Origin of the sequence: Streptomyces sp. NPDC093984 (assembly GCF_044764595.1) — a bacterium.
Taxonomy (GTDB): domain Bacteria; phylum Actinomycetota; class Actinomycetes; order Streptomycetales; family Streptomycetaceae; genus Streptomyces; species Streptomyces cynarae.
Genome location: NZ_JBIWIM010000001.1, coordinates 905,147 through 1,020,489 on the forward strand (window position 1 = coordinate 905,147; position 115,343 = coordinate 1,020,489).

Annotated in this window: 88 protein-coding genes, 1 tRNA gene and 2 pseudogenes (2 of these 91 running past the window's edge); 35 read left to right on the top strand and 56 right to left on the bottom strand. The window is 70.7% G+C overall.

Annotation, left to right across the window (positions count from 1 at the left end; translation table 11 throughout):
- A protein-coding gene (locus tag ACIRC0_RS04125; protein WP_403610926.1) for a class I SAM-dependent DNA methyltransferase crosses the window boundary here: on the top strand, positions 1-3,633 show its 3' portion. 1,458 nt of this gene lie to the left of the window's left edge; 3,633 of the gene's 5,091 nt are visible here — the last part of the coding sequence; the start codon falls outside the window, past its left edge; the stop codon is at positions 3,631-3,633.
- Positions 3,634-3,706: 73 nt separating this feature from the next.
- Here the strand turns inward: ACIRC0_RS04125 and ACIRC0_RS04130 are convergent, their stop codons facing one another.
- Both ACIRC0_RS04130 and ACIRC0_RS04135 read right to left on the bottom strand, forming a co-directional pair.
- Entirely contained in the window at positions 3,707-3,910 is a 204-nt protein-coding gene (locus ACIRC0_RS04130; protein ID WP_403610929.1) for a DUF397 domain-containing protein, read from the bottom strand.
- Positions 3,907-4,722 carry a Scr1 family TA system antitoxin-like transcriptional regulator gene (locus ACIRC0_RS04135; RefSeq protein WP_403610932.1) on the bottom strand — a complete coding sequence of 272 codons (816 nt, stop codon included), beginning with the start codon at positions 4,720-4,722 and terminating at the stop codon, positions 3,907-3,909. The genes ACIRC0_RS04130 and ACIRC0_RS04135 overlap by 4 nt, the downstream gene beginning before the upstream one ends.
- 366 nt (positions 4,723-5,088) lie before the next feature.
- Between ACIRC0_RS04135 and ACIRC0_RS04140 the strand changes: the two genes are divergently transcribed.
- Positions 5,089-6,225 carry a hypothetical protein gene (locus ACIRC0_RS04140; protein WP_403610934.1) on the top strand — a complete coding sequence of 379 codons (1,137 nt, stop codon included), beginning with the start codon at positions 5,089-5,091 and terminating at the stop codon, positions 6,223-6,225.
- Positions 6,226-6,477: 252 nt separating this feature from the next.
- Here ACIRC0_RS04140 and ACIRC0_RS04145 read toward each other — a convergent pair whose 3' ends face one another.
- Positions 6,478-7,707: a hypothetical protein gene (locus tag ACIRC0_RS04145; RefSeq protein ID WP_403610936.1), complete on the bottom strand. Its 1,230-nt coding sequence runs from the start codon at positions 7,705-7,707 to the stop codon at positions 6,478-6,480.
- Entirely contained in the window at positions 7,692-8,813 is a 1,122-nt protein-coding gene (locus ACIRC0_RS04150; RefSeq protein ID WP_403610938.1) for a hypothetical protein, read from the bottom strand. Before ACIRC0_RS04150 ends, ACIRC0_RS04145 begins: the two co-directional genes overlap by 16 nt.
- Before the next feature lie 248 nt (positions 8,814-9,061).
- On the opposite strand from ACIRC0_RS04150, the gene ACIRC0_RS04155 reads away from it, so the two are divergent.
- The 3 genes from ACIRC0_RS04155 (at position 9,062) to ACIRC0_RS04165 (ending at position 11,557) form a co-directional block, all read left to right on the top strand.
- On the top strand, positions 9,062-9,529 hold the full coding sequence (locus tag ACIRC0_RS04155; RefSeq protein WP_403610941.1) for an ATP-binding protein: 468 nt from the start codon (positions 9,062-9,064) through the stop codon (positions 9,527-9,529).
- Positions 9,530-9,653: 124 nt separating this feature from the next.
- A complete protein-coding gene (locus tag ACIRC0_RS04160; protein ID WP_403610945.1) occupies positions 9,654-10,889 on the top strand; it encodes an AAA family ATPase in 1,236 nt (411 codons plus the stop codon).
- Positions 10,886-11,557: a hypothetical protein gene (locus ACIRC0_RS04165; protein WP_403610947.1), complete on the top strand. Its 672-nt coding sequence runs from the start codon at positions 10,886-10,888 to the stop codon at positions 11,555-11,557. Before ACIRC0_RS04160 ends, ACIRC0_RS04165 begins: the two co-directional genes overlap by 4 nt.
- 17 nt (positions 11,558-11,574) lie before the next feature.
- On the opposite strand, the gene ACIRC0_RS04170 is transcribed toward ACIRC0_RS04165, so the two are convergent.
- Entirely contained in the window at positions 11,575-12,012 is a 438-nt protein-coding gene (locus tag ACIRC0_RS04170) for a hypothetical protein (protein ID WP_403610950.1), read from the bottom strand.
- Positions 12,009-13,703, bottom strand: a complete 1,695-nt coding sequence (locus ACIRC0_RS04175) for a hypothetical protein (RefSeq protein WP_403610953.1) — start codon at positions 13,701-13,703, stop codon at positions 12,009-12,011. Before ACIRC0_RS04175 ends, ACIRC0_RS04170 begins: the two co-directional genes overlap by 4 nt.
- A gap of 405 nt (positions 13,704-14,108) precedes the next feature.
- On the opposite strand from ACIRC0_RS04175, the gene ACIRC0_RS04180 reads away from it, so the two are divergent.
- Together ACIRC0_RS04180 and ACIRC0_RS04185 are read left to right on the top strand one after the other, a co-directional pair.
- Entirely contained in the window at positions 14,109-21,044 is a 6,936-nt protein-coding gene (locus ACIRC0_RS04180) for a DEAD/DEAH box helicase (protein ID WP_403610955.1), read from the top strand.
- Positions 21,041-23,308, top strand: a complete 2,268-nt coding sequence (locus tag ACIRC0_RS04185) for a UvrD-helicase domain-containing protein (protein WP_403610958.1) — start codon at positions 21,041-21,043, stop codon at positions 23,306-23,308. The genes ACIRC0_RS04180 and ACIRC0_RS04185 overlap by 4 nt, the downstream gene beginning before the upstream one ends.
- Before the next feature lie 34 nt (positions 23,309-23,342).
- Here ACIRC0_RS04185 and ACIRC0_RS04190 read toward each other — a convergent pair whose 3' ends face one another.
- The 5 genes from ACIRC0_RS04190 to sucC all read right to left on the bottom strand — a co-directional run bounded on the left by ACIRC0_RS04190 (position 23,343) and on the right by sucC (position 29,595).
- Positions 23,343-24,287, bottom strand: a complete 945-nt coding sequence (locus ACIRC0_RS04190) for a serine/threonine-protein kinase (protein WP_403610961.1) — start codon at positions 24,285-24,287, stop codon at positions 23,343-23,345.
- A 1,011-nt stretch (positions 24,288-25,298) separates the two neighbouring features.
- Positions 25,299-25,383: transfer RNA gene (locus ACIRC0_RS04195), tRNA-Leu, on the bottom strand.
- A 477-nt stretch (positions 25,384-25,860) separates the two neighbouring features.
- Positions 25,861-27,402 (bottom strand): aldehyde dehydrogenase family protein, encoded by a 1,542-nt coding sequence (locus ACIRC0_RS04200; protein ID WP_403610964.1) that lies wholly within the window; start codon positions 27,400-27,402, stop codon positions 25,861-25,863.
- 166 nt (positions 27,403-27,568) lie between these two features.
- Positions 27,569-28,453, bottom strand: coding sequence for a succinate--CoA ligase subunit alpha (gene sucD, locus ACIRC0_RS04205; RefSeq protein ID WP_403610966.1), 885 nt, complete (start codon positions 28,451-28,453; stop codon positions 27,569-27,571).
- Between the two features lie 11 nt (positions 28,454-28,464).
- Positions 28,465-29,595 carry an ADP-forming succinate--CoA ligase subunit beta gene (gene sucC / locus ACIRC0_RS04210; protein WP_403610969.1) on the bottom strand — a complete coding sequence of 377 codons (1,131 nt, stop codon included), beginning with the start codon at positions 29,593-29,595 and terminating at the stop codon, positions 28,465-28,467.
- Between the two features lie 177 nt (positions 29,596-29,772).
- On the opposite strand from sucC, the gene ACIRC0_RS04215 reads away from it, so the two are divergent.
- The 5 genes from ACIRC0_RS04215 (at position 29,773) to ACIRC0_RS04235 (ending at position 36,681) form a co-directional block, all read left to right on the top strand.
- Positions 29,773-31,455 carry a thiamine pyrophosphate-binding protein gene (locus ACIRC0_RS04215; RefSeq protein WP_403610972.1) on the top strand — a complete coding sequence of 561 codons (1,683 nt, stop codon included), beginning with the start codon at positions 29,773-29,775 and terminating at the stop codon, positions 31,453-31,455.
- Between the two features lie 12 nt (positions 31,456-31,467).
- Positions 31,468-32,709: a formyl-CoA transferase gene (gene frc / locus ACIRC0_RS04220; protein WP_403610974.1), complete on the top strand. Its 1,242-nt coding sequence runs from the start codon at positions 31,468-31,470 to the stop codon at positions 32,707-32,709.
- 4 nt (positions 32,710-32,713) lie between these two features.
- Complete coding sequence (locus ACIRC0_RS04225) at positions 32,714-34,858, top strand: acetate--CoA ligase family protein (RefSeq protein WP_403612693.1); 2,145 nt, start codon at positions 32,714-32,716, stop codon at positions 34,856-34,858.
- Between the two features lie 118 nt (positions 34,859-34,976).
- Positions 34,977-35,273, top strand: coding sequence for a hypothetical protein (locus tag ACIRC0_RS04230; protein WP_403610977.1), 297 nt, complete (start codon positions 34,977-34,979; stop codon positions 35,271-35,273).
- A gap of 1 nt (position 35,274) precedes the next feature.
- Positions 35,275-36,681, top strand: coding sequence for an OFA family MFS transporter (locus tag ACIRC0_RS04235; protein WP_403610980.1), 1,407 nt, complete (start codon positions 35,275-35,277; stop codon positions 36,679-36,681).
- Between the two features lie 86 nt (positions 36,682-36,767).
- On the opposite strand, the gene ACIRC0_RS04240 is transcribed toward ACIRC0_RS04235, so the two are convergent.
- The 20 genes from ACIRC0_RS04240 to ACIRC0_RS04335 all read right to left on the bottom strand — a co-directional run bounded on the left by ACIRC0_RS04240 (position 36,768) and on the right by ACIRC0_RS04335 (position 60,066).
- A complete protein-coding gene (locus tag ACIRC0_RS04240) occupies positions 36,768-37,820 on the bottom strand; it encodes a sugar phosphate isomerase/epimerase family protein (RefSeq protein ID WP_403610983.1) in 1,053 nt (350 codons plus the stop codon).
- Between the two features lie 92 nt (positions 37,821-37,912).
- Positions 37,913-39,307 carry a nucleotide pyrophosphatase/phosphodiesterase family protein gene (locus ACIRC0_RS04245; RefSeq protein ID WP_403610985.1) on the bottom strand — a complete coding sequence of 465 codons (1,395 nt, stop codon included), beginning with the start codon at positions 39,305-39,307 and terminating at the stop codon, positions 37,913-37,915.
- Positions 39,304-40,473 carry a metabolite traffic protein EboE gene (eboE, locus tag ACIRC0_RS04250; RefSeq protein ID WP_403610987.1) on the bottom strand — a complete coding sequence of 390 codons (1,170 nt, stop codon included), beginning with the start codon at positions 40,471-40,473 and terminating at the stop codon, positions 39,304-39,306. The genes ACIRC0_RS04245 and eboE overlap by 4 nt, the downstream gene beginning before the upstream one ends.
- Before the next feature lie 3 nt (positions 40,474-40,476).
- Entirely contained in the window at positions 40,477-41,325 is an 849-nt protein-coding gene (locus tag ACIRC0_RS04255; protein WP_403610991.1) for a TatD family hydrolase, read from the bottom strand.
- A complete protein-coding gene (locus tag ACIRC0_RS04260; protein WP_403610994.1) occupies positions 41,325-42,023 on the bottom strand; it encodes an EboA domain-containing protein in 699 nt (232 codons plus the stop codon). Before ACIRC0_RS04260 ends, ACIRC0_RS04255 begins: the two co-directional genes overlap by 1 nt.
- Positions 42,020-43,006, bottom strand: coding sequence for a sugar phosphate isomerase/epimerase family protein (locus ACIRC0_RS04265; protein WP_403610996.1), 987 nt, complete (start codon positions 43,004-43,006; stop codon positions 42,020-42,022). Before ACIRC0_RS04265 ends, ACIRC0_RS04260 begins: the two co-directional genes overlap by 4 nt.
- The gene (locus ACIRC0_RS04270; RefSeq protein ID WP_403610999.1) at positions 43,003-43,920 is read right to left on the bottom strand and encodes an SCO3242 family prenyltransferase; all 918 of its coding nucleotides are present in this window, start codon (positions 43,918-43,920) and stop codon (positions 43,003-43,005) included. Before ACIRC0_RS04270 ends, ACIRC0_RS04265 begins: the two co-directional genes overlap by 4 nt.
- A complete protein-coding gene (locus tag ACIRC0_RS04275) occupies positions 43,917-45,065 on the bottom strand; it encodes an inositol-3-phosphate synthase (RefSeq protein ID WP_403611001.1) in 1,149 nt (382 codons plus the stop codon). Before ACIRC0_RS04275 ends, ACIRC0_RS04270 begins: the two co-directional genes overlap by 4 nt.
- A gap of 91 nt (positions 45,066-45,156) precedes the next feature.
- Positions 45,157-46,485 (bottom strand): ThuA domain-containing protein, encoded by a 1,329-nt coding sequence (locus ACIRC0_RS04280; RefSeq protein ID WP_403611003.1) that lies wholly within the window; start codon positions 46,483-46,485, stop codon positions 45,157-45,159.
- A 12-nt stretch (positions 46,486-46,497) separates the two neighbouring features.
- On the bottom strand, positions 46,498-49,002 hold the full coding sequence (locus ACIRC0_RS04285; protein WP_403611006.1) for a PQQ-dependent sugar dehydrogenase: 2,505 nt from the start codon (positions 49,000-49,002) through the stop codon (positions 46,498-46,500).
- A gap of 85 nt (positions 49,003-49,087) precedes the next feature.
- Complete coding sequence (locus ACIRC0_RS04290; protein WP_403611009.1) at positions 49,088-50,086, bottom strand: sugar phosphate isomerase/epimerase family protein; 999 nt, start codon at positions 50,084-50,086, stop codon at positions 49,088-49,090.
- A gap of 13 nt (positions 50,087-50,099) precedes the next feature.
- Positions 50,100-51,338: a Gfo/Idh/MocA family protein gene (locus ACIRC0_RS04295; protein ID WP_403611011.1), complete on the bottom strand. Its 1,239-nt coding sequence runs from the start codon at positions 51,336-51,338 to the stop codon at positions 50,100-50,102.
- Positions 51,339-51,394: 56 nt separating this feature from the next.
- The gene (locus ACIRC0_RS04300) at positions 51,395-52,435 is read right to left on the bottom strand and encodes a substrate-binding domain-containing protein (protein ID WP_403611014.1); all 1,041 of its coding nucleotides are present in this window, start codon (positions 52,433-52,435) and stop codon (positions 51,395-51,397) included.
- Between the two features lie 17 nt (positions 52,436-52,452).
- On the bottom strand, positions 52,453-53,472 hold the full coding sequence (locus ACIRC0_RS04305) for an ABC transporter permease (RefSeq protein ID WP_403611016.1): 1,020 nt from the start codon (positions 53,470-53,472) through the stop codon (positions 52,453-52,455).
- The gene (locus ACIRC0_RS04310; protein ID WP_403611018.1) at positions 53,469-54,986 is read right to left on the bottom strand and encodes a sugar ABC transporter ATP-binding protein; all 1,518 of its coding nucleotides are present in this window, start codon (positions 54,984-54,986) and stop codon (positions 53,469-53,471) included. Before ACIRC0_RS04310 ends, ACIRC0_RS04305 begins: the two co-directional genes overlap by 4 nt.
- A gap of 121 nt (positions 54,987-55,107) precedes the next feature.
- The gene (locus ACIRC0_RS04315; RefSeq protein ID WP_403612695.1) at positions 55,108-56,289 is read right to left on the bottom strand and encodes an ROK family protein; all 1,182 of its coding nucleotides are present in this window, start codon (positions 56,287-56,289) and stop codon (positions 55,108-55,110) included.
- 158 nt (positions 56,290-56,447) lie between these two features.
- A complete protein-coding gene (locus tag ACIRC0_RS04320) occupies positions 56,448-57,125 on the bottom strand; it encodes a GntR family transcriptional regulator (RefSeq protein WP_403611021.1) in 678 nt (225 codons plus the stop codon).
- 409 nt (positions 57,126-57,534) lie between these two features.
- Positions 57,535-58,482, bottom strand: a complete 948-nt coding sequence (locus ACIRC0_RS04325) for a beta-ketoacyl-ACP synthase III (protein WP_403611023.1) — start codon at positions 58,480-58,482, stop codon at positions 57,535-57,537.
- Between the two features lie 149 nt (positions 58,483-58,631).
- A complete protein-coding gene (locus ACIRC0_RS04330; protein ID WP_403611026.1) occupies positions 58,632-58,760 on the bottom strand; it encodes a hypothetical protein in 129 nt (42 codons plus the stop codon).
- Positions 58,735-60,066: an OFA family MFS transporter gene (locus tag ACIRC0_RS04335; protein ID WP_403611028.1), complete on the bottom strand. Its 1,332-nt coding sequence runs from the start codon at positions 60,064-60,066 to the stop codon at positions 58,735-58,737. Before ACIRC0_RS04335 ends, ACIRC0_RS04330 begins: the two co-directional genes overlap by 26 nt.
- A 236-nt stretch (positions 60,067-60,302) precedes the next feature.
- On the opposite strand from ACIRC0_RS04335, the gene ACIRC0_RS04340 reads away from it, so the two are divergent.
- The 6 genes from ACIRC0_RS04340 to ACIRC0_RS04365 all read left to right on the top strand — a co-directional run bounded on the left by ACIRC0_RS04340 (position 60,303) and on the right by ACIRC0_RS04365 (position 67,300).
- Positions 60,303-61,274 (top strand): 2-dehydropantoate 2-reductase, encoded by a 972-nt coding sequence (locus ACIRC0_RS04340; protein WP_403611031.1) that lies wholly within the window; start codon positions 60,303-60,305, stop codon positions 61,272-61,274.
- On the top strand, positions 61,271-63,190 hold the full coding sequence (locus tag ACIRC0_RS04345) for a molybdopterin oxidoreductase family protein (RefSeq protein WP_403611033.1): 1,920 nt from the start codon (positions 61,271-61,273) through the stop codon (positions 63,188-63,190). Before ACIRC0_RS04340 ends, ACIRC0_RS04345 begins: the two co-directional genes overlap by 4 nt.
- Positions 63,191-63,195: 5 nt before the next feature.
- Positions 63,196-65,019 (top strand): NADH-ubiquinone oxidoreductase-F iron-sulfur binding region domain-containing protein, encoded by a 1,824-nt coding sequence (locus ACIRC0_RS04350; RefSeq protein WP_403612697.1) that lies wholly within the window; start codon positions 63,196-63,198, stop codon positions 65,017-65,019.
- Positions 65,016-65,876, top strand: coding sequence for a 2Fe-2S iron-sulfur cluster-binding protein (locus tag ACIRC0_RS04355; protein WP_403611035.1), 861 nt, complete (start codon positions 65,016-65,018; stop codon positions 65,874-65,876). The genes ACIRC0_RS04350 and ACIRC0_RS04355 overlap by 4 nt, the downstream gene beginning before the upstream one ends.
- Positions 65,877-65,883: 7 nt before the next feature.
- Positions 65,884-66,732, top strand: a complete 849-nt coding sequence (gene fdhD, locus ACIRC0_RS04360; protein ID WP_403611038.1) for a formate dehydrogenase accessory sulfurtransferase FdhD — start codon at positions 65,884-65,886, stop codon at positions 66,730-66,732.
- Between the two features lie 112 nt (positions 66,733-66,844).
- Positions 66,845-67,300, top strand: coding sequence for an SDR family oxidoreductase (locus ACIRC0_RS04365; protein ID WP_403612700.1), 456 nt, complete (start codon positions 66,845-66,847; stop codon positions 67,298-67,300).
- Positions 67,301-67,323: 23 nt separating this feature from the next.
- Here ACIRC0_RS04365 and ACIRC0_RS04370 read toward each other — a convergent pair whose 3' ends face one another.
- The gene (locus ACIRC0_RS04370) at positions 67,324-67,851 is read right to left on the bottom strand and encodes an isochorismatase family protein (protein WP_403611040.1); all 528 of its coding nucleotides are present in this window, start codon (positions 67,849-67,851) and stop codon (positions 67,324-67,326) included.
- 19 nt (positions 67,852-67,870) lie between these two features.
- A complete protein-coding gene (locus ACIRC0_RS04375) occupies positions 67,871-68,308 on the bottom strand; it encodes a MarR family winged helix-turn-helix transcriptional regulator (protein ID WP_403611043.1) in 438 nt (145 codons plus the stop codon).
- 84 nt (positions 68,309-68,392) lie between these two features.
- On the opposite strand from ACIRC0_RS04375, the gene ACIRC0_RS04380 reads away from it, so the two are divergent.
- The gene (locus ACIRC0_RS04380; protein WP_403611046.1) at positions 68,393-69,310 is read left to right on the top strand and encodes a zinc-binding alcohol dehydrogenase family protein; all 918 of its coding nucleotides are present in this window, start codon (positions 68,393-68,395) and stop codon (positions 69,308-69,310) included.
- 103 nt (positions 69,311-69,413) lie between these two features.
- Here ACIRC0_RS04380 and ACIRC0_RS04385 read toward each other — a convergent pair whose 3' ends face one another.
- Entirely contained in the window at positions 69,414-70,427 is a 1,014-nt protein-coding gene (locus tag ACIRC0_RS04385; protein ID WP_403611049.1) for a bile acid:sodium symporter family protein, read from the bottom strand.
- A 182-nt stretch (positions 70,428-70,609) separates the two neighbouring features.
- On the opposite strand from ACIRC0_RS04385, the gene ACIRC0_RS04390 reads away from it, so the two are divergent.
- Positions 70,610-71,473 (top strand): LysR substrate-binding domain-containing protein, encoded by an 864-nt coding sequence (locus ACIRC0_RS04390; RefSeq protein ID WP_403611052.1) that lies wholly within the window; start codon positions 70,610-70,612, stop codon positions 71,471-71,473.
- 573 nt (positions 71,474-72,046) lie between these two features.
- Complete coding sequence (locus tag ACIRC0_RS04395) at positions 72,047-73,873, top strand: AMP-dependent synthetase/ligase (RefSeq protein WP_403611055.1); 1,827 nt, start codon at positions 72,047-72,049, stop codon at positions 73,871-73,873.
- A 113-nt stretch (positions 73,874-73,986) separates the two neighbouring features.
- On the opposite strand, the gene ACIRC0_RS04400 is transcribed toward ACIRC0_RS04395, so the two are convergent.
- Positions 73,987-74,772, bottom strand: coding sequence for a heparin lyase I family protein (locus tag ACIRC0_RS04400; RefSeq protein ID WP_403611058.1), 786 nt, complete (start codon positions 74,770-74,772; stop codon positions 73,987-73,989).
- Between the two features lie 39 nt (positions 74,773-74,811).
- Positions 74,812-74,952, bottom strand: coding sequence for a hypothetical protein (locus tag ACIRC0_RS04405; RefSeq protein WP_403611060.1), 141 nt, complete (start codon positions 74,950-74,952; stop codon positions 74,812-74,814).
- Between the two features lie 671 nt (positions 74,953-75,623).
- Between ACIRC0_RS04405 and ACIRC0_RS04410 the strand changes: the two genes are divergently transcribed.
- Together ACIRC0_RS04410 and ACIRC0_RS04415 are read left to right on the top strand one after the other, a co-directional pair.
- Entirely contained in the window at positions 75,624-76,460 is an 837-nt protein-coding gene (locus tag ACIRC0_RS04410) for an aldo/keto reductase (RefSeq protein ID WP_403611063.1), read from the top strand.
- Between the two features lie 171 nt (positions 76,461-76,631).
- A complete protein-coding gene (locus ACIRC0_RS04415) occupies positions 76,632-77,324 on the top strand; it encodes a glycoside hydrolase family 75 protein (protein ID WP_403611066.1) in 693 nt (230 codons plus the stop codon).
- An 82-nt stretch (positions 77,325-77,406) separates the two neighbouring features.
- On the opposite strand, the gene ACIRC0_RS04420 is transcribed toward ACIRC0_RS04415, so the two are convergent.
- The 3 genes from ACIRC0_RS04420 to ACIRC0_RS04430 all read right to left on the bottom strand — a co-directional run bounded on the left by ACIRC0_RS04420 (position 77,407) and on the right by ACIRC0_RS04430 (position 81,758).
- On the bottom strand, positions 77,407-78,279 hold the full coding sequence (locus tag ACIRC0_RS04420; RefSeq protein ID WP_403611069.1) for a class I SAM-dependent methyltransferase: 873 nt from the start codon (positions 78,277-78,279) through the stop codon (positions 77,407-77,409).
- A 251-nt stretch (positions 78,280-78,530) separates the two neighbouring features.
- The gene (locus tag ACIRC0_RS04425; RefSeq protein ID WP_403611072.1) at positions 78,531-80,246 is read right to left on the bottom strand and encodes a glycoside hydrolase family 6 protein; all 1,716 of its coding nucleotides are present in this window, start codon (positions 80,244-80,246) and stop codon (positions 78,531-78,533) included.
- 36 nt (positions 80,247-80,282) lie between these two features.
- The gene (locus ACIRC0_RS04430) at positions 80,283-81,758 is read right to left on the bottom strand and encodes a cellulose binding domain-containing protein (protein ID WP_403611074.1); all 1,476 of its coding nucleotides are present in this window, start codon (positions 81,756-81,758) and stop codon (positions 80,283-80,285) included.
- Between the two features lie 266 nt (positions 81,759-82,024).
- Here ACIRC0_RS04430 and ACIRC0_RS04435 point away from each other — a divergent pair, with 266 nt between their 5' ends.
- The 4 genes and pseudogenes from ACIRC0_RS04435 (at position 82,025) to ACIRC0_RS04450 (ending at position 86,761) form a co-directional block, all read left to right on the top strand.
- Complete coding sequence (locus tag ACIRC0_RS04435; protein ID WP_403611077.1) at positions 82,025-84,940, top strand: glycoside hydrolase family 48 protein; 2,916 nt, start codon at positions 82,025-82,027, stop codon at positions 84,938-84,940.
- Between the two features lie 100 nt (positions 84,941-85,040).
- Positions 85,041-85,220, top strand: a pseudogene (locus tag ACIRC0_RS04440) (hypothetical protein); the annotation flags it as partial.
- A 43-nt stretch (positions 85,221-85,263) separates the two neighbouring features.
- Positions 85,264-85,371: a cellulose binding domain-containing protein gene (locus ACIRC0_RS04445; RefSeq protein ID WP_403612702.1), complete on the top strand. Its 108-nt coding sequence runs from the start codon at positions 85,264-85,266 to the stop codon at positions 85,369-85,371.
- Between the two features lie 82 nt (positions 85,372-85,453).
- Entirely contained in the window at positions 85,454-86,761 is a 1,308-nt protein-coding gene (locus ACIRC0_RS04450) for a vanadium-dependent haloperoxidase (RefSeq protein ID WP_403611080.1), read from the top strand.
- Between the two features lie 289 nt (positions 86,762-87,050).
- Here ACIRC0_RS04450 and ACIRC0_RS04455 read toward each other — a convergent pair whose 3' ends face one another.
- The 8 genes from ACIRC0_RS04455 to ACIRC0_RS04490 form a co-directional block, all read right to left on the bottom strand.
- Complete coding sequence (locus tag ACIRC0_RS04455; RefSeq protein WP_403611083.1) at positions 87,051-87,758, bottom strand: gamma-glutamyl-gamma-aminobutyrate hydrolase family protein; 708 nt, start codon at positions 87,756-87,758, stop codon at positions 87,051-87,053.
- Positions 87,755-89,245: an aldehyde dehydrogenase gene (locus ACIRC0_RS04460; RefSeq protein WP_403611085.1), complete on the bottom strand. Its 1,491-nt coding sequence runs from the start codon at positions 89,243-89,245 to the stop codon at positions 87,755-87,757. Before ACIRC0_RS04460 ends, ACIRC0_RS04455 begins: the two co-directional genes overlap by 4 nt.
- 29 nt (positions 89,246-89,274) lie before the next feature.
- The gene (locus ACIRC0_RS04465; protein ID WP_403611087.1) at positions 89,275-90,081 is read right to left on the bottom strand and encodes an acetoacetate decarboxylase family protein; all 807 of its coding nucleotides are present in this window, start codon (positions 90,079-90,081) and stop codon (positions 89,275-89,277) included.
- A 161-nt stretch (positions 90,082-90,242) separates the two neighbouring features.
- Complete coding sequence (locus ACIRC0_RS04470) at positions 90,243-91,607, bottom strand: pyridoxal phosphate-dependent decarboxylase family protein (protein WP_403611090.1); 1,365 nt, start codon at positions 91,605-91,607, stop codon at positions 90,243-90,245.
- 42 nt (positions 91,608-91,649) lie between these two features.
- A complete protein-coding gene (locus tag ACIRC0_RS04475) occupies positions 91,650-92,495 on the bottom strand; it encodes a fumarylacetoacetate hydrolase family protein (RefSeq protein WP_403611093.1) in 846 nt (281 codons plus the stop codon).
- Positions 92,496-92,505: 10 nt separating this feature from the next.
- Positions 92,506-93,441, bottom strand: coding sequence for a 3,4-dihydroxyphenylacetate 2,3-dioxygenase (locus tag ACIRC0_RS04480; protein WP_403611096.1), 936 nt, complete (start codon positions 93,439-93,441; stop codon positions 92,506-92,508).
- Positions 93,434-94,903, bottom strand: coding sequence for an aldehyde dehydrogenase (locus ACIRC0_RS04485; RefSeq protein WP_403611098.1), 1,470 nt, complete (start codon positions 94,901-94,903; stop codon positions 93,434-93,436). The genes ACIRC0_RS04480 and ACIRC0_RS04485 overlap by 8 nt, the downstream gene beginning before the upstream one ends.
- A 359-nt stretch (positions 94,904-95,262) precedes the next feature.
- Entirely contained in the window at positions 95,263-95,838 is a 576-nt protein-coding gene (locus ACIRC0_RS04490; RefSeq protein WP_403611100.1) for a MarR family winged helix-turn-helix transcriptional regulator, read from the bottom strand.
- Between the two features lie 277 nt (positions 95,839-96,115).
- Here ACIRC0_RS04490 and ACIRC0_RS04495 point away from each other — a divergent pair, with 277 nt between their 5' ends.
- The 3 genes from ACIRC0_RS04495 to ACIRC0_RS04505 all read left to right on the top strand — a co-directional run bounded on the left by ACIRC0_RS04495 (position 96,116) and on the right by ACIRC0_RS04505 (position 100,082).
- Positions 96,116-97,471 (top strand): glutamine synthetase family protein, encoded by a 1,356-nt coding sequence (locus ACIRC0_RS04495; RefSeq protein ID WP_403611103.1) that lies wholly within the window; start codon positions 96,116-96,118, stop codon positions 97,469-97,471.
- Between the two features lie 221 nt (positions 97,472-97,692).
- Positions 97,693-99,129 (top strand): amino acid permease, encoded by a 1,437-nt coding sequence (locus tag ACIRC0_RS04500; protein WP_403611106.1) that lies wholly within the window; start codon positions 97,693-97,695, stop codon positions 99,127-99,129.
- Positions 99,130-99,329: 200 nt separating this feature from the next.
- Positions 99,330-100,082, top strand: coding sequence for a type 1 glutamine amidotransferase (locus ACIRC0_RS04505; RefSeq protein WP_403611108.1), 753 nt, complete (start codon positions 99,330-99,332; stop codon positions 100,080-100,082).
- A gap of 189 nt (positions 100,083-100,271) precedes the next feature.
- Here the strand turns inward: ACIRC0_RS04505 and ACIRC0_RS04510 are convergent, their stop codons facing one another.
- Together ACIRC0_RS04510 and ACIRC0_RS04515 are read right to left on the bottom strand one after the other, a co-directional pair.
- Positions 100,272-100,394: a hypothetical protein gene (locus ACIRC0_RS04510; RefSeq protein ID WP_403611111.1), complete on the bottom strand. Its 123-nt coding sequence runs from the start codon at positions 100,392-100,394 to the stop codon at positions 100,272-100,274.
- Between the two features lie 44 nt (positions 100,395-100,438).
- A complete protein-coding gene (locus tag ACIRC0_RS04515; protein ID WP_403611113.1) occupies positions 100,439-101,404 on the bottom strand; it encodes a helix-turn-helix transcriptional regulator in 966 nt (321 codons plus the stop codon).
- 293 nt (positions 101,405-101,697) lie between these two features.
- Between ACIRC0_RS04515 and ACIRC0_RS04520 the strand changes: the two genes are divergently transcribed.
- From ACIRC0_RS04520 to ACIRC0_RS04530, 3 genes and pseudogenes are all read left to right on the top strand, one after another.
- Positions 101,698-103,884: a hypothetical protein gene (locus tag ACIRC0_RS04520; protein ID WP_403611116.1), complete on the top strand. Its 2,187-nt coding sequence runs from the start codon at positions 101,698-101,700 to the stop codon at positions 103,882-103,884.
- Between the two features lie 90 nt (positions 103,885-103,974).
- Complete coding sequence (locus ACIRC0_RS04525; RefSeq protein ID WP_403611118.1) at positions 103,975-104,451, top strand: hypothetical protein; 477 nt, start codon at positions 103,975-103,977, stop codon at positions 104,449-104,451.
- Positions 104,451-104,950: pseudogene (locus ACIRC0_RS04530) on the top strand (hypothetical protein). The gene ACIRC0_RS04525 and the pseudogene ACIRC0_RS04530 overlap by 1 nt, the downstream one beginning before the upstream one ends.
- Before the next feature lie 18 nt (positions 104,951-104,968).
- Here the strand turns inward: ACIRC0_RS04530 and ACIRC0_RS04535 are convergent.
- The 3 genes from ACIRC0_RS04535 to ACIRC0_RS04545 all read right to left on the bottom strand — a co-directional run bounded on the left by ACIRC0_RS04535 (position 104,969) and on the right by ACIRC0_RS04545 (position 107,211).
- Positions 104,969-105,715: a class I SAM-dependent methyltransferase gene (locus tag ACIRC0_RS04535; protein WP_403611121.1), complete on the bottom strand. Its 747-nt coding sequence runs from the start codon at positions 105,713-105,715 to the stop codon at positions 104,969-104,971.
- A 13-nt stretch (positions 105,716-105,728) separates the two neighbouring features.
- Entirely contained in the window at positions 105,729-106,034 is a 306-nt protein-coding gene (locus ACIRC0_RS04540; RefSeq protein WP_403611123.1) for a 4a-hydroxytetrahydrobiopterin dehydratase, read from the bottom strand.
- 112 nt (positions 106,035-106,146) lie between these two features.
- Complete coding sequence (locus ACIRC0_RS04545) at positions 106,147-107,211, bottom strand: ADP-ribosylglycohydrolase family protein (RefSeq protein WP_403611126.1); 1,065 nt, start codon at positions 107,209-107,211, stop codon at positions 106,147-106,149.
- A 28-nt stretch (positions 107,212-107,239) separates the two neighbouring features.
- Here ACIRC0_RS04545 and ACIRC0_RS04550 point away from each other — a divergent pair, with 28 nt between their 5' ends.
- Both ACIRC0_RS04550 and ACIRC0_RS04555 read left to right on the top strand, forming a co-directional pair.
- Positions 107,240-108,082 carry a helix-turn-helix domain-containing protein gene (locus ACIRC0_RS04550; protein WP_403611128.1) on the top strand — a complete coding sequence of 281 codons (843 nt, stop codon included), beginning with the start codon at positions 107,240-107,242 and terminating at the stop codon, positions 108,080-108,082.
- A gap of 121 nt (positions 108,083-108,203) precedes the next feature.
- Complete coding sequence (locus ACIRC0_RS04555) at positions 108,204-109,082, top strand: helix-turn-helix domain-containing protein (protein WP_403611131.1); 879 nt, start codon at positions 108,204-108,206, stop codon at positions 109,080-109,082.
- 193 nt (positions 109,083-109,275) lie between these two features.
- On the opposite strand, the gene ACIRC0_RS04560 is transcribed toward ACIRC0_RS04555, so the two are convergent.
- The 4 genes from ACIRC0_RS04560 to ACIRC0_RS04575 all read right to left on the bottom strand — a co-directional run.
- Entirely contained in the window at positions 109,276-111,993 is a 2,718-nt protein-coding gene (locus tag ACIRC0_RS04560; protein WP_403612705.1) for a SpoIIE family protein phosphatase, read from the bottom strand.
- 340 nt (positions 111,994-112,333) lie between these two features.
- The gene (dnaK, locus tag ACIRC0_RS04565; protein WP_403611133.1) at positions 112,334-114,196 is read right to left on the bottom strand and encodes a molecular chaperone DnaK; all 1,863 of its coding nucleotides are present in this window, start codon (positions 114,194-114,196) and stop codon (positions 112,334-112,336) included.
- 164 nt (positions 114,197-114,360) lie between these two features.
- Positions 114,361-114,786, bottom strand: a complete 426-nt coding sequence (locus ACIRC0_RS04570; RefSeq protein WP_200417962.1) for an OsmC family protein — start codon at positions 114,784-114,786, stop codon at positions 114,361-114,363.
- A gap of 107 nt (positions 114,787-114,893) precedes the next feature.
- Positions 114,894-115,343, bottom strand: the final stretch of a protein-coding gene (locus ACIRC0_RS04575) for an alkaline phosphatase family protein (protein WP_403611137.1). 1,635 nt of this gene lie beyond the right edge of the window; only the last 450 of its 2,085 coding nucleotides appear in the window; its start codon lies off the right edge, out of view; the stop codon is at positions 114,894-114,896.

Sequence of the window (115,343 nt, forward strand, 5' to 3'; positions counted from 1 at the left end):
GAGCGCGGCGGCTTCATCTCCTACGCCCAGCTCGGCATCAACCAGCTCGGCGCCGTGTACGAGGGCCTGATGTCCTACTCGGGCTTCGTCGCGGGCGAGGAGCTGTACGAGGTCGCGAAGAACGGCGACCCGAAGGACGGTTCCTGGCTGGTCCCGGCGACGAAGGCCGACGAGTACCCCGACGAGGTGTTCGTCCGGCACAAGGACGAGGACACGGGCGTGGAGGAGCGCGTACGGTACGCGCCGGGGGCGTTCGTGTACCGCCTGTCGGGCCGCGACCGTCAGACCTCGGCCTCCTACTACACGCCGGAGTCGCTGACCCGCGTGACGGTCCAGCTCGCGTTGCAGCATCGCCTGGACCAGGACGACACGGTCACCGAGGCGCGCGAACTCCTGGACTGGAAGATCTGCGAGCCGGCGCTCGGCTCGGGTGCGTTCCTCAACGAGGCGATCAACCAGGTCGCGGCGGAGTACCTGCGGCGCCGCCAGGACGAGCTGGGCGTCGCCATCGACACGGAGAAGTACGCAGTCGAGTTGCAGAAGGCCAAGGCGTACATCGCCCTGCACAACTCCTACGGCGTGGACCTCAACAACACGGCGGTCGAGCTGGCGGAGGTGTCGCTGTGGCTAAACACCATGCACCCCGGCATGGAGGCCCCCTGGTTCGGCCTGCACCTGCGGCGCGGCAACTCGCTGATCGGCGGACGCAGGGAGGTGTACTCCGCCGAGCGGCTGAAGAAGGGCGGCTGGCTGGGCACGACGCCGGAGCGCTTCCCGCTGTCGGAGGCGTTGGCGGGGGCTCCGCTGCCCGAGGGGGCGGTGCACCACTTCCTCCTCCCGGCGAAGGAGTGGGGCGCGGTGGCGGCCGAGAAGGAGGCCAAGACGCTGGCCCCGGAGGAGTCGAAGGCGCTCGCGGCCTGGCGCAAGGCGATCACCAAGTCCCCCAGCCCCGCGCAGACCAAGCGGTTGCAGGGCCTGGCGCGGCGGGCGGAGTACCTGTGGGGGCTGGTCGTCCGCCGGCTGGAGATCTCCGAGCGGGAGATCTCACGGCGGATCGACGTCTGGGGCGCGGAGGACGGCTGGCTGCGCTCGCCCGAGGTCGCGGTTCACAGGGAGAAGGTCAAGGACGACCTGGAGGCGGTCGACACCCCGTACTGGCGCCTGAAGACGCTGATGGACGCGTGGTGCGCACTGTGGTTCTGGCCTGTGCAGGAGGCTGCGCTGCTGGAAGGCTCCCATGAGTCGTACGCGCGGGCGGCGGAGGTTGCTTCGCAGTCGGGCGAGTGGGTTGTGCCGTCGGCCCCGGCTCCGGTTCCGGCTCAGTGGGGCGCGCCTGCGCGGGAGACGTATGAGAAGGAGGACCTGTTCGGCGGGGTTGAGGTCGTCGAGGTCAAGTCGAAGAGCGCGCGGGGCGGCAGCCGTAAGGAACAGATCCGGGGTGAGCGACGCTCGGTGATCCCGCTGGCTTCACTGGACGACTGGCTGGACTTCACCGAGTCGCTGTTGGGTACGCAGGATGTGCCTGAGGACTCGCTGGTGGCCCAATTCGACACGCTGGACGAACTGGAGCGGTACGAAGACGAGTTGCCCGAGTGGATGGGCATGGAACGGTTCTACTCGCTGGAATCGCGGTATCCGTGGGCAGCGGTCGCGAGGGATGTGGCGGAGCGGCAGGGATTCTTTCACTGGGAGTTGGAGTTCGGGCAGGTCTTTGGCGCGCGGGGTGGGTTTGATCTGCAGGTAGGGAATCCGCCTTGGGTGCGGCCGGACTGGCAGGAAGATGCGGTTCTGGCGGAGCTAGAGCCCTGGTTCAAGCTGAGCCAGAAGCCGAGCGTGGCAGAGTGGCAACTGCGAAGGCATGAGATCCTCCGTGCCCGCCGCAGTTCCGGTTTTTACCTGGGTGAACTTGCCGGTATCACGGGTATGGCTACCCTGCTGGGTTCACTGGAAATGTATCCGCTACTCAACAAAACACGACCCGACCTTTATCGAGCGTTCATGTGCTTGACGTGGAAGCACATGAACGCACTAGGTATGGCCGCCCTCATCCACCTGGACACACACATGGACGGAGTAAAGGACGGGAAGCTACGCGAGACCGCGTATAGACATCTGCGCGTGCACGGGCACTTCTCGAACAAGCGCAAGCTTTTTGAGGATGTTAAGGATGAAAAGTTCTTCAGCATCAACATCTACGGCCCAACCCGTCAGCCGTCCTTCATTCATGCCTCCTGGCTCTACACCCCGCAGACCCTCCACGATTCCCTCACCCACAATGGTTGCGGCCCTCTCCCGAATCTCAAGCATGAGGGCACCTGGGACATCCGCCCTCATCGGGAACGACTCGTACATGTAGATACGGCACTACTCGCATCCTGGAACCGTCTAGCAGGAAATCACGTTCCCGACACTCAGGCTCCACTGCTCTACCCAGTGACGACAGACGAACAGGCCGCAATCGCCAAACTGGCAGAGTGGCCGGACCGACTGGGGTCTCATGAGGCGAGACACAGCACAGGCTACAATGAAACAAACGCTAAAAGGGATCGGGTCATCCGTTGGGACACCAGAGATATCGACTCCCTAGATGACTTGATCCTCCAAGGCTCACACTTCCATCTCGCTAACCCACTCGCCAAACAGCCAAACAACCCCTGCCGCAACAAGGACGACTTCGCCTCCTACGAACTGACGACACTTCCACCTAACACAATCCAACGCACCAATTACATCCGTGCCACTTCAGAGTCGGAATACCTAGCAGCGCAGGACGCATGGGGAGACAAGCGCTACACAGCATATTTTCGACTGGCATGGCGCATGATGACACCATTGACTAGCGAACGGTCCCTAATCCCAGTCATCATCGCTCCGGGACCAGCTCACGTGGATGCAGTGAACACCATGTTCATCACTGATTCACGAGTGACAGCCCTCCAGGCCGGTTTTTGGTCCTCGCTGCCACTGGATTATCTGTTGCGCGTCACAGGTCGTGAGCGAGTACGCAGAAACGAAGCCCACCGTATGCCCTTCGCTGACCCTCGCCACCCTTTGGCCTCTGCCCTCCTTCTGCGCACTCTACGCCTCAATTGCCTTACTGCTGCTTACGCCCCTCTTTGGGCTGCGTTGTATTCCCCTCAGTGGCCTGGTTACGAGCACTGGGCTGTCCCGGCATGGCCGAATGTTGCGCCGCTAGCTGCCCAACTGACATCCACTTGGCAGTACAACACTCCCCTGCGTACCGAGCACGAGCGGCGGGCCGCGCTCGTCGAACTGGACGCTCTCACAGCCGTCTGGTTGGGGATTACCGCCGACCAGCTAGTCACCCTCTATCTCTCCAGATTCCCCAAGGTGGTCGAACGCGAAGCAGAGATGTACTTCGATGCAGCAGGCCGCCGCCTCGCAGCCGACAGCTTCGCCTTCGGCTACGGCCAGACCAAGCAGGACTACATCGATCTCATGGCCCACCTAGAGAACCCGGAGACCAGCCCGCCGCCGGTCGGCTACACCGCCCCCTTCTACAAGGCTGACCGCGAGGCCGAGATGCGGGCCGCGCACGAGCACTTCCAAGCTCGCTTGGACGAGGAGATCGCCGCTGGCCGCTGGACTCCTCCTGCAAAGCGTGAGGCCTGAGTACCGTTCCTCATGTCGGGCGGTCGGCGCTTCCCTGAGAGAAGCGCCGACCGTCGCGGGCAGCCGTACAACCTCACATTGTCTCAAGCAACGCCGCCCACGCCGCCGAACTGACCCTCAGAACGGGCCCACCCTGCCCCGACTGCTTCGAGTCCCGCACGTGAACGGCACCACCGGCGACGGCAACCTGCACGCACTCGCCACCCTCGCCACTGCTGTAGGTGCTCTTGCGCCAAACCAATTCACCGTTCGCCTTCGCTTCATCCACGGCGTTCACCGCTCTCCCAGTAGCTTCTCGACCAACTGCAACGACTCACGCGGGGTCAGCGCCTGCGCTCGCAGGATGCCGTACTGCTCCTCATGCTCACGCACCGCACGCCGCTCGTGGAGGAGACGGCTTTCCTTCTGCACCTCCACATAGGCGATCCTCTGGCCTTGGACCGTCTCGATCAAGGTGAACGGCCCGGCCAATGCAGCATGTTCGCTGACCTCCGTCGGCATGATCTGCATCTCGACGTTGCGGCTCTGGCCCCGGAGGCAGATCTGCTCCAACTGCCCGCGCCAGACACCCCACCCACCGATCGGCCGCCGCAGCACCGACTCCTCGATCACAAAGCTGATCGTCGGCGGGGGCTTCCGAGCAAAGATCTCCTGCCGTGCAAGGCGGGCCGCCACCCGCTCGGAGATGACCGTCTCATCCAAGAGGGGGCGCCGGGCGTCGAACACCGCCCGCGCATACTCCTCCGTCTGCAACAACCCCGGCACAGCCTGGTTTGCATAAACATGCAGCTCAACCGCCTCAGCCTCAAGCTTCGCCGCATCCCGGAAGAACGCCGGATACCGCGCCCTCGCCACCTCCTCCTTCATCACCACCAGCAGCCCGCCGGCCTCCAGCACCGCATCCGCCCGGTCAATGAACTCCGGCCTGGGGATCCGCCGCCCGAGCTCCACCGAGGTGACCATGTCCTCGCCGTACCCGAGCTTCGCACCCAACTCCGCCCGCGTCAGCCCCTGACTCGTCCTCAGCAACCGCAACTGCTGCCCGAAGCACCGGAGGATGCCCGCCTCGCTCTCACCGTATGCCGCCATGGCGACCTCACCTCACCCACCCGCAGGGAGGCACCCGCCCGCGCCTCATCCCGCCGCAGGCGCCACACCGGTCCGTTACTCACAGCACATTTTATGGACACGCAGCGTCGCCGTGGCCCCAGTTCGCCCGGTTCCCCCGTAACGCCTACGAGCGTCCGCCCTCCCCTGTACAGCCCCGGGCTGTACACCCCCACCCACGTGTCCCGCCACGGTACCGGTCGCCTGAGCACCCGCTAAGGTGGCGCCTCAAGGGGAGGACAGAGCGGCCGTTGTACCGCTCGCCGATTCATCGCGCGGAGACGGCAGCAGCGGTGCCCGCACGCCCGCAGCTCAGCCGACCGCGGAACAGCCAGGGGGGAACGCGCCATGACAGACGCGCCGACGCACGCTGCCGACACCGACACGGACGGAGCCAACGACGCTGCCGACCGGAAGGTCGTCGAGCAGGAGCAGGCCGAGATCAAGGACTTCGTCAAGGGCCTGAGCGCGGACGACATCAAGTCGGGCAACTGGTTCACCAAGCTCGCCGCTCATGCCATGAACTCGTACACCGAGAAGGTGGACTGGCAGTACTTCCAGGACCGGTACGCGGGGGTGCCCGCGGACGCCATCGTGGATCAGCGAATCAAGATGGCGTCCCGGTACGCCGCGCTCGAAGGCGGGCTCTCGGCCGGGGCCTACACGGCGACCGTCGCCGCCACCATCGGGAGCCTCGGGGGCGCCTCACCGGCGACCGTCCCCGCGGCCGTGGCGACCATGATGGTCGACGTCGCGTTCACCACCCAGCTCCAACTCCGCCTGGCCTACGACATCTCGGTCCTCTACCGGGTCCCGCTCGACGTGCACGACCCCGAGGACCTGTGGAAGCTCATCCGCGTGGCCTTCACGATCAAGAGCGGGGAAGCTGCCCGCGAAGGTGTCGCCAAGGCGGTCCCGGCCCTGGTGCGACCGTTGGTCAAGCGCTTCTACTCCGGATCGGCACTCACCGCAGGAAGGGCGCTCCCGGTCGTCGGGAAGCACCTCCTCCAGCGCAACGTCATCAAGATCGGCATCCCCCTGGTCGGCGTCCCCCTCGCCGTCCTGCTGAACCGCTACACCACGCTCCTCGCCGGCCGGCACGCACGCGCCGTCTTCCGGAACGAGGCGCGGCTGATCGAACTCGCCGAGGGAATGAGCGAGCGCAGTCGGCACCCGCAGTTGATGCTGTGGGTCGCATGGCTCGTCATCAGGGCGAACGCGAACGCCAAAATCGCCGACGACGAGGCGCTGCTGATGCGGCATCTGGTGAGGCTGGTCCGGGAGCGGCACGAGGTGGTCGACGAGCAGCTCGCGCACGTCGTCGACCTCGACCCCGCCGAGGTGTGGAAGCGCGTGGACGCCGAGCCGGGCGACCTCAGCGATGTCCTCGACGCGGCGGAGCGCGTGGCCACCGTGGACGGTGACGTCACCTCCCGCGAGAAGGCGGTCCTCAAGGAGCTTCGGGAGCGGTGCCGCCGGGGCTGACGCCGTCGTACGGTACCGCTCGCACGCCGCTCCCCCGCCGTAGCCGTACGGCCGTGTACAGCGCGCGGCCGTACCAGGCGTCGCTCCTGGTGGCACGCCCGACGCGGCCGCAACGCTGGCCCCCTGCACAGGACGCTCTTCCCTCCCCCCGGCCCCACGGGGACGAACGAGTTCGCGATGTCGTTCACGTCGACCCCGCGGGGGCGCCCGCCTGGCGCGGCTACGGCGCTGGTGCCGAAGCCGCACCCACCCCTACGACCAGCTCACGAAAACCGTGCGCCGGTCGAGGAAGGGGTTGGAGATGGGGGTCGGCGATCCTCCCGGAGTGATCGGCACCGCCCTGAAGCCGGGGTCCTCGTATGCGTAGTCGTCGTCGTTCTGCTGGGCGTTGGGCGGGTGGACGGAGACGATGAACCTCTTCCCGTCCGGCGACACCAGCATCCCCTCCGCGACCATCCCGTCCTGCGGCCCGACCACGTTGACAGGGGCGCCCACGGCGCGGCCGGTGCGGGCGTCCATGGTTCGGAAAGCGCCGGAAGACGTGCGGCACAGCACCCGGTCGTCACCAAGCCAGCCGACAAGGCCGACACATCCGCTGAGCAGCGCCGCCCCGCGCGCCGACGTCCTGGTGAGCGGCCCCGAAGAGTTCCAGGTGTCGAAGACGGTTCCGAAGACCTTGGGTGCGGTGGCCGTGAGCCGGCGGCCGTTCGGCGCGAGGTGAACCATGTTCGCCTGGACGGCGCGCGCCGGCTTGCCCGTGACGGTCAGGGGCAGGCCGTGTCCGGCGGCCGGGCCCTCGTCCGTCAGGTGGTGGTCGCCGTCAGCCGACCGGGAACCGATCCTCTGCTTGCCGTCGGGGGCGGTGTACGTGAACCACACGCTGCGCCCGTCCGGCGCCATCACCGCGTTCTGCTCGTCGTCGCCTGCGGCGCCTCCCAGGCGCACGACCTCCTCCAGGTTCGCGCCGCTGACCACATAACCGACGTGGGAGACCTTCTTGTTGTGGGGGTCCCGGAGGACCACCGCCATGCGCGTGAACGCGAGATCGAAGAGGGCACGGACCCGGGGAGCCATGTACTCCGAGGTGGCCACGCCGTAGGGGGAGGGGTTGTACGGGCCCACTCCGCAGAATTCCACGAGGGGGCTGCTGACCGCCTTCACGCCCGAGTAGTTGACGAACGCGGCGTCGCTCGGGATGGGGAACTCCCGCTCCGCGCGCTGCTGCCACGTCTCGGGATCCCATGCCCGGACCGAGACACTGCCCCAGCGTGAGCCCATGCTGCACGTGGCGGTGACGACCGTGTCCTTCCGGGTGAACGGGCTGTCCGGGACCGCGTAGGCGCGGTTGCCCAGGTAGGGCGCCGACGGGATGGAAGGCCGGGAGTCGGGCCTGTCCTTGGCCGGTTGCGCGCTGCACGCCTGGACGCACAGGAGTGCCAGGACGACGAGGGCCACGGCCTTGCCGACTACAGCAGGTCGCATGCCGGCTCCTTCGGCTTCAGGTGACACGGCGTCCAGGGGATGGATCCGAAGAACCACTCCTGCCGTGCGTGCAGGGGAGCGGACTCCGTGCGGAGGCGCAGCGGCTGCCCGTTTCGGTCCTTCAGCTGGAGCCACTGCGCCTTCTGGTAGGCGTCGACGTAGTGGACCTTGACGCCCCACTCGCACGACTGCCCCCGCGGCGCGATCGCCTCCACCCTGAGACCGCCCGAGGGCTGGCCGCCTCCGACCTCGATGTAGTGGGTGTCGAAGTAGGGCTCGCCTTGTCCCTCGGTGTCGTCGGTGAGCACCGGCTCATCGGCCTGAGGAGGAACGTGGAGTTGGATCCCCTGGTAGACGGCTCCGCCCTGCGGTGGATAGGCGACGACCGTCTTGACGGTGCTGTTGCGGCACACGACGTCGGTGACCTTCCAGTTGTCGATGACCACCGCGGCGGCCCGGGTACTCAGCACGGTCATCTTGACCGTGTCGGAGAGTTCCGTGCGGCCAGTCGACATGTGCTGTGTGTACTGCTTCGGGGCGTGTTCCAGCACGGACGGGTACTCGAGCAGATGGCCGCCCAGGGACTTCAAGTACGAAAAGGTGACGGAGCTGTCATGGCTGGACGTCAGTTTCCGTGTCTCGGCCGCGGTCAGCTCCCGGTCGAGAACCATCACCCATTGTTGACGGGGGTCGCCCTTCTCGGGCTGGACGGACACCGTGAACGGAAGCTTGGAGGCGTCGTACTCCGTGTTGGCGTCGTTCTCTCTGGTCACGTTCGGCTTGGTCATGAAGTAGTCGATCAGTGCGTCCCGGAAGGCAGCCACGAGCGAGATCGACGCCACCGCCAGCAACACCACCGCCCTCCTGCGCCAGGAACCGCCTGAGGCCAGGCCGAGCGCCTCGGCGATCGCCGCCCAGGCTCTCGCCCAGAAGCCCTCACGGCGTGCGCTCCCCGGGTCGGCATCGCCCTGCTGAGATGAGTCCGCGGTGGCGGACGTCTGATTGCCGCCCGAGTTCCCGCCCTGGCCGGCCGGCTCCCCTAAGGTGCCGCCATCACCGTCCGGCTGCGGCTCCGGTGCCCCGTCCGATGACGTGGTGGTCGTCATGCTCGTCCCCCTACAACGTGGTACATCCTGTCTCCGTTCGGGACCTGGCACCTGGTCCCAGGGCGCTCGTACAGAATCCGGCCGTACAAAGGCCGACCGCTCACAATAGGGACACCGGCCGTGCCTGTCCCGCCACTTGAGGCCCCCCTTCCCCGGACCGTGTACGGGCGCTCCCCGTCGCGTACAGCGGCCCGCCGTACGGACGTCACCTCTGGTGACACACCGATCACAGTCGGGACGCTGACGGCATGAGCTCTTCCTCATCCCGGTACTACCCGCCCGCCGCACCCGCGACCACAACGGAATTCGCCATGGCCTTCACCTCCACCCCGCGGGGCGCCCGCCTGGCGCGGCTGTTCGTCGCGCACTGCCTGGACGCCTGGGGCCACCCCTACGACAGCGAGGTCAACGAGACGCTGACGCTGATCACCGCCGAGCTGAGCGCGAACGCCGTACGGCACGGCCGGGTACCGGGGCGGGACTTCCACGTGCGGCTGACCGGTGCGGCAGACGGCGAACTCCGCCTGGAGGTCTCGGACACCCGCGGCGAGCGCCGGCCCACCGTCGTCCCTCCCCCGGACCCGGAGGCCGAATCGGGCCGCGGGCTGGTCCTCGTCGCCGCCCTGGCCGACGACTGGGGCGTCACCGACCGCCGCTGCGGACCTGGCAAGACCGTGTGGGCAACCCTGTGCACGTGCCGGCTCTCGGCGGAATGACCACGCCGAATACGCGAACTGATGTCAGCCCGCCCGGCTACGCTGAGCCACGAAATTCCGCTCGCGATCGGATACGCACCGATCACGAGCGGAACGCCCACCGCACCCACGCGATAGGTTCCCCATGCCCGGCCGCCTCCTCGAACTGCACGTCGAGAACTTCCGCAGCCTGCGCGACGTGACCGTGCCGCTCGGTCCCCTCACCGTGCTGGTGGGTCCGAACGGCGCGGGCAAGTCCAACGTGCTGAAGGTCTTCGACTTCCTCGCCGACATCATCCGCACCGACCTCCAGCCAGCGCTGGACTCGCGCCGCGGGTTCGACGAGGTGGCCTTCTGGGGCGGGAGCCGTCCGCCGACCTCTATGCGTATCCAGCTGAAGGCGACCTGGACCAGCAACGCGTCGCTCAACGCACCGGACGAGTACAACCTCGTCATCCGGCGCCGCTCCCTGCCGTCGAACCGGGACGGCAAAGGCACGCGATACACCCTGTCGCGTGAGGAGAGCTTCGCGTTCAAACGCAAGCAGGGACGCGGTCGGCGCATCACCATCTCCGGCGAAGAAGCTCGCGTCGTCGACGAACGGGCTGGACAGACGAAGGACAGCGGCAGCTTCGGTATCCGCAGGCTAAGCAGCGGTCTGTCCACGCTGCCCCGGCTCGGTCCCGCCGACGGCGGCGACGAAGTGACACGGGTCGCGGACCGGCTGTCGTCCTTCCGGGTCTTCGACGTCGACGTGGCGGCGGCCCGTCAGCCGACACAGCTGCGCGGTGCGGACTTCGGCACGCTCTCACCGCATGCCGAGAACCTGGCCGGGTTCCTGATCCACCTGAGCGGCCGCGAAGAAGTCTGGGACGATTTAGTGGCCGACGCCCGGACCGTCCTGCCGCAGTTGGAGAACATCGAGTTCGAGGAGGTCGGCGGCTCCACGGATCAGCTGACCGTCGTCCTGCGTGAACGCGGCCTGCGCCGGCTGACCCCGCTCGCCGACGCGTCGTACGGCACGGTACGACTGCTGGGACTGCTCGCACTGCTCTACGACCCGAACCCGCCGGCGTTCACCTGTATCGAGGAGATCGACCACGGGCTGCACCCGCAGGCGCTCGAACTCGTCGTGCAGCGGCTGCGCGAGGCCGCCGAGCGGACGCAGTTCATCGTGGCCACCCACTCCCCCGCGCTGGTCAACCGGCTGCGGCCGGAGGAGTTCGTGGTGTGCGACCGCGACGACGACGGTGCGTCGATCATCCCCGCGCTGACCGTGGACGAAGTGAGGGCCATCGTCGAGGAGTCCGGCGAACAGCCGCTCGGGGAGCTGTGGTTCGCAGGTGTCCTGGGCGGCGACCTCACCGGAGGCGAGCTGTGACCCCGGGTGGGCGACAGGCCGGCGGACGGACGTCCAAGGGCCAGGCACGGGGCATCATCGTGCTGGCCGGTGAGGACCAGAACGACTGCCAGATCCTCGCCGAGCTGATACGGGCTCACCGGCCCGATCTGAGCGAGACCGCCAAGCTGGTCCGCATCAACGACCCGGTGCGGCTGCGCAGGAAGTCCGGCGCGGAGTTGGCCGCCGCCGTGAAGACCCTGGCCGGGAAGGCCCGTGCGAAGGCCCTCCGGGAGCGCGCCGACCTGGTCGGCTTCGTCGTCCACGAGGACCTGGACGGGTACGCGGATGCCGGCTACGACCGGATCCGCAAGGCGCTCGCCGACGAACTGGCCCGCCAGTGCCCGGGGTTCCGCACGGCTCTCGCGCTCGCCGCCTGGGAGAGCGAGAGCTGGCTGCTGCTGTTCCCTGACGCCTTCCCGCATGTGCGTCCGCGGTGGAAGGTGCCCGCGAAGCTCCTGGAGAAAGACACCGGGCGTATCCGGGACGCCAAGGAGGAACTCAAGCGTGGGCTCGGCCTGCCGGTGTTCCGGGAGAGCGACGGCCCCGCGGTCGCGCGCAAGGCGCTGGAACACCGGCTGATCCCGTCCCCGCGCGGCAGTAACCGCTCGTACGCGGACTTCGTCGGGGACCTGTCGCGCTGGTCCTGACCCCGTGCCAGGTGCACTCAGCCCGTTGCGAGTCCCAACAGCCCCAACGCCGTACTGATCACGGTCAGAGCGTTGTTCGCGTCCCCGCAGAAGGTCCTCAGCTTGGTGAGCATCGCCCCCGCGGCGCTGCGGTCGGGTTCCTGGGTGACCTGCTGGTCGCGGAGCACACCGACCAGCGCCTCGCACGTCACGGGGTCGGTGACCTTGTCCCGCTCCGTCGCGAGGGCCTCTGCGAGCTTGTCCATCGTCCGTGCCCAGTTGTCGGCGGCATCGAGGCCCGAGACCGTCACCATGTTGTGGTGGGAGTTCCTGGCGTACGGCTGGTTCTGGATGTTGCCCGCGACTCCGCGGTTGATGACACCCGAGTTGTAGTTGCGTGCGGGTGGCTCGGCGTTCTCGGGCTCGTCCTCGAATACGTCGTCGGGCTCGTCGTCGCGGTGGCGGAACACGGTCACGGTGCGTCTCCTTGGGCCGGCGGAGTCCGGGTCATGGTGGTGTTGGAGTTACGGGCACCGGGCTGGTTCTGCACATCGCCCATGACACCCGAGTTGATGACGCCGTTGTTCTGCAGGATGTATGTGGCTTGCTGCACGAAGGCGCTGATGTCGACGTTGTGGTTCTTGAGGAAGCTGAGGACCGCACGGAAGACGCAGCGCTGCATCCAGTCCACGTATCTGCGGGCGTCGTCGTACTGGAGCATGTCGTCCATGAAGTGCGAGGAGTAGACCTCGCGCAGGCTCACCGGCCCTTGCCCGGGGTCCATCGGCGGACGACTGGACTGCAGCGGCGCGCGCAGGCGGTTGAGGAGCGTGAAGACATCCAGCAGCGCGTTGAACGCCGTGCGGACGTGCCACGTGCCCCCTCCGCGCCGGGCGGCCCTTATGCCGCTGCGGAGCGTGGGGTGGACCGGGTTCATGACCTGTGAGCGCAGGGTGATGCGCAGGAAATGGTGCTCGTAGGCGAAGCTCACGTACAGCGCTGCGACGAGTTCGCCGTCCCAGGACACGATGCGGGTGCACAGCATCCGGCGGGCCTCTTTCGGGGCCGCGCTGGCACCGTCCGCGCCGGTGCCCTGCCGGGCGAGGGCGAGTAGGGAATCCCATTCGGCGTCGGTGATGTCCGCCCAGCGTTCGGCTGAAACGGCGGCCACGTCGAAGACGTCGAGTCTGTTGTCCGGATGGTAGGCGGGGCGTTTGTCGAGCAGCTGCATCATTTCGCGGGCGACGTGGTGATGGAGTTCGTCGGGGGTGAAGTCGGTGACGGCGCGGCCCGCCCTGCCGTGCACGATCTCCTCGACGCTGCGGAAGGTACGGCGCACGATCTTCTCCTCCTCCGACTCCTCGCGCGGGGCGTTCTGGTCGTCCGCCGCCATGACGTCGATGCCGATGGCGTCATCGGACCACAGGGTGCCGGCGCCGACGAGGTGGTGCAGGGGCTCAGTGCCGCCACGCAGGCGCAGCGCGTACGGCACCACGAGGCCGTCGCGCTCGGGCGGTTCCCGGCGCAGCATGCGTCGGCGTCGGGGTCTTACCCACCAACGCAGGTCGTGGGCCGGGCGCCGGTCGGTCCAGCGGGCCCGGCGGAATCGCGCGTAGGCGTAGAGACGGTCGGCGTAGCAGGCGGCCCACGCACCGCCCACCAGGACGGGCACGACCAGGGTGAAGCCCGTGGTCCAGCCGGTGACGACCGCGCCGACCAGGACCATTACGAGCAACGCCCTTCTGAGGAGGGTGAGGCTCTCCGCGCTGGCCGCGCTCTGCAGGACCGGGGTGAGGTGGAAGCCGTGCGGCGGAACGGGATGGCCCCGGGCGACACGGCGGCGCACCCACCGGACGTAGTCGTGGCCGAGGAACACCGGCCACTGGGTGTCCACCGGGCGCAGATCCTCGACGACGGCCCGCAGTGCGCGTTCTCGCTTCTTCCGGTCGCGTCGGGTGAGGAAGATCCATGCCATGCGCGGCGCGGCGGTCGCGTACCGCGAGACCCAGCGTGCCAGCCTCTCGGCGTGGTCGTCACGGAGGTACGGGGCGGCACAGAACCAGTCGGTGACATCCGAGGTGTCCGGTCGGCGCGACTCGCTCTCCCCGGGAGGTGTGCCCTCCTCCACAGGCCGGTGCGGTACCGGCGCGCCGCTGGGCAGTGGCATGACCGGTTCCTTGCGCAACGTGGTCCATCGCCGCTTCGGCGGTGAAGGTGGGGTGTTCGGCTTCCTGACCGGTTCTCCGGTGTTCTCCTCCACACGCTCGAAATCGGTGCCCAGTCCCAACGCGCACGCCCCCCTCGGCTCCCGCACGGTGGAGACAGGGTGGTGGCTGAGGGGCCGTCGGAGAAGGGGGCATGCGACCCAGCGGTACATTTCAAGCCATCGAAATCGCCGAACTTGCGCCCGATCCGCGCCCGTGATCCGCGGCCGAAGTCCCGGATTCGACCAGGTGGGTGTCGTTGTCCGAGGTGGACGCTATTTTGATACTGATCGTCACGGTGCTGGCGCCGGGCTGTCGCGGTGACGCGTACCGACGGTCTCGGTACCCGACTTGCCCGAAAGGTCCTCGTGAAGCCCACTTTGGCCGCCGCCCAGCTCCGCGGCAGTCTGACGCAGTACCTCACGACGACGTACGCGCTGGCCGACGAGGACACGCGGCTCGCGCTGGAGCGGTTCCTCGGGGATCCGGAGACAGGGATCTTCCGGGGTCCGTACCTGCGGATCAGGACGCCGTTCCATCCCGCCGACGACGGGTGGCAGTCGGCGCTGGAGTGGCAGCCGTCGTTCACGCCGTGGCGGCACCAGGCGAAGGCGTGGGAGCGGCTGAGCACCTACAGGGGCGCGGCCGAGCCGACGCTCGTGACGACCGGCACCGGGTCCGGCAAGACCGAGTCGTTCCTGATTCCCGTGCTCGACCACTGCCGCAGGCAGAAGGCGCTGGGCCGGCACGGGGTGAAGGCCGTGCTGCTGTACCCGATGAACGCGCTCGCCACCGACCAGGCCGGGCGAATCGGCGACTACCTGGCGCAGCCTGAACTGGCGCAGGTGACGGCCGGTCTCTACATCGGGGACAAGCCGGACACGGACTTCCGGCGGGTGATGACACGGCGCGAGGAGATGCGCCAGTCGCCGCCGGACGTGCTGATCACCAACTACAAGATGCTGGACCTGCTGCTGCAGCGGGCCGAGGACCGGCCGCTGTGGGAGGGCGCGGACCCGGCGTACGTGGTGCTGGACGAGTTCCACACCTACGACGGCGCGCAGGGCACGGACGTCGCGATGCTGCTGCGGCGGCTGGCGGCGGCCGTGGGCGCCTCGAAGCCGGAGCGGCCGCTCGGTTCGATCTGCCCGGTGGCGACCTCGGCGACCCTCGGTGAGGGCGGGGGCGACTCCGGCGGCATCCTCGCCGTCGCCGAGCAGGTGTTCGGCGTGCCGTTCGGTCCTGATGCGGTGATCGGTGAGGAGCGGCTGAGCGCCGACGAATTCGTCGGCGACATCGACTACGAGCTGCCCGAGCCTCCCGGCCCCAAGGAGGTCATCGAGGTCTCGGGCGGGCCGGGCGTGGAGTCCGACCCGGACCGCCTCGACCTGGACGGGCTCGCGGAGCGGCTGCTGGGACGGCGCGGCCTGGACGCCTTCCAGATCGGACGGCTGCTGAAGAAGCACGACTTCACCCACGGTGTGCTCGCGCTGCTGAACGGCGAGCCGCTCGACGAGTGGGGGCTGCGGGACCGTATGGCCCGCTTCGGGTACGCGTGGGCGCGCACCGCGCGGGAGAATCCGCGGCTCGCGCTGGAGGCGCTGTCGCGGTTCGTGGCGCTGCTGTCGTCCGCGCGGGATCCGCAGTCCGACGAGCGCCGGCCGCGTCCGCTGCTGCACATCGAGGCGCACCTGTGGGTGAGGCCGGTGGGACGGGTGCTCAGCGGGGTGAGCGGCCGTCCGGAGTTCCGCTGGTACGAGGACGAGCGCGCCGTCGCGCGGCGTTCGGCGCTCACCGCGGCGTCGGCGTCCGAGGAGCTGTCCGACAGCGACGAGTGGCCGACGGCGGACTCGCGGCGGCCGGAGGCACTGCCCGGTTCGGACACCGTGCAGCGCCCGGCCCAGGCCCATCTGCCCGCCGTCTACTGCCGTGTCTGCGGCCGGTCGGGCTGGGCGGCGCTGTCCCCGGAGGCCGATCCGCAGAAACTGGAGACCAGCCCGACGAAGATCTGGTCGGCATCCGTCGGACGGGACAAGCGGCGGCTGCGGTACTTCATCTCGGCGACGCCGGCCGAGGCGCGGGACGCTCTGGCGGCGCTGACCGGCACCGGGCCGAAGCAGGCGGGCGGCGTCGATCCGCAGACCGTGGTGGTGCTGGACGGGGCGCAGAGCACGTACCGCATGCCCGTCGCGGAGGACGCGGAGGGGCTTCAGGACGCCTGGTTCGCGCGGGCCATTCTCGACAAGAAGACCGCCGACCAGGCCGCCAAGGACGACGCCTGCCCGGCGTGCAACACCGACAACGGCATCAGGTTCCTCGGCACGGCGCTCGCCGCGCTGGCCTCCGCCACGGTCACCCAGCTGTTCACCGGTGGCCACGAGATCGCGCTGGCGCCGGAAGAGCGCAAGACGCTGCTGTTCAACGACTCCACGCAGGACGCGGCGCACCGGGCCGGGTACGTCGCCAACGCCTCGTACAAGTTCTCGCTGCGCTCGCTGCTGGCGCACCAGCTGGACGAGGCCGGCGCTCCGCTCCCGCTCAACGACCTCATCGGCGACGTCCTGGACTCGGTGGACGACCCGCAGACGCTGGCCGCGGTCGTCCCGCCGGACCTGCACGACGAACCGGGCGTGGACCGGCTCCTGTCGGGGCGCGGCACCGGGGACGCGCGGACCTGGAAGCTCATCGGGGAACGGCTCGCGTTCGCGACCGTCATGGAGTTCGGGCTGCGCTCCCGGCTCGGGCGCACCCTGGAGCTGACCCGGACCACGGCCGCCGAGGTCGTGGTCGCCGACCCGGACCGGATCGTCGCGCTCGCCCGCGACCTCCACCTCACCCTGCCGGGGCAGCTGGGATTGGATGGCGGTCTGCCCACGCCCGAGCGGTACATGGCGTTCGTGCGGGGGCTGCTGGAGCGGCTGCGGCTGCGCGGCGGCGTGCGGCACCGGTGGCTGGACACGTGGATCAGGGAAGCGGGCGTCAACCAGTACCTGATCTCCGGCCGGCGGCCGGAAGGCATGCCCGCCTTCCCCGAGGGGCGCGTGGCGCCGCCGAGGTTCCTGCTCGACGGGCCCAAGGAGAAGACGAAGTTCGACACGATCACCGGTAAGAACAACTGGTACCAGGACTGGACGCGGCGGTGCCTCGGCCTGGACGCGGCGCAGACGACCGAGTACCTGCGCAGGCTGCTGCCGGTCCTGGCGGACGAGGGCGTGCTGTCGGTGCGCACCGCCAAGGACCGCACGACCCGCGTCTACGGGCTGCAGCCGGGCCACATCCACGTCAGGCTGCTGGCGGACGACCTGGTCAACAAGGCGTTCGTGTCCTGTGAGGAGTGCGGTTGGCAGCAGGTGGTGCCGCCCGAGCGGCGCACCCGATGGTACGGGCACCCCTGCCCGCGCTGGCGCTGCGCCGGCATCCTCACCCCGCCGCAGTACGGCATGTCGTCGACCGGAGCGGGCAGCGGTGCCTTCGGCGGGAAGCTGGAGCGCGACTACCGGGCCGACTACTACCGCCGTCTGTACCTGACGGGCGGCACCTACCGAGTCGTCACGGCCGAGCACACCGGTATGCTGACCCGGCCCGAACGGGAGCACGTGGAGCGGACGTTCCGGCAGGGCACCCACTACACCGACCCCAACGTGCTCTCCTGCACGCCCACCCTGGAACTGGGCATCGACATCGGAGACCTTTCGGCGGTGCTGCTCGGCTCGCTGCCGGGCGGACCGGCGAACTACGTGCAGCGTGCCGGGCGGGCCGGACGCCGGACCGGCAACGCCCTGGTGGTGGCCTTCGGCGGGCGCCGGGCCCGCGACCGGTACTACCTGGACGACCCGACCGAGATGATCGCCGGTGACATCGTGCCGCCCGGCTGCTACCTGTCGGCCGTCGAGATCCTGCGCCGCCAGTACACGGCGCACCTGCTGGACCGGGCGGCGCGCGGTGAACTGACCACCGCGGACGGCGAGCCGCTCATGCCGGTGCCGCGCCTGTCGTCGGCCCTGTTCGGCACGACCGGCTGGTGCCAGGACCTCTCGGACGCGGCGCTCACCCACGGGGCCCGGCTGGTGGAGGAGTTCCTGGCACTGTTCCCCCAGACACCGGGCGGGGCGGACGACGACCGGGGGGTGTCCCGGCACGCCGCGGACGAGCTGCGCGCGTACGCCACCGGCGGGATCGCGCGCGCCCTGCAGGAGGCCGAGGAGGAGTGGACCGCGCGCCGAGAGGAGTTGCGCCGCCGTATCGCCGCCATCGACACCGCGGTGGACGGCCTGCTCGCCGAGGACCGCGAACAGGGCGCCGAGCGGCGTGAACTGCTCGCGGAACGTCGCGCCACCGGCGAGCTGCTGCGCGAGCTGGGCCAGGCCAGTGCGCACGGCGCCCTCGTCGAACTCGGTCTGCTGCCCAACTACAGCCTCACCGACACGACCACTTCGCTGGAGGCCACGCTCTACTGGAAGGAAGTCACCGGTGACGACGAGGGCGCGGAGGCTCCGGAAGGCGACGAGGAGCGTCGGGACTGGGTGTACCGCAGCGAGGTCCGGGACTATGAGCGGTCCCGCAAACTGGCCCTGACCGAACTCGCGCCCGGCAACAGCTTCTACGTCAACGGTTACCGACACGTCGTGCGCGCCCTCGACATCGGCAGCCCGGAGCGGCGTGCCTGGGCGGTGTGGCGTATGTGCCCCGCCTGCGGTTACGCGCGCACGCACGGCGACCCGAAGAGCGACACCTCGCCGTGCCCGCGGTGCGGGTCACGAGAGATCGCCGACGCGGGCTGCGTGCACCACGTGCTCGAGCCCCGGCGTGTGATGGCGCGGGACAAGCGGGACGACGCGCGGGTGCGGGACGACCGCGACGAGCGGGACCAGAAGCGGTACGCGGTCCTCACCACCGTCGACATCGACCCGGCGCACCTGGCGGCCGGCTCCTGGCGGCACGACACCGCGGTCTTCGGCGCGGACTTCACGCGCAAGGCCGTCATCCGGACCCTGAACCTGGGGGTCGACCGGCAGGACGGCAGCAGCACGGTCCCGCTCGCCGGGGACGACGTGCGCCTGAACCCCTTCTATGTCTGCACGAGTTGCGGCGGGGCGACGGCCGACGGGCGGCCGGTCGTCGACCAGTCGCAGCACGCGCTCACTGCGTCCCTGGCCCGTTCCACGCGTGCGAGCGCCCACCACCAGCTGTGGTGCCCGCGCCGCCGGCTGCACGGCAGTGGGGAGGAGCAGGGCGCCGGACTGGACGTACCGCTGCTGCTGGCGCACGAGCTGACGACGGAGGCCGTCCGCATCCTGCTGCCGGCGTCCGTGGCGCGGGCCAAGGAGCGGCTCGCCTCCTTCACCGCCGCGCTGTTCGCGGGCATAGCCGCCCGCTACGGCGGCGACCCCGACCATATCGACATCACCGCCGCCTCCATGCCGGACGGCGAGGACCGCGACTGGCCGCGCCGGTTCCTGGTGGTGTACGACCGGCTGCCCGGCGGCACCGGCTACCTGCACCGTCTGGCGACCTCCGACGGCTTCCGCGAGGTCCTGCTGAAGGCCCGGGAGGTGATCGAGGGCTGCGACTGCCTGAGGAACGGGCTCGACGGCTGTCACCGCTGCCTGCTGCGCCGCGTGCCGCCAGCCGACTACGACAAGGTCAGCCGCAACGAGGTCCGGCAGATGCTGGACGAGCTGCTCGGTGCGGACGGCGAGCGCTGGCGCACCTCGCCCGTCGCCACCACCCAGCACATCCCGATGCACAAGCAGGCCGAAAGCGATCTCGAAGTACTGTTCATCGACACCCTCCGTGAGTGGGCCGGGCTGCCCGAGAGCCGTGCCAGCGGCGACGCCTACATAACGCCGGCCGGCACCCACGCGCTGGATCTGCGGCTGACCGCTGCCGACGGCACCACGCTGAGCTGGCGGGTGTCGCAGCAGCGCGTCCTCGACGGCACCCGCCCCGACGTCCTCTTCGAACGGGTCGACGCACCCGGCCCCCGCGTGGCCGTCTACCTGGACGGTTACGAGTTCCACGCCGGCCGGGAGCACAACCGGGTCGGCGACGATGCCGACAAGCGCACGCGGCTGCGCGCGGAAGGGCTCCGGGTCTTCCAGCTCACCTACGGCGACGTGGCGGAGTGGCAGCGCCGCGTCCGGGACACCGGACACGCGGGCGCCGGGCCTGCCGACCCGGTGTGGGAGCCGTACGGCGACCAGGCGCGCGCCAAGGCCCGCGACTACTACGCCAGGGTGTGGCGCGCCCTGCCGGGTGAACTCGCGGAGACGGTGTGGGTCAATCCAGCCGTGCAGCTCGTGGAGTACCTGCGCCGGCCGGACGCGAAGCGCTGGCAGGGGCGGGCGGAGGCGGCCCTCGCGGGCTTCATGGGAGCCGGGGCCCGCCCCGTCCCGCTGCCGCATGACGTGCTCGGCGAGCAGATCACGGCGGCGCTGCGCGGCGGAACACCCGCAGGGCCCCGTGGCCCCGTGCAGCTGTTCACGGTCACCGACCGCTCGGGGCTGCCGTTGGTGTTCGCGGCGGACGGGCGGGCGACGCCGCCCGCTTGGACCAGCATCGTCCTTCTCGACGACGCGCCGGGCGTCCACGCCCAGGAGGAGGCGCACAAGCGCCGCTGGCGGGCCTGGCTGTACTGGTCGAACGTGCTCCAGTTCCTGGACGCGGGCGGCGGCGACGCCGTCCAGCTCACGACCGGCCGTCTCGACGGGTTCCCCGTCGAGACGCTGGCGGTCACCGGCGGCCGCGGGGTCCTGGCGAGCGTCCGCACCGCGCTCGGCTCCACCGGCCCTGACACCGCGGCCGCCACCTCCGCGACCGCCGGTCGCACGCCCGCCCAGGCCGGCCCAACCGCACCTTCGCTGTCGGCCGCCGCCGAAGCGTCCGCGGCGGGGCACGCCCCGTCCGCGCGTGACGCCGCATGGGACCGGGTCGTCGAATACCTCGACCCGGACGAGCCCGGCCTGCTCGCGCTCGCCGAGGCCCTCGCCGCACGCGGCCTTCCGGTCCCCGAGGACGGCTACGAACTCGACGAGAACGGCTGGCTGGCCGAGCTGGCGTGGCCCGGCGCAAGGATCGGCGTCGTCCTCGCCCCGCGCCCGCCCGAGGGCCAGGAGGAGGACCCGGAGGCCGCCGACCGCGACCGAGCGTTCGCCGCGGCGGGCTGGGAGGTGCGTCCCGCAGCCGACTGGACCGCGGACGACATCGCGGACCGGCTCGACGGCGCACAACCATCCGACGAGCGGGACGGTCGTAACCAGCCAGACGGCACCACCACGGACACCGGGGAGAACGAACAGCCGTGACCGGCAAGAACGTGACGCTGCGCCTGCTCGACAAGGCGGACCGGGAGATCCTCAAGCTCCCCCGCCCGGTCAAGGGCGCGATCTACGACTTCCAGCACAAGTTCAAGACCAACCCCGATTCCGCGGGACTGCGTCTCAAGCAGCTGCAGGGGCACGACAAGCTGTACTCGGCGCGCATCAACGACGAGTACCGTGCGCTGCTGCTGCGGCTGGCCGACGACGACTGGCTGATCGTCTCGGTCAAGCACCGCAAGGACGTGTACGCGCATCTCGACCGGCTCACGTACTCGGTCAACCGCGTCACCGGCGGCATCGAGTACGTGGACCTGCAGGTCGTGCAGGAGGAAGTGCTCAGTCCTCCGGCCCCGCAGACGGCCACGCCCTCCTTGCCCGCCGAGCCGCTTCACCCCGCCGAGCCCGCCGTTGCGCAGCCGCTGTTCGACAAGTGGTCGGAACAGCAGCTCACCGACCTGGGTGTGGCACCCTCCCTGATCCCTGTCGTCGCCGCGCTGACCACCGAGGACCAGCTCCTCGGCCTCGTCGAGTACGCACCGCAGCTCACCGGCGAGGTGCTGCTGGCGCTGTACGACGGCAAGGCGTACGAGGACGTCCTCGAGCAGGTCACGGCCCCCGTCGCGGCACCGGAACCCGTGGACACCGAGGACTTCCGGGCTGCCGTCGCACGTCCCGCCACCATCGTCACCACGACCGACGACGCGCTGCGCGAGGCGCTGGAGGGCGAAGACTTCGGACGCTGGAAGGTGTTCCTGCACCCCACGCAGGCCAAGCTCGTCACGCGGGACTACAGCGGTCCGGCGCGCGTGGGCGGCGGGCCCGGCACCGGCAAGACGATCGTGGCACTGCACCGGGTCAAGCACCTGGTCGAGCAGCTCCCGGCCGGCCGGACCAAGCCGGTCCTGCTGACCACGTACAACAAGAACCTCGCGGCGGATCTGCGTTCACGGCTTCTGGCCCTGGGCGGCGAGCCGTTGCTGTCGCGCGTCGAGATCAGCCACGTCGACCAGCTCGCGCTGCGGACCGTCCGGGAGGCCGAGCCCGGCAACCGCAAGCGGATCATCGACGAGGCGCAGGCAGTCCGCGAATGGCGCTCGCTCCTCGACGAACTCGGCGAAGACGGCTGGGACGCGGAGTTCCTGAACGACGAATGGACGCAAGTCATCCTCGGCCAGGCCGTCACCTCCCGCACGGACTACTTCCGGGCCCGCCGCGCCGGACGCGGACGCACGGTCAGCCGGTCCGAACGCGCTGAGATCTGGCAGCTCGCCGAGCGGTTCACGCAGCGCCTGGACCGGCTCGAGGTCCAGACCTGGGATCAGATCGCGGAGCGGGCGGCTCAACTGGAAACGGAACGGGCACGGCGCATCCAGGCCATCGACCGTCAGCGAGAGGAAGCGGGCGGCCTCGACAACATCCACATGGCCGACGGTTCGGGCGGCTGGCTGCGCTACCGGTACCGGCACATCGTGGTGGACGAGGCTCAGGACCTGCGGCCCGCGCACTGGAAGATGCTCCGTGCGATGACCGCTCCCGACCGAAACGACCTCTTCCTGGTCGGCGACACCCACCAGCGCATCTACAAGAACCAGGTAACCCTGGGCAGCCTCGGCATCAACATCCGCGGCCGGTCCTCGAAGCTGTCGCTGAGCTACCGCACCACCCGGCAGATCCTGCGCTCCGCGCTGAACGTGCTCGGCCAGGAGACCTATGACGACCTCGACGGCAGCACGGAGACGCTGGCCGGTTACCGGTCCGTGCTCAGTGGCGCCGTCCCGGACCTGCACAGGCTCAACGACTGGGAGGACGAGCGAGAGGCGATCGCGGCTCTGATCGAGTCCTGGGGCCACGTGCCGCACGAGCAGATCGCGATCGCCGTGCCGACCAATCAGATGGCGAGCGAAGCCGCGAACACGCTGGCTCGGCACGGCATCCGGGCCCTGGAGATCGGGCCGGACGGACCCCGCGGAGACAGCGGCGTCCATATCGGCACGATGTTCCGGTTCAAAGGTCTCGAATACCAGCGCATGATCATCGCCGGTTTGACCGACGGACTGGTGCCGCGTGCGAGCGTCCAGCAACGACGGACCACAGACCCCGCGCGCTACCGGACGGAGATGCAGCGAGCCCGGTCTCTGCTCTTCGTGGCAGCTACGCGTGCCCGGGACAGCCTGGACGTCTTCTGGCACGGGGAGCCGAGCCCGTTCCTCAAGGAACTGATCAAGGTTCGGCCGCCCGTCGCGGCATGACCGACTTCTGGGATCGTGCCGCGGTTCGCCCTGGCTAACGCGGCACGACCGGTCCATGGGGTACGAGGAACGGCCGCCGGGGATCCTCCGGCGGCATCCTGCGGATCCCGAGTGCCGGATCAGGAACCGGCAGATACGGGGCAAGAGCCGCGTACACTTCCGCCGCACCGCCGGGACGATCCTCTGGATGCTTGGCGAGCAGTGCTTGCAGCAGGTCCTGAAGCCCGGCCGGCGCCTCGGCACCGCAGTCGGCCAGCCGGGGCGGGGACGCGGTGAGGTGCTGGGTCACCAACTCGGCGGGGCCCTTGCCTTGGAAGGGAGGTTGGCCGGTGAGCATGCGGTGCAGCAGGCACCCCACCGCGTACAAGTCGCTGCGACCGTCCAATGGTTTCTCACCAGCCAGGAGTTCGGGCGACGCGTAGGTCACGTTGCCGAGCGTTTCACCCGTCATGGTGAGCCGCGGGTCGGTGTCCGAGAGGACCTTGACAAGACCGAAGTCGAGAATCTTCACCAGACCGCTGGAGCTGACCATCACGTTCTGGGGCTTGAGATCCCGGTGCACCAGGCCGGCCGCATGCGCGGCGGACAGCCCCGAGCACGTCTGCGCGGCCACCGAGACGGCCGCGGGCACGGACAGGCGCCCACCGTCGGCGCCGTCGATGACGTTGTCGAGGGTCGTCCCGTCGACGAGCTGCATCACCAGGCAGCAGACATCCTCGGTGACGGCGGCGTCGTACACGGTGGTGACGTTGGCATGGTCCAGACGAGCGGCAGCCTTGGCCTCCCTCTCGAAGCGTGCCAGCGCGGTGGGACGCCAGTCCGGCAGGGCCAGAAGATCCGCGGCAACGGTCTTGACCGCCACCGGCCGCTCCAGATAGACGTCCGTCCCCTGCCAGACGTGACCCATCGCGCCTCTGCCCAGAATCCGGTCCAGCCGGTACCTGCTCCGCAGAACCTTGCCCGCGGCAAACTGCTCCACGTTCACTTCCCTCGGTGAGCTCTAGCGGCACGTCGATGCGCGACTGCCTGGCAGAGGCCGCCGTCGACAGCCCGCACGGAGGAACGCGACCAGTCTCGCGCGCACCAGGACGATTCTCCTGGACAGCGGAGACCAGCTCTCACGGGGGGATGTCTGATAACCCGAGTCATGAAACGGCAGGCGGCCCGGCAAGACCGTCTGGGCAGAGTGCGCCGTCCCTCTCGTGACCTGAGCACGTAGGTCGCCCGCGAGCCGACGAGGTGACGCGGGTCGTCGAGATCCGGGACGCGGCGACCCTGGACGAGATCACGTCGGCCTGCGCGCGGGTGGTCGTCGTAGCGGCGGCTGTGCGCGAAGTTTCCTGCTGAACCTGCCCGCCCTGGCGTTGCCCATCCAGGCCGTGATCAAATTCCGGCCCAGCATCCACAACCGAGAACAGGTCCTGAAGGTCCACTCGAGATCCACTCGGGTCCCTGGGGTGCTCACCATCTTCCACGTCACCGGCGAGGACGGCCATCTGCCCCATGTCGCCGTCGACACTCCGGAAGCGCGGTGCGACCCCGTCCTCAAGCGCATCAACGTCCACCCTAGGTGGGTTCCAGCACACCGAAAGGCAGCTCGTCTTCGAGGTCGTCCCAGGAGGTAGGGATACTCCCCACCCGCGCACAGTGGGAGCGCCGCCGCTGACCGCTACGGCCGTCCGCCCGGCACTTCTGCATCCATCCAAGCGCAGATCGGGGCGGTGTTCGGAACGGGGCGTCGACTGGGCCACCTTCCCGCGGTCTCCTTTGGGCCGACGCCGTACGTCCCGCGGATCAACCAGACCCGGGCGCTCCGGCCCTCGAATCCGCCGCTGGAACCGGGCGGGCCGGTCTGGCCAGCGATTTCGCCGCCACTACGACGGTGTCTTGTGTCGGTGGACCAGCTCCCGGGGCGCACCAGCTCCCCGGCGACACAACGAGGACCACGACCATTAGGTCGAGGCCCTCGCTTGCGTATCGTTATAGCGAGTGTCCGAGGGGGGACTTGAACCCCCACGCCCGATAAAGGGCACTAGCACCTCAAGCTAGCGCGTCTGCCATTCCGCCACCCGGACGAGGTGTCCGCCGCCTTACCGGGGCTGTTCCCCGTGGCGACAGGGACAACAATACCAAGGTTTCGGAGTGCCCTTCACCTGCGTTTCCCCGCGGCAGCCGTCGCCTCCGCCAGGTTCTTCCCCCGCCACGAGGCGTCGCAGCGCCCCGTGCGAGCCCGGTCGCTCCTGCGGGCTGCGCCTCCGCGCAGCGTGTCCCCCAGCCGGTACGGGCAGCCTGCGCGGACCTCCGGCGCGATCCGCGGGAGATCACACGCTCGGTCCAGCTCCTGGCGTCGTACGACGCCCCGGCGGCGACGGATGCCGCGGTGGGGGGCTCGTCGCCGCCGGGATCAACCCACATGGGGCTCAATCTGCCGTTGCCCCGCCCGCAGGGTGTCGCCCGTCGGCCGACGAGGTCATCGTCGGCCGACGAGGTCATCGCCGGGTGGCGCCCGTCGGGTGCGGACGCCACGGGTGCGGACGCCACCCGGGCGTCCGTCACGGCATGAGTTGGTACTCGGGGAAGTTGCCCGGCAGCCGCTCCCCCGCCGCACCCTGGGTCACCGCGCGGACCAGGAGGTCGCCGCCCACGAACGCGCCGCGCCAGGACGCGCCGAAGCCGCCGAACAGCTCGTCGCGGTCGCCGCGGGAGCGGGGCTTTCCGTGGCCGGTCTTGAAGGCGCGGATCTGCGGGGCCAGCCGGTCGAAGGTCGCCCGGTCGTCGGTGGAGAGCGTGGCGACCAGGGCGCCGTTGGACGCGTTCATCGCGGCCAGCAGCTCCGCCTCCGTGTCGACCAGGACGATCGTGTCGACCGGGCCGAACGGCTCCGCGTGGTGAAGCGGTGAGGAACGGGGCGGGTTGAGCAGTGTCACCGGCTGGACGTAGGCCGAGGTGTCCTGGCCGGGCAGGAAGCGCGCGTCGGCCGCCTTGCCGCGGTGCAGCGGGATCGCCCCGCGGTCGATCGCCTCGGCGACCTGGTCGGTCAACTCCTTGGCCTTGGCGGCGTTGATCAACGGGCCGAAGTCCAGTTCGGGGTGGGGGTCGCCGGGGTGCTCGACCGCGAGCGGGTGGCCGACCCGGAGTGTGCGGACGGCCGGCAGGTAGGCCGCGAGGAAGGAGTCGAACAGGTCACGCTGGACGACGAAGCGCGGATACGCGGTGCAGCGCTGCTTGCCGTAGTCGAAGAGCTTGGGGATGACGGCCGTGAGCGCGTCCCAGTCCGAGTAGTTCCAGATGCCCCAGGTGTTGAGTCCCTCCTGTTCCAGGATGTGCCGCTTGCCGAGGTCGGCGACGGCCGTGGCCACCGCGGCGCCCGTGTCGCGGCCACCGACGAAGGAGACGCAGCCGATCTCGGGCGCCCGCACCAGCGCCTCGGACAGCTCGCCCCCGCTGCCGCTGACGAGGGTGACGGGGACTCCCTCGCGTGCGGCGAGCGCGCACGCCAGGGTGAGGCAGGCGACACCGCCGTCGGTCGGGGTCTTGGCGATCACCGCGTTGCCCGCCAGGGCCTGTACCAGCATCGCGTGGACGAGCACGCTCATCGGATAGTTCCAGCTCGCGATGTTCGAGACCGGGCCGTCCAGCGGAGCCCGGTCGTCGATCATTCCTTCGATTCCGTCGACGTACCAGCGCACGCCGTCGATCGCCCGGTCCACATCGGCCTGCGCGAGCCGCCACGGTTTGCCGATCTCCCAGACGAGGAGGAGGGCGAGCAGTTCCCGGTGTTCGGTCAGGGCGTCGAGGGTGGCGGCGATCCGGGCCCGGCGTTCGGGCAGGGGCGTGTGCCGCCAGGCGCGGTGCTGGTCCAGCGCCGCGCGCACGGCGCGCCGGGCGGTGTCCCGGCCGACGCGTGGCGGGCCCGCGATGGGACTGCCGTCGACGGGGCTGGTGGCGGGCAGGGCCCGGCCGTCCGGCTGCCAGGTGGAGTTCCAGAGGTTGAGGACACGGTCGTCCCGGAACGCCTCGGGGGCGACGGCGAGAGCGCGCCGCCAGGCGTCGGACCAGGTCGTGCCGGATTTGAGGGTGAGGGTGGGTGCCATGAATGAGCTCCGCTCTCGGTGCACGGGCGAGAGGAACGGGACAGGTCCCGCGCACGGCTCGCACTGCCGTGCGGGGACGTCGTACGTCGTGCGTCCTGCGTCGTTCGGGGGAGCCGGTGACGCCGCGTGTCGTGCGACGGTCACCTTCCGTCCACTATGGGTGACATCACGCCTGGTCTGCCAGTGCGCGGAGTGCCAGTCGTGCCGTTTCGGCCGGTGTGCCGCCCACTTTCACGCCGACCGCCTCCAGCGCCTCCTGCTTCGCGCGCGCGGTGCCGGACGAGCCGGAGACGATGGCGCCGGCGTGTCCCATGGTCCTGCCCTCGGGCGCGGTGAAGCCGGCGATGTAGCCGACCACGGGCTTGGTGACGTGGTCGCGGATGTAGGCGGCGGCCCGCTCCTCCGCGTCGCCGCCGATCTCACCGATCATGACGATCAGCTCGGTGTCCGGGTCCGCCTCGAAGGCGGCCAGGCAGTCGATGTGGCTCGTGCCGACGACCGGGTCGCCGCCGATGCCGACGCATGTGGAGAAGCCGATGTCCCGCAGCTCGTACATGAGCTGGTAGGTGAGCGTGCCGGACTTGGAGACCAGGCCGATCCGGCCGGGCTTGGTGATGTCGGCGGGGATGATGCCCGCGTTGGACTGTCCGGGGGTGATCAGGCCGGGGCAGTTGGGGCCGATGATCCGGGTGCCCCTGGACTTCGCGTACGAGGTGGAGGCGACGGAGTCGTGGACCGGGATGCCCTCGGTGATGACCACCGCGAGGCCGATGCCGGCGTCTGTGGCCTCCAGGACGGCCGCCTTGGCGAACGCGGGCGGGACGAAGACGACGGTGACGTCGGCCCCGGTCGCGTCCATGCCCTCGTGGACGGAACCGAAGACGGGGACGGCACGGTTGTCGAAGTCGACGCTGTGGCCCGCCTTGCGCGGGTTGACGCCGCCGACGACGTTCGTGCCGGCCGCGAGCATGCGGCGGGTGTGCTTCATGCCCTCACCGCCGGTCATGCCCTGGACGAGGACCTTGCTGTCCTTGGTCAGGAAGATCGCCATGTCCGGTCTCCTCAGGCTGTCCGGGCGAGTTGGGCGGCACGGCGGGCGGCGCCGTCCATGGTGGTGGCCTGCTGCACGAGGGGATGCGCGCGCTCGTCGAGGATCGCGCGGCCCCGAGCCGCGTTGTTGCCGTCGAGGCGCACGACCAGCGGCCTGGTCAGCTTCACGGTGTCCAGGGCCCGCACGATGCCTTCCGCGACCGTGTCGCATGCGGTGATCCCGCCGAAGACGTTGACGAGGACCGATTTGACGGCCGGGTCGGACAGGATGACGGACAGTCCGTCGGCCATGATCCGGGCGGAGGCTCCGCCGCCGATGTCGAGGAAGTTTGCGGGGCGCGCGCCGCAGCCGGCGACCACGTCGAGCGTCGACATGACGAGGCCCGCGCCGTTGCCGATGACGCCGACCTCGCCGTCCAGCTTGACGTAGTTCAGGCCCCGCGCCGCGGCGGCCGCCTCCAGGGGGTCGTGGTGCTCGGCCTCGTCGGAGCCCCAACGCTCCTGGCGGAAGCGGGCGTTGTCATCGAGGGTGACCTTGCCGTCGAGGGCGACGATCCGGCCCTGCCGGGTGCGCACGAGGGGGTTGACCTCGACGAGGAGGGCGTCCTCACGGACGAGCACCTGCCAGAGCCGTACGAGGACGTCGACGCTCTGCTGCGGCAGCCCGGCCGCACGGGCGATCTCGGCCGCCTTCGCGGAGGTGACACCCTCGGCCGGGTCGACGGGCACGCGCGCCACCGCCTCGGGCCTGGTCGCGGCGACCTCCTCGATCTCCATGCCGCCTTCCGCGGAGGCGATGGCGAGGAATCGGCCGGCCGCGCGGTCGAGGACGTAGGAGACGTAGAACTCCGCTTCGACGTCCACGGGTTCGGCCAGCATCACGGTGCCCACCGTGTGTCCCTTGATGTCCATGCCGAGGATCCGGCGTGCCGTCAGTTCCGCCTCTGCGGGATCCGCAGCGAGCCTCACCCCGCCCGCCTTTCCCCGCCCGCCCGTCTTCACCTGCGCCTTGACCACGGCCCGTCCGCCCAGCCTGCGGGCGATCTCGCGCGCCTCCTTGGGCGAGTCCGTGACCTCGGCCCTCGGCACCACGATGCCGTGATCCTCGAAGAGTTGCCTTGCCTGGTGTTCGTACAGGTCCATCCCGGCTCCTGTCTGCTGAGTCGTCTGGAGGCGTCCCCCAGACCCCCGAAAAGTGCCGCACGCCCCCTGGACACCACCCACCGGATGCGGGATAACAAGCTTCATACAGTATTCGTCGACTGTATGCAATGTACCGCGTGAGCCGTTCAACCCCCTACGAAGGGACAGGACTTCGCCATGCCCGACGACACCCAGGACGTCATCTCCGGTGGTCATCTCGTAGCCAAGGCACTGAAGGCCGAGGGCGTCGACCGCATCTACACCCTGTGCGGCGGCCACATCATCGACATCTACGACGGCTGCGTCGACGAGGGCATAGAAGTCGTCGACGTACGCCACGAGCAGGTCGCCGCCCACGCGGCCGACGGCTACGCACGCATCACCGGAAAGCCGGGCTGCGCGGTCGTCACGGCGGGTCCCGGTACGACCGACGCCGTCACCGGTGTCGCCAACGCCTTCCGCGCGGAGTCACCGATGCTGCTGATCGGCGGTCAGGGAGCGCTGACCCAGCACAAGATGGGGTCCCTGCAGGACCTGCCGCACGTCGACATGATGGCGCCCATCACCAAGTTCTCGGCGACCGTCCCGGACACGGCCCGCGCCGCGGACATGGTGTCGATGGCGTTCCGCGAGTGCTACCACGGTGCGCCCGGCCCCTCCTTCCTGGAGATCCCTCGGGACGTCCTCGACGCCAAGGTCCCGCTCGACAAGGCCCGCGTCCCGAAGGCCGGCCGCTACCGCGCCTCGACCCGCTCGGCCGGCGATCCGGAGGCGATCGAGAAACTCGCCGACCTGCTCGTGCACGCCGAGAAGCCGGCGATCCTGCTGGGCAGCCAGGTGTGGACGACCCGCGGCACCGAGGCGGCCGTCGAGCTGGTGCGCACCCTGAACATCCCCGCGTACATGAACGGCGCCGGCCGCGGCACCCTGCCGCCCGGCGACCCGCACCACTTCCAGCTCTCCCGCCGTTACGCCTTCTCCAATGCCGACCTCATCGTGATCGTGGGCACCCCCTTCGACTTCCGCATGGGCTACGGCAAGCGGCTCTCCCCCGACGCGACCGTCGTCCAGATCGACCTCGACTACCGGACCGTCGGCAAGAACCGCGACATCGACCTCGGCATCGTCGGCGACGCGGGACTGGTCCTGAAGTCGGTCACCGAGGCCGCGTCGGGACGCGTCAACGGCGGCGCCGCCCAGCGCAAGGCGTGGCTCGACGAGCTGCGTACCGCCGAGCAGACCGCGATCGAGAAGCGGCTGCCGCACCTGAAGTCGGACGCCTCGCCGATCCATCCGTACCGTCTGGTCAGCGAGATCAACGACTTCCTCACCGAGGAGTCCATCTACATAGGGGACGGCGGCGACATCGTCACCTTCTCCGGTCAGGTCGTCCAGCCCAAGTCGCCCGGGCACTGGATGGACCCGGGCCCGCTCGGCACGCTCGGCGTCGGCATCCCCTTCGTGCTCGCGGCCAAGCAGGCGCGGCCCGACAAGGAGGTCGTCGCCCTCTTCGGCGACGGCGCCTTCTCGCTGACCGGCTGGGACTTCGAGACCCTCGTCCGCTACGACCTCCCCTTCGTCGGCATCGTCGGCAACAACTCCTCGATGAACCAGATCCGTTACGGCCAGGCCGCCAAGTACGGCAAGGACCGCGAGCGGGTCGGCAACACCCTCGGCGACGTGCACTACGACAAGTTCGCCCAGATGCTGGGCGGTTACGGCGAGGAGGTCCGCGACCCCGCCGACATCGGCCCCGCGCTGCGGCGCGCCCGCGAGTCCGGGAAGCCGTCGCTGATCAACGTCTGGGTCGACCCGGACGCGTACGCCCCCGGAACCATGAACCAGACCATGTACAAGTGAGGAGCGCTTGGCATGACACACAGCCCGACCAAGGCTCTCGACGGCATCCGCGTCCTCGACATGACGCACGTCCAGTCCGGGCCCTCCGCGACCCAGTTGCTCGCCTGGCTGGGAGCCGACGTCATCAAGCTGGAGGCGCCGACCGGTGACATCACGCGGGGGCAGCTGCGCGACATCCCGGACGTCGACTCCCTCTACTTCACGATGCTCAACTGCAACAAGCGGAGCATCACCCTCAACACCAAGACCGAACGCGGCAAGGAGATCCTCACCGAGCTGATCCGGCGCTCGGACGTCATGGTCGAGAACTTCGGACCGGGCGCGGTCGACCGGATGGGCTTCACCTGGGACCGCATCCAGGAGATCAATCCGCGGATCGTCTATGCCTCCATCAAGGGGTTCGGCGACGGCCCGTACACCAACTTCAAGGCGTACGAGGTCGTCGCGCAGGCCATGGGCGGGTCGATGTCGACCACGGGATTCGAGGACGGGCCGCCGCTCGCGACGGGGGCCCAGATCGGGGACTCGGGGACGGGTGTGCACGCCGTGGCGGGGATTCTCGCGGCGCTGTTCCAGCGGGAGAAGACCGGGCGTGGGCAGCGGGTCAACGTGGCCATGCAGCACGCTGTACTCAACCTGTGCCGGGTGAAGCTGCGCGATCAGCAACGCCTGGCACACGGGCCGCTCGCTGAATATCCCAACGAGGACTTCGGCACGGAAGTTCCCCGCTCGGGAAACGCGTCCGGCGGCGGCCAGCCCGGCTGGGCGGTCAAGTGCGCGCCGGGCGGCCCGAACGACTACGTGTACGTCATCGTGCAGCCGGTCGGCTGGAAGCCGATCAGCGAACTGATCGGCCGGCCGGAACTCGCGGACGACCCCGAGTGGGCGACGCCTGAGGCCCGGCTGCCGAAGCTGAACAAGATGTTCCAACTGATCGAGGAGTGGTCCTCGACGCTGCCCAAGTGGGAGGTCCTGGAGCGGCTGAACGCCCACAACATCCCGTGCGGGCCCATCCTGTCGACCAAGGAGATCATCGAGGACGAGTCGCTGGCCGCCAACGAGATGGTGGTGCGCGTCCCGCACCCGCAGCGCGGTGAGTTCGTGACCGTGGGCAGTCCGCTGAAGCTGTCCGACTCCCCGGTCGAGGTGAGCAGTTCACCGCTGCTCGGCGAGCACAACGAAGAGGTCTACATCGGCGAGCTGGGCCTCGGGGACGAGGAACTGCGCCTGCTCAAGTCGAACGGAGTGATCTGACGTGATGGCCGAAGACCGGGCACTGAGGGTGCGGTCGCTCCTGGACTCCGTGCGGGCGGAAGGGCGGACCGCGCTCACCGCACCCGAGGGCAAGGTGATCGCCGACGCCTACGGGATCGCCGTACCGGGTGAGGAACTGGCGAGGGACGTCGACGAGGCGGTGGCGTACGCGGCGCGCTTCGGCGGGCCCGTCGTGATGAAGATCGTCTCGCCGGACATCCTGCACAAGACCGACGCCGGCGGTGTGGTCGTCGGCGTGGAGGGCGCGGCGGACGTACGCGCCGCGTTCCACCGGATCGTCGAGAACGCCCGTGCGTACGCCCCGGACGCCCGCATCGAGGGCGTGCAGGTGCAGGAACTGCTCCCCGAGGGGCAGGAGGTGATCGTCGGGGCGGTCACCGATCCGACGTTCGGGAAGGTCGTGGCCTTCGGGCTCGGCGGGGTGCTCGTCGAGGTCCTCAAGGACGTCACGTTCCGGCTGGCGCCCGTGGACGCCGACGAGGCGCTGTCCATGCTGGACTCGATCCGCTCGGCGGAGATCCTGCGCGGGGTGCGCGGCCGGGCGGGCGTGGACCGGTGGGCGATCGCCGAGCAGATCCGCAGGGTCTCCCGGCTCGTCGCGGACTTCCCGGAGATCGCCGAGGTGGACCTCAACCCGGTGATCGCCACTCCGGACGGCGCGGTCGCCGCGGACATCCGCGTGATCCTGTCCGACGCGCCGGTGAGGGAGCGCAGGCGTTACACCCGCGAGGAGATCCTCACCTCCATGCGCCGGTTGATGCAGCCGTCCTCCGTCGCGGTGATCGGCGCCTCGAACGAGCAGGGCAAGATCGGCAACTCGGTGATGCGCAACCTCATCGACGGCGGCTTCTCCGGAGAGATCCACCCGGTGAACCCCAAGGCCGATGACATCTTGGGCCGCAAGGCGTACAAGAGTGTCACCGACGTTCCCGGTGAGGTGGATGTGGCGGTCTTCGCGATCCCCGCCAAGTTCGTGGCCTCGGCCCTGGAGGAGGTGGGACGCAAGAGGATCCCCAACGCCGTGCTGATCCCCTCCGGGTTCGCGGAGACCGGTGAGCACGCGCTCCAGGAGGAGATCGTGGCGATCGCCGAGCGGTACGGCATCCGGCTGCTCGGACCGAACATCTACGGCTACTACTCGACGTGGCAGGACCTGTGCGCCACGTTCTGCACGCCGTACGACGTCAAGGGCGGCGTAGCGCTGACCTCGCAGTCCGGTGGCATCGGGATGGCCATCCTGGGCTTCGCCCGCACCACCAAGACAGGGGTGTCCGCGATCGTGGGCCTCGGCAACAAGTCGGACCTCGACGAGGACGACCTGCTGACCTGGTTCGGTGAGGACCCGCACACCGAGTGCATCGCGATGCACCTGGAGGACCTCAAGGACGGGCGCGCCTTCGTGGAGGCGGCGCGGGCGACCGTCCCGAAGAAGCCGGTCGTGGTCCTGAAGGCGGGGCGCACGGCGGCGGGCGCCAGGGCCGCCGGCTCGCACACCGGGGCGCTGGCGGGCGACGACGCCGTGTACGACGACATCCTGCGGCAGGCCGGTGTCATCCGGGCGCCCGGGCTGAACGACATGCTGGAGTACGCGCGCGCGTTGCCGGTGCTGCCCACCCCCAAGGGCGACAACGTCGTGATCATCACGGGCGCCGGCGGCAGCGGCGTCCTGCTGTCCGACGCGGTCACTGAGAACGGTCTGTCCCTGATGGAGATCCCGCCGGACCTGGACGCGGCCTTCAGGAAGTTCATCCCGCCCTTCGGTGCGGCGGGCAACCCGGTGGACATCACCGGCGGTGAGCCGCCGTCGACGTACGAGGCGACGATCCGGCTGGGGCTCGAGGACCCGCGGATCCACGCGCTCGTGCTGGGCTACTGGCACACCATCGTGACCCCTCCGATGGTGTTCGCCGAGCTCACCGCGCGCGTGGTGGCCGAATTCAGGGAGCGCGGCATCGAGAAGCCGGTGGTGGCGTCGCTCGCCGGTGACGTCGAGGTCGAGGAGGCCTGCCAGTACCTGTTCGAGCGCGGGGTCGTGGCGTACCCGTACACGACCGAGAAGCCGGTGGCCGTGCTCGGCGCGAAGTACCGGTGGGCGCGGGCGGCCGGGATGTTGGGGGGCGGTTCATGAGGTGAGTGAACGGCGGGGCGGCCGACGGTGCGCGTCGGCCGCTCCGGGACCCGTGCGCGCACGAAAGGCATTGGACAGGGGGCGCTGGCCAGAACTTTCGACGCAAGGGGTGCACCGAATGACATCCACCCAACACCCGACGTCCGTCGCCTGCAGGGAGGCGACGGACACCAACGGCCGCGTGGACCGGATCGGCGTGTCGGACGCCGACCTTCCGGAGCGGCAGGACTCTCCGGCGACCCGGCGATTCTTCGGAATCGCCCTCAAGGCGCTGTTCCGCACACACCGCTGCGGGCGCCGCGAAGGGCGGGGCACCGCCACCGCGGTACCGGCCCGCTTCCTGAAGACACCGGGCAGGCCCAGCGTCCGGCGCATCGTCCCCAACCCGCACCCGCTCGGCGAGGAGATGGCGTGACATGACGGCAGACCCCATGGCAACGAACAGTTCGTCGGCCGGATCCGGCGCCGCGCACCACCCCTTCCGGGAGGTGACCGATGCGCATGGCCGGGTCTACCGTGTCGGCGAGACGGACCGAGACATACTCGGTCATTCGCGCAAGCTCATGGTGTACCTCCCGTGGATCTCCATGATGGCCATCAGCGTCTCCGAGTACGCGTACGGCTCCGCGGAGGACACCCTTTCCACAGCCCACGGCTGGACGCAGAGCAACACTTTCTGGATCCTCAGCATCTGGGTCTTCTTCCAGGCGGGCATCGCCTTTCCGGCCGGCTGGTTGCGCGAACGGGGCATCCTCACCGCCCGCAGGGCCATGTACATCGGCGCAGCGATGTGCCTCCTCGGCTTCCTGGCACTGTCGCACCTGCACAACGTGCTGCTGGCCATCCTCGGCTTCGGCGTCGTCGGCGGCATCGGCTCCGGGCTGATCTACGCCACCTGCATCAACATGGTCGGCAAGTGGTTCCCTGAGCGGCGTGGCGCGAAGACGGGCTTCGTCAACGGAGGCTTCGCCTACGGCTCGCTGCCGTTCATCTTCATCTTCAACTACGCCTTCGACACCGGCAACTACAACGAGGTGCTCGACCTCATCGGCGTCTACGTGCTGATCGTGGTCGCCTGCTGTGCCTGGTTCTTCCAGGACCCGCCGAAGAACTGGTGGCCGGCCGACATCGACCCGCTGTCGCACTCCGGGAACACCAGGAGCGCCACGAGCCTCGCCAAGAACCCTCCGGCAGTGCGCCAGTACACGCCCAAGGAGGCCATCAGGACCGGGATGCTGCCGCTGATGTGGCTGACCGTCGTGATGACCGCCGGAGTCTCGATCTTCGGGATCTCCTTCCAGGTCGACTTCGCCAAGGAGATCGGCTTCGGGCCGCTGGTCGCGGCGTCGTCGATGGGCGTCATGGCCGTCATCAACGGCGTCGGCCGCGCGGTGGTGGGCTGGCTGTCCGACGTGTGGGGCCGCAAGACGTCTTTGGTGTTCGTCATCGTGGTGCTCGGTCTCGCCCAGTTCGGGGTCATCTGGGCCGGTGACATGAAGAACGAGTGGCTGTTCCTGTTCTTCGCCTTCCTCTCCGGCTTCGGCGGCGGCGCGTTCTACCCCATGTTCGCCGCCCTGACGCCGGACTACTTCGGCGAGAACTACAACGCCACCAACTACGGGCTCGTCTACAGCGGCAAGTTGGTCAGCGGCCTGTTCGGCGGCGGTCTCGGTTCCATGGTGGTGGGTGCCTGGGGCTACAACGGCGCCTACGCGCTGGCCGGTGGCGTCTCCATGGTCGCGGCGGCACTGGCGTTGTTGCTGCGGCAGCCCGGGCGCGGCAACAGGGGTGCGCCGGAGTCGACTGCGCAGACGGCGGGCTGACGGCACCGCTCGCGTGAGGAGGCCCTCCCCGGCTCGGCGGGGAGGGCCTCCTCACGTGTGGAGCGGCCGGCCGTCGTACGGGGCTGTCAGCACCTCTCCTTCAGGGAGTGCAGGTACGCGCTGGAGCGGCGGGCGAAGGTGAAGGACTCGGTCGGGTTGTCGTGCTCGGTCTGCCAGTGGTGCGCGAGGCGCTCGCCGCGCAGCCGGGTCACCGCCGAGATGAACCGCTGGTAGTCGATGTCGCCGTCACCGACGTCGACCATGCGGTAGCCGAACTGGTTCGACGGGTCGCTCACGCCGTCCTTGACGTGGAAGAGCGGATAGCGGTGGGGCTGCTTCAGTACGTAGTCCAGCGGCTCGAAGGGGGCGGGAGTGCCGTCGGGGCGCTTCGAGAAGCGGAACTGGCCCGCGTACGCCCAGAAGATGTCCATCTCCAGGTGGACGAGATCGGGGTCGGTCTCGGCGAGCAGGACGTCGTAGAGCCGGACCTTGGGGTTGTCGCTCGCGAAGCCGAACTCGTCCGAGTGGTTGTGCTGGTAGAACTTCATACCGCGCGCCCTGGCCGCCGCGCCGTAGGTGTTGAACTCCTCGGCGGCGCGCTTCCAGGCGTCGACGGTCGAGCCGTAGCGGAACGGGCCCGAGGCGGTACCGATGTGCTTGAGCCCCAGGGCCTCGGCGTCGTCGAGGACCTTGGTGAGGTTCTGCGCGAAGGTGTACGCGTTCGGGTCGCTGGAGTAGTAGCCGACGTGGCTGCCGATCGGGGTCAGCCCGTGGTCCTTCGCCAGCCGCTTCAGCTGGGCGAGGGTGATCGGGCCCGCCGAGCCCTGGGTGTAGCCGGCGAACTCGACCTCGTCGTAGCCGTACCTCTCCAGTTCGGCGAAGACGGGCGCGAAGCCGAGCGTGGCGACCTTGTCGCGCAGGCTGTAGAGCTGGATGCCGAGCCGGCCGGGCGGCAGGACGGGGCGGCCCCGGCCCGCGTCACCGGTCGCCGTGTCGGTCGCGGTCCCGGTGGCCGCGGTGGCGGGGGACGAGACGGCGCCCAGCAGCGCGGCGGCGGTGGCGCCGGCGGCCACGCCGAGCATGCCTCGTCTGGTGAGGCGGTGGGTGAGTTCGGGGTCGGTCTGCGGGATGCGGCTCATGCCTGGAACTCCTCGGTGTCTTGGGGCGTTGTCAGTGGTGAGTGCTTCACTTGTGACCAGTCGGAATCCGACGGGCCGGTGGGACCGGTACGTCAGGCGAGATGGGCGAGTTGGAGCAGGAGTGACTTCACATCGGTGGCCGCGACGCGGTCACCGACGGCACGGGGGGTGGAGCAGATGAGGAGCGGACCGTCGTCGTCGCTCGCGGGAAGGCGGCCGTGGCTGCCGCGAATAGGTGACGGGTCGAGGGGCACGACCGCCATGCGGTAGCGCATGCCGAGTTTCTTGCGCGCCAGGGCCGTGGCCGCTCTGACCTTGACGTAGGGGTCGAGGGGGTCCATGAAGAGTTCGGCCGGGTCGTAGCCGGGTTTGCGGTGGATGTCGACGAGCCGCGCGAAGTCGGGCGCGCGGGCGTCGTCGAGCCAGTAGTAGTACGTGAACCAGGCGTCCGGCTCCGCGACGGCGACGAGTTCGCCGGAGCGTGGGTGGTCGAGGTGATGGGTCTTCTTGCCCTCGTCGTCCAGGAGTTGCTCGATGCCGGGCAGGCCGGTGAGGGCGGCCCGGGTGGCGTCGAGGTCCTCGGGGCGGCGCACGTAGACGTGGGCGATCTGGTGGTCGGCGACCGCGAAGGCTCGTGAGGCCGTCGGGTCGAGGTACTCCATGCCGTCCTGCGTGTGCACCTCCAGCAGTCCGGCATGGCGCAGGGCGCGGTTGATGTCGACGGGGCGGTTCACGCGGGTGATGCCGTACTCGGACAGCGCCACGACGGTACGGCCCTCGGCGCGGGCGTCGTCCAACAGGGGTGCCAGCGCGGCGTCCAGGTCGGCGGCTGCCTTCGCCGAGCGCGGGTCGTCGGGGCCGAAGCGCTGCAGGTCGTAGTCGAGGTGCGGGAGGTAGCAGAGCGTCAGGTCGGGGTGCCGGGTGCGCAGGATGTGGCGGGTCGCGTCGATGATCCACTGGCTGGACACCAGGTCGGCGCCCGGTCCCCAGAAGTGGAAGAGGGGGAACGTGCCGAGTTTCGCGGTGAGTTCGTCGTGCAGGGCCGGGGGCCTGGTGTAGCAGTCGGGTTCCTTGCGGCCGTCGGCATAGTAGACGGGACGAGGGGTGATGGTGATGTCGGTGTCGGCGCCCATGGCGTACCACCAGCAGATATTGGCGACCGTGTAGCCGGGGTGGGCGCGGCGGGCGGCGTCCCACAGCTTGTCGCCGGAGACGAGGCCGTTGTGCTGTCGCCACAGCAGGACGTCGCCGAGTTCGCGGAAGTACCAGCCGTTGCCGACGATGCCGTGCTCGGACGGCAGGGTGCCGGTCAGGAAGGTGGACTGGGCGGCGCAGGTGACGGCGGGCAGGACGGTGCCGAGCGGTGCGCGGGAGCCGGACCGGGCGAGCGCCTGGAGGCGGGGCATGTGGTCGAGGAGACGGGGGGTGAGGCCGACGACGTCCAGGACGAGGAGTGGGGTGGGGCCGTTGCCGGTCGGGGTGCTCATGGCAGCTCCTTCAGGCCGAGGTCCGTCAACAGGCCGCGGGCCAGGGCGAGTTCGGCGGCGATGCCGTCGGCGAGCTGGGCGCGGGCGCGGGGCCGCAGCTCGGGCGGGAGGGCCTGCCAGGTGTAGGTCTCGACCTCGAGGTGGCGGGTGAGCGGGTGCGGGCCGCCGACGAGCCGGGCCAGGGCGGCACGGAGGACGGGGAGTGTGGAGGTGAGGGGCGCGGCGGGGGTCGCGTGCAGCGGGACGTGGAAGTGGGCGCGCCAGGGCGCGGCGTCGGGAAGGGTGTCGCCTTTCAGCGCCTGCGGGAGGTCGTCGGTGCCGCGCAGGCCGGCGGCGGTGAGGGTGCGGGTCTGGTGCAGGAAGCGGGGTTCGGCGAAGGCGGCGAGCGCCTCGCGGACCTCCGGCAGATGGGGGTGTTCGGCGTGCAGTGCGGATGAGAGCTGCGATTTGACGACGGGGACGCGGGCTCGGGTGAGCGCGTCCAGAGCGGTGTGCGGGTCTTCGAAGGAGGTGGCGAGGTGGCAGGTGTCGACGCAGATGCCGATGCGGTCGTGGGCGATCGCGGTCAGGGGGGCGATGGCGTCGCGTGTGGTCTCGACGGTGCAGCCGGGTTCCGGCTCCAGGCCGACGCGGATGGAGCGGCCGGTCAGCTCCGCGAGGGCGTCGAGGCGTGCGGCGAGGGTGCGAAGGGCGGTGCGGGCCCTCTCGGCGCGCTCGGCGTCATGGGCGGTGCGCCAGGCGAGGGGCAGGGTGGAGATGCTGCCCTCGGTGACGTCGTCGGGGAGCAGGACGGCGAGGACGCGGGCCAGGGCGGTGGTGTGGTCGAGGCGTTCCGGGTCGGCCCAGTCCGGCTTGTAGACGCGGTGCTTGACCTCCTCGGCGCCGAAGCCTTCATACGGGAAGCCGTTGAGGGTGACGACCTCGAGGCCACGGCGGTCGAGTTCGGTGCGCAGGCCGCGCAGCGCGGACGGGTCGGTGACGAGGGTGCTGGCGGCGTCCCCCGCGAGCCACAGGCCGATGCCGAGGCGGTCACGGCCGAGGCGGCGGCGCACGGGCTCGCAGTGATCGCGGAGCTGGGCGAGGACGCCGTCGAGGGTTTCGGCCGGGTGGACGTTGGTGCAGTAGGCGAGGTGGACGGTGGAGCCGTCGGGGTGCCGGAAACGCATCGCTCACTCCCCGCCGCGCAGCACGGAGTTGCCCTCGTGGGTGGGCGCGGTGGCGGCCACGTCGAGGGTGAGGCGGCCGCTGAGCCCGTAGAAGGCGACGGGGTTGCGCCACAGCACCAGGTCCACGTCGTCCTCGGTGAACCCCTCGGCGAGCATCGCGTGGGCGACCTTGCGGGTCTTCAGGGGGTCGCTTCTGCCCCAGTCGGCTGCGGAGTTCACCAGGACCCGCTCGGGCCCGTACGCGCGCAGGATCGCGACCATCCGCAGCTCGTCCATCTTGGTGTCGGGATAGACGGAGAACCCCAGCCAGCAGCCTCCGGCCTTGGCCTCCTTGACGGTCGTCTCGTTGAGGTGGTCGACCAGGACCCGGTCCGGGGGGAGTGCGGACTCCCGGACCACGTCGAGGGTGCGGCGCAGACCGGCGAGCTTGTCACGGTGCGGGGTGTGCACCAGCGCCGGCAGTTCGTGGTCGGCGGCGAGCTGGAGCTGGGCGGCGAGCGCGGTGTCCTCGGCGGGGGTCATGGAGTCGTAGCCGATCTCCCCGACGGCGACGACCTGGTCCTTGACGAGATACCGGGGCAGTTCGTCGAGGACGGGGAGGCAGCGGGGGGCGTTCGCCTCCTTGGGGTTGAGGGCGAGGGTGCAGTGGTGGGCGATGCCGTACTGGGCGGCGCGGAAGGGCTCCCAGCCGAGGAGGGAGTCGAAGTAGTCCAGGAAGGAGGCGGGAGAGGTGCGGGGCTGGCCGAGCCAGAAGGAGGGTTCGACGACGGCGCGGACGCCCGCGGCATACATAGCCTCGTAGTCGTCGGTGGTCCTGGACGTCATGTGGATGTGGGGGTCGAAGATGCGCATCAGGACTCCTTGCCGTGGGGGGCGTTCGTGGAGTGAGGCGCGGGCGCCGGTTCGGTGAGGGCCAGCACCCGGTACAGGTCGTCCGGTACGGGACGGCCCGCGGCGGTGCGTTCCGCGGCGTAGTCGCCGAGCATGCGGGCCAGTTCCGTGTCGCCGCGGGCGCGCCCGGGCAGGTCGGCCACGCTGTCCACGCCGACCCCGGTGAACAGGCACTTCAGGACCGCCTGCCGCCACAGGTGGGGGCTGAGGTGCCGGGCGGCGTAGGGGCCGACGGCGGCGGCGAGGAGCCGGGTGTCGTTGGTGCGCAGCGCGTCCTCGACGAGCGGCAGTCCTTCCGGGCCCGGCAGGAGGTGGGGCAGGGCGTGGAGGACGGCGCGGCGCTCGTCGGCGGTGCCCTGGTGGTAGACGCGGGTGAGCCCGTCCGCGTCGGGGCGCGCCGCGTCCAGGATGAGGACGCGGGCGGCGTCGGCGTGGGCGGTGCCGCACCGGCGGCCGGCCTCGGCGAGGCGCAACTCCCACACGGAGATGGGCCCGTGGCTGCCGGGCTGGGCGGCTGCCTCCCCCAGGGCCTGGTCGAGCCAGGCGCGGGCGGCCGCGGGGAGGTGGGCGTCGAGGCGGGCGCGCAGCTCGGCCGGTGGGGTGAGGGCGAGGCCGGTGGCGATGGTGGGGGTGGGCTGCGTGGCGTGCGGGTGGCTCATGCGGTGCTCCCTTCGGGGATGGCGGAGGGCTCGCCGGCAGGTGGTGCGGGGGGTGGCGGGGCGTCCGGTGGGAGCCGCCGCCCGGTGGAGGCGGCCGCCGCGGTGCGGAGGAAAGGGAGGGAGACTGCGGCGAAGTGGGGTCCTGCGTGGGAATGACGGGGCAGTTCGACGACGGTCAGCCCCTGATAGGCGGTGGCGGACAGGGCACCCAGGACGGCCGGGACGTCCAGGTCGCCCTCTCCGAAGGGCAGGTGTTCGTGGACGCCGCGGCGCATGTCCTCGATCTGGACGTGGCGCAGCCAGGGCGCGGCGGCGCGTACGCAGTCGGCGGCAGAGAGGGGTTCGAGGCACAGGCAGTGGCCGAGGTCGAGGGTCAGGCCGAGGTGTTCGGGGTCGCCGAGCGTGTGGCGCAGGCGGTGGAAGTCGGCGAGGGTGGCGAGGAGGTGTCCGGGTTCTGGTTCGACGGCGAGAGGGACATCGGCGGCGGTGGCGGCCTCCAGGACGGGGGTGAGGGCGGTGGCCAGCCGTGTCCACGCCGTGTCGTCGTCGGTTCCGGCGGGGGTGACGCCGCTGAAGCAGTGCACGGCGTGCGCGCCGAGGTCGGCCGCGACGCCGACGGCCCGGGTCAGCAGGTCGATGCGGCGGGCGCGGTCGTCCGGGTCCTGGTCCAGGAGGGAGGGGCCGTGTTTGCGGCGCGGGTCGAGCACATAGCGGGCGCCCGTCTCGACGGTGACCTCCAGGCCGAGCGCGTCCAGCCGGTGGGCGACCCGGCGGGTGCGGGCGGCGAGGTCGGGGGCGAGCGGGTCGAGGTGCATGTGGTCGAGGGTCAGTCCGACACCGTCGTAGCCGAGGTCGGCGAGCAGGGCGAGGGCGTCGTCGAGGCGGAGGTCGGCGAGGCCGTTGGTGCCGTAGCCGAAGCGGAGCGGCGTGCCGCCGGGGGCCGGGGCGGACGCCGGGGTGCTCTCGGAGGGCGGCGCGCTCATGTGACGCTCACCTTCCTCGCGAACCTGGCCGCCGACGGGGCCAGGGCCGCGGTCAGCAGCGCCGTGACCGGGGCGCCGGAGCGGGCGGACAGCGCGGCCTGGAGTGGGATCGTGGCGCGGATGCCACCGCCGACGGCGCGTTGGGTGAGCGGCGGTGACGGGTTGAGGGCGGCGTGGAGGTAGGGGCGGGCGGCGGTCGCCGCGTAGACGGCCGCGAGGGCGCCGCGCAGGGTGTCGGCTGCGGTGCGGGAGTGGGCCGGGCGCGCGGCGGTGGCCGGCCGGGCGCGCCTTCGGGTCAGCGTTCGGGCCAGCACCCCGGTCGTGCCCAGCGCGGCCAGAGCGGGCACGGGCGAGCCGCCGCGGGTTTCGTGGCGGGACACGGTGGTGAGTGCCAGGGTGTGGCCGGCGAGGAGGGCGGCCGGGCGCAGGGCCGGGCGGATGCCGCCCGTGGCGGCCGCGGCGCCCAGGAGCAGGTCCAGGCCGCGGGCCGCCGCCATCGCGGCCGGGCCCGCCGGGGTGCGTTTCAGGGCCAGGTCGTACGCCCAGACGGTCGCCGCCAAGGGGGCCGCCACGGTGAGTGCGGGGCGGCCGGAGCGGGCGGCGAGGGCGAGGCCGGCCGTCGTGAGGGCGCAGGCCGCCGTGAGAGCCGCGGTGGGCCGGATACGGCCGGAGGGCAGGGGGCGGTGCGGGCGTTCCAGGGCGTCCTCTGCGCGGTCGGCCCAGTCGTTGAGGGCCATGCCCGCCTCGTAGAGGCACAGGGAGGAGCCGACGGCCAGCAGTGTGCGGCGGCCGGGGCGGGCCCCGACGGCGGCCGCGCCGGCCAGCGCGTCGCCGGGGACGGTGAACAGCGCGGGCAGGCGCAGCAGTTCGGCCCAGGCACGAGGGCCTCCGCGGTCCCCGGCGCTCCCGCTCATCGGGCCTCCCCCGCCCGCTGCCCGGCCGGCGCCCGCCGCAGTAGCCGCGCGAAGCCCGTCAGTGCCGCGTACTGCTCCCCCAGCGCCGACGGTCCGTCCCCGACCGGGTCCTTGAAGTAGAAGCCCAGGTCGGTGAGCGGACCGGAGAGGCCGCTTTCGTGGGCGCGCAGTGTCAGCCGGGCCAGGTCCAGGACCAGCGGGGCGGCCAGTGCGGAGTCGCAGCCTTGCCAGATGGTCTGCAGCACCATGCGTGCGCCGAGGAAGCCGTCGAAGGCGACGTGGTCCCAGGCGGTCTTCCAGTCGCCGAGGGCGGGCACGTCGTCGATGTGGACCTCACCCTCGACCCCCGCGCCGAGGGTGTCGGCGAGGACCCGCTCCTTGCCGGCGTTCTTCGCGGCTGCCGCGGCCGGGTCGGCCAGGGACGCGCCGTCGCCGCCTCCGAGCAGGTTGGTCCCGGACCAGGCCCGCACCGTCAGGGCACGCTGCGCGAACATCGGGCCCAGCACCGACCGCAGCAGCGTCTGTCCCGTCTTGCCGTCCCGGCCCGCGTAGGGCAGACCGCTCGCCGCGGCCGTCGGCGCCAGCGCCGGGTGGTGCAGGCCCGTGGACGGGGTGAAGTTCACGTACGGGCAGCCCGCGCGCAGGGCAGCCGCCGCGTACAGCGAGCTGGGCGGCAGACGGTCGCCGGTGGCCGCAGGCTCGGTGGACGCCACGTTCACCACCACCGCCCGTGCGAGCCCCCGGCGTCGTACGAAGTCCTGTATGTCGGCGGCGAAGGCGCCGATCAGCTGTTCCTCGTCCCGGGTGTCCCCGGGCAGGGGGCCGCCCGGCCTGATCTCCCGGTCGGCGGCGGCGAGTTCGGCCGCGACGGCGGAGGGCAGACCGGGTGGCAGTACGCCGCCCGCGGCGAGGGCCTCCGCGCGTTTGGGCAGGGGGCAGTCCACCGTGTCGTGGCCGCCGAAGACGAGGGACGACAGGGCCGGAAGGCCGCTGTCCGCGAAGACGGGGGTCTCGGTGACCATGCCCGTGGGCGAGTGCAGGCCCGCGGTCACGGCGGCGCAGCCCGCGACGACGGTGGTGGCGACGGAACCGCGGGCGCCGATCAGCCACACCCCGAGACGGGCTCGGGCAGGGGATGCGGACATGGGCAGGCAGCCTCCTTGTCGTGCGGGAACCTCAACGGGGACGGGAGGGAAAGCGGCGGGCGGGAGTCCGGCGTCCCCCGCCCGCCGCCGCTCACTTGCCCTTGGCGGGCAGTTCCTTGATCCGGATGTCGCGGAAGGACACCTGGTCATCGGCGCCGTGGTTCTGGATGCCGATGTGTCCGTCGGTGAGACTCCGGGCCGGATCGGTGTTGGTGAAATCGTTGATCTTCACGCCGTTGAGCCAGACGCGCAGGCGTTCGCCCTCCACGCGGATCTCGTACGTGTTCCACTCCCCCGGCGGGTTCAGCGCGCGGTCGCGCTTCTTCAGGTCGGCGGACTGGAAGCCGTAGACGGACCCGGTGGTCTTCTCGGGCACGTCCGTGGCGTCGATCTGGATCTCGTAGCCGTTGTTCACGGCCGACCACGGGTCGTCCGAGGGCGGGAAGCCCACGAACACACCGGAGTTGTCGTCGCCGGCCGTCTTCCAGTCGAGCTTCAGCGAGTACGAGGAGAAGCCCGACGCGGCGTACCAGAGCAGGCCCATGCCGCCCTGCGACGTCAGGGTGCCTTCGGCGTCCAGGGTGAAGGAGCCCGGGCCCGCCTGTCTCCAGCCCTCCAGCGAGGTGCCGTCGAAGAGCGGACGGTAGCCGTTCTCCGGGCGGCAGTCCGCCTGGGCGTCGCCGACGGCCCACCGGATGCCGCCCAGCAGGTGCCGGCGGAAGGCGGGGTCGACGTAGGACTCCCTGGTGTGGCCGCCACCGGTGTAGAAGGCGCGGCCGCCCTGGTAGTTCTGGCACCAGGCGATCGGGTGGTCGCCGTTCATGGTGCCGCCGGTGTACGAGGACTCGTCGAGCGAGGCGAGGACGTGGGCCCTGTCCCTGGGGTTGGAGCGGTAGTTGTACCACTCGTCGGTGCGTTGCCAGGTCCGGCCGAGCTCCGAGGTGGCCGGGTGGGCGCGGTCCTCGACGTTCACCGTGGCCGGCTGGATCGCCGGGTGCGACTGGAAGTAGGCGCCGGCGAGGCCGCCGTAGAACGCCCAGTCGTACTCGGTGTCGGCGGCCGCGTGGATGCCCACATAGCCGCCGCCGCGCCGGATGTAGTCCTCGAAGGCGCTCTGCTGCGCCGAGTCGAGCACGTCCCCCGTCGTGGACAGGAACACGACGGCGTCGTACCGCCGCAGGTTCGACGGGGTGAAGGCGCCCGCGTCCTCCGTCGCGTCGACCGTGAAGCCGCCCGTCTCGCCGAGCTGCCTCACCGCCGCGATGCCGTCCGGGATCGAGTCGTGCCGGAAGCCGGCCGTCTTGGAGAAGACCAGCACCCGTGTGCCGTCCGCGGAGTGCGGGGCCGCGGGCTGGGTGAGACCGCCGAGGAGCAGGGCGGCGCCCACCGCGGCCGTCGTCAGTCGTCCGGTCGTGTGCATGCCGTCCTCCTCTCAGCCGGTCGTGAAGGTGAAGTCGTCCACGTCGAACAGGGCTCCGGAACCGGTGCTCCCCTTGAAGACCAGGTAGAGCGTGGTGGTGCCCCTCGGTGCGCGGGACAGGTCGGCGCTGACGTCCTGGAAGTTCTCCCAGCCGCCCGTGACCGGCACGGTCGCCTGGCCGAGCAGGGTGCCCGTCGCCGAGCCCGCGCGGACCTCGAGGGTGCCGCCCGCGCCGCCGGAGGCGATGCGCGCCGTGATCTTCTTGGCGTCGCTCAGCACGTACGGCGTGAAGGAGATCCAGTCGCCGTTGTCGACGTCGCCGACCGTCTTGCCGCCGTGCGCGGTGTCCTTGGCGATCACCGAGACACCGGAGGAGGTGCTGAAGTGCTCGGCCTGACGGTGCCGGGGCTGGGCGACGCTCCGGTCGTGCGAGGTGAGCGGGGCCTGGCCGCCGCCTCCGCCGTCGGTGTACTCGGCGTCGAAGACGCCGAAGATGTTGGCGTCGTCGTCATGGCCGCCGTCCGCGCTGGTCTGGATGGTGCCGGAGCAGCCGTTCGCCGAGGTGAGCGGGTGGCCGTGGGAGTCGTGGCCGAGGACGAAGGTGACCTTGACCTTCGAGCAGTCGACGTTCGCGCCGTCCTCCGGGTCGGTGACCTTCACCTTGAACGGGATGGCGTCCCCGAAGCTGAACAACTGGCCGTCGTGGGGGAGTTCGAGCACGACCTTGGGCGCGGTGTTGCCGACGACGATCTGCACGCTCGCGCTGCCGGTGCGCCCGGAGGGGTCCTTGGCGGTCAGCGTCGCCGTGTAGGTGCCGTTCTTCCTGTACTTGTGCGTCGGGTCGGACGCTGTCGAGGTCGTCCCGTCTCCGAAGTCCCAGCTGTAGGTGAGCGCGTCGCCGTCCTGGTCGCTGGTGCCCGCGGAGGAGAACGTCACCTTCAGCGGCGCCTGCCCGGAGGTGCGGTTCGCGGCGGCCTGCGCGACCGGCGAGTGGCCGTCGGTGGCGTTCTCGATGCGGTACAGGGCCGAGTGCTCGTCGCCGCCGAACCAGGCGGTGCCGTAGTCGAGGACGTACAGGGCGCCGTCGGGCCCGAACGCCATGTCCATGATCTGGGTACCGGACCAGGGGAAGGGGTTGATGGACTGCACGGTGCCGCCGGCGTCGGTCACGATCCGCTTGATCCAGCGGCGGCCGAACTCTCCCGCGAAGAAGTTGCCGTCGTACGCCTGCGGGAACTTCACCGGTGAGTCGAGCGCCGGGTCGTAGTGGTAGACCGGGCCGCCCATCGGGGACTCGGAGCCGTCGCCGAACTCGGGCACGGACGGGCCGTTGTAGGGGATCCAGGCGGGCTGGGCCGGAGGCAGGTCGGTCAGGCCGGTGTTGTGCGGCGAGGTGTTCTTCGGCGCGGCGCAGTCGAAGCGCGCACCCGACGTCTTCGTCGCGAAGTCGTAGTCCACATAGGCGTCGTTGGCGCCGGTGCAGTACGGCCAGCCGAAGTTGCCGGGACCGGTGACACGGACGAACTCGACCTGGCCGGCGGGCCCACGGCCGGGGTCGGCGGCGCCGGCGTCGGGGCCGTAGTCACCGACGTAGAGGATGCCGGTCTGCTTGTCGACGCTGAAGCGGAACGGGTTGCGGAAGCCCATCGCGTAGATCTCGGGCCGCGTCTTGTCCGTGCCGGGCGGGAAGAGGTTGCCGTCGGGTATCGCGTACGAGCCGTCCGCGTTCACCTTGATGCGCAGGATCTTGCCGCGCAGGTCGTTGGTGTTGCCGGCCGAGCGCTGGGCGTCGAAGGCCGGGTTGCGGTCGGAGCGCTCGTCGATGGGGGTGAAGCCGTCCGACTGGAAGGGGTTGGTGTCGTCGCCGGTCGACAGATACAGGTTCCCGGCGGCGTCGAAGTCGATGTCGCCGCCGACATGGCAGCAGATGCCGCGGGAGGCGGGCACGTCGAGGATCTTCTTCTCGCTCGCCGCATCGAGTGTCCCGTCGGTCTTCAGGACGAACCGGGAGAGGCGGTTGACGCCGTCGAAGGGCGCGAAGTCGGCCGCGGTGCCGGTCTCGGGGGCGTCGCCCGCCGGGGTGTTCAGCGGGGGCGCGTAGTAGAGGTAGATGAAGCGGTTGGTGGTGAAGTCCGGGTCGACGCCGATGCCTTGGAGGCCTTCCTCGTCGTGCGAGTAGACGTCGAGCTTGCCGGCCAGGCGGGTGTTGCCCGCCGCGTCGGTGATGCGGAGTTCACCGTCGCGGGAGGTGTGGAGGACGGAGCGGTCCGGGAGGACGGCCAGCGACATGGGCTCGCCGACCTCGGCCTCGCCCTTGGCGAGGGTGACCTGCTGGAAGTCCTCCGCCGCCGCGGTCCCCGCGTCGGTGACGGCTGCGCCGGCCTGGGGGGCGACGAAGGTGAGGGACGCGCCTGCCAGCAGGGCGCCGCCGAGCAGCGCGACGGCTCTGCGCAGGGACGGGCGTCGTCTGTGGGTGGTGACTCTTCCGGTGCGGGTGGTGCGGTCGTTCCCGTGCACGAATGCCTCCAGAATGGGGCCGGTTGTACGGGCGGGTGCGGTGCGCCGGGATGCGCCGTCATCCCGGAGAGCTTGATGGGGGTGTTCAGTTGCCGAACGCCGCGTCGAACGAGGCCGACGGCGGCTCGAAGTCGTACGCCTTCAGCCGGGTCAGGGCCTCGGGGGCGCCCTGGAGCCGGTCCATGCCGGCGTCCTCCCACTCCACGGAGACGGGCCCCTGGTAGCCGATGGAGCGCAGCATCCGGAAGACGTCCTCCCAGGGGACGTCGCCGTGCCCGGCGGACACGAAGTCCCAGCCGCGGCGGGGGTCGCCCCAGGGCAGGTGGGAGCCGAGGCGGCCGTTGCGCCCGTCGAGGCGCTTGCGGGCCTCCTTGCAGTCGACGTGGTAGATCCGGTCGCGGAAGTCCCACAGGAAGCCGACCGGGTCGAGGTCCTGCCACACGAAGTGGGAGGGGTCGAAGTTCAGGCCGAAGGCGGGGCGGTGGTCGACGGCGGCCAGGGCGCGCTGCGTGGTCCAGTAGTCGTAGGCGATCTCGCTCGGGTGGACCTCGTGCGCGAACCGGACGCCCTCCGCGTCGAAGACGTCCAGGATCGGGTTCCACCGCTCGGCGAAGTCCTCGTAGCCGCGTTCGATCATCGACTCGGGGGCGGGCGGGAACATGGCGACCAGGTGCCAGATGGCGGAGCCGGTGAAGCCGATGACGGTGTCGACGCCGAAGGCGGCGGCGGCCCGCGCGGTGTCCGCGATCTCGGCGGCGGCCCGCTGCCGTACTCCCTCGGGCTCGCCGTCGCCCCAGATGCGGGCGGGCAGGATGGCCCGGTGGCGTTCGTCGATGATGGCGTCGCACACCGCCTGGCCGACGAGGTGGTTGGAGATCGCCCAGCACTTCAGGCCGTACTTGTCGAGGAGCTGATGGCGGGAGTCGACGTACGAGGGGTCGGCGAGGGCCTTGTCGACCTCGAAGTGGTCGCCCCAGCAGGCGAGTTCGAGTCCGTCGTAGCCGAAGTCGCGGGCGAGGCGGCAGACCTCCTCCAGGGGCAGGTCGGCCCACTGGCCGGTGAACAGGGTGAAGGTGCGCGGCATACGGCAGTCCCCCTCAGACCGCTATGGGCGTGTAGACGGAGTTCTTCTCGGCGCTCTCCTCCACCGCGGCGAGGACCCGCTGGACCTGCAGCCCGTCGGTGAAGGAGGGGTCGGGCGTGCTGCCCTCGGCGATCGCGTGGACGAGGTCGCGGGCCTGGTGGACGAAGGTGTGCTCGTAGCCGAGGCCGTGGCCCGGTGGCCACCAGGCGTCCAGGTAGGGGTGGTCGGGTTCGGTGACCAGGATGCGGCGGAAGCCGGCGTGCGCCTCGGGCTCGGTGGCGTCGTGGTACGACAGCTCGTTGAGCCGCTCCAGGTCGAAGGCGAGGGAGCCGCGCTCGCCGTTGAGTTCGATGCGCAGGGCGTTCTTGCGGCCGGTGGCGTACCGGGTGGCCTCGAAGGAGGCGAGGGCGCCGGAGGCGAAGCGGCCGGTGAACAGGGCGGCGTCGTCCACGGTCACCTCGCCGGTGCCGTCGGCCGATGCGGCGCTGAGCCCGGTGGTCGGGCCGTGGGGCAGCGGCCGTTGCCGGACGAAGGTCTCGGTGAGCGCTGACACGCCGGCCAGGCGTTCCCCCGCGAGGTACTGGGCGAGGTCGACGATGTGCGCGCCGAGGTCGCCGAGCGAGCCGGAGCCGGCCAGCTCCTTGCGCAGCCGCCAGGTCAGCGGGAAGGAAGGGTCGACCAGCCAGTCCTGGAGGTACGACACCCGCACGTGCCGCAGGGTGCCGATCCGGCCCTCGGCGACCATACGGCGGGCGAGCGTGGTGGCGGGGACGCGGCGGTAGTTGAAGCCGACCATCGCGCGCTGACCGCGTGCGTGGGCCGCTTCGGCCGCCGCGGCCATCGCCTCGGCCTCCTCCACGCTGTTCGCCAGCGGCTTCTCGCACAGCACGTGCTTGCCCGCCGCGAGCGCGGCCAGGGCGATCTCGGCGTGGCTGTCCCCCGGGGTGCAGATGTCGACGAGGTCGATGTCGTCCCGGGCGATCAGCGCCCGCCAGTCGGTCTCGGCCGCCGCCCAGCCGTGCCGGTCGGCCGCCGCGCGCACGGCTGCCGGGTCGCGGCCGCAGACCGCGGCCATCACCGGGCGCAGGGGCAGGTCGAAGACACGGCCCACGGTGCGCCAGCCCTGGGAGTGGGCGGCGCCCATGAAGGCGTAGCCGACCATGCCGACGCGCAGGGGCGGCTTCCCGGCGCCGGTCCCGGCAGGTGCCGGCGTCTCGCTCTCCGCGCCTTCTGAACTCTGCGGCTGTCCCATACGGAAGGTCCTCCTCGTCCTGGTGGTGGTGCGCCGTGGGGGGTGCGGGTGGAGCGTCACCTGAAGCCGGTGGGCATGTAGCGGTCGACGTTGTCCTTGTCGACGACGGCCGAATAGAGGGTGATGGAGGCCGGGATCTCGTACTCGGCGAGGCCGCCTATGCCCTTGCCCTGGCCGAGGGCGCGGGCGAGGTCGATCGCGGACGCGGCCATGGTCGGCGGGTACAGGACGGTCGCCTTCAGCACGCTGTTGTCCTGCTTGATGGCCTGGAACGCGGACAGCGCCCCGGCCCCTCCGACCATCAGGAAGTCGTCGCGCCCGGCCTGCTGGATGGCCCGCAGCGCGCCCACGCCCTGGTCGTCGTCGTGGTTCCAGAGGGCGTCGAACTTCGGCTGCGCCTGGAGCAGTTGGGCCATCTTGGCCTGCCCGGACTCGACCGTGAAGTCGGCGGCCTGACGGGCGACCTTCTTGATGTTCGGGTAGTTCTTCAGGGCGTCGTCGAAGCCCTGGGTGCGCTGCTTGGTCAGTTCCAGGTTGTCGAGGCCGGCGAGTTCGATGACGCGGGCGTTCGCCTTGCCCTTGAGCTTCTCGCCGATGTAGTGGCCGGCGCTCAGGCCCATGCCGTAGTTGTCACCGCCGATCCAGCAGCGGTAGGCCTGCGGGGTGTTGAAGACGCGGTCGAGGTTGACGACGGGGATACCCGCGCGCATCGCCTTCAGCCCGACCTGGGTGAGCGCCTTGCCGTCGGCGGGCAGCACCACCAGCACGTCGACCTTCTTGTTGATCAGCGTCTCGATCTGGCCGATCTGCGCGGCCGTGTCGTTGGAACCCTCGGTGATCTCCAGGGTCACATCGGAGTACTTCTTGGCGCGGCTCTTGGCGTTGTCGTTGATGGCGTTGAGCCAGCCGTGGTCGGCCTGCGGGCCGGCGAAGCCGATGGTGACGTGCTTGCCCGGCTTGTCGCCCGCGGCCGGTTGGTCGTTCGCGGCGGGCTTGTCGTCCTTGACCTCGTTACTCGTGCAACCCGCGAGGAAGGCACCGGCGGAGACGGCGGCGCTCCCGAAGAGCAGTCCTCTGCGACTGGTGAGTGGCGACATGGCGGTGAACCCTTTCCTCAGGTCGTGCTCGCGGTACGGCGCTGGACCAGCACGGCGGCGACGATGATCGCGCCCTTGGCGATCTGCTGGACGTCGCTCTGCAGGTTGTTCAGGGCGAAGATGTTGGTGATCGTGGTGAAGACCAGGACGCCGAGCACGGAGCCGGTGATGGTGCCGCGGCCGCCGCTGAGCAGCGTGCCGCCGATGATCGCGGCGGCGATGGCGTCGAGTTCGTACAGGTTGCCGTTGGTGTTCTGGCCCGAGCCGGACAGGATGATCAGCAGGAACGCGGCGATGCCGCAGCACAGCCCGGACAGCAGGTAGAGGTAGAGCCGCTGGCGGCGTACGTCGATGCCGGCGAGGCGGGCCGCCTCCGCGTTGCCGCCCACGGCGACGGTGCGGCGGCCGAAGGTGGTGCGGTTGAGCAGCAGCCAGCCGATGACGGTGACGACGGCGAAGACCAGGACGAGCGGGGGGATGCCGAGCACGTAGGAGTCGCGTTCGCCGAGCTTGAGGATGCCGTCGACGGTGACGATCTGCGTCTTGCCGTCGGTGATCTGCAGGGCGAGGCCGCGTGCGGAGGCCAGCATGGCGAGCGTCGCGATGAACGGGACCATGCCGCCGTAGGCGATGAGCAGGCCGTTGACCAGTCCGCAGCCCAGGCCGACGACGACAGCGGTGAAGAGGATGCCCGCGAAGCCGTACTCCTGGGTGGCGACCGTGGTCGCCCACACCGAGGCCAGCGCGACGATCGCGCCGACGGACAGGTCGATGCCGCCGGAGGTGATGACGAAGGTCATGCCGACGGTGACGACGCCGATCACGGAGGCCTGGGTGAGGACGAGCTGGAGGTTGCGGGTGTCGAGGAACTCGTCCGGTTTGGTGATCCCACCGATGAGGACGAGCGCGGCGAGCACGCCGAGGAGGGACAGGGTGCGGACGTCGGTACGGGCCACCAGGGCGCGCCACGCGGGGAGTCGGCCGACCGAGGGCAGCTTGTCGGCGGTGTCCCGCGGCGGGGAGACGGGCTGCGTCATGACACCGGGCTTCCTTCCATGACGAGGTCGAGTACACGGTGTTCGTCCAGCTCACGGGCCGGCGCGGTATGGACGACGCGGCCCTCGCGCAGGACCAGGACGCGGTCGGCGAGGCCCAGCACCTCGGGCACCTCGCTGGAGACCAGCAGCACCGCGAGGCCCTCGTCGGCCAGGCGCCGGACGACCGTGTACAGCTCGGCGCGGGCGCCGACGTCGACGCCTCGGGTCGGCTCGTCGAGCAGCAGCACGCGGCAGCCGCGCAGCAGCCAGCGGGCGAGGACGGCTTTTTGCTGGTTGCCGCCGGAGAGGGTGCGGATCGGCACGGCCGGGTTGTCGGGCCGCAGGGACAGCTCGCGGGTCGTCGCGCGCGCCGCGCCCCGTTCCGTGCCCCGGTCGATCCAGCCGCCGCGCGAGAAGCGGGACAGGGAGGAGATCGAGACGTTGCGGGTGACGGACTCCAGCATCAGCAGGGCCTGCGCCTTGCGTTCCTCCGGTGCGAGGCCCAGCCCGGCGCGCACCGCGGCGCGTACGCTGCCCGGGCGCAACGGGCGCCCGTCGACGAGGACCTGTCCGGCGGTGGGCCTGCGGGCTCCGTAGAGGGTCTCCAGGATCTCGGAGCGCCCGGAACCGACGAGCCCCGCGATGCCTACGATCTCCCCGGCGCGCACCTCGAGGTCGAGCGGCTCGAACTCGCCCTGCCGGGCCAGTCCCCGGACCTCGAGCACGGGCGTGCCGTGCGGCGGGGACGCGGGCCGCTCGGGGAAGACGTACTCGACGTTGCGTCCCGTCATCAGGGCGACGACGTCATGGGTCGGTGTGGTCTTCGCCGGCAGTCCGCCCGCGACGGCCCGCCCGTCCTTGAGGACGGTCACCCGGTCGCCGATGCGGCGGATCTCCTCCAGGCGGTGCGAGATGTAGACGACGGCGACTCCGTCGGCGGTGAGGTCGCCGACGATGCGGAACAGGTTGTCGACCTCGTCCGGGTCGAGCGCGGCGGACGGCTCGTCCATCACGATGAGCCGTACGTCGTGCGAGAGCGCCCGCGCCATGGACACGATCTGCTGCTGGGCCGCCGACAACTCGCCCACGAGGCGGGACGGGTCGATCTCCGGGTGCCCAAGTCGCTGCAGGAGTCGTGCTGTTGACGTCCGGGCCGCCTTTCGCCGTACGACGAAGCCGGCGGCCGTGGGTTCGTGGCCCAAGTGGACGTTCTCGGCCACCGAGAGGTGCTCCACCAGGTCGAGTTCCTGATAGATGGTGGCGATGCCCAGGCGCATGGCCGCGATCGGCGAGCGCAGCGTGACGGGTTCCCCGCGCCAGTGGATGGTGCCGGTGTCGGGCTGATGGGCGCCGGCGAGGACCTTGATGAGGGTGGACTTCCCGGCCCCGTTCTGGCCGAGCAGGCAGTGCACTTCACCGGCCTGGACGTCGAGGTCGACGCCGTCGAGCGCCCGGACCCCGGGGAACGACTTGGTGATGCCGGACATGCTGAGCAGCGGTGGTTCTGGTGCCATGTGGGTTCCCCTCGGCGGGCGTGCGGGCCGGTGTCAGGGCGTGCCGCCGGCGCTGGGCAGGCGGTTTCAGGGCAGGGCAGAGCAGGGCGCTGTGCTGGAGTTGCGTACGTGCGGCGGTTGCTTACGCGGGTGAGAACAGGTGGTCGCTGATGAGGCGGGCCGCGCCGATCACGCCGGCGTTCTGGCCCAGCTCGCCGAGGACGATGGGGAGATTGCCGGTCGCGAGCGGCAGTGACTGGCGGTAGACCTGGGTGCGGATCGCGGCGAGCAGGGTGTGGCCGAGGCCGGTCACCCCGCCGCCGATCACCACGAGGCCGGGGTTGAAGAAGCTGACCAGGCCGGCGATGACCTGGCCGGTTCGGGTGCCGCCCTCCCGGATGAGGTCGAGGGAGGTGGCGTCGCCCGCGGCGGCCGCGGCGGCGACGTCGGCGGCGGTGAGGGTTCCGTTCGTCTCCAGGCGGGAGGCGAGCTCCGCCGAGAGTCCCTGGTGGGCGGCCTCCAGCGCGTCACGGGCGAGCGCCGCGCCGCTGAAGTGGGCCTCCAGGCAGCCCCGGTTGCCGCAGGCGCACGGGCGTCCGTCGGGCACGGCCTGGATGTGCCCGATGTCGCCCGCGCTGCCCGTGGTGCCGCGGTAGACCTCACCGCCGACGACGATGCCGCAGCCGATACCGGTGCCGATCTTGACGCAGAGGAAGTCGCCCACGGTGCGGGCGACGCCCGCGTGCTGCTCCCCCATCGCCATCAGGTTCACGTCGTTGTCGACCATGACCGGGCAGCCGAGTTCCTGACTGAGGGCCTCCCGCACCGGGAAGCCGTCCCAGCCGGGCATGATCGGGGGCGCCACGGGGACGCCCTCGGGGAAGCGGACCGGTCCGGGGACGCCGATGCCGGCGCCGTCGAAGCCCTCCGCGAGCCCGGAGGTCCTCAACTTGGCGGCCATGGCGAGGACTTGCTCGAAGACCGCGACGGGGCCCTCGCGCACGTCCATGGTCTGGTTGAGGTGGCCGAGCACTTCCAGTTCGGCGTTGGTGACCGCGACGTCGACCGAGGTCGCGCCGATGTCGACGCCGAGGAAGCGGAGGTTGGGAGCGAGACGGATGTTGTGCGAGCGGCGGCCGCCTCGGGAGGCGGCGAGACCGTCGGCGACGACCAGTCCCGTCTCCAGGAGCCGGTCGACCTCCACGGCCAGCTTGGACCGCGACAGGTCGACCTGGTCACCCAGTTGCGCCCGGGAGTGCGGCCCCCCGTCGCGCAACAGCTTGAGCAGCCGGGCCTGGTGCGCGTTCGCGGGTCGTGCCGTCATCCGTCTCACGCGCCCCTCCCCGCCTCAATTCGGCTACCAGTTGCCGGGCTTTCGAGGGGAACGTAGCAGCGGTGGCCGAGGCTGGGAAGAAGTAGCGCATGAATTGCCGCCAACTTTCTCCACTCTCAGGACAAAGCTGGGGCTGGACCGGCCCGGGCTCAGGACTCCGACCGGGCGTGGTACGACCGCCGCGTGTGCTCGGTGTGTTCGCGCATGAGGTGGGTGGCGCGCTGTTCGTCGCGGGCCGCGATCGCCGCGATCAGCTCACGGTGTTCGATCCACGACTGCCGGCCGCGCTGCCGGGCGACCGGCGTGTAGTACCAGCGCACCCGGCGGTCGACCTGCCCCGCCAGTTCCGCGAGGACCGCGTTGCCCGCCAGCTCCATCACCTTCGCGTGGAAGCGGGCGTTGAGCGCGACCGCCCCGTCCACGTCGTCCTGCGCCACGGCCCGCTCGCCCTCGGCGCACAGCTCCTGAAGAACCGCGACGCCGGCGCTGTCCGCGTTCGCGGCGGCGAGCCGGGCGGCCTCCGCCTCCAGCAGCGTACGGACGGTGAGGAGCTGGTCGGCCTCCTCCTCCGTGGGCTCGTGCACGAACGCCCCCTGGGCGGGCCGCAGATCGACCCACCCCTCGGTGTTCAGCCGCTGCAGCGCCTCGCGCACCGGCTGCCGGGAGACCCCGAGGTGCCCGGCGAGCTCGCTCTCGACGAGGTGCTGGCCCGGCTGGAGGGCACGCGTGGTGATGAGTTCGAGCAGCGCCTCGTAGACACGGTCGCGCAACGGGCCTGGCCGCTCCAGCCTGGGCACCGCTCCCTGCGGCAGTCCTGTCGACAACATCGCGGTCCCCCTCCAGGGCAACGGCGGCGCGGTAGCCGGAAAGCCAGTATGAATTGTCTTTCGTCTACAGTCTACGGCGCACAAGGACCAGCCCTGCGGGGAGTTGGCCTCGTCACACGGCCGTCCGACGACGGCTGACGGACGACGGCTGGCGGACGACGGCTGGCGGACGACGGCTGACGGACGACGACCCGGCGCACGGCTTTCCGGCGACGGCTCGGAGGGCGGCCAAGCGCGACGACTCATGAACGAGGGCTCACGGGCGACACCACCGGCGACAATCCCCGAACGACCGCTCACGGACGACGACCACCGGCGACACCCCCGCCAAGAACGACCCCCCAACGACCGCTCACGGACGACGACCACCGGCGACACCCCCGACCAAGAACGACCCACGAACGACCGCTCACGGGCAGCGAATCACCTGTCCCGCGTACGAGAGGTTCCCTCCGAACCCGAACAGCAGCACAGGCTCACCGCTCGAGATCTCCCCGCGCTCCACGAGCTTCGACAGGGCGAGCGGGATGCTCGCCGCCGAGGTGTTCCCCGACTCGGTGACGTCGCGCGCGACGACCGCGTTCACGGCGCCCAGCTTCTCCGCGAGCGGTTCGATGATGCGCAGGTTGGCCTGGTGCAGCACGACCGCGGCGAGCTCCTCGGGCGCGATGCCGGCCCGCTCGCACACCCGGCGCGCGATGGGCGGCAGCTGGGTCGTCGCCCACCGGTACACGCTCTGCCCTTCCTGCGCGAACCGCGCAGGCGTGCCCTCGATCCGGACCGCGTGCCCCATCTCGGGCACCGAGCCCCACAGCACGGGCCCGATCCCGGGCTCCTCACCGGCGGGGCACGCCTCGACGACGGCGGCCCCCGCACCGTCCCCGACCAGCACGCACGTCGTACGGTCCGTCCAGTCCGTGACATCGGACATCTTCTCGGCGCCGATGACGAGTGCCTTGCTCGCCGCGCCCGCGCGCACGGCGTGGTCGGCGGTGGCGAGCGCGTGGGTGAAGCCGGCGCAGACGACGTTGACGTCCATCGCGGCCGGCTGCGGCATGCCGAGCCGGGCCGCGACACGGGCCGCCGTGTTCGGGGAGCGGTCGGCGGCGGTGCAGGTGGCGACCACGACGAGGTCGATGTCGCCGGGCGCCAGGCCGGCCGCCGCCAGCGCCTTGGCGGCGGCGTGCGCGGCGAGCTCGTCGACGGGCTCGTCGGCTCCGGCGATGTGGCGCGTGCGGATGCCCACCCGGGTCCTGATCCACTCGTCGCTGGTGTCGACCATGCCCGCCAGGTCCTCGTTGGTGAGCACCTTGGCGGGCTGGTAGTGGCCGACGGCGGTGATGCGTGAGCCGTTCATGGGTGGTTCCCCCTCGTGCCGTGGGTGTCGGGATCCACCAGTCTGATCAGTGACTCACGGGTAGGGCGGCAGGTGAAACGACAGGAATGGGGCGCCCGGCTTGTCGGCTTCCCGCATTTTTCGGGCGCCCGGGCATGTCCCCCGAACTGTTACCCGGTGAAGAGCTGCTTGGCCTTCAGGACGAGTTCGTACAGGCCGTAGGCCAGCGGCGCCCCCACCCACACCCAGGCGAGGGCGATCAGCGGGCGCCGGTCAGGCGGGCTGCTCTCGGCGGCCATCGGCGGCCTCCTTCGGTGCGGGGACGTGGTGGCGGGGGTGGACGGGCCGGACCAGCTCGTTGGCGGCGAAGCCGATGACGAGCAGCCCGATCATGATCATGAAGGACAGGCCGTAGAGGGACGACCCGTGCTTTCCGGCTTCCTTCTGGTGGTCGGCGATCCAGTTGACGATCAGCGGCCCGAGGACCCCGGCGGTCGACCAGGCGGTGAGCAGCCGGCCGTGGATCGCGCCGACCTGGTACGCGCCGAACAGGTCCTTCAGATAGGCGGGGATGGTCGCGAAGCCGCCGCCGTAGAAGGAGAGGATCACCAACGCACAGAGGATGAACAGGGGCTTGGAGGAGTCGCCGAACGACGCGATGAGCAGGTACATGATCGCGCCGGCGCTCAGATAGACGCGGTAGACGTTCTTGCGGCCGATCAGGTCGGAGGCCGACGACCAGCCGATCCGGCCCGCCATGTTGGCCGCGGACAGCAGGGCGACGAAGCCGGCCGCCGCGGAGGCCGACACCGGGGTGGAGGTGTCCGCGAAGAAGTCCGTGATCATCGGGGCGGCCTTCTCGAGGATGCCGATGCCGGCGGTCACGTTCATGCAGAGCACGATCCACAGGCACCAGAACTGCGGGGTGCGCACGGCGCTCCGGGCGGAGACCTGCACCCCTTCGAAGGCACTCGGCCCGACGGCTGTGCCTGCGCGGTCCTCGCTGCGCGGCACCCGTACCAGCAGGACCCCGAGCGACATGAAGACGGCGTACGACAGCCCGTGCACGAGGAAGGCGAGCGCGATCCCGGAGTGGTCGGAGCCGAAGGACTGGAGCATCTGCGCCGACCAGGGCGAGGCGATGAGCGCGCCGCCGCCGAAGCCCATGATGGCGATGCCGGTGGCCATGCCGGGCCGGTCCGGGAACCACTTGATCAGGGTGGAGACGGGTGAGATGTAGCCGATGCCGAGGCCGATGCCGCCGACGAACCCGTAGCCGAGGACGATCAGCCAGTACTGCTGTGTCTGCGCGCCCAGCGCGGAGATCAGGAAGCCGGTCGAGAAGCAGACCAGGGCGACGGTCATGGCCCAGCGCGGGCCGTTGCGTTCGACGAGCGTGCCGCCGAACGCGGCCGACAGCCCGAGCATCACGATGGCGAGCTGGAAGGGCAGCGCGCTCTGGGTGCCACTGAGATGCAGGGCGGATTCGAGCGGCGGCTTGAACACGCTCCAGGCGTAGGCCTGGCCGATGGACAGGTGGACGGAGAGGGCGGCGGGCGGCACCAGCCAGCGGCTCCATCCCGGGGGTGCGACAGGAGGGCTCATGATCCCGAACAGTAGGAAGGCGGATGGGAGTTGAGAACCCCGCGCGTCGACCGTATGCGGTGAGCGGTATCCAGGACGCGCCGAACGGTCGTGCCGCCCGGTTTCCGGCGTTGCACGGACTCTTGCCGAGCCAACTTCCATACTGTAGACAATATTTCGTCGACATACCCGTATCGACCGTCTTCGGCAGTTCTTGCCACCTCCGCGGTACTCCCTCGACCGAACGGAGTGTTCCTGTGAAAGTCGCAGTTCTCGGCGCCGGTGCGATCGGCGCCTACGTCGGCGCCGCGCTGCACCGTGCGGGCGCCGATGTGCACCTCATCGCCCGTGGACCGCATCTGGCGGCCATGAGGCGGCACGGAGTGCGGGTGCGCAGTCCGCGCGGCGACTTCACCGCGCACGCCCACGCCACCGACGACCCGGCCGAGATCGGCCCGGTCGACTATGTGTTCCTGGGTCTGAAGGCCAACTCGTACGCGGCGTGCGGGCCGCTGATCGAGCCTCTCCTGCACGACACGACGGCGGTCGTGGCCGCCCAGAACGGCATCCCCTGGTGGTACTTCCACCGCCACGGCGGCCCCTACGACGGCCGTCGCCTTCAGAGCGTGGACCCAGACGGCGCGGTCAGTGCGGTGCTCGCGCCGGAACGGGCCATCGGCTGCGTGGTGTACGCGGCGACCGAACTCGAAGGCCCCGGTGTCGTACGGCACTTGGAAGGCACCCGGTTCTCCGTCGGCGAGCCGGACCGCAGCATCTCCGAGCGCTGTCTGGCCTTCGGTGAGGCGATGCGGGCGGGCGGCCTGAAGTGCCCGGTCGAGCCGGACCTGCGCAGCGACATCTGGGTCAAGCTGCTCGGCAACATCTCCTTCAACCCGATCAGCGCGCTGGCCCGCGCCACCATGCGGCAGATGTGCCTGCACGGCGGCACCCGCAGGGTCATCGAGATCATGATGCGGGAGACGCTCACGGTCGCCGAGGCCCTCGGCTGCACGGTCGGCGTCTCCATCGAACGGCGCCTCGCGGGCGCCGAGCGGGTCGGCGACCACCGCACCTCCACGCTCCAGGACCTGGAGCGCGGCAAACCGCTCGAACTCGACGTACTCCTCGCGGCCGTCGTCGAGCTGGCGGAGATCACCGGCGTCGAGGTGCCCACCCTGCGGACCGTGCACGCCATCTCGGACCTGCTCGCGCTGAGGAGCGCCGCATGAGGAAACGCGAACCGAAGACCTACACCCGGCTCACCCACCCGCTCGTCCGCGACTCCCGCGACGAGCCCTTCCGCCCGGCGACGTGGGAGGAGGCGCTGGACCGCACCGCCCGGGGCCTGACCCGCAACCGCGGCGCGTTCGGCATGTTCTCCTGCGCCCGCGCGACCAACGAGATGAACTACGTGGCGCAGAAGTTCGCCCGGGTGGTGATGGGCACCAACAACGTCGACTCCTGCAACCGCACCTGCCACGCCCCGAGTGTCGCCGGCCTGTCGGCGGCGTTCGGCTCGGGCGGCGGGACGTCGTCGTACGAGGAGGTCGAGCACACCGACGTCATCGTGATGTGGGGCTCCAACGCCCGCTTCGCGCACCCGATCTTCTTCCAGCACGTGCTGAAGGGCATCAGGAACGGCGCGCGGATGTACGCCGTCGACCCGCGCCGCACGTCCACCGCCGAGTGGGCGGAGAGCTGGCTCGGCCTCAACGTCGGCACGGACATCCCGATGGCGCACGCGATCGGCCGCGAGATCATCCACGCGGGCCTGGTCAACGAGGCGTTCGTCGAGCGGGCCACCACCGGCTTCGAGGAGTACAAGGCGCTGGTCGAGCCGTGGACGCTGTCGCTCGCCGAGAAGGTGACGGGCGTACCGGCCCGCGCCATCCGCGAGCTGGCCCACGCCTACGCCCGCGCCGAGCGCGCCCAGCTGTGCTGGACCCTCGGCATCACCGAGCACCACAACGGCACCGACAACGTCCGCGCGCTGATCAACCTGTCCCTGCTCACCGGTCACGTGGGACGCCACGGCTCCGGGCTGCAACCCCTGCGCGGCCAGAACAACGTGCAGGGCGGCGGCGACATGGGGGCGATCCCGAACCGCCTGCCCGGCTTCCAGGACATCCTCGACCCCGAGGCGCGCCACCGGTTCGAGTCCGCCTGGGACACCGTCATCCAGCCGCACTACGGGCTGAACCTGACGGAGATGTTCGAGGCGATGGAGGAGGGCTCGCTCCGGGCGGTCTACTGCATCGGGGAGAACCCGGCGCAGTCGGAGGCGGACAGCGAACAGGCCGTGCGGCGGCTGCGGCAGCTCGACTTCCTCGTCGTGCAGGACATCTTCCTGACGAAGACGGCCGAGCTGGCGGACGTGGTGCTGCCGGCGACGGCCGGCTGGGCGGAGACCGAGGGCACGACGACGAACAGCGAGCGCCGGGTGCAGCGGGTACGGCGTGCGGTCACGCCGCCCGGTGAGGCCCGCGAGGACATCGACATCCTCTGCGACCTGGCGGCACGCCTCGGCCACGAGTGGAAGTACGCCGACGCGCAGGCCGTGTGGAACGAGCTGCGGTCGGTGTCGCCGGACCACTACGGGATGACGTACGCGCGCCTGGAGGAGCACCAGGGCATCCAGTGGCCGTGCCCGAGCACGGACCGGCTGGAACCCACCTACCTGCACGGCCGGTTGTGGGAGAAGGACCCGGAAAGGCGCGGCACGCCCGCGCCGTTCGGGATGGTCCGGCACGACCCACCTGTCGACCTCACCGACGAGCAGTACCCGATCCGGCTGACCACCGGGCGGCGGCTCGACTCGTACAACACCGGGGTGCAGAGCGGCGGTTACGCCTCCCCCCTCCGGCGCGGCGAGTACGTGGAGCTGTGCCCCGAGGACGCCGAGCGCTACGGGGTCGTCGTCGGCGAGGAGGTGCGGGTGACCTCGCGGCGCGGATCCGTGGTCGCCCCGGTGTGGGTCGACACCGGCCTCAGGCCCGGGCTCGCCTTCATGACGATGCACTTCCCCGACGAGGTGGACACCAACCAGCTGACGATCGAGGCGAACTGCCCCATCGCCGGCACGGCGGAGTTCAAGGCGTCGGCGATCCGGATCGAGAAGCTGCCCGTCGCGACCATCGTGAGGTGACGCAAGTGGACCTGCACTTCGGTGACAGCAAGCCGACTGACGAGGAACGGGCGGCCGTCGACGCCCTGTTGGGCCCGCCGGAGTCCTCGTGGGAGGGCGCCGACCGTACGGACGCCGACCTGAGGTGGGCCCGCGGCGGGCGCGCGGCCCGGGACCGCCGCGACCTGCTGTTGCCGGGGCTGCACGCGCTCAACGACCGGGTCGGCTGGATCAGCGAGGGCGGCCTCGACTACCTGTGCCGGCGGCTGACCGTGCCGCCGGCGGAGGCGTATGGCGTGGCCACGTTCTACGCGATGTTCTCGGTCGGGCCCCGCCCGGCGACCGTGCTGCACGTCTGCACGGACCTGGCCTGCGCGGCCGCCGGGGCGGGCGAGTTGTGCGCCGGTGCGGAGGCGCGGCTCGGCCCGGGCAGCGGGGTGAGCGTCGAGCGCAGCCCCTGCCTGGGCCTGTGCGAACGCGCCCCGGCGGCACTCGCGATCAGGGCGGGCGACCCGGTGCGTACGGCGGTGGCGGCGCCGGGAACGGTGGAGGGGGCCGTCCTCGCCGCCACCGCGCCCGACTCGGCGCCTCAGGAGCCGCCGGCGGCGATGGCGGTGCCCCAGGCCGGAGACCCGTCGTTGATCCTGCTGCACCGGGTCGGCGTCGTCGATCCGTCCTCCCTTGACGACTACCGCGCCCACGGCGGCTACACGGCCCTGCGCCGGGCCTTCGCACTCGGCCCCGCCGGGGTGATCCGGGAGGTCACCGACTCCGGTCTGCTCGGGCGTGGCGGCGCGGCCTTCCCCACCGGCCGCAAGTGGCAGGCCACCGCGTCCCAGCCCGACCACCCGCACTACCTCGTGTGCAACGCCGACGAATCCGAGCCGGGCACCTTCAAGGACCGCGTGCTCATGGAGGGCGACCCGTACGCGCTCGTCGAGGCGATGACGATCGCGGGGTACGCGATCGGAGCGCACCGGGGCTATCTGTATCTGCGCGGCGAGTACCCGCGGGCACTGCGCCGCCTGGAGCACGCCCTGGCGCAGGCACGCGCGCGGGGCCTGCTCGGTGACGACGTCCTCGGCCAGGGATACGCCTTCGACATCGAGATCAGGCGGGGCGCGGGCGCCTACATCTGCGGGGAGGAGACGGCCCTGTTCAACTCCATCGAGGGGTACCGCGGCGAGCCGCGTTCGAAGCCGCCGTTCCCCGTGGAGAAGGGCCTGTTCGGCAAGCCGACCGTGGAGAACAACGTCGAGACCCTGGTCAATGTGCTGCCGATCCTCACGATGGGCGCGTCCGCGTACGCGGCGATCGGCACGGAGACGTCCACAGGGCCGAAGCTGTTCTGCGTGTCGGGCAGCGTGGAGCGGCCGGGGGTCTACGAGCTTCCGTTCGGCGCCACGCTCGGCGAACTGCTGACGCTCGCGGGTGCGCGGGAGCGGTTGCGCGCGGTGCTGCTGGGCGGTGCGGCCGGCGGGTTCGTACGCCCCGACGAGCTGGACATCCCGCTCACCTTCGAAGGCACGCGGCAGGCGGGCACGACGCTCGGCTCGGGCGTCGTCATGGCCTTCGACGACACCCTCCCCCTTCCCCGGCTGCTGCTGCGCATCGCGCAGTTCTTCCGCGACGAGTCGTGCGGGCAGTGCGTGCCGTGCCGGGTGGGGACCGTGCGGCAGCAGGAGGCGCTCCAGCGGATCGTGGAGCGTACGGGCGCCGACGCCGCCGACGACATCGCCCTGCTCCGGGAGGTCGGCCGCGCGATGCGGGACGCCTCGATCTGCGGTCTGGGGCAGACCGCGTGGAACGCCGTGGAATCCGCCATCGACCGTCTGGGGGCGTACGCATGACCGCGATACCGCTGGGGGTGCCGCGCAGGCTCGTCGAGTTCACTCTCGACGGGCAGAAGGCCAGGGTGCCCGAGGGCTCGACGATCCTGGACGCGTGCCGTGCCGCCGGGAAGGACGTGCCGACCCTCTGCCAGGGCGACACGCTCACCCCGAAGAACGCCTGCCGCGTCTGCGTGGTCGAGGTGGAGGGGTCGAGGACCCTCGTCCCGGCCTGCTCGCGGAAGGCCGAGCCGGGCATGGAGGTGCGGACCGGCACCGAGCGCACCCGGCACAGCCGGAAGGTCGTGCTCGAACTGCTCGCGTCCTCGGTGGACCTGTCCACCACGCCGGGGGCCGCCGAGTGGATCAAGGAGTACGAGGCGAAACCGGACCGCTTCGGCCCGGACGCGGCCCGCGTCGACGAGCAGCCGAGGATCGACAACGACCTGTACGTGCGCGACTACGACAAGTGCATCCTCTGTTACAAGTGCGTGGACGCGTGCGGCGAGCAGTGGCAGAACACCTTCGCCATCTCCGTCACCGGGCGCGGCTTCGACGCCCGGATCGCCGTGGAGCACGACGCGCCGCTGACCGACTCGGCGTGCGTGTACTGCGGCAACTGCATCGAGGTGTGCCCGACGGGCGCGCTGTCGTTCAGGTCGGAGTTCGACATGCGCGCGGCGGGTACGTGGGACGAGTCGGCGCAGACGCGGACCACCACGGTCTGCGCCTACTGCGGTGTGGGCTGCAACCTCACGCTGCACGTGCAGGACAATGAGATCGTGAAGGTCACCTCCCCGCACGACAACCCGGTGACCCACGGCAACCTCTGCATCAAGGGCCGTTTCGGCTACCAGCACGTACAGAACCGGGGCTGATCAGGACATGGGACGAGTCACGGAACGACGCAAGGTGATCCGCATCCGGGACGGGGCGGTCTCCACCCGGCCGGACACGCTGGTCGCCGAGGAGCCGCTGGAGATCCGGCTCAACGGCAAGCCGCTGGCGATCACCATGCGCACACCCGGCGACGACTTCGCGCTCGCCGCCGGGTTCCTGGTCAGCGAGGGCGTGCTGGCAGACCACCGTGACCTGCAGAACATCGTCTACTGCGCGGGCGCCACCGTGGACGGCTCCAACACCTACAACGTGGTGGACGTGAAGACGGCGCCCGGTGTCGCGATCCCGGACATCACGCTGGAGCGCAACGTCTACACGACGTCCTCCTGCGGCCTGTGCGGCAAGGCCAGCCTGGACGCGGTCCGTACGACGGCGCGCTGGCCGATCGCGGACACGCCCCCGGTGCGGGTGGAGCCGGAACTGCTGGCGAGCCTCCCGGACCGGCTGCGCGCGGCCCAGCGGGTCTTCGACCGGACCGGGGGCCTGCACGCGGCGGCCCTGTTCGCCGAGGACGGCGAGCTGCTCGACGTGCGGGAGGACGTGGGCCGGCACAACGCGGTGGACAAACTGGTCGGCCGCGCCCTGCAGAACGGGGACCTGCCGCTGTCCCGCGCGATCCTGCTGGTGTCGGGCCGGGCCTCCTTCGAGCTGGCGCAGAAGGCCGTGATGGCGGGCATCCCGGTCCTCGCCGCCGTCTCGGCACCCTCCTCGCTGGCCGTGGACCTGGCCGCGGAGACCGGGCTGACCCTGGTGGGCTTCCTGCGGGGCAGCTCCATGAACGTGTACGCGGGCGAGGACCGCATCGCCCTGCGGGCCACTGCCGCCCAGGGCTGACCGCCTCCCCGCGACACGGCGGCGGGGACCCCGGCCGGCGGGGAGCGCCCCCTGCGCCGCCGGGGCCCGCTGTGCCCTCACGCCCGAAGCAGCGGACCTTGCGCGGGTCGAGATCTCGGGTCGCCCTTTCCGCCGTTCCGGTGGCGATGCCTTCCGGGTATCGCCGCGTACGGGCGCGTACGCGGCCGTCAAGCACGGCGCGCCCTCGATCCGCAAGGGCGGCTCCGTGGTGCTGACCACCGGGATCGCGGGGCAGCGCCCGCTGCCGGGCACGACCGTCGCGGCGAGCCTGTGCGGGGCGATGGAGTCGCTCACCCGGGCGCTGGCCGCCCTGGAGCTCGCCCCGATCCGGGTCAACGTGGTCTCCCCCGGCGTGGTCCACACCGAGCTGTGGCGGGACATGACCGAGGAGGACCGGCGCGGCCTGTTCGAGTCGAGCGCGGCCGCGCTGCCCGTCGGCCGGGTGGGCACGCCGGAGGACGTGGCGGAGGCGTACTTGTATCTGATGCGCGGCGGCTACAGCACGGGCTCGGTGGTGGTCGTGGACGGCGGCGGGCTGCTGGTCTGAGAGCCTCGGACACCGGCCCGGTGTCAACCGGTCGTGAACCGCACCTGCGAGGCGGCCACGACCGATCCGAGGCGCGGGAAGTCCAGCCCGACCGACGCCTGGTGCTCGGCGGCGGTGAAGGCTGCCATGGCGTCCTCGACGAAGACGAGGTCGTAACCGAGGTCGGCGGCGGCACGGGCGGTGGACTCCACGCCGAGGTTGGTGGCGATGCCGCCGAACACCAGAGTGGTGATGCCGCGTTCACGCAGGCGCTCGTCCAGACCGGTGCCCTGGAAGCCGCCGATCGTCCGCTTCACCACCTCGAGGTCACCGTCCCGGAGCAGGCCGGCCACCAGGCCGCTGCCGGGCGGCTGTTCGGCGACGCCGGGACGCTCGACGCGGATGAGGACGACGGGAGCGCCGGCCGAGCGGAAGGCGTCCGCCAGCCCCTCGGCCGTGGCGAGGACGTCCGTGCCCTTGCGTGGCTCCAGAGGCAGGGCGACGATGCGGTCCATCAGGTCGACGAGCACGAGGGCCGTGCGCGCCGGATCGAGTGCGTCAGCTGCGGTCATGACGGAACGTTAGCCGCCGTCAGCCGTCCGTACCGGAAATACGGATCAACAGATCCGTGAACCGGTCGCGTTCGGCCGCGGAGAGCGGGGCGAGCAGTGTGTCGTTCGCCTCGCGGGCCGCCTTCTCGCAGCGCTTCAGCAGCCGGGCGCCCTCCTCGGTGAGCGACACCGCGTTCTTGCGGCGGTCCCTGGGGTCGGGCTCGCGCAGGACGAGACCCGCCGCCTGCAGGTCGTTGAGGATGCCGACCAGGTCCTTCGGGTCGAGCGCGATGCCGCGGCCGAGGTCGGCCTGGGCGACCGGGGCGAGGTCGCGAATGGCGGAGAGCACCACGTGGTGCCACATCTTCATGCCCTCGGCGGCGAGGGCGTCGGCCACCAGGGCGCGACCGCGGGCGGCGGCACGGCCGAGGAGCCAGCTCGGCAGGGAGCGGATCGCGGGGAGGGGTGCTTCGGCCATGGCCGCAGCCTAGCGAAAAAATCGTCGGGAGTCCCTACGGGTTTCGCGATACCGTTGGGGCTCCCAACGATTGCTGGAGGTGCGATGCGTCGCGTCCGGTACGAGTCCACCGGCGGCCCCCTGTTCCTGGAGGAGGCGCCCGTCCCCGAGGCGGGCTTCGGCGAACTCCTCGTGCGCTGCGAGGCCGTCGGGGTCACGCTGCCCGTCGTGCGCAAGGTCACCGAGGCCGCCGAGCCGATCGCGCTCGGCGGCGAGATCGCCGGCGAGGTGGTCGCGGCCGGCGCCGGTGTCACCCGCTTCCGGACCGGCGACCGGGTGACGGGACTGTGCTTCGGGCACGGTTATGCCGACTTCGCCGTCCTGCACGAGGCCATGGCCTCTCCGGTCCCCGGCACGGCGAGCGCCGTAGAGGCCGTCGCGCTGGTCCGCAGCGGGCTGGTCGCGCTCGGCGCGCTTCAGGCGGCACGCCCCGAGCCGGGCGAGTCGGCCCTGGTCACGGCGGCGGCGAGCGGCGTCGGCCATCTCGCCGTGCAGTTGGCCCGGGTGCGCGGGGCGTCCCGCGTCGTCGGCGCCGTGTCCCGCGCCGGCAAGGCGGAATTCGTGCGCGCGCTCGGCGCCGACGAGGTGGTCGCCTACGACGCCCCCGAGTGGGGTGAGCCCGTCGACTACGCCCTCGACGCGGTGGGCGGCGACCTGCTCCGCCCGGCCGTCGCCGCGCTCGCGCCGGGCGGCCGGCTCGTCGCGTACAGCTCGGGCGGCGGGACCGTTCAGGCGTACGACCTGCTAGTGGGTGCCAAGTCCGTGATCGGCTTCCAGATGGCGCGGATCGCCCGCGGGAAGCCGGAGCTGTACGAGCGGTGGCGGCAGGAGCTGTGGCGGCTGTTCGCCGAGGGTGCGCTGAAGCCCGTCGTGCACGCCGAGTTCCCGCTGGAGGAGGCGGCGAAGGCACACGCGGTCATCGAGTCGCGCGGCAACCTCGGCAAGGTGGTGCTGCGCCCCTGAGCCGCCAGTGGCCGAACGATGGCGGTCCGGACGCAAGCCGGCCCGCAACGGACCACCGTGCCTCGGGCACCAAGGGCCTCGCCACGGTCGGCGCGGGTGAACCTCAGCCGGAACGGGTCGCCGTACCGACCGCGGTTCGTGATGCCGCGGCCGGCTCCGGGTCGAGCGCCGGGCTGTCGGCGTCGTGGGCGCGCCGCTTGGCGATCACCGCGCAGACCATCAGCTGCATCTGGTGGAAGAGCATCAGCGGGAGCACGGCGAGGGAGGCCTGTGCGCCGAACAGGACGCTCGCCATGGGGAGCCCGGAGGCGAGGGACTTCTTCGACCCGGCGAACTGGATCGCGATCCGGTCCTCCCGGCCGAAGCCGAGGGCGCGGCCGCCGTACCAGGTCAGCGCCAGCATCACGGCGAGCAGCGCGGCCTCGACGACGAGCAGGCCGCCGAGCCGGAGCGGGCTCACCTGGTGCCAGATGCCGCGCACCATGCCCTCGCTGAACGCGGTGTAGACGACCAGCAGGATCGAGCCGCGGTCGACGAGCCCGAGCACCTTCTTGTGCCGGGTGACGAACCCCCCGATCCAGCGCCGCAGGAGCTGTCCCGCGAGGAACGGCACCAGCAGTTGCAGCACGATCTCGACGAGCGAGTCCGCCGAGAATCCGCCGCCGCTGCTGCCCAGCAGGGCCGCCGCGAGCAGCGGGGTGACGACGATGCCGACGAGGGAGGAGAAGGAGCCCGCGCAGATCGCGGCGGGCACGTTGCCGCGGGCCATCGAGGTGAACGCGATCGACGACTGGATGGTGGAGGGGACGAGGGTGAGGAAGAGCAGCCCGGTGTAGAGGTTGTGCGTCAGGAACACCGGCACCAGGCCGCGGGCCGCCAGACCCAGCAGCGGGAAGATCACGAAGGTGCAGGCGAGCACGGTGACGTGGAGCCGCCAGTGCCGGAGTCCCTCCAGCGCCTCACGGGTGGAGAGCCGGGCCCCGTACAGGAAGAAGAGGAAGGCGATCGCGGCCGTGGAGGCACCGGAGGTGACGCTCGCGGCCGTGCCCCGCGCCGGGACGAGGGCGGCGAGCCCCACGGTCCCCAGCAACAGGAGGATGTACGGATCGACGGGCATCCGACGCGGCCATCGCAGGCGTTTCACAGTGCTCCACTACTTCGCTGTACGTCCGGCGCAGGGGCACGATCGTGCCCGGTGCGGGGCACGGTCGTGCCCTCTCCATCGTCCTCCCCAGGCGGGTGATCGGGAATCTGTCATACCGCTCTGACTGTCATCGTGTTCCGCGATAACCTTCAGCCATGTACGACCCCTCCCACCTGCGTACGTTCCTCGCGGTGGCCCAGACACTGAGCTTCACGCAGGCCGCCCGACGGCTGGGGCTGCGCCAGTCCACGGTGAGCCAGCACGTGCGGCGACTGGAGGACGCGACCGGGCGCCCGCTCTTCCTGCGGGACACGCACTCCGTGGAGCTGACCGAGGACGGCGAGGCGATGCTCGGCTTCGCACGGCGGATCCTGGAGGTGCACGAGCAGGCGACGGCGTTCTTCACCGGGACCCGGCCGCGCGGCCGGCTGCGGTTCGGCGCCTCCGAGGACTTCGTGCTCACCCGGCTGCCGGAGATCCTCGAGGGCTTCCGGTACGAGCACCCCGAGGTGGATCTGGAGCTGACGGTCGAGCTGTCGGGCACGCTGCACGAACGGCTGGCGGCGGGCCGGCTCGACCTGGTGCTGGCCAAGCGGCGCCCCGAGGACAGCCGCGGCGAACTGGTCCGGCACGACAAGCTGGTGTGGATCGGTGCGGAGCGGCTGCGCCTGGACCCCGACCGCCCGGTTCCGCTGATCGTCTACCCGCCGCCGGGCATCACCCGCGCCCGCGCCCTTCAGGCCCTGGAGAAACAGGGCCGGCCCTGGCGCATCACCTGCACGAGCGGCAGCCTCAACGGACTGATCGCGGCGGCCCGCGCCGGCCTCGGCGTGATGGCCCACTCCCGGGGCCTCATCCCTCCGGGCCTGGTCAGGATCCCCGAGCGTGCGGGCTTGCCGGACCTGGGCGAGGTCGACTTCGTCCTGGTCCACGGAGAGCGCCTGGGCCCCGCCCACAGCGCGGCGCAGGCGCTGGCGGCGACGATCCTCGCGGGCGGCGACCGGCTGCACCGACGGTAGTCACCGCACCGGCCGCGGATGAGCTCCACCCTGGCGGGCGGCGGCGCCAGGGCGCTGCGGCACGTTCTCCGAGCACGCCCTGGGCACCGCCTTCGCCTCCGGACCCGACGCGGCGCTCGGGACGGCCGGCGTGGTGGGGCTGGCCGCGGGGGCGGCCGTGCTGGTTCTGGTGCGAAGGCCGCGGGACCGAGTGACAGGATCGGCGCCGCGGACGCTGAAGAAGACAGTGGTAGGGCAGGGGTGCCCGCCGGGGGCGGTGGCCCGGCGGAAGGCACCGGCCACCGCCCCGCCTACTCGCCGGTAGGGCGTGCGGCGCGGTAATCGCCCCGTACAGATTCCGTGGAGATTAGGGGACCGGAACTTACGCCGCCGTAAGGGATTCTGTCCGCCCCTTCCCCTTGTGCTCGCATTTTCCGTGGCTGACCTGTGCGTTTGTGAGGAGTTCCGGGGTTTCCAGCCCTCTCCCGCCCGGCTCCTGGGTGGGGTAGCTTTCACGGCGCTGTGCGGAGCGCCCCCAGAAAGCCTGACCGGCTGGAGCGCCCCGCAGGCGAACCAAGGAGCCGGGAGCGGGGATTGCGCGAGTTCACCAACCCTCCGTTGGCGTCGGCGCCGCCGGTGGGCGGCCTGGCCGATGTCGTCTTCGAGTATGCCCAGGAAGATCCGCTCCGTGTAGCCCTCGGCCGCAAGGACGAGCAGGGTCGGTGGCGCGATGTGACCGCCGCCGAGTTCCGCGACGAGGTGCTGGCGCTCGCCAAGGGTCTGCTGGCCCAGGGAGTCCGCTTCGGGGACCGCGTCGCGATCATGTGCCGTACGCGCTACGAGTGGACGCTCTTCGACTTCGCGCTGTGGACGATCGGCGCCCAGGTCGTCCCCGTCTATCCCACCTCGTCGGCCGAGCAGGTCTTCTGGATGCTGCACGACGCGCAGGTGGTGGCCGCCATGGTGGAGCACGAGGACCACGCGATGACGGTCGCCACGGTCATCGACCGGCTGCCGCAGCTGCGCCGCCTGTGGCAGCTCGACACGGGCGCCGTGCAGGAGCTGTACGACGCGGGCGCGCACATCGAGGACGAGGTGGTGCACCGGCACCGGCAGGCGGTCACCCCGGAGACGGTGGCGACCGTCATCTACACCTCCGGCACCACCGGCCGCCCCAAGGGCTGTCTCCTCTCGCACGGCAACTTCATGTTCGAGGCCGACACGGTCATCGAGCGGTGGGAGCCGGTGTTCCACTCCAAGCGGGGCGACGAGGCGGCGACCCTGCTGTTCCTGCCGCTGGCGCACGTCTTCGGGCGGATGGTCGAGGTCGCGGCCATCCGCGGGCGGGTCAAGTTCGGCCACCAGCCGCAGCTGAACGCGGCGGCGCTGCTGCCCGATCTCGCCGCGTTCAGACCGACGTTCTTCCTCGCCGTGCCGTACATCTTCGAGAAGGTCTTCAACGCGGCCCGCCGCAAGGCCGAGAAGGAGGGCCGCTCCGGGCCGTTCGAGAAGGCGGTCGAGGTCGCCGTGAAGTACGCGGACGCGATGGAGGCGAAGGCGTGGGGCACCGGCCCCGGCCCGTCGGCGGGCCTGCGCGTGCAGCACCAGTTCTTCGACAAGGTCGTCTACGCCAAGATCCGCGCCGCGATGGGCGGCCGGGTACGGCACGCGATGTCCGGCGGCTCGGCGATGGACCGCCGGCTCGGCCTGTTCTTCGCGGGCGCCGGCGTGCACATCTACGAGGGCTACGGGTTGACGGAGTCGACGGCGGCGGCGACCGCCAACCCGCCCGAGCGCACCCGCTACGGCACGGTCGGCCAGGCCATCCCCGGCACCACCGTGCACATCGCGGACGACGGCGAGATCTGGCTGCGCGGCGCCCATGTCTTCCAGGGCTACCTCAACAACCCGAAGGCCACCGACCAGACCCTCCACGACGGCTGGCTCGCCACCGGCGACCTGGGCTCCCTCGACGAGGACGGCTATCTCACGATCACGGGGCGCAAGAAGGAGATCCTGGTGACCTCCGGCGGCAAGAGCGTCTCCCCCGGGCTGCTCGAGGAGCGCGTACGGGACCACCCGCTGGTCGCGCAGTGCATCGTCGTCGGCAACGACCGCCCCTACGTCGCCGCGCTCGTCACACTCGACGCGGAGGCCGTGGAGCACTGGCTGCAGATGCAGGGCAAGCCCAAGCTGTCCCCGGCCCAGATGGTGCGCGACCCGGACCTGGAGACGGAGGTGCGGCGGGCGGTGGTCGCCGCGAACACGCTGGTCTCGCAGGCCGAGTCGATCCGTACGTTCCGCATCCTCGCCCACCAGTTCACCGAGGAGCACGGGCTCCTCACGCCGTCGCTGAAGCTGAAGCGCAAGGCCATCGAGAACGCGTACGCGAACGAGGTCGAGGCGCTGTACCGGACCTGAGCCCGGCCCAGCGTCCCTGCCCCTCGGACCGGTCTTGACTGTCCCCCTTCGCGGGTGGCGTGTGGACGTTCCGATCCATGTCCGGCGGGGGTTCTCCAGACCACCGCGGCTCATCAAGCCAGTTGGTAGCCGCGGAGGCCGGTGAGCAGGAGGTAGGTGTCCTGCAGGGACCCGGAGGTGTCGCCCAGGGAGCGGTAGATGCCCCACTTGGGCCGCACCCGGTCGGCGAGGAAGGTGTCGACGCCTGTCTTCGACTTGTCGATGACGGTGGTCGAGCCGCTCTTGAGGATCCAGCGGACCGAGCCGGCCGAGCCGTCGCCGACCTTGATCTGGAAGTCGACGTCGGTCCATTTGTCGTGCAGCGGCTCCAGGTTGGTCCGGCTGACCAGGATGTCGTCGATCGCCAGCTTCAGCTCGATGGTCTGCACGCCGTTCACGCGCCGCAGCGACTGCACGACGATCGGGGAGGTGCCGGTGCCGGGCTGCTTCATCTGCATGATGTGGGTGAAGGTGGTGGTCGCCTTCAGGGAGCTGGGGATGTACATCGAGTACGTGATCCGCCAGGTCTGTCCCTCGGTCCACTTCAGGTAACTGCTGCTGCTCGTGCGCAGCCCGGTGACCTCCTGGCGCTGCCGGTCGGTCGATGTGTCGCGGTCGACCGTGTGCATGTTGAAGCGCCAGTTGTCGCCGGTGGCGAAGATGTGCGGGTGCCCGGCCGGGTGGGAGTCGGCGCGGTCGTCCTCGACGGTCTCGAAGGCACCGAGGCCGTCGTTCCTCGCCGAGGGGGACCACTTCAACTGCCAGGAGGCCGCTCGCGCCGTGGCCGCCGGCAGACCGACCGCCGCGGCCGCCGTGCCGCCGAGGGCCGCGCTCAGCAGGGTTCTTCTGGTGGGACTCATGACTGTTCACCTCGCTGCGAAGGAATGTGTCGTCCGGAGCTACTCGTTGGTGATCGGGAAGGCGCCCAGGCCGTGCAGGTCGTTGGCGGCCCGGGTGCGGTCGGCGTAGTACGCGTGGTCGCCGATGTCGGTACCGACGGAGATGTCGGTGAGGTCGGTGAGGTCGTGAGGTCGATGCATCCGTCGGAGCCGACGGGCAGCCTGGCGAGGACGCTCGCGTGGGGCGCGATGGGCGCGATGGATGCGATGGGTGCGCTGGGCGCGCTGGGCGCGCTGGCGGCACGAGCGCGCTGTGGCTCGGCGGCCTCCCGGACGGGGGGGGACCGGGGCGCTTGGGGAGCGGGGCGGCGGCGCCTGAGCCGGCTCCGCTCGGATGCGCGGTGCCGTCCCCGAGCTCCACGGGTCTGCCGGCAACTGCCGTACGAGGGCGAGGAGTTGCCCTCCGTGGGTCACCATCCCCTGGCGGTCCCGGTGAGTCAGGGGCCTGTCGGGCCCCTTTCCTCCGATGTTTCCCGGGCGCTCTGCTTCAGCCGGCAGGCTGCGTACGCCTTCTCGTTCATGTGTGCGTACCTGCTTTCCAGCGAGTGGGGGGTGAGTGGGCCCAGGCAGTTCCAGGCAGACGCGCGGTTCACATGGATGCACAGGGTTCAGCAATGCGTTCGGTGCCGCGATACAGAGTTGCGGGATGGCGTGGCCCGGTCAATGGTCCGGACCGATGAGGTCGGATCCATTTCCGGCCAATGTGTGGTCGGCGTCGCGACTTGACGGGGAACCCGCCGGTCAGGAATGCACGTAAGGTGGTGATCGTTGACGATAGGAGCACCACCCGACGACTGAAGGATCGAGAGCTCGTGAGCAGCAAGGTCCCCCCGATCATCCTGAACAACGGCGTCGAGATGCCCCAGCTGGGCTTCGGCGTCTGGCAGGTGCCGGACGACGAGGCGGAGAGCGCGGTCACCACCGCCCTGGAGGCCGGGTACCGCAGCATCGACACAGCGGCGATCTACGGCAACGAGGAGGGCGTCGGCAAGGCGGTCGCCGCGTCCGCCATCCCCCGCGAGGACCTCTTCATCACCACCAAGCTCTGGAACAGCGACCAGGGGTACGACGCCACGCTGCGCGCCTTCGACGCGTCGCTGGAGAAGCTCGGCCTGGACTACGTGGACCTGTACCTGATCCACTGGCCGCTGCCGTCGCGGGGTACGTTCGTCGAGACGTACAGGGCCTTCGAGAAGCTCCACGCGGACGGCCGCGCCCGGGCGATCGGCGTCTCCAACTTCCTTCCGGAGCACCTCGAGACGCTGATCGAGGCCACCTCCGTCATCCCGGCGGTCAACCAGATCGAGCTGCACCCGCACCTACAGCAGCACGCCGCCCGTGAGTACCACGCGGAGCAGGGCATCGCGACCGAGGCCTGGTCGCCGCTCGGCCAGGGCAAGGGCCTCCTCGAGGTGCCGGCGATCGTCGCCATCGCACAGAAGCACGGCCGCACCCCGGCCCAGATCGTGCTGCGCTGGCACGTCCAGCTCGGCAACATCGTGATTCCCAAGTCCGTGACCCCGGCCCGGATCAGGGAGAACATCGAGGTCTTCGACTTCTCGCTGGACACCGAGGACATGGCGGCGATCAGCGCGCTCAACGAGGACCGCCGTCTCGGCCCGAACCCCGCGACGTTCGACATGGGCTGACGGACGACCGACCCACGCGCCCCGGACCGCCGCCACGGCGACCCGGGGCGCGTCGCTGTCCGCCGTAGGCTCTGACGGCAAAAAAGACAGGGACTTGACGAGGGCATGCTGACGGGTCCACCTTGTACGGCACCTGGTAAGGAAACTTTCCTAACAGAAGGGTCCCCCACAGTGCGCACTCGACCACTGACCCTCGCCGCGGCCTCCGGCGCCGCACTCCTCGCCACCGCCGTGCTCCCCGCGAACGCCTCCGGAGCCGCACCCAAGTCCGCCCAGGAGGGCTCGGTCAGCGCGGCCGACCTCCTCGCCAAGGTGACGTCCTGTTCGCAGATATCGAACGGCAAGTACAAGACCGACGACGAGACCTCGGCCACCGTCCCCGTCTGCGGCAAGAACGGCGCGGTGTTCTGGAAGGCCGACATGGACGTCGACTGCGACGGCCAGGTCACCGGCAAGTGCAACGGCGACACCGACCCCTGGTTCCAGGACGACACCGCGTTCCACCAGTCCGACGGCAAGCCGCTGCGCGCCGACTCGCTGCCGTACGTCGTCGTGCCGAGCGCCAGCAGCATCTGGAAGTACTCCAGCTCCGGCATCAAGGGCGGTGGCGTGGTCGCCGTGATCTACAACAACAAGGTCGAGTACGCGGTCGTCGGCGACACCGGCCCCACGAAGATCATCGGCGAGGCGTCCTACGCCACCGCGAAGGCGCTCGGCATCGACCCCGACCCGGCGACCGGCGGCGCGGACTCCGGCGTGACGTACATCCTGTTCAAGAACTCGCAGGTATCACCCATCGAGAGCCACAGCGCGGCGGTGTCCCTCGGTGAGTCGCTGGCCAAGCAGTTCATTCGGGACAACTGAGTCCGTGATGCCGGGCGCCCGCCACGGGGCGCCCGGCGTACGTCACTCGGGCCGGCCGACCGGTCGTGGAGCGCTCTCCGAGTCAGTCCTTGACGGCCGTGTGCATCGTGTGCGCCTGCAGCACGTAGACGTCGGGGCGGTGGTACAGGCTCGCCTTGTCGTCCGGGTCCAGGAGGCGGTCCAGGGTCGCGCGGTCCGTCGCGTCCAGGCCGTCCGCGAGCTTGTCGCGACGGCGCTGGAACTCGGCGACGACACAGGTGCGGGCCTCGTCGGAGAGCGGGGCGGGCAGCTCGAACAGGAAGGTGCGGGTCACCGGTGCGCGCAGCCCGACGGAGGTCATGAGCGCGGACCAGTCCTCGGTCTCCGCGACCGCGCCGGGCAGCTCCGCTCGCATCGCGGTGAACCGCTCGGTCTCCACCGCGTCCAGCCGGGCCTCCAGGCCCGGGCGTCCGATGCCGATGTCACGCGGGAGCGAACGCGGGGGCAGGCCGCCCTCCAGCAGGGCCAGGACCCCGCCGGGAGCGAGATGATCCGCGAAAGCGGCGAGCGCCGCGCGCTGGTCACCGAGGTGGTGCAGGCTGCGACTCGCCCACAGCAGGTCCGCCGGGTACTCCAACGCCTCGAGGACACCCGGGAGTTCACCGGCCAGAGTGCTGAAGCGGTCGGCGAGCCCCAGCCGGGCGGCCCGCATACGGGCGCGCTCCAGCAGCGGCTCGGAGCCGTCGGCCGCCACGACCCGGGCGTCCGGGAAGGCCTCGGCGAGGACACAGGTGACGGCTCCCGGTCCACTGCCGGCGTCGACGATCAGCCCCGGCCGCGCACCGCGCTCTCCCAGCCAGCCCGCGATCCGCCGGTACATGGGGGTGAGCAGTTCGGCCTGCGACTCCAGCAGCGGGGCCATCGTGGCCCAGTCGACGTCGGCGTGCGCGTGATGGTCGTGATGCTCGTGCGCCATGGTGGTCACCCTCTCTTCTCGGTGCCGTCAGCCTGCGCCGACGCACCGTGAGGGGGCCACTTCTGTTGCCGGTACGGCAAAAACGGGGTGCGCCACCGCCGGCCGGCCACCGACGATGGCCTCATGGACGATCGGATGGTGGAGCGAGCTCAGCGGCCGGACGGCGACTACTCACCGGTCGAGTTCGCGATCCGCCGGGGTCTGGCCCGGGAGGGCTGACCCGGCGGATCGCTCAAGGACCCGTCACCCGGTCACGGCAGAGGCGGGTAGGCGTTCTGCATCAGCTGCTGGAACTGGGCCGAGAACCAGTGCCCGGACAGCGGTGCGTTCGGCAGGGCGCCCGACATGTTGTTGTTGTTCCGTGCGTTGCCCGTGTACGTCGGGTCGCACATCCGGTCGAAGCCCTTGCCCTCGTCGTTCGGGATCGCCGAGCTGGAACCGTCGGACTCCCCCGGCGGCTTCATCCACACGTAGGCGTCGATCCCGGCGGCCGGGTTGGCCTGCGGCCGCTCGCCGAGGCCGGCGCCCGCCTGGTTGCACCAGTTGCCGATGTGGATGCGCCGGTCGTAGCGCCCGCCGTTGACGTACGTGTCGACGTCCGTCCTGGCGCCCGGGCCGGTGGGCCGGGCCGAGCCGCCCCAGCCGTTCCTGGACGTGTCGATCAGCATGCCGATGTTCGAGTTGAAGCCGACCGAGACGAGCTTGTCGCGGAAGGCCTGAGCGTACGACAGCTCGTCGACGTACCGGTTCCAGTCCACCCACTTGGACTGGCGCACCGATGTGCCGTTCACGGTGTCGTTGATCGTGAAGTTGTTCTCCTTCAGGGCGCTGTAGTTCGCCGTGTTGGTGATGAACCCCGCCACGTCGTCGACCGTCGCGCCCTCGCTGGTGGCCGCCTGCTTGAACAGGTCGGCCGCCGGGCCGAAGTTGTCGTCCCAGCCGAGCCAGCCGTGGTGACCGGCGTCCACGTAGTTGTAGACGTTCGGGATCGCGCCGAGCTTGGCGAGCGCGTAGCCGACGCCCTTCACGTAGTTGCCGTTGGCCTTCATCGTGTCGCACTGCGGGGTGGCCGTGGCGCGGCTGCCGGTGTTGGTGACCAGGTTCGGCAGCGAGTCGATCTCGATGGTGGTGACGATCCGGAGCGAGGCGTACTTGGGGTCGGAGAGGATCCTCGCGATGGGGTCGATGAACTGCGTCTTGTACTTGTCGATCTCCGTGGGGCCCAGCTCACCGTTGGAGGCCAGGGCCGCGCAGTCACGTCCGGGCAGGTCGTAGACGACGAGCTGGACGACCTCCTCGCCGGTGCCCTTCTGCTTGAGCGCCTCGTCGAGGTGGGCGCGCAGGCCCATGCCGCCGTTCGCGCCGTTGATCGCGGCGATGCGGTCGAGCCAGACGCCGGTGGGCTGATTGGAGACGCGGGTGCCGCCCGGCTCGGCGGCGGCCTTCGCGGACCACTCCGGGTTCACGTACACCTTGGCGCCGGCGTACGGGTTGTCGACGCGGCTGCCCGAGCCGCCGCCGCTGCCGCCTCCGGTGCCCCCGCCGCTGCCGCCGCCCGCGTCGACGTTGCAGGTGACGCCGTCGAGCGTGAAGGTGGCCGGGACCGCGTTCGTGCCGCCGTAGGAGGCGTTGAAGCCGAAGCTGACCGAACCGCCGGTCGCCAGCGAGCCGTTGTAGCTCTCGTTGGCGGCGGTGACGGCGGCCCCGCTCTGGCTGATCTTCGCGTTCCAGCCGCTGGTGACCTTCTGGTTTCCGGCGTACGACCATTGCACCGACCAACTCGACTTGGCGGCCGAGTTGTTGGTGACGGTGACCGCGGCGGTGAAGCCGGTGTCCCACTGGTTCTGCACCTTGTAGTCGACGGTGCAGGGGACGGCGGCGTGCGCGGGGGTGGTGACGACCGCGGTGCCGGTCGTGCCTGCGACAAGGGCGAGCGCGGCCAGTAACGACGTTCTTGTACGACTCATGAGTGCGGGTTCCTGTCTGGTCGTGAACTGCGTGGACTATCCGTTGAGGGCGCGCAGGTGGTCGCGCAGCCCGGTGCCGTACGACGTGGGCGTTCCGTCGTAGTTGGAGATCAGGGACGGGCCGGAGGAGCAGTCCCAGGTGTTCCAGGTCCAGCCGAGGTAGGACAGGTTCCGGTCGTCGAACCACTTCATGACCTGGTCGACGAACCCGTGCGAGCAGGTGTTCTCACCGATCTCCCCGGCCACCAGCGGCACCTGGGACGCCACCGGGGCGAGCGTGGAGTTCCAGCAGCTCTCGCTCGCGCAGGTGTTGAAGTTGTAGACGTGGTAGGCGGCGACGAGATTGCCCGCCGGGTCGCTGGGCCTGTACGTCAGCCACTGGCTCAGGTCGTTGGAGTACGCCAGTCCGCCGGCCAGGATCACGTTGTCGGCGCCGGTGGAGCGCACCGCGTCGACCAGGTCCTGCATTCCGGCGACCTCGTAGGAGATGCCGGGGCAGGTGCCGCCGTCCTTCCAGCACTTCCAGGCGTCCGTGACGCTGGAGGTCGCCCGGTCCGGATACGGCTCGTTGAACAGGTCGAACGCCACCGCCCGGTCCTGCTTGAACGTGCTGGCGACCGACGACCAGAAGGACGGGGTGTACTGGGCGTCCGGCATGGGCTTCTGGCAGGTGGCGTGCACATCGGAGCAACCCGCCGAGTTGCCGGTGTACTGGCCGTGGGTCCAGTGCAGTTCGACGATCGGCGTCATGCCGTGCGCCTCGACGCGGGCCACCAGGTCCTTGACGGCCTTGATGTAGTTGGCGCCCGCGTACTCCGGCTCGACGTTGGAAAGACCCAGCCAGCACTCCTCGTTGAGCGGGATGCGGACCGCGCTCGCCTTCCAGTCGGCGATCGCCTTGATCGCCGCGTCGTCCACCGGGCCGTCGAAGATGCCGTAGCCCTGGACGCACATGAACTCGCCGCCGGACCGGTTCACGCCGAGCAGGCGACGGGTCTTGCCGGCGGCGTCCACGAGCTTGTTGCCCAAGACGTGCAGGGCCGGGGCCGAGCCGCTCGCCGGGGGCTCGGTCGGGGGCGGCGTGGGCGTCGGTTCGGAGTCGACGTTGCAGGTCGTCCCGTTGAGCTTGAAGGCCGTCGGGGCGGCGTTGCTCCCCGACCAGGAGGCGAGGAAGCCGGCGCTGACGCTCGCGCCGGTGGCCAGCGAGCCGTTCCAGCTCTCGTTGGTCGCGGTCACCGTCGTACCGGACTGGGTCCACTTGGCGTTCCAGCCCTGGCTGACCTTCTGACCGCCCGCGAAGTCGAAGGTGAGCGCCCAGCCACTCACCGCGGCACGGTTGTTGGTGATCTTGACGGCGCCTTGGAAGCCGCTGTCCCACTGGCTCGTGACGGAGTACTCCACCGTGCACGCGGGGGCGGCGCCCGAGGCCGTGACCACCGGGACGACCACGCTGCCGACGACGGCGACCGCGCCGGCCACGAGTAAGAGCGCTGAACGAGGGGGGTGTCGCATGAGCGAGTCCTTGCAGCTCGGGCGCGCCCGTGACGGACGCGTCGACTGATGGAGTCGCTCCCACTGGTGCCGGTGAAGGTAGCGCCAAGTGACGGCAAAGAACAGAGGAGTCGCTGACTTTCCTTCAGCACACCGTGTCGAATCTTTTCGACTCTTCAAGCACCTTGACCCCTCTTGACCCCCTCCCCAATATGGGAGCGCTCCCACTGGTTCAAGGCTTGTTGCTCCCCCCACCTCTGCTCCGAGCCGCAAGGAGGAACCAGCACATGGCCCAAAGACGGAGACGCCGCGTGGCGCGGCGGCTCTGGACCGCCGCCGTGGCGGCCCTCGCACTCCCCCTGACGATGCTCGCGAACGGCCCGACTCCCGCCCATGCGGCGGCAGTTCAGTGCAGCGTCGACTACAAGACCAACGACTGGGGCTCCGGCTTCACCGCGGACCTCACGATCACCAACCGCGGCGCCGACGCCGTCAACGGCTGGACGCTGACGTACGACTACACGGGCAACCAGACGCTGACCAACGGCTGGAGCGGCACCTGGTCCCAGTCCGGCAAGTCGATCACGGTGAAGAACGCCTCCTGGAACGGCACGATCGCCGCCGGGGCCGCCGTGAACACGGGCGCGCAGTTCACCTACAGCGGCACGAACGCGGCGCCGACGAACTTCGCCGTCAACGGCACGACGTGTGCGGGCGCCCACCAGCCGCCGGTCACCGTGCTGACCAGCCCGGCCGCCGGCGCGGTCTACACCCAGGGCGACGCGGTCCCGCTCGCGGCCACCGCGGCCGCCGCCGACAACGCGACGATCAGCAAGGTCGAGTTCTACGACGACACGACGCTGCTGGGCACGGACACGAGCGCGCCCTACTCGCTCTCGGTCTCAAGCCTGCCCGTGGGCAGTCATTCCCTGGTGGCGAAGGCGTACGACAGCCTGGGTGCGTCGGCGGAGTCCACGCCGGTCGGCATCACGGTCGCCTCGGGTCCCGCCGTGGTGGCCTCGCCGACCCAGCTCGGCGTCCAGCAGGGCAGGACGGGCACGTTCGGCGTCACGCTGTCGAAGCAGCCGAGCGCGAACGTGACGGTTTCGGTAGCCCGCACGGACGGCAACACGGGCCTGTCCGTCACCGGTGGCTCCTCGCTCACCTTCACGCCGTCCAACTGGAACACGGCCCAGACGGTGACCATCACGGCGGACTCCTCCGGTACGGGCTCGGCCACCTTCACCGCCTCCGCGACCGGCTACACCAAGGCCACGGTGACCGTCACGGAGCTGGCGGCCACGAAGGCGTACGACGCCCGCTTCCTGGACCTCTACGGCAAGATCACCAACCCGGCGAACGGCTACTTCTCTCCCGAGGGCATCCCCTACCACTCGGTGGAGACGCTGATCGTCGAGGCGCCGGACCAGGGCCATGAGACGACGTCGGAGGCGTACAGCTATCTGCTGTGGCTGCAGGCCATGTACGGCAAGGTGACGGGCGACTGGTCGAAGTTCAACGGCGCCTGGGGTCTGATGGAGAAATACATGATCCCGACCCACGCCGACCAGCCGACCAACTCCTTCTACGACGCCTCCAAGCCCGCGACCTACGCCCCCGAGCTGGACACCCCGAACGAGTACCCGGCGAAGCTCGACACGTCCGTCCCGGTCGGCTCGGACCCGATCGCGGGCGAGCTGAAGAGCGCGTACGGCACGGACGACGTCTACGGCATGCACTGGCTGCAGGACGTCGACAACGTCTACGGGTACGGCAACGAGCCCGGCAAGTGCGAGGCGGGCCCGACGGCCACAGGACCGTCGTACATCAACACCTTCCAGCGCGGCCCGCAGGAGTCGGTGTGGGAGACGGTGCCGCAGCCGACCTGCGACTCCTTCAAGTACGGCGGCAGGAACGGGTACCTCGACCTGTTCACCGGCGACTCTTCGTACGCCAAGCAGTGGAAGTTCACCGACGCGCCGGACGCCGACGCGCGCGCCGTGCAGGCCGCGTACTGGGCGGACGTGTGGGCCAAACAGCAGGGCAAGGGCGGTGACGTCTCCGCGACCGTGGGCAAGGCCGCGAAGATGGGCGACTACCTGCGCTACGCGATGTACGACAAGTACTTCAAGAAGGTCGGCAACTGCGTGGGGGCCACGTCCTGCCCGGCGGGCACCGGCAAGGACGCCTCGCACTACCTGCTGTCCTGGTACTACGCCTGGGGCGGCGCCCTGGACACCTCCGCGGGCTGGGCCTGGCGCATCGGCTCCAGCCACGTCCACGGCGGCTACCAGAACCCGCTCGCCGCGTACGCGCTCAGCAGTTACGCCGACCTGAAGCCCAAGTCGGCGACGGGCGCCTCGGACTGGACCAAGTCGCTGCAGCGCCAACTGGAGTTCTACCAGTGGCTGCAGTCGTCCGAGGGCGCCATCGCGGGCGGCGCGACCAACAGCTGGCAGGGCCGGTACGCCACCCCGCCGGCCGGCACGTCGACCTTCTACGGCATGTACTACGACTGGCAGCCCGTCTACCACGACCCGCCGTCCAACCAGTGGTTCGGCTTCCAGGCGTGGTCGATGGAGCGGGTCGCGGAGTACTACCAGCAGACGGGGAACGCCGCGGCGAAGGCGATCCTCGACAAGTGGGTGAAGTGGGCTCTGTCCAAGACCACGATCAACCCGGACGGCTCGTACCGGATCCCCTCCACGCTCCAGTGGTCGGGCCAGCCGGACACCTGGAACCCGTCGTCGCCCGGCTCCAACAGCGGGCTGCACGTCACCGTCGCGGACTACACCAACGACGTGGGCGTGGCAGCCGCGTACGCGAAGACGCTGACGTACTACGCCGCCAAGTCCGGTGACGCGGCGGCGAAGTCGACGGCGAAGGCGCTGCTGGACGGCATGTGGAGCAACTACCAGGACAGCCTGGGCATCGCCGTCCCCGAGACGCGCGCCGACTGCAACCGCTTCGGCGACACGGTGTACGTGCCGAGCGGCTGGAGCGGCACGATGCCGAACGGCGACGCGATCAACTCCTCGTCCACCTTCACCTCGCTGAGGTCCTTCTACAAGAACGACCCGGCCTGGTCGAAGATCGAGGCCTACCTCAAGGGCGGGGCCGCGCCGTCGTTCACGTACCACCGGTTCTGGGCCCAGGCGGACATCGCCCTGGCCATGGGCTCGTACGCGGAGCTCCTCGAATAAGTCCCCGCTAACGCTTCGCGTACCGAAGCCGGGCGGACCTCACCCGCACTGGGGTCCGCCCGGTTGTCGCGCCCTCCTCACGGAAGGAAGGTCCCCCACCGTGCGAGGAACCCCCCATAGCGGCCGCATCCTCACTGCCGTGTTCGCGCTCGCCGCCGGCCTCCTCGCCGGCACCCCGCCCGCGCTGGCCACGAGCAGCCCGAAGGCTGCGACGCTCGCCGCCGACACCTACACCTGGAAGAACGCCCGTATCGACGGCGGCGGTTTCGTCCCCGGCATCGGGGTCGGCGGTGACAGTGAAGAACCTGGGCTGGAACGCCCAAGTGGCCGGGGGCTCGTCCGTGAGTTTCGGGTTCACGGGGAGCTGGTCGGGGTCAAACACGAAACCCACGGCCTTCAAGCTGAACGACCAGACCTGCACGGTGAGCTGACGGCCGGGGAGCGTGCCGTGCGCACGGCACGCGCCTCGCCCAAGCGGCGTGACCATGCGCACGCCGGACGGTTATGCCGGTCATGGAAGCTTCTCGTTCCGGCAGGTCCGCCGCCCTCGGCGCCGTCACCTCACTTCTGCTTCTCGTCGTCACCGTCCTGACCGGGTCCCCGGCCACCGCCGCCCGTCACGCGGTCCCTGCGGCGGACCCCGCGGCGATCCGCGCGTGGAACGCCATCGCCACCGACACCATCGCCACCAACCTCGGCCCCACCCGCCCATCGGGGCAGGCGGTCATCTGGCACGGGTTCGTCTCGGCCGCCGTCTACAACGCCGTGGTAGGCATCCAGGGCGACTACGCCCCGTACAAGTGGCGGGAACGCGGCCCCTCCACCGCATCGCCCGAGGCGGCGGCCGTGGCCGCGGCGCACCGTGTCCTGCTCACCTACTTCCCCGCCTCCCGGGCCGGGCTCGACGCCGCCTACGCCGACTGGCTCGCCAGGATTCCCGACGGCACGGCGAAGACACAGGGCGTGGACTTCGGAGAGCGTGCCGCCGACCGCATCATCGCCCTGCGCGAAGGCGACGGCCGGTACGCGCCCGTGCAGTTCACCACCCCGCCGGCGCCCGGTGTCTGGCGGCCCACCCCGCCCGGCCGTCTGCCCTTCATCGACCCCTGGCTCGGCAGACTGCGCCCGATGCTGCTGCTCACCCCGGACCAGTTCCGTCCCGGCCCGCCACCCGCCCTGCCCTCGGCGCGCTATGCCCAGGACCTGAACGAGGTGAAGAGCATGGGCGCGAAGACCGGCTCGCCCCGCACCGCGCTCCAGACCGAGACGGCCCTGTTCTTCGGGGGCAGTCTGGTGACACAGATCCAGGCGGCGCTCAGGGACTACACCGACCGGCACCACCTGGGCATCGCCGAGACGGCACGCGTGTTCGCCGCGGCGAACACGTCGGCGACCGACGCCGTCATCACCGCCTGGGACGCCAAGCTCCGGTACGGACGCTGGCGGCCCATCACCGCCGTCCAACTGGCCGACACCGACGGCAACCCCGCGACCCAGGCCGACCCGCAGTGGCAGCCGCTGCTCGTCACGCCACCGCACCCGGACTACCTCAGCGGCCACACCACGGTCACCGGCGCGGTGACCCGGACCCTCAGCGGCATCCTCGGCACCACACGGCTGGACCTGAACATCCCGTCCGAGATCACCGGCACCACCCGGCACTACGCATACGCCGACCAGCTCGACCAGGACGTGATCGACGCGCGTGTGTGGGCCGGAATCCACTTCCGCTCGGCGGACGTGGCCGGGACCCAGACCGGCAAGCGGATCGGCACCTGGGCGCTGACCCACTACTTCCGGCCGCTGCACCCGCACCGCTGATCCGGGGGCGCGTGCCGTACCAGCACGCACCCCTCACAACGCACAGGGCACGCAGCGGTAGGCGATGACGGCGAACCTGCCCGCGTACCAGCCCACGCGGCCCGCCGTCGGCGACAGCACGGGCGCCGGACTCGCCACGGCGGTCTCTCCGCCGGCCCGCGACCGCGGCGGCCCGGCGCCGTGCTTCCCGTACTTGGGCGCGCCCCGAGCTGGACGACCGGCTGGAGACACCCTCCATGCGGAGTGGGAGAAACGCAGCGGTGGGCAGCTTGAGCTCCATCCGGAGGGCTCAGCAGGAGCGGGCGTTGCGGACCAGGGCGTCGAAAAGGTTCTGCTGGGAGGGGTCATGGTGCGCGGTGTCCTCCGGGTGCCACTGCACGGCCGTGAACCAGCCGCCGGCGGCGGGCAGTTCGAGCGCTTCGACGGTGCCGTCCTCGGCGGTGGCTGCCACGGTCAGGCCATTGCCCAGGCGGTCGACCCGCTGGTGGTGGTAGCAGGACGCTTCGACCTTGTCGCCACCCACTGCGCGCGCCGTCCGCGTCCCTCGGCGGATGGTCACCGGGTGCAGCAGATGCCGGTGCTCGCGGTCGGGACCGCCCATGTCCTGGTGGAGGCTGCCGCCGAGGGCGACGTTGACGACCTGGAGACCTCGGCAGATCGCCAGCAACGGGATCCCCGACTCCAGTGCTCGCCGAGCGACTGCGATGTCGAATGCGTCCTGGAGGTCGTCGACGTCGTAGACGCTGTCGTGGGTGTCGGCGGCGCCGTAGCGGTGTGGGGCGATGTCGCCGCCGCCGGGGAGCAGGACGCCGTCGAAGCGGGCGAGCCGGGCGGCGACGGCCGTGTCGGCGCAGTCCGACGGGTGGATGCTCACCGGTTCGCCGCCCGCCCGCCACACGGCCTCGATCAGCGCCCGGGCGTTGACCTCGGCGGAGTACCGCAGCGCGGAGGTGGTGGCGGAGAAGCGGGCCGGGACGGCTATCAACGGGCGTGTCACAGCTGGATCCAGGTGGTCTTGAGCTCGGTGTACTTCTCCAGGGCGTGGAGGGACTTGTCCCGGCCGTTGCCGGACTGCTTCATGCCGCCGAACGGCACGGCCAGGTCGCCCTCCTCGTAGCAGTTGACCCAGACCGTTCCAGCCTTGAGCGCGCGGGAGACCCGGTGGGCGGTGGACAGGTCGGAGGTCCACAGGCCGGCGGCGAGGCCGTACTCGGTGGCGTTGGCCAGGTGGACCGCCTCGTCGAGGTCGTCGAAGGTGAGTACGGACAGCACGGGGCCGAAGATCTCCTCGCGGGCCAGCCGCATGCCGGGGTCGACGCGGTCGAGGACGGTGGGCTGCACGAAGCTGCCGCCGGAGGAGGTCAGGGTGCGCTCCCCGCCGGTGAGCAGCCGGGCGCCCTCCGCCTGGCCGGTGGCGACGTGGTCGAGGACGCGGTCCAGGTGGGCCTGCGAGACCAGGGCACCCATCTCGGTCGCCGGGTCGAGGGGATCTCCGACCTTCAGTTCCCGCGCCCGCCGGACCACGGCGTCGGTGACCTGCTCGGCGATGGAGGAGTGCACGAGGAGCCGTGAGGGGGCGGTGCACATCTCACCCTGGTTGAAGAAGATTCCCCAGGCTGCGGTGGCGGCGGCCTTCTCGAGGTCCGGGGCGTCGGGAAGGACGATGTTGGGCGACTTGCCGCCGAGCTCCAGCCAGACGCGCTTGAGGTTGGAGTCCGCGGCGTAGTGCAGGAAGTGGCGGCCGACGGCGGTGGAGCCGGTGAAGGCCAGGACGTCGACGTCCGGGTGCCGGCCGATCGCCCGGCCGGCGGTCGGGCCGTCACCGGTGACGACGTTCAGGACGCCCGGGGGCAGCCCGGCGTCGGTACCGATTCGGCCCAGCAGCAGGGCCGACAGCGGTGACGACTCGGACGGCTTCAGGACGACGGTGCAGCCCGCGGCCAGGGCCGGAGCGACTTTCCAGCCGGCCAGCGTGAGCGGGAAGTTCCACGGTACGACCGCGCCGACCACCCCGGCAGGCTCCCGCGTCACGAGGGCGAGGGTGCCGGGGGCGGTGTGCGGGGAGAAGTCGGCCAGCTTGTCGGCCAGCTGCCCGTACCAGCGGAACGTGTTGACGACGGCGCGCAGTTCGATGTCGTACGCGTCGGTGATGGGCTTGCCCATCTCCAGGCTGACCGTGAGCGCCAGTTCCTCGCGCCGCTCTTCGAGGAGTTCGGCGATCCGCAGCAGGGTCCGGCCGCGGTCGGCGGGGGCCAGGCGCGGCCAGGGGCCGGAGTCGAAGGCGCGGCGCGCGGCCGCGACCGCTAGATCGACCTCGGCCTCACCCGCGTCGGCGACGTGGGTGAGGACCTGTCCGTCGCGGGGCGCGACGACGGCGAATGTCGCGCCGCTGCCGCCTTCGGGACGGCCGTCGATGTGGTGCTGGGTGGGCAGGTGGAGTTCCTTGGCCCGGGTCAGCAGTTCCTCATGGGTGACGTTGCGCATGGGTGTCTCCGGATGGCCCTTTACTCGGCTTATTCGGCGCCGGAGGTGCCGGACTCCAGCAGCCGCCCGCCGTCCCACACCACGCCGACCTGGCGGTAGTACGCGGCGATCGGCTCGCGGATCTCCAGCCGGGCCAGCTCCTCGGTCGGCGACTCGAACAGCTCCACATCGGCGTCGCCGACCCAGGGCTGACCGCCCTCGAAGGAGGCGGCTCCGGATTCGATCAGCTCGTCCAGCGCGAGCCCCTTGCCCTTCTCGATCGAGGGCAACCAGCGGTGGTGGGCCATGGGGTGGCCGTTGACGAAGCCGTTGGTGGCGGACGGCTCGCGCAGGGTGACCACGGCCTGGGCCAGGCGCCGGTCGGCGGCGGCGAGGGTCGCGCCGAACCGTGCCCCGGCCTCGATGCGGGGAGCCGGCCCGTAGGGGTGCGGGCGGGTCTGGTGGATGGAGCCGAGCTTCTTCGGGTAGCCCTGGTGCAGTCCGCGGGCGATCGCGAAGTCCTTGTCGACCCAGATGTACACACAGCGGGTGTAGGTCCGGCCCTTGTACGTACAGCGGACGACGGCGAACGCCTCCTTGTACTGGGCGAGCACCGGGTCCAGCAGTTCCTCGCCCGACGCCGAGCAGGACTGCCAGTCGGCCCAGATCAGCGCGACGGCGCCGGGGTCCTCGTCGGCGAGCTCCAGCGGCTCCGGCAGCAGTTCCCGCACCCGGGCGGGGTCGGTGCGGTACTCGACGGTGAGCAGATCGCCGGAGTAGCGCCAGGGCGGGGCGGGGATCAGCGACGAGGCGCCGGTCGCCGTCTTGGGGTGGAAGTAGCCATGCACACTGGCCATGTCGTCACGCTCCTGAGACAGATCGTGGTGGCGATACGCCACCTGCGGTGGATGCGGCGGACGGAGAAGGAGGTCGCCGTCGCGAGATGCCGGGGCCCAGCGCCTTCGGTACCGGCTCACCGCTGAGCACGGCCGCGGTGAGCTGACGACGCCGGAGGCGGTCATGAGCGGGCGAGCCGCTCCACACGCTCGTGCAGATGCTCGACGTAGCCCTCGGATTCGGGCTTCATCAGCACGCTGCGCAGGAGCCGCGCGCCGTCGGCGTCCGCGGTGACCTTCGGGTGGCCGGCGGTGAAGCGCTGGGCGCCGACGCGGAGTGTGCTGAGGAAGACCGGGTCCTGGCTGTCGGTCATCCCTTCCTGCAGGATCCGGTTGCTGGCCGCGTCGATCTCGGAGAGGGTGTTGCGGGCGGTCACCGGGAAGTAGCTGACGATGTCGAGCTGCGGGGCCTGGTAGAGCTCCAGGTGCTCGGAGGCCTCGATGAGTTCCGCCCAGCGGAGCGCCGCCCGTCGGCCGGCCGCCAGCACCTGCCCCAGCCCTTCGCGGGTGGGCGGCAGCAGCTGGAAGGTGAGCCACAGCGCGGCAGCCGCCGCGCCCGCCCGGGAGCACTCCAGGCTGATCTCGCCCAGGTGCAGTTCCTCGGAGGTGAAGTAGGTGTACGGCGAGTCGTGCAGGTAGAACCGCCCGACCGAGGGATCGCGGAAGAGGACGGCGCCGCAGCCGTAGGGCTGAAGGCCGTGCTTGTGCGGATCCACCACGATGGAGTCGGCCTGGGCGACGGCCTGCCAGGGCTCGGCCGGCAGGCCCTCGGGACCGTCCGCGCCGGCCAGCAGGGTGAAGAATCCGCCGTAGGCGGCGTCGACGTGGATCCGCACGCCGTAACGTTCGCGCAGCGCCAGCGCCTCGTGGACCGGCTCGACGGCACCGAGCCCGGTGGTACCGGTGGTGAGCACGACCGTGCCGACCCGCCCGCCGCGCAGCAGCTCCTCCAGCGCGTCGAGGTCCATGCGGCCGAGGTCGTCGGTGGGGACGGGAAAGCCCTCCACCCCGAGAACGCCGCACATCCGGCCGTGCGTGTAGTGGGCCTCGGTGCTGTACGCGATGCCCTTGCCCGGGTGCAGCTCGCGGGCCACGAAGAGAGCTTCGAGGTTGGCGATCGTGCCGCTGGTGGTCAGGTGCCCGAGGTGGGTGTCGTAGCCGAACATCGTGGCCAGCTGCTGGACCACCTCACGCTCCATCGCGGCGGTGGCCGGCCCGCCGTCCAGTGCGTGGTTGTTGGGGTTGATCAGCATCGCGGTCAGGTAGCCGACCACGGCCGCCGGGTGCGGCGGCTTGAGCATCTGCCCCGCGTAGCGGGGATGGAAGAAGGGGTAGTTGTCCTTCAGCCGCTCGGTGAAGACCTCGAACGCGGCGGCGAACCCGCTGTCGTCGACGGCCAGTGCCGGGTGCGGGTCGAAGGGGCCGAAGGTCTTCCCCCACTCTGCGTTCGACGCGACCGCCGCGGCCAGCCACTTGTTCAGATCCATCTCGTCACTCCTCCGTGTGTCTCGCGTTGACGTGGTGCGGGCTCAGCGCCTGGGCGGGCGGATGCCGCGGAACTCCCAGTCGCCGCCCAGCGCGGTGGACAGCACTTCCTCGGACTCGGCGGGCTGGGCACCGACGTCGTTGCGGATCGGGATGGGGCCGGTGACGATGTGGTTGGTGAGCCGGCCGAGGCCCTCGACCTCGACCTCGACGACGTCGCCGGGCCGGACGGGGCGCGAGTTGGCGGGGGTGCCGGACAAGAGTACGTCGCCGGGGTACAGGGTGATGGTGCGGGCGATGTCGGCGACGAGGTAGTGCATGTCCCACGTCATCTCGTCCGTCGAGCCGTCCTGGACGACCTCGCCGTTGACGTAGGTGCGCAGCGCCTTGCCGTGGAAGTCCCAGTCGGTGACCAGGCCGGGGCCGAGCGGGCAGAGGGTGTCGGAGCCCTTCACACGGAGCATGGAGCCGGCGTCGGTGTCGCGGAAGTCGTGCAGGCCGTAGTCGTTGGCGATGGTGTAGCCGGCGATGTACTCCCCCGCCTGGTCCGGCGCGATGTTGCGTGCCGTCTTCCCGATGACGATGGCGACCTCGCCCTCGTAGTTGAGCCACTTGCAGCCCTCGGGGCGGACGATCGCGCCCTTGTGGGAATTCAGCGCCGAGGTCGGCTTGTGGAAGTAGGTGGGTGTGTCGGGCAGGCCGATCCGGAACTCGTCGACGCGGCTGCGGTGGTTGAGGTGGACGGCGATCACCTTGGAGGGGACGACCGGGGGCAGGTGGCGGGCCTCGTCGGTCTTCACTCGGCGGCCGTCGCCGGCGACCAGCTCGTCCCCGTCGACGGTGACCTGGACAGCGGCGCCGTCCAGCAGGATGCGGCGGTACTCGGGCATGACGGGACTCCTAGGTACGGCTGTGCGGGGTGCGCGGGGACGGGGAGGCGGGCAGGCCGGTGCCGGTCCAGCCGTCGGCGGGGCGGTCGAACCACAGATGGACCTGGCCGGTGCCGACGGAGTTCTCGTACTCGCCGTACTGGCGGGCCTTCGCCACGCACGTCCGCTCACCGAGCGCGCCGGCCATCATCAGGTAGTGGAAGAACTTCGCCTCCGGCTTGAACTTCCAGAACTCGTCCATGGTGTCGAGGATCTTGTCGTGCCGGCCGTCCTTGAACCAGGCGATCCGCTCCTCGTCGGCCGCGCGCGCCTCAGGGGTGAAGATGTGGATGGGGTCGCCGGCCTCGTGGTCGCGGATCTCGCGCAGCGGCCAGAACGTGTGCGAAAGGGCGCCGGAAGCGATCAGTACCACCCGTCGCCCCGGGGTGGCGGCGATGCCGTCGGCCAGGGCCCGGCCGAGACGGAAGTGGTCCTCCATATCGCCGGTCTGGCAGACGCCGATGGTCACCCACCGCTTGTCGGGCAGGCCCTCGCCGAGGAACTTCCAGAGGTTGATGGTCGCGTAGAAGATCGGCAGGTAGGCGTCGTCGATCGCCGTGATGAACGTGCCGTGCTTGTCGGCGAACGACGCGACGTTGTGGGCGAGTTCGGGGTCGCCGGGGAAGTCGTACGGCATCCGGCACATGCCGCGCGGCAGCTCCTCGGAGGTGAACAGCCCTGCCCGCCGGTCCTGCGCCGTCACCACGAACTCCACGGTCGTCGCCCAGTGGGAGTCCAGCACGACGACGGTGTCGTAGTCGTCGCTTTCGAAGACGTCCCTGCGCAGCTGTTCGAGGCCGGTGACGAGGGTGATCTCCTTGCCCTCGTTCAGCGCCAGGCGCTCCTCCTTCGGGAGCACGATGGTGGGGACGTGGGCGAGCAGGCCCGCCCCGACGATCTCACCCATGGTTCGCGAATCCCTTCGGGGCAGTCACGGTGTTCTTCAGGTCGCAGTAGAAGTCGAAGCTCCAGGTGCCGCCCTCGCGGCCGACTCCCGACCGGCGTGAGCCGCCGAAGGGTGCCTGGAGGTCGCGGACGAAGAAGCAGTTGATCCACACCGTGCCCGCCACCAGTTGTCCACTGATGCGCTCGGCACGCTCCGGGTCACCGGTGGCGACGGTGGCGGCCAGCCCGAAGCGGGTGCCGTTGGCGAGGCGGACGGCTTCCTGCTCGGTGGTGAAGGTCTGCAGCGTCAGGACCGGGCCGAAGACCTCCTCCTGCACGATCTCCGAGTCCTGGGCGACGTCGGTGAGGAGGGTCGGCGCGTAGTACAGGCCCTCCTTGCGGTGCCCTCCGATGACGGCCCTGGCCCCGGCGGCGAGCGCCCGCTGCACGAAGCCGTCGATCTTCTCGAGCTGACGAGCGTGGATGTTGGGGCCGACGTCGGTGGCCTCATCGCGCGGGTCACCCTGCTTGAGCGCACTCGCCCTCTCGACGAAGCGGCGGGTGAACTCCTCCTCGATCGACTCCTCGACCAGCAGGCGGGTGCCCGCCAGACACACCTGGCCGGCGTTGTCGTACTGCTCCACCGCAAGGTCGACGGCGAGGTCCAGGTCGGCATCGGCGAACACCAGCAGCGGTGACTTGCCACCCAGTTCGAGGCTGAGCGGAGTGAGGTTGGCAGCGGCCGACGCCGCGATCCGCTGCGCCGTGGGCACGGAGCCGGTGAAGCTGATCCGGCGCACGTCCGGGTGCGAGGTCAGCGCGTCGCCGATCTCCGCGCCGTAGCCCTGCACCACGTTGAGGACACCGGCGGGCAGTCCCGCCTCGGCGGCGATGTCGGCCAGCAGCAAGGCGGTCAGGGGTGACCACTCGGCGGGCTTGAGGACCACCGTGTTGCCGGCCGCCAAGGCGGGGGCGACCTTCCAGGTGGCCAGCATCAGCGGGGCGTTCCACGGGGTGATCAGCACGCAGGGCCCGGCCGGGTCCCAGCTGACGTGGTTGGTGTGGCCGCGCGTTTCGAAGTCCTCGTGGTCCAGCTCCAGCAGCCAGTTGGCGAAGAAGCGGAAGTTGTGGGCGACCCGGGGCATCACACCGCGCCGGTGGGAGCGGAGCAGGGCTCCGTTGTCGCATGTCTCGACGATCGCCAGGTCCTCAAGCCGCTTCTCCACACCGTCGGCGATCGCGTGCAGGACCCGGGCGCGCTCCGCACGCGGGGTGGCGGCCCAGCCGGGGAAAGCAGCCTTCGCGGCGGCCACCGCGGCCGCCGCCTCCATCGCTGTGCCCCGGGAGATCTCGCCCAGGACGCTGCCGTCGATCGGGGAGATGTCGACGAACGTCTCCGTGGAGGCGACGCGTTCGCCGCCGATCCAGTGCCGGGTGTCAACGGTCACGCCGGCGACGACAGCTGCTTGGGGCTCGCGGGTCATGTCCCCACCTCCAATTCGTTTGACCCCAAATAAACAGCCGCGCCGCAGGGACGTCAAGAGGTGTCGGCAAGATTTATTTGGTCCCAAACATTCGAGCCGGGGGTGCGTCGCCGGAAACCGGGTCCCCCGACGACGCGACCAGGGTCTTTCGTCTGGATCAGACCGGATCGGGGAGCGGGGCCTGGCGCCTGCAGCTGCAAGGCGGAGGAGGCAGCGACATCAGCCGCTACCGCGGCGGGCGACGCGATGAGGGTCCCCCGCGCGAGCGTGTTCGAGCGCTGGGGAGTCGGCGAGTGACGACAACGCCGCAGATATGCGTGCCAGGCCCCGCGAGCCCGGCACGATCCAAACGAGAGGCACTAGGCCCGTGGGCGTCGGCCAGAGCGCCGCGGGGCGAGGTTCTCACCGTCGAGCAGTTCCCGCCTGCGCTGCTCACCGTGCTCCTCGAGCCGGCTGACGATGGCGCGCAGACTGTCGGCGAGCTGGAGGCACTGGTCGGGGCTGAGCGGAGCGGAGACGAACGCCTCTTCCGCATTGAAGGCCGGGAACAGCTCCTCCATGAGCTTCTCCCCCTCACGGGTCAGCGAGAGCAGGACCCGGCGGCGGTCCTCAGGGTGCGCAGAGCGGGCCACGAGGCCACGTGACTCGAGGGTGCGCGAGATGCCGGTCAGCGTTCCCTTGGAGATGCCCGCCTCCTCGGCCACCGACCAGGTCTCGGCCTCACCCCAGATCCACAGCACCCACAACACGACGAAGCCGGTCCACGTCAGCTCGTGCGGACGCAGCACCGAGTTCTCGAGATGCTGACGGACCGCTGCGGCCGCCCGGTGAATGTTGCTCACGGCGGCCATGGCCTCGCGCTGCAGCGTCAGGCCGCCCAGCCGCCGCTGTACGGCCTGCTCGGTCTCGGCGATGGATCGGCGGGGCCCGGGCACAGGCATCTCCTCGGCGTCGGGGCGGCATGGACCGCCGACATGCTCGTTTGCAGCCAAATGTATCTCGCGCAGTCTTCGCAGACACTCCGGCTGACGCCATCGCTCACAGAGGGAGGCGAGCGAAATGGCGCGGCCCTCTTGTGGGCGGCACACCCGATGCTTATCGTTTGGCATCAAATGACTGCCCTGGTGTCACCGGCCGGCCATGACGCCGCGCAGATGCTGCGCGAGCGAATCGAACATAATGCACCTCTTCGCCGCATCCCTGGAGTATCCCGTGAGCGCCCATACAGACCCCCAGGTCCGACAGACGATGGAGGCGCTCGACGCCAAGGGGATCGACGTCCTTCGCGTCGCCTACCCGGACCTGATGGGGTCCGACCGCAGTCGGGACATCCTGCTGCACCATCTGCCGCAGGCGGCCGGACACGGCCTCGCCTTCAGCCGCGTCATCTATCACACCGGCGCCCTGGGCGATCATTCCGACATCGCCGGCGGCCTCGAGGCGGGCATGCCGGACGTCGTCGTGCGCCCGGACCTGGACACCGTCGTCCCGCTGCCGTGGGAGCCGAACGTCGCCTGGTGCATCGGCGACGTCCGGGACCCGGCCACCGGCCGGAGCGTGCCCGAATCGCCCAGGGACCTGCTCCGCCATGTCCTCACCCGCCTGAACGACGCGGGTCTGACCGCACTCGTCGGCCCGGAACTGGAATACGTCCTGCTCGAGCCGGATGCCGACGCGCCCACCGGATGGCGGCGCTACGCCCCCGCCGCGGGCACCGTCTACACCACCGGCCTCCGGGGCGACCCCGATGGACACCTCCTGCGCACGATGCGCGCCCTGCACGCTCTCGGCCTCGACGTCAGCGGCGGCAACCGCGAGTTCGACGGCGGACAGTTCGAGATCAACCTCAACCACTCAGAGGCCTTGAACGCCGCCGACCGCGCCTTCCGGTTCAAGGCCGCGGTCAAGGAACTCGCCCGGGCCGAGGGCCGGCTGGCGACCTTCATGGCCAAGCCGCTCAACGACGGCGGCGGGTCCGGATTCCACCTCCACGTCTCCCTGATCGACGCGGACGGGACCAACGTCTTCGACGCGCCCCACGACGCCCACGGCCTCTCCGCCACAGCCCGCCACGCCCTGACCGGCGTCCTCTCCCACGCGCCGGCCCTGTCAGCGCTGCTCAACCCCACCGTCAACTCCTACAAGCGGTTCGGACCGGACACCACCGCCCCGTGGCTGATCAACTGGGGTCTGGACAACCGCAACGCGATGGTGCGCATCCCGCCGGAGCGCGGTGCCGCCTCCCGGCTCGAGGTACGCCTCGGCGACGCCACGGCCAATCCGTACCTCGCCATCGCCGGTCTCCTGGCCGCCCTCCACCTCGGCATCACCGCAGCCGCAGAGCCCCCGGCCCCGGCGACCGGCCACGCCGCCGACACCGCCGCCGCGGAGCGGCTGCCCACCGACCTCGGCCAGGCCCTCGACGCCCTCCAAGCCGACGATCAGCTCACCGACGTCCTCGGCAAGTCGTTCGTCGAGGCATTCCTCGCTTTCAAGCGGGACGAACTCGCCCGGTTCCACAAGTACGTCACCGACTGGGAGTTCCGCGAGTACGCCCAGATCAACTGACACCGCCCGCTTCCCCCGTTCGACCACCTGTTCGCCGCCTCACCCTCCTTCCGCCTGCTTCCCGCAGACCGACCGCCGCCGAAGCGGTGTCTGCGCATGCCTTCCGCGGCCCTCCCCTCCCCTGCCCCGCCGCACCGCGCGAGCCGGGCCGTCGCCCCACCCCGCCTGAGCGGGGGTGCCGCGTCCGTACGTCAGCCCACCACTTGCGAAGGACTTCCCCCATGGCATTTCGTACGTCGACCGACAGCACCACATCTCCCCCGGCGGACTCACACGACGAGGACTGTTCTCAGCCCTGCGCCCCCGTCCTGGGCACCGGGCTCAAGCGACGCCACGTCACGATGCTGGCCATCAGCGGCGCCATCGGCGCCGGCCTCTTCCTCGGCGCCGGAGCAGGCATCCACACCGCCGGACCCGGCATCCTGATCTCCTACTCGCTGGCCGGCCTGCTCATGGTCCTCGTCATGCGCATGCTCGCCGAGATGGCCGTCGCCCAGCCCAACAGCGGATCCTTCTCCGTCTACGCCGAGAAGGCCTTCGGCCGGTGGGCCGGCTTCACCGTCGGCTGGCTGTACTGGTGGCTGCTGGTCGTCGTCGTGGCGGCCGAAGCCACCGGAGCGGCCGCCATAGCCCACAGCTGGCTGCCTGCCGTACCGCAGTGGACCTTCGTCCTGGCCTTCATGGCCGCCCTCACGTGCGTCAACCTCTTCAACGTCGGCCACTTCGGTGAGTTCGAGTTCTGGTTCGGCGCCATCAAGGTCACCGCCGTCGTCGCCTTCCTCGTCCTGGGCACCCTCGCCGTCTTCGGCCTGCTGCCCGGAAGCCACCCCGTGGGGCTGACGAACCTCACCGACCACGGCGGCTTCCTCCCGCACGGCGCCAGCGGTGCGCTGACCGGACTGCTCGCGGTCGTCTTCTCCTTCGGCGGCATGGAACTCGTCACCATCGCCGCGGCCGAATCCCCCAACCCCTCCCAGGCCGTCGCCAAGGCCACCCGCACCGTCATCGCCCGCCTGCTGCTGTTCTACATCGGCTCCGTCGCCCTCATGGTGCTGCTGCTGCCCTGGAACTCCGCCTCCGCCGCCACCAGCCCCTTCGTCACCGTCCTGCAGCGCATCGGCATCCCCGCCTCCGCCGGGCTGATGAACGTGGTGGTCCTCACCTCCCTGCTCTCCGCACTGAACTCCAACCTCTACGGCGCCTCCCGCATGGCCTTCTCCCTCGCCCAGCGCCGCGACGCCCCCCAGAGCCTGCTGAACGTCTCCCGCGCCGGCGTCCCCCGCCGCGCCGTCCTCGCCTCCGTCTCCTTCGGCTTCATCGCGGTCGTCCTCAACTTCCTCGCCCCCGACCGCGTCCTGCCCTTCCTCCTCAACACCATCGGCGCCATCATCCTCGTGGTCTGGATCGCCATCGCATCTGCCCAACTCCGCCTGCGCAAGACCGCCGAGCACACCCCCGGTCGGACCCCGACCGTGCGCATGTGGGGCCACCCCTGGCTCAGCTGGACCGCCCTGGCCGGCATGACCGGCGTCCTCGCCCTGATGTGCACCGACGCCGACGCACGTACCCAGCTGCTCTCCACCGCCGCCCTCACCGCACTCATCCTGATCGCCGCGGCCATCCGCACCGCATGGGCGAAGAACCACGCCAGGCCGTAGCACGAAGTCCCCGACAGCCACGCCGACGACGCCCGGCTGAACATGCGCACGCACTCTCTGCGCACCCACACGATTCACATGGCCTACCACCGAAGAGGCCCTTCCGCGGCAGGCACCTGCACCTGCCTGCCACCCGCACCGGCACCCTGCGCCGCCACCTGCACCTGCACCTACGTGCCATCGGGAAAGGAAAGCCCACTGTGCACGCACTCGTCATCCGGCACGACCATGTGACGGAACCCGGACTGGTCGGAGACCGGCTCCTCCAGCGCGGATACGAACTCACGCTCCTCACCGTCGTCCCCGAGGAGCGGCACCACAGGCCGGACGTGCGATTCGACTTCCCCGACGCCGCCGGCTGGGACCTGGTCGTGTCGCTCGGCTCGCCCTGGTCGGTGTACGACGAGCCCACGGTCGGCAGCTGGATCGGCGGCGAGCTCGCCCTGCTGCGCAAGGCCCACCACCTCGGCATCCCCGTACTGGGCATCTGCTTCGGCGCCCAGGCCCTGGCCACTGCCCTGGGCGGCACCGTCGAGGTGGCCCCACGCCCCGAGATCGGCTGGGTCGACATCGACACGGACGACCCCTCCCTGATACCACCCGGCCCCTGGATGCAGTGGCACTACGACCTCTGTGTCCCGCCGCCCGGCGCCCAGGAGACGGCCCGCAACGCCGTGTGCACCCAGGCATTCCGGGCCGGGAACTCGCTCGGGGTCCAGTTCCACCCGGAGGCGGTCCCAGCCGTCGTACGACGCTGGGTGGACCTCGGGGGCGCGGAGCAGTGCGCGCGGCTCGGCATCGACCCGGAAGAACTGGTGGCGCGCTCCCGCGCCATGGAACCGATGGCGCGGGAGAACGCGTACCGCCTCGTCGACGCTTTCCTCGACCAGGCGGCCCAGGCGGATTCGTCATCGTCACCGAGCCGGTCGGTGAGGCGCGCGCGAAGGAGCTGATCCCGAACGCCCGCCTGGCGGTCGCTCCAGGAACATCGGCCACTACATCCGCTCACCCCCGTACAACACGGCGGCGGTTGTCCACGGCACGCAGACAGCCACCGAGTGCCGCCATGCAGCCGCCCGGGAAGGCGCCTGTCAGGCTGTACGGGACGAGGATGGCGGCGCTCGTCGTGCTCGGCACCGGTGCTACTTGAGATACGCGGCGAGCGGGAGGTTCTGGCGGCGCACATCGCCGGTGACGAGCGCTGCGATCCGCTGCGCGCCGTAGGTTTCGAAGTGCGTGTGGTCGTTGCAGAAGAAGGCGCCCACGGGACCCGATCCGTAGTCGCCGTTACCCCGCCCCGGCCCACCGTCTACACCCCTGAGCCCGGCGACGGCTCGTACCTCCGCACCAGCTCGGACACCGTCCGGGCGATCCGTAGGCGCAACTCCTCGGGTTCCAGGACCTCGATGTCCGCGCCCAGGCTCAGGAACTCGCCGTGCGCGTGCTCGACGGACTCGATCGGTACGGTGGCCAGAGTCCAACCGTCGGCCATCTCACGGCCGTTGCCTTCGACCGCCCTTCCCGCGTCTCCCTTGAGCCGCGCACCCGGGGCCAGCCGGACGACCGCCTCGCCGCGGTGGAGCCGGTCGTGGAAATCCCGTTGGTACGCCGCCCAGTAGGTGGCCGGATCGAAGTCCTCGGGGACGGTGAACTCCTCTTCGCTGGTGCTGAGTTCGAGGATCTGGTCGACGCGGAAGGTGCGCGGTCCCGGCCCGGCGACGAGGTACCAGCGCCCCGCCTTCAGCACGAGTCCGTACGGCTCCAGACGACGCTCCACATCGGTGGGCTCGCGCCAGCGCCGGTACAGGACGTGCAGCACACGGCTGTTCCAGACGGCGTCCGCGACGGCGGGCAGAAACGGGGCCTCGTCGGCGTCCGCGTACCAGCCGGGGGCGTCCAGGTGGAAGCGGCCGCTGATCCGGTCGGCGTGCACGCGCAGTTCGGGCGGCAGCGCGGCGCGGACCTTGAGCTGGGCGGCGGCGAGGACGGAGCCCAGTCCGAGTGCCGCGGCCGGTCCTGGGGCGCCGGACAGGAACAGGGCCTCCGCCTCGCCCGCGGTCAGTCCGGTGAGCCGGGTGCGGTAGCCGTCGAGCAGCCGGTAGCCGCCCGCGTGCCCGGCGTCGCCGTAGAGCGGGACGCCCGTGGCGTGCAGCGCCTCGACGTCCCGGTAGACGGTGCGCACCGAGACCTCCAGCTCTGCGGCGAGCTGGGCGGCGGTCATCCGGCCGCGGGTCTGGAGCAGCAGCAGGATGGAGACGAGCCGACTGGACTTCACTGACACAGCATGTCATCGAAGACGGAACGAGAATGGTCGCCGCAGCAAGGTGGACATGGGCCGGTGACGCGTCCATGCGCCGCACCGGCTCTCCGCCAACGTGTTCACCTTGTTCTGCGCATGGTCTTCACCGACCCCGTCGATCCCGCCCATTACGGCCAACTCATGCAATGTGGCAGGGTTCTGCCCTGGTGCAGTGGCACTCCCGACGACCGGAAAGTCGACACCGTCAGCCACCGGCGTGGCGGGGTAACCCTGCACCCCCGTCCTCGGTAGCGACAGGAGCAGGACTGATGACCGGCTACGTGATGGCTGCCACCGACGCCGACGGCAAGCGGCTCGGCGAACGTACCGTCTCCACGGCGCCCACCCTCGGCGAAGCCGCCGCATTCGGAGACGGTCACCGGACGAACTACGTGTCGGTCCGCCATGGCCACGACATCACCCTCTACGGGAGGGACGCCACCGGCACCTGGTCGGTGCTCGTCGCCGATGCCCCCGCCCCTGTGGTCGTGGAATTACGGCGCCGGCACGATGCCCAGTGCCGGCCGGAGCGGGCCTGGGACGGCAGCCCTCAGGTCGGCGACCCCTTCGCCCACGCCCTCGCCCCTGAAGACGACTACGTGTTGACCGCCATCGACGTGGACGGCGAACCGTTCGGGCAGCGCGTCACCTCCACGGCGCCCACGCTCGCCGAGGCCGCCGAACTCGGCGATCTCCACGAGGCCGACTACGTGACAGCCGGCCGGGACGACGGCGACGTGGTCACGCTCTACGGGCGGGACGCCGACGGCTTCTGGTCGGTGATCGCGGCCGATGTCGATGTCGAGACCGCCGAGGAGATGTGCCTCTGGTTCGACCTCACACAGCATTACCCGGTCCGGTCGTCGGCCGGCAGCGATCCCGTCGGCCGGCGCGACCACCCTCTCGACCGCACCTCGACACCCGAGGGCGGGCGGATGGCCGCGTCACGGGCCATCTCGCTGGTCGTGGAGCGGATCCGGGCGCGTCGCCTGGACTACCCCACGCAGGGGCTGGCGGCGGATCGCTTTGAAGCGGGCTGGAGCGTGTACGCGCCGGTGGACGTCGACGAGAGCGACCCGATGGCGTTCCTGGACATGCCGGTGGGCCGGTCGGTGTTCCTGGTGAGCGACGCCGGGCGGGTCAAGGAGATATCGAGCTCGATCCCTCCGCGGCAAGCGGAGGAGATGTTCACCGCCGAAGAGGCCTACGTTCGCCGCAGGCCCGCCGAGGAACGGTTCATGGCCGAACTCAGGGACGAGGTCATGCGGCTCGACTCCGCGTCGGAAGGCTCCGCGGGCATCGGCTCGTTCACCGTCGACGCCCCCACCGAGGAGGTGGCCGCGGCCAGGGCGGGCCGGCTGCTCGGCCCGATCGCGCAGCAGTTGGCCCTGCTCGGCCCACCGGGGTGGGACCGCTTCGCGGCCGTCTTCTCCTTCACGGTCTCCGGCGAGGTCGCCCAGCTGCGGTTCTGGTCCGGGGACCGGAGCACCGAGGTTCGGGTACCCGAGCAGATGGCCCTGCTGGTCCGCCGGCAGCGACACCTCGCCGCGCGGATGCCGGCCGGGCCGTGGTGGCGCCTGCTGCTCACCGTCAGCCACAGCGCCGGAACGAACGCCCGGATGACGACGGACTACGACTACGGCGACCGGCCCCTGCCCGACGACCATCTGCTGGCCCCCGAGCACTACCGTGACGACCTGGCGGCCTACCCACGCGCCCACACACCGGCATGGCTCTCCGCACACGTCACCGGCGTCGGCGCCGGCGAGCCCGCACCGGCGCCCCACACGGCACCGCCGGCCGCCGGTGCGACGTCGCGGCCGCCCGGCCCCCGGCAGGACCGGCCCGCGCCGCCACCCACACGACAGGCGTCGGCGCGGCCCGGCCAGGTTCCGGTCCTCGACACCAACGTCGGCTGGACCAGCCTTCACGCCGACCCAGAGGTGATCACCTACGGCAGAAAATCGATCGCGCTCGACCAGGTGGAGTGGATCAGCTATTGGGCGACCCACACCGCCGAAAAGCGCTTCCTGTTCCCGACGACCTACGACAACACATGGGACTTCCGGGTGGGCCGGTACCCGTACTACGGCGGACCGCAGGTCTCCGTGCACTTCTCCAGGGCGGGCCACCAAGCGGAACAGCCGGAGGAGTGGACGTTCCTGGTGAACCTGGTCAGGCAGTATCTGGAGCCCCGGTTGCTGACCGAGTTGGTCGCCCAGGTTCGCCGTGGAGAGACCATCACGGTCGGCGGTAGCGTGAAGGTGAGCCAGGACGGCATCGCGTGTGCGAAGCCACGGCTCTCCCTGCCCTGGGAGTCGATCAGCTCTGCGCAGCCGCACAGCGGCATGGTCCGGATCCATCAGGCGGGCGTCGAGAAGCCGGTGCTGACGGTGCCTCTGAGCCACCCCAACGCGGCGTTGATCCCAGACCTCTTCGCCACGCTCACGTCGTGACGGCCGGGCACCGGCCACCGCTGCGGCCGGCGACACTGTTCCTCATCCGCTGACACAGGATGTCAGTGAACCGGCCTTAGCGTCCCTGACATGGCCTTCAGGGAGAAACTCCTCACCGTCCCGCCGCCGATCGAGGTGGCGGGCCGGTGGATCAAGCGCTACCACGTCACCTCCGACCCCGCCGGCATCGCTCCCGACGTCGAGAAGGCGGCGTACGCGATGCTGCCCCAGCTGCTTCCCGAGCCGGACGCCACACCGCCCGCGACGTTCGTCGTGCTGCACCGGGGCGACGACGACGGCGCCTATCTGAACGCGTACAGCTGGGTGTGGGACAACGTCCTGCACTTCCGTGGCGCGGCGGCCGGCCAGCCCGTGCTCGGCTGCCCGGACCGGAACACCGCTCATTTCGTCCCGACCGAGCGGCCGTGGATCGGCTGTGTCTGGGAACTGCCGCCGGTTCTGCACGAACGGGACGCCTGGGTACGGCATCTGCTCGCACCCGACGTCCCCGATCTCGACGCCTACTTGACCGACTCCCTGCCCGAGGGCACGACAGGAGACCGCTGATGAGCAGCCCGCACGACTTCGACTTCCTCCACGGCGAGTGGCAGGTCCTCAACCGCCGCCGGACCGGCTTCCTCGACCCCGGCAGCGACTGGGAGGAGTTCCCGGCGACGCAACGCTGCCTGCCGCTGTTCGACGGGGCGGCGAACATCGACGAGATCGACATGCCGCACCTGGGGTCGAAGGGGCTCACCCTGAGGCTGTTCGACCGGGAGACCCGGCAGTGGTCGCTGAACTGGTCCTCCAGCACCGGCGGAAAGCTGTTCCCGCCCGTGATCGGGCAGTTCGACGGCGACCGGGGCGAGTTCCACGGCGACGACACCCTCCCCCAAGTTCTCGGCTCCGCTCGAACAGGGGGACCCCCATCGGCAAGGACGTGCGGGTCAGGTTCGTGTGGTCGGGACTCTCGCCCACCGCCGCCCGCGGGGAGCAGGCGTTCTCGGTGGACGGCGGACAGACCTGGGTGACCAACTGGGTCATGGAGTTCAGCAGGCCCGCCTGAGGCCACCAGGTCCTCTCCTCAGAGTCCGGCCTTGCGGAACGCCCGCAGGGTGAACACCGGGTCGGGACGCGGCCGGTCCTGGTCCGGGAGCGCGGCGAGTTCGCGGCCGATCCGTTCGGTGAGCGGGTCGCCGGGGGCCAGGGTGACGAACCAGCCGCGGCGCAGGTCCGCCAGGGTGCGGCGGGGGCTGCGGCCCTGGCCGGTCCCGGTGAAGCGGGCCCCGCCGGCCGGGACCAGGCCGCAGGCGGCGGCGTGTGCCGCGACCGCCTCGGCGGCGTCCTCAGCGGGCCGGCGCGGGCGGGGGGCGAGCACGGCGTCGATGTCGCTGCCCACATTGTGGGAGGCGGCCTTGTCGACGGTGGTGACATAGACACCGCCCGGCCGCAGCACCCGGGCGCACTCGGCCAGCACGCTGCGTACCGCCTCGGGGCCGTCCAGGAGATGCAGCAGCCACACGCTGGTGATCGCGTCGAACGTCCCGTCCGCGAACGGCAGTCGGCGGCTGTCGGCGAGGACGACGGCACCGGGCAGCCGGGCGGCGGCCCGGCACGCCATCCCGTGCGCCAGGTCCGCGCCCACGACCCGGAGCCCGGGCCGCGCGGCCGCGAGCCGCCGCGTGACGATGCCCGTGCCGCAGGCCACGTCGAGCAGTCGGCCGGCACCCTCGGGTACCAGTCCGAGCACGGCGTCGGCCGCCGCGGCGGCCCGGGGTTCGCCGCCGCGCAGGGCGTCGTACTCCGCGGCCTCCTTCTCGTAGTCCAGCACGTGCGGCGACCGCTCAGTGCGCGCCGTGACCGGGCGCCAGTTCCTCGACCCGGCGGGCCAGTTCGAAGTCCAGGTCGGTGACCGCGCCGCCGACGCTGTGCGTGTTCACCGTCAGGGAGACGGTGTTGTAGCCGAGGGTGAGGTCGGAGTGGTGGTCCAGCTCCTCCTGCACCTGGGCGATGTGCACGACCATCGCGGTCGCCGCGAAGTGCGTGCCGAGCCGGTAGGAGCGGGCGATCCGGTCGCCCTCGAGGGACCAGCCGGGCAGCTCCGCCAGCCGGTCCTCGATCTCCTTCTGCGACAGTGGTTCGACGGGCATGACCTGGCTCCTTCCGTACGACGCGACGCGGGGACGGCCCCACCCTGTCACATCCCCTCCGTGCGGCCCCGTACGCGCGCCGTGGCCCTCGGGGCCTGTGCGCGACGGGCTCTCAGCGTCGTACGCACTCCGCGGCGAAGTCGTCCGCCAGGACGGTCGTCTCGGCCCGTCCCTCGACGCGTTCCAGCCACTCGTGCGGCAGCCCGTGGTCGCCGTGGCGGGCGCCGAGGAGGTTGCCGCAGATGGCGCCGGTGGAGTCGCTGTCGCCGGAGTGGTTGACGGACAGCAGCAGCGCCTGCCGGACATCGGGCTCGGCCAGGGCGCAGTACACGGCGATGGCCAGGGCCTCCTCGCCGATCCAGCCCCCGCCGAGCGTCTGCACCTTCTCCGCGGTCGGCGTGCCCTCGGCGGCCAGGTCGAGGGCACGCCGCAGCGCGGCCGTGGTCTCCTCGTGGCCGGGGTGACGGGCGAGCAGGCGCAGGGCGCGCAGTACGGCGCCCTCCAGGGAGTCGCCCTCCACCAGGTACGCGACGATCGCGGCGAAGGCGCCCGCGGAGTAGTAACCGGTGGGGTGGCCGTGGGTGGTCTGGGCGCACAGCGCGGCCATCAGGAACGCGGTGTCGCCGGGCACCCGGGCGAGACCGAAGGGCGCCGAGCGCATGACCGCGCCGCAGCCCTTGGAGTCGGAGTTGACCGGGCCGGGGCGGCCCAGTGCGGCGCCGGGCTCGGGCACGAAGTCCTGGGCGAGGCCGGAGAGGCAGGCGTTGCCGGGGGCGCGGCGCGCGTACAGCCATCCCTGCGCGGCGAGTCCGGCGGCGCCGGCGGGCGGGCCGGGCAGGCGCTGGGTGTCGAACCAGCGGCCGTACGCGTCGCGCACCAGCCGGGACCAGCCGCCGCCGATGCCCTTGTGGCGCTCGCGCTCGTGCGCCTGCCGCAGGCCCTCCACCGTGAACAGGGTCATCTGCGTGTCGTCGGTGACGCGGCCCACGGTGCCCTGCCCGTCGGGTACGAGGCCGGTGACGCCCTGCTCGCCGTGCGCGGCGCGGATTCGGTCCAGGGAGGCGAACTCGATCGGGTACCCGAGGGCGTCGCCGATCGCGCCACCGAGGAGGGATCCACGCACCCTGGCCCGGTAGATGGCGGTCGCCTCCCAGGACGGGTTCAGCCGGTCGTCCATGCACCACTCCTCGACTACGGTCGTCCGTATGACCATTGTCGCGTCCTCACCCGCCGCATCCTCCCCCGCCCCCTCGGAGCAGGGGATCGGCCCGTTGCTGCGCGGGTGGCGGGAGCGGCGGCGGGTCAGTCAGCTGGAGCTGGCGCTGCGGGCGGGCTCGTCGGCGCGGCACATCAGCTTCGTCGAGACGGGCCGGTCACGGCCCAGCGAGGAGATGGTGCTGCGGCTCGCCGAACATCTTCAGGTGCCGGTGCGGGAACGCAACGCGCTGCTGCTGGCGGCGGGTTACGCCCCGCACTACCCGGAGACGCCGCTGGACGACCCGTCGATGGAGGCGCTGCGGGCGGGTGTGGAGCGGCTGTTGCGGGGTTACGAGCCCTACCCGGCGCTGGTGGTGGACGCGACGTACGAGGTGGTGGCGGCGAACCGGGGCATCGCGATGTTCCTGGAGGGCGTCCCGGACCGCCTGCTCACCCCGCCCCTGAACGCGATGCGTCTGACGCTGCATCCCGAGGGCCTGGCGCCCCGCATCCGCAACCTGGCCGAGTGGCGCGGCAACCTGCTCGCGCAGATGGAGCGCCAGATCGCGCTGCAGCGCTCGCCGGCTCTGCGTGCGCTGTACGAGGAGGTGGCGGCGTACCCGGTCCCGGACCGGAACGAGTCCGCGTCCGGACCGGGCGAGGGGGCCGAGGAGGTCCCGTACTTCGCGCTGCCGATGCGGATCGAACACGAGGGCCGGGTGCTGTCCTTCGTGTCGTCCATCTCCACGTTCAACACCCCGATGGACGTGACGGTCGCGGAACTGGCCATCGAGACGTTCCTGCCTGCCGATCCGGCGACGGTGAAGTACCTCCAGTCGCACGGAACCTGATGATCCGTCGGTAACCGGCGGTACGCCGCCGTCTCCTCACCCGAGTGTTCTCCGACCCCGTGAGACTCACCCGGGAACATGTCACACTGCTCGCGTACTTCGGCGCGTGGGGAGGCGTGGCGTGAGTGAACGGCGGGCTGCGCCGACCGTCGGGCAGGTGGTGCTCGGTCGGCGGCTCCAGGAGTTGCGGGAGGCCGCCGGGCTGAAGCGCGAGGAGGCGGCGAAGGTGCTGCGCGTCGCCCCGGCGACCGTGCGGCGCATGGAGACCGCCGAGGTCGCGCTGAAGATCCCGTACGTGCAGGTGCTGCTGACGACGTACGGCGTGCCCGAGGAGGAGATCGCCTCCTTCGTGCGGCTCGCCGAGGAGGCCAACCAGCCCGGCTGGTGGCAGCGGTACCACGACGTGCTGCCGGACTGGTTCAGCCTGCACGTCAGCCTGGAGGGCGCCGCCCGCATCATCCGCTCCTACGAGCCGCACTTCGTGCCCGGGCTGCTGCAGACCGAGGACTACGCGCGTGCCGTGCTGGAGGCCGGGACGGTAGGGCAGGGCAGCCCCCAGGACATCGAACGGCATGTGGCGCTGCGGCTGGCCCGGCAGAAGCTGCTCACCGGGGAGAACCCGCCCCACCTGTGGGTGATCATGGACGAGACGGTGCTGCGGCGCCCGGTCAGCATCCGCTCCCAGGTGATGCGCGACCAGCTCGACCGCCTCCTGGAGGCCTCCGAGAACCCCGCGATCACGCTGCAGGTGGCCGAGTACGCCTCCGGCCCGCACCCGGGGACGTACACGCCGTTCGTGCTGTTCCGCTTCGCCGAGCCGGAGCTGCCCGACATGGTCTACAGCGAGTACCTGACCGGCGCCCTCTACCTCGACTCGCGCACCGAGGTGGCCCTGCACCTGGAGGTCCTGGACCACATGTCGGCGAAGGCGGCCTCCGTGACGCGCACGCGGGAGATCCTGCGGGAGTACCGCGACAGGTTTGAAGGTGGCACCGCCTGAGGTGGCACCGCCCCGCCCGGCAGCCAGTGCCGCGGCAGGCAACGTTTGCCCGTCGAGGAGCGGCGTCCGGTGCGTGCTCTCGGCGTGCCGGCCGGAAGTCCTCGTACTGGACGTACTTGGGCTTTCGGCCGGTGCGGCGAGAGTGCGTGCCGGGCGCCGCGACGGGGCGAACGTTGCCTGTTGCGGCACTAGGTCACGGCAGTTCGTCCGCCCACATGTCCAGCAGGTCCGCGTCCGAGTCGGGCGCTGTCCTGGCCGGGGTCCCGCCGGCTCCGGGGAGCGCCTGTTCGGCCCAGATGACCTTGCCCTGGGGCGTGTACCGGGTGCCCCAGCGCTCGGTCATCCGCGACACCAGGAACAGGCCCCGGCCTCCCTCGTCGGTCGTCGCCGCGTACCGCAGGTGCGGTGAGGTGCTGCTGCCGTCGGCCACCTCGCAGACCAGCGTCCTGTCGTCGTGGATCAGCCGCACATGGATCGGCGGGGAGCCGTAGCGGATGGCGTTGGTGACGAGTTCGCTCAGGACCAGTTCCATGCCGAAGCCGAGTTCGGCAAGGCCCCACTCGTCGAGCTTGCGGGACAGGGCGACGCGCATCCCGGCGACGGCGGACGGGTCGGGCGGCACGTCCCAGTCGGCGATCCGGTCGGCCGGCAGCGCCCGGGTGCGGGCGATGAGCAGGGCGACGTCGTCCTTGGGCCGTCCGGGCAGCATCTGGTCCAGCACGGCCTGGCAGCTCTCCTCGGGCGAGCGGCCGGGGTGGCCGGCGAGCACGGCGCCCAGCATCTCCATGCCCACGTCCAGGTCGCGGGTGCGGTCCTCGATGAGGCCGTCGGTGTAGAGCACGATCTGGGTGCCCTCGGGGAGGTCCAGCTCGGCCGTCTGGAAGGGCATGCCGCCGAGGCCGAGCGGCGGTCCGGCCGGCAGGTCGGGGAAGGTGACGCCACCGTCGGGGTGGACCAGCGCGGGCGCCGGGTGTCCGGCGCGTGCCATGGCGACGCGGCGCGCGACGGGGTCGTAGACGGCGTAGAGGCAGGTGGCGCCCACGATGCCCGCGGCCGTGTCGCTGCCCCCCTCGTCCTGGTCGATGCGGCCGACCAGGTCGTCGAGATGGCTGAGCAGCTCGTCGGGCGGCAGGTCGAGGGAGGAGAAGTTGTGCACCGCGGTCCGCAGCCGTCCCATCGTCGCGGCGGCGTGCAGTCCGTGGCCGACCACGTCGCCGACGGCCAGCGCCACCCGGCTCCCCGGCAGCGGGATCACGTCGAACCAGTCTCCGCTCACGCCGGACTGGGCGGGCACGTAGCGGTAGCCGACCTCGAGGGCGCTCTGCTCGGGCAGGGCCCTCGGCAGCAGGCTGCGCTGAAGGGTGACCGCCAGGGTGTGCTCGCGGGTGTAGCGGCGGGCGTTGTCGATGCTGACCGCGGCGCGGGCCACCAGCTCCTCCGCCAGTGACAGGTCCTCCTCGTCGAAGGGCTTCTGCTGGGTGGAGCGCCAGAAGTTGGCCATGCCGAGCACGACACCGCGGGCCTGGATCGGGGCGGCGATGAGGGAGTGGATGCCGTAGTCCACGACCTCCCTGGTGCGCTCCGGGTCCTGCGCGTGCCAGCCCGCCGCGGTCGCCAGGTCGGTCACCAGCTCGGCGCGGCCGGTGCCGTAGCCGCGGGCCTGGGGCGTGGAGGGCACGAAGTCGAGCAGCCGGCCCCTCTCGTAGAGCGGGTGGTCGTCCCGGACGCCGCGCACGGCGGTGCGCCGCATGTCCGTGGCCCTGGGGCCGGGCTCCTCGCCGTGCAGCACGGCGTCGGCCAGGTCCACGGTGACGAAGTCGGCGAAGCGGGGGACGGCGACCTGGGCCAGTTCGTCGGCGGTGCGGACCACGTCGAGTGTGGTGCCGACGCCCAGTCCGGCGTCGTAGAGCAGCTTCAGCCGCTCCCGCGCGACCTCCGCCCTGCCGGACACCGCCTGCAGCTCGGTGGAGTCGCGCAGGGTCACCACCGTGCCCTTGGGGCCTCCGTCACGGTCCGTGGGCCGCTGGTTGACCGCCAGCAGCCGTTCTCCGGCGAAGACCACCTCGTCGGTCGCCTCGCGCCCGGAGACGAGCAGCGCCACCGTCGCGGGGTCGAGGGCCGCCAAGTCGGACACGCGCTGTCCCTCGGCGTCCAGGGGCAGCCCCAGCAGCCGCCTGGCCTCGTCGTTGGCCAGCAGCAGCCGCCCGTCGTCCCCGATGATGAGGACGCCTTCGCGCACCGAGTGCAGCACCGCGTCGTGGTGCTCGTACATGCGGGTCATCTCGTCCGGGGCCAGGCTGTGGGTCTGCCGTCGCAGCCGCCGGCCGACCAGTGCCGTGCCGCCGGTGGTCACCACGAGCGCGCCGGCCCCGGCGCCGAAGATGATCGGGAGTTGCCGGTCCACCTCGTTGGTCACGTTCTTGACCTTCAGACCGGCGGAGACGAGGGCCACCACCTTGCCCTGGGGATTGTCAATGGGAACGGTGGCCTGGACTTCCTCGCCGAGCGGGCCGTGGACGCTCTCGGTGTAGACCTTCCCGGCGAGCGACGGGCCGATCGTGCCCACGAACCGGTGGCCGATCCGGCTCGGCTGGGGGTGGGTGTAGCGGATGCCCTTGGTGTTCATGACCACGATGAAGTCGACACCGGCCGACCTGCGCCCCTTCTCGGTGAGGGGCTGGAGCACCTTCGTCGGATCGGGAGTGCGCAGCGCCTGCAGGATGCCCGGAGAGTGCGCGAAGGTCTGTGCGACGGCTATGGAGCGGCGCTTGGCCTCGGAGCCGGTGTCCCGCTTGGACTGCAGCACCAGGGCGACCACGGCGCAGACCACGAGCAGCACGACCAGCGCCACCTGCAGGACGAATACCTGCCCGGCGACGCTTCGTGGGCTTTTGCCGATCAAGAACCGCATCGATATGCGCCGAAATCGAGCGTTCCCGCTCGCCATGCGACATTTCTAGCACAGCGTTCCCCGCGGTCCGCCGGGGCGACAGGTTCGCGCCAGATCCTACGGCGCCGCCCAGAGGCCGCACGGCCCGGCCGCAGGGTGCCCCCGCGGGCCCGAATGACCGCGCCCACCTGCGCAAACGGCGGTCCGCCGGGCGACCTCGAGGGCTGTCCGGCCCTCGCGGGATCAGTGCGCGCTCCCCGCGAAATCCCCACACCGGTCCGGCCGGAGGATCCTCGCCGCGGATCCGGCCGGGCGGCGCGCGAGACCCCGTGCGGCAGGTCGCCGGGAGCGGGGCGTGAGCTCAGGCAGCGCCCCCTTTCGTGTCCCTGTCCTCGTCGACGATCTCAGCGTCCACCACGCCCTCCTCGTCCTGCGGTGCTGTGTGCTGCCGGGTGCCTTCCGCGGACGTCTGCTGGGACTGGGCGTACATCGCCTGGCCCATCTTCTGGCTGACCGTGGCGAGCTTGTCCACGCCGGCCCGCAGGGCCGCCGTGTCGGCGCCCTCCTTGAGCAGGTCCTTCAGCTCGGCGACCGCCGCCGTCACCTCGCCCTTCGTGTCCGCCGGCACCCGCTCCCCGTTCTCCCGCAGGAAGTTCTCCGTCTGGTAGACGAGCTGCTCGGCCTGGTTGCGCGCCTCCGCCGCCTCCCGGCGCCTGCGGTCCTCCTCGGCGTACTGCTCCGCGTCCCGCATCATCCGGTCGATCTCGTCCTTGGGGAGCGCCGAGCCGCCGGTCACCGTCATCTTCTGTTCCCGGCCCGTCGCCAGGTCCTTCGCCGAGACGTGCATGATCCCGTTGGCGTCGATGTCGAAGGTCACCTCGATCTGCGGCACCCCGCGCGGCGCCGGCGGCAGCCCGGTCAGGTCGAAGACGCCGAGCTTCTTGTTGTACGCCGCGATCTCCCGCTCGCCCTGGTAGACCTGGATGCCGACCGAGGGCTGGTTGTCCTCGGCGGTGGAGAAGATCTCCGAACGCTTCGTGGGGATCGTCGTGTTGCGTTCGATCAGCTTGGTCATGATGCCGCCCTTGGTCTCGATGCCGAGGGACAGCGGGGTCACGTCGAGCAGCAGCACGTCCTTGACGTCGCCGCGCAGGACACCGGCCTGGAGGGCCGCGCCGACGGCCACGACCTCGTCCGGGTTGACGCCCTTGTGCGGGTCCTTGCCGGTGAGTTCCCGCACCAGGTCGGTGACCGCGGGCATCCGGGTGGAGCCGCCGACGAGGATCACATGGTCGATCGCGGAGAGCTCCACGCCCGCGTCCCGGACCGCCTGGTGGAAGGGTGTCCGGCAGCGGTCCAGCAGATCGGCCGTGAGCTCCTGGAACCGGGCGCGGGTCAGCCTCTCCTCCAGGTGCAGCGGGCCCTCGGCGGAGGCGGTGATGTAGGGCAGGTTGACGGTCGTCTCGGTGGAGCTGGACAGCTCGATCTTGGCCTTCTCCGCGGCCTCCCGCAGGCGCTGCAGTGCCATCTTGTCGGCGCCGAGGTCGATGCCGTATTGGCCCTTGAACCGCTTCACCAGATGGTCGACGACCCGCTCGTCCCAGTCGTCGCCGCCGAGGTGGGTGTCACCGTTGGTGGCCTTGACCTCGATCACTCCGTCGCCGATGTCCAGCAGGGAGACGTCGAAGGTGCCGCCGCCGAGGTCGAAGACGAGGACGGTCTGCTCCTCGCCGCGGTCGAGCCCGTACGCGAGGGCCGCCGCCGTCGGCTCGTTGATGATCCGCAGGACCTTCAGCCCCGCGATCTCCCCGGCCTCCTTGGTGGCCTGCCGCTGAGCGTCGTCGAAGTACGCGGGCACGGTGATCACGGCGTCCGTGACGTCCTCGCCCAGATACGCCTCGGCGTCCCGCTTCAGCTTCTGCAGGACGCGCGCGGACAGCTCCTGCGCCCGGAAGCGGGTGCCGTCGACGGAGCCGTGCTCCGGGAAACGCCAGTGGGCGTCGCCCATGTGGCGCTTCACCGAGCGCGCGGTGCGCTCGACGTTCGTCACGGCCTGCCGCTTGGCGACCTCGCCGACGAGCACCTCGCCGTTCTTGGCGAAGGCCACGACCGACGGTGTGGTCCGCGCGCCCTCGGCGTTGCTGATGACGGTGGGCTCACCACCCTCCAGGACGGCCACCACCGAGTTCGTCGTCCCCAGATCGATCCCGACCGCACGTGTCATCGCCGTCCCCTTCCGCCAGGGCGCTGCCCGCACTGCATCACAAATGTTGAGTGGCCCCGTGTCAATGTGCGCGACCGGGGGCTCCCGATGCGATGTCGGGTACCCGCAAACGACGGTGCCGCGTCCCCTCGGCGGGAAGCGCGGCACCTTCGGGAACGTGGGGCTCAGGCGAGCTTGGCGTCCAGCGTGATCGTCGTACCGGCCAGGGCCTGGCTGACCGGGCAGTTCTTCTTGGCGTCCTCGGCGGCGGCGACGAACGCGTCGTTGTCGATGCCCGGTACCGTGCCCTCGACGGTGAGGTGGATGCCCGTGATGCCCTCACCCGGCTGGAAGGTGACGTCGGCCTTCGTCTCGAGCTTGGTGGGCGGGGTGCCGGCGCCGGCCAGGCCGTGCGACAGCGCCATGGAGAAGCAGCTGGAGTGGGCGGCGGCGATCAGCTCCTCGGGGCTGGTCCTGCCGTTCGCGTCCTGGGAGCGCGAGGCCCACGTGACCGGCTGCTGCGCGATGCCGGAGGAGTCGAAGGTGACGACGCCGTTGCCCTCGAGCAGGTTGCCTTCCCAGACGGTGTGAGCGGTGCGCGTGGTTGCCACGGTTCTTCCTTTCGATGGGGTCCCGATGCCGGGTTCCGTGGTTCCCATCCGATCACACCCGGCCCCCGCGGACCCACTTTCCCGCCGCGTCGGCGTCCGCCCCGTCGTCAGGCGGCGCGTTCGTCCTCCTCCTCGGCGGCGGCGAGCGGCACTTGGGGGCCGTCGCACTCGCGCAGCCAGCGGCGGAAGACCTGGTGGACCTGCTCGGCGCCGACCAGTTCAGTGCCCTCCCCGGCCGGCGCGGACAGGTCCACCGGCCACAACAGGAAGGGCCGGCCCTGGGCGCCGCCGAGCCCGCCGTGCGAACCGATCTGCTCCTCGAAGGCCAGGACTTCGCCCTCGGCCGGGTCGTACCAGGAGTTGACCATGATGTCGGCGGCGTGCGGGAAGGAGTGCGTGCGGCGCACGGCGTCGGCGGCGCCCGGCCCGAAGCCGGCGAGCGGACCGGTCTCGTCGGCGAGCCGGTCCACCGGGATCTCGGCGCCGAACGCTCCCAGCACCACACCGCCGTGCTCCTCGCTGCGGACGAGGACGAAACCGACGCCGGGATGGTTGGC

Excerpts from the sequence above, each read along its gene's own strand:
- ACIRC0_RS04135 (WP_403610932.1), bottom strand. The coding sequence starts at position 4,722 with ATGGCGGCATACGGTGAGAGCGAGGCGGGCATCCTCCGGTGCTTCGGG.
- ACIRC0_RS04140 (WP_403610934.1), top strand. The coding sequence starts at position 5,089 with ATGACAGACGCGCCGACGCACGCTGCCGACACCGACACGGACGGAGCC.
- ACIRC0_RS04145 (WP_403610936.1), bottom strand. The coding sequence starts at position 7,707 with ATGCGACCTGCTGTAGTCGGCAAGGCCGTGGCCCTCGTCGTCCTGGCA.
- ACIRC0_RS04150 (WP_403610938.1), bottom strand. The coding sequence starts at position 8,813 with ATGACGACCACCACGTCATCGGACGGGGCACCGGAGCCGCAGCCGGAC.
- ACIRC0_RS04155 (WP_403610941.1), top strand. The coding sequence starts at position 9,062 with ATGAGCTCTTCCTCATCCCGGTACTACCCGCCCGCCGCACCCGCGACC.
- ACIRC0_RS04160 (WP_403610945.1), top strand. The coding sequence starts at position 9,654 with ATGCCCGGCCGCCTCCTCGAACTGCACGTCGAGAACTTCCGCAGCCTG.
- ACIRC0_RS04175 (WP_403610953.1), bottom strand. The coding sequence starts at position 13,703 with ATGCCACTGCCCAGCGGCGCGCCGGTACCGCACCGGCCTGTGGAGGAG.
- ACIRC0_RS04200 (WP_403610964.1), bottom strand. The coding sequence starts at position 27,402 with ATGGCACCCACCCTCACCCTCAAATCCGGCACGACCTGGTCCGACGCC.
- sucD (WP_403610966.1), bottom strand. The coding sequence starts at position 28,453 with ATGGCGATCTTCCTGACCAAGGACAGCAAGGTCCTCGTCCAGGGCATG.
- sucC (WP_403610969.1), bottom strand. The coding sequence starts at position 29,595 with ATGGACCTGTACGAACACCAGGCAAGGCAACTCTTCGAGGATCACGGC.
- ACIRC0_RS04215 (WP_403610972.1), top strand. The coding sequence starts at position 29,773 with ATGCCCGACGACACCCAGGACGTCATCTCCGGTGGTCATCTCGTAGCC.
- frc (WP_403610974.1), top strand. The coding sequence starts at position 31,468 with ATGACACACAGCCCGACCAAGGCTCTCGACGGCATCCGCGTCCTCGAC.
- ACIRC0_RS04225 (WP_403612693.1), top strand. The coding sequence starts at position 32,714 with ATGGCCGAAGACCGGGCACTGAGGGTGCGGTCGCTCCTGGACTCCGTG.
- ACIRC0_RS04230 (WP_403610977.1), top strand. The coding sequence starts at position 34,977 with ATGACATCCACCCAACACCCGACGTCCGTCGCCTGCAGGGAGGCGACG.
- ACIRC0_RS04235 (WP_403610980.1), top strand. The coding sequence starts at position 35,275 with ATGACGGCAGACCCCATGGCAACGAACAGTTCGTCGGCCGGATCCGGC.
- ACIRC0_RS04240 (WP_403610983.1), bottom strand. The coding sequence starts at position 37,820 with ATGAGCCGCATCCCGCAGACCGACCCCGAACTCACCCACCGCCTCACC.
- ACIRC0_RS04245 (WP_403610985.1), bottom strand. The coding sequence starts at position 39,307 with ATGAGCACCCCGACCGGCAACGGCCCCACCCCACTCCTCGTCCTGGAC.
- eboE (WP_403610987.1), bottom strand. The coding sequence starts at position 40,473 with ATGCGTTTCCGGCACCCCGACGGCTCCACCGTCCACCTCGCCTACTGC.
- ACIRC0_RS04255 (WP_403610991.1), bottom strand. The coding sequence starts at position 41,325 with ATGCGCATCTTCGACCCCCACATCCACATGACGTCCAGGACCACCGAC.
- ACIRC0_RS04260 (WP_403610994.1), bottom strand. The coding sequence starts at position 42,023 with ATGAGCCACCCGCACGCCACGCAGCCCACCCCCACCATCGCCACCGGC.
- ACIRC0_RS04265 (WP_403610996.1), bottom strand. The coding sequence starts at position 43,006 with ATGAGCGCGCCGCCCTCCGAGAGCACCCCGGCGTCCGCCCCGGCCCCC.
- ACIRC0_RS04270 (WP_403610999.1), bottom strand. The coding sequence starts at position 43,920 with ATGAGCGGGAGCGCCGGGGACCGCGGAGGCCCTCGTGCCTGGGCCGAA.
- ACIRC0_RS04275 (WP_403611001.1), bottom strand. The coding sequence starts at position 45,065 with ATGTCCGCATCCCCTGCCCGAGCCCGTCTCGGGGTGTGGCTGATCGGC.
- ACIRC0_RS04280 (WP_403611003.1), bottom strand. The coding sequence starts at position 46,485 with ATGCACACGACCGGACGACTGACGACGGCCGCGGTGGGCGCCGCCCTG.
- ACIRC0_RS04290 (WP_403611009.1), bottom strand. The coding sequence starts at position 50,086 with ATGCCGCGCACCTTCACCCTGTTCACCGGCCAGTGGGCCGACCTGCCC.
- ACIRC0_RS04295 (WP_403611011.1), bottom strand. The coding sequence starts at position 51,338 with ATGGGACAGCCGCAGAGTTCAGAAGGCGCGGAGAGCGAGACGCCGGCA.
- ACIRC0_RS04300 (WP_403611014.1), bottom strand. The coding sequence starts at position 52,435 with ATGTCGCCACTCACCAGTCGCAGAGGACTGCTCTTCGGGAGCGCCGCC.
- ACIRC0_RS04305 (WP_403611016.1), bottom strand. The coding sequence starts at position 53,472 with ATGACGCAGCCCGTCTCCCCGCCGCGGGACACCGCCGACAAGCTGCCC.
- ACIRC0_RS04310 (WP_403611018.1), bottom strand. The coding sequence starts at position 54,986 with ATGGCACCAGAACCACCGCTGCTCAGCATGTCCGGCATCACCAAGTCG.
- ACIRC0_RS04315 (WP_403612695.1), bottom strand. The coding sequence starts at position 56,289 with ATGACGGCACGACCCGCGAACGCGCACCAGGCCCGGCTGCTCAAGCTG.
- ACIRC0_RS04320 (WP_403611021.1), bottom strand. The coding sequence starts at position 57,125 with ATGTTGTCGACAGGACTGCCGCAGGGAGCGGTGCCCAGGCTGGAGCGG.
- ACIRC0_RS04325 (WP_403611023.1), bottom strand. The coding sequence starts at position 58,482 with ATGAACGGCTCACGCATCACCGCCGTCGGCCACTACCAGCCCGCCAAG.
- ACIRC0_RS04330 (WP_403611026.1), bottom strand. The coding sequence starts at position 58,760 with ATGGCCGCCGAGAGCAGCCCGCCTGACCGGCGCCCGCTGATCGCCCTC.
- ACIRC0_RS04335 (WP_403611028.1), bottom strand. The coding sequence starts at position 60,066 with ATGAGCCCTCCTGTCGCACCCCCGGGATGGAGCCGCTGGCTGGTGCCG.
- ACIRC0_RS04345 (WP_403611033.1), top strand. The coding sequence starts at position 61,271 with ATGAGGAAACGCGAACCGAAGACCTACACCCGGCTCACCCACCCGCTC.
- ACIRC0_RS04355 (WP_403611035.1), top strand. The coding sequence starts at position 65,016 with ATGACCGCGATACCGCTGGGGGTGCCGCGCAGGCTCGTCGAGTTCACT.
- fdhD (WP_403611038.1), top strand. The coding sequence starts at position 65,884 with ATGGGACGAGTCACGGAACGACGCAAGGTGATCCGCATCCGGGACGGG.
- ACIRC0_RS04370 (WP_403611040.1), bottom strand. The coding sequence starts at position 67,851 with ATGACCGCAGCTGACGCACTCGATCCGGCGCGCACGGCCCTCGTGCTC.
- ACIRC0_RS04375 (WP_403611043.1), bottom strand. The coding sequence starts at position 68,308 with ATGGCCGAAGCACCCCTCCCCGCGATCCGCTCCCTGCCGAGCTGGCTC.
- ACIRC0_RS04380 (WP_403611046.1), top strand. The coding sequence starts at position 68,393 with ATGCGTCGCGTCCGGTACGAGTCCACCGGCGGCCCCCTGTTCCTGGAG.
- ACIRC0_RS04385 (WP_403611049.1), bottom strand. The coding sequence starts at position 70,427 with ATGCCCGTCGATCCGTACATCCTCCTGTTGCTGGGGACCGTGGGGCTC.
- ACIRC0_RS04390 (WP_403611052.1), top strand. The coding sequence starts at position 70,610 with ATGTACGACCCCTCCCACCTGCGTACGTTCCTCGCGGTGGCCCAGACA.
- ACIRC0_RS04400 (WP_403611058.1), bottom strand. The coding sequence starts at position 74,772 with ATGAGTCCCACCAGAAGAACCCTGCTGAGCGCGGCCCTCGGCGGCACG.
- ACIRC0_RS04405 (WP_403611060.1), bottom strand. The coding sequence starts at position 74,952 with ATGCATCGACCTCACGACCTCACCGACCTCACCGACATCTCCGTCGGT.
- ACIRC0_RS04420 (WP_403611069.1), bottom strand. The coding sequence starts at position 78,279 with ATGGCGCACGAGCATCACGACCATCACGCGCACGCCGACGTCGACTGG.
- ACIRC0_RS04425 (WP_403611072.1), bottom strand. The coding sequence starts at position 80,246 with ATGAGTCGTACAAGAACGTCGTTACTGGCCGCGCTCGCCCTTGTCGCA.
- ACIRC0_RS04430 (WP_403611074.1), bottom strand. The coding sequence starts at position 81,758 with ATGCGACACCCCCCTCGTTCAGCGCTCTTACTCGTGGCCGGCGCGGTC.
- ACIRC0_RS04435 (WP_403611077.1), top strand. The coding sequence starts at position 82,025 with ATGGCCCAAAGACGGAGACGCCGCGTGGCGCGGCGGCTCTGGACCGCC.
- ACIRC0_RS04450 (WP_403611080.1), top strand. The coding sequence starts at position 85,454 with ATGGAAGCTTCTCGTTCCGGCAGGTCCGCCGCCCTCGGCGCCGTCACC.
- ACIRC0_RS04460 (WP_403611085.1), bottom strand. The coding sequence starts at position 89,245 with ATGCGCAACGTCACCCATGAGGAACTGCTGACCCGGGCCAAGGAACTC.
- ACIRC0_RS04465 (WP_403611087.1), bottom strand. The coding sequence starts at position 90,081 with ATGGCCAGTGTGCATGGCTACTTCCACCCCAAGACGGCGACCGGCGCC.
- ACIRC0_RS04470 (WP_403611090.1), bottom strand. The coding sequence starts at position 91,607 with ATGGATCTGAACAAGTGGCTGGCCGCGGCGGTCGCGTCGAACGCAGAG.
- ACIRC0_RS04475 (WP_403611093.1), bottom strand. The coding sequence starts at position 92,495 with ATGCCCGAGTACCGCCGCATCCTGCTGGACGGCGCCGCTGTCCAGGTC.
- ACIRC0_RS04480 (WP_403611096.1), bottom strand. The coding sequence starts at position 93,441 with ATGGGTGAGATCGTCGGGGCGGGCCTGCTCGCCCACGTCCCCACCATC.
- ACIRC0_RS04485 (WP_403611098.1), bottom strand. The coding sequence starts at position 94,903 with ATGACCCGCGAGCCCCAAGCAGCTGTCGTCGCCGGCGTGACCGTTGAC.
- ACIRC0_RS04500 (WP_403611106.1), top strand. The coding sequence starts at position 97,693 with ATGGCATTTCGTACGTCGACCGACAGCACCACATCTCCCCCGGCGGAC.
- ACIRC0_RS04520 (WP_403611116.1), top strand. The coding sequence starts at position 101,698 with ATGACCGGCTACGTGATGGCTGCCACCGACGCCGACGGCAAGCGGCTC.
- ACIRC0_RS04525 (WP_403611118.1), top strand. The coding sequence starts at position 103,975 with ATGGCCTTCAGGGAGAAACTCCTCACCGTCCCGCCGCCGATCGAGGTG.
- ACIRC0_RS04540 (WP_403611123.1), bottom strand. The coding sequence starts at position 106,034 with ATGCCCGTCGAACCACTGTCGCAGAAGGAGATCGAGGACCGGCTGGCG.
- ACIRC0_RS04545 (WP_403611126.1), bottom strand. The coding sequence starts at position 107,211 with ATGGACGACCGGCTGAACCCGTCCTGGGAGGCGACCGCCATCTACCGG.
- ACIRC0_RS04550 (WP_403611128.1), top strand. The coding sequence starts at position 107,240 with ATGACCATTGTCGCGTCCTCACCCGCCGCATCCTCCCCCGCCCCCTCG.
- ACIRC0_RS04560 (WP_403612705.1), bottom strand. The coding sequence starts at position 111,993 with ATGCGGTTCTTGATCGGCAAAAGCCCACGAAGCGTCGCCGGGCAGGTA.
- dnaK (WP_403611133.1), bottom strand. The coding sequence starts at position 114,196 with ATGACACGTGCGGTCGGGATCGATCTGGGGACGACGAACTCGGTGGTG.